Genomic DNA, 98444 nt, shown 5'->3' with positions numbered 1-98444 from the left:
TGGCGGATCAGGCGACTCCTGCGGAGATCGCGCGTGCGGGGCGGTATCTGCGTGCGGTGCTGGATCCGGACGGGGAAGCCGATGACGGCGAGGCGGATTATCGGGAGCGGTTTCTGTTGGTGCGGGAGAGCGCTTCGGGCGGGGTGGAGGGGGAGTTTCGGTTGCCTCGGGAGGCGGGGGCGCGGTTGCGGGCGTTGTTGGATGCGTATGCGAAGCCGCGGGTGGTGGGGGATGAGCGGCCGCTGCGGGTGCGGAACGCGGATGTGTTGATCGCGTTGTTGGAGCAGCAGATCGGTACCGAGTTGCTGGTGTTGATCAACGCCGGGTCCCTTCCCGATGACCCTCCCGCTTCTTCACCGGGCGAGACGTCCGGCTTCTCATCAGCGGGAACGCCCACGGCTTCGCGGCCGGAGGCGTCCGGCCCTGCGCACTCCGCGACATCCGGCCGCTCGTCAGCCGAGACTCCCGGCTCGACGCGGTCTGAGGCGTCCGACCCCGCGCGTTCCAAGACATCCGGCCCTTCGCGCAGCGAGGTGTCCGACTCCACTCCGGCCGGAACGTCCACCTTCTCGGGTGGGCAGGCGTCTGCCGCTTCGTCAGCTGACGTGTCTGGCTCGCCGGAAGGCAGCGCTCACGATGGTGTGCGGCGTGATCGCCCTACCCGGGACCATGAGCGGCTCGGCCAGAGCGATCAAGACGACACGAGCCGCGAGCAGGACACCCGCAGCGACAGGCGACCCGACCAGAACGCTGGGCACGACGCAGGGCATCGCCGGGAAACTCACGACGGCGGGCGGCGAGATGAAGGCGCTCAGCGCGACGCGGACGGACGCGGTCAGAGAGCGGAGCGCGGTCAGAGAGCGGGCGGCCAGGGAACCCGGGCCGGTAGGCCGAACGATCGGCCTGCCCGCGATGGCGAACAGCGTAAACAAGGACCGGGACACGCACGGGGACAAGGCCAGGCGCGGGGGCCGGAACAGGCACAGAGCCAGAGCCAGGGACGGGGGCGGGGTGCGGACTGGGCGACGCCCGGCGGGCTCATCTCAGGACGCACGCTGCCCGGGCTGCTGCTCGCCACCGGACAGCTCCTGCCCGTCACCGACATCCACCGCCTCGCCCAGACCTCCGGCCTCACCCGCCTGGTCATGGACGCCGACGGCTGCGTCCTCGACGTCGGACGCACCGCCCGCCGCGCCACCCGACAACAACGCCGCGCCATCCTCACCCGCTACACCCACTGCATGGTCGACCACTGCCCCATGCCCGCCCACCTCTGCCAGATCGACCACATCACCAACTGGTCCGACGGCGGCACCACCGACCTGGACAACCTCGGACCCACCTGCCAGTTCCACAACCGCGACCGCTACCGCAACCCCACCCACTACCAACTCCACCAGGTCGGCAAGAACCGCTGGGGCTTCACCTACACCAGCCCCCGAAACCAGCGAAACTGAACCCCCGCGCCACCACCGTCCACCGACGGAACCCAGGCACCTGAACGACGGCGTTCAACACGCCCCCGACACTCCCCGGCACTCCCTCGACGGTCAGACATGCCCGGCCCGGCGATACTCAGCCAACCCCGGCCGCGAGCAAAACGGCCCGGCAGAAGCTTGACCCTGCCGAAGAACCCGCCCCCGGTACCAAGGTCGCCCGGACACCATCCGGGCGATCTCCCAGTCACCCTGTCCACGCGCGCCCGGAGCGGCGACCATGCGCGCAACGCACCGCCGGGGCCGCTCTGCCGAGGTGTCAGCGGCAGAGCGCCGACCTCGCCGCGGCACTGCGCCGCGCGCCGACCGCCCAAGGCCGTCGGCAACCCAGCCGCGGGATCGGCGACTCGCTGTCGATGATGGGACGGCATTGACCGATGACTTCTGCTGGGGGAGAGGCCGGGCTGTTCGCACCGCAAACCCGCCGCCCTGGCTGGCGATGTCCGGTCGTGGTCAGTGATCGGCGTGCCCTCGACGCAGGTCTGTCGCGGTCGTGGCCACCCGAGGGACGTCACCTGGAGGGCCTCGGGTGGGGCCTCGCCGCGGGCCACGGCACGCCCCAGGAGCGTCAGCCACATGCCGCTGCCGCCGTCGTCGGCGTGCTCGTTGATCTGCGCTCGCAGCTCGGGTCGTCGCCGTGGGAGCCCAAGGCCGCAGCACCGCTCTCGCCGACCGCTACCGCGGCTGACCCCGGTGCTCAAGGGCGTCTCCCTCGGCTGCGGATCCAGGTTCACGACCGGATGCTGTGATCGGCGTGAGGGGGACGGACGGCGCTTCCCTGGTGCCCGTCGCACCTGCGGCGCAGGTGGTAGCAGATGGTGGCGGTGGCCAGCGCGGCGCCCCAGATCGGCCAGAAGCACTCCGGCAGCCAGGCCCCCCACTCGGCCAGGGCGAACCGGCCGGCGACGGTCCAGCGGATGTACGCCAGCCCGGCCACGGTGATGATGATCGAGGCGAATCCGGCGGGGACGACCGCGAGCAGCGGCGGCACCATTCTCCCGCGCAATCCGGGGATCCAACGCGGGAAGATCTCGCCCCACCGTTGGGTCAGGCCGAGGGTGAGCAGGCCGCCGAGCGCGCCGAAGGTGGCCAGGTAGGCGCCCGCCAGCCACAGACCGTCCTCGCCTTCGGCGAGAAACTCCGCGTTCACGCCGAGCGGGATGCCCAGGGCCCACGCCCATCGGGTGGCGCAGTACACCAGCGGCACCGCGATCGCCACATACACCGCCACCCGCCCCCGCTCCGGAGTGAACCAGCGTCCGCGTTCCTCGTCGCGTCCCCCGTCGCGTCGATAGGCCAGCGCCGCGGCGGCCAGCAGCAGGCCGCCCAGCACGCACACGAGTTGGTTGAGCACCGGCCACGGCCAGACGTCGGCGAAGGTGGTGCCGCCGAGGCCCCAGCCGAAGACGGGGGCGACGAGCAGCAGCGGCGTGTAGGCGACGCCCATCATCAACCGCGAGTCGGGGATCACCAGGACCAGGAGCGCGGCGATCGTCCAGGCCGCGATGACCGGCGTACGGCGGCCGCTCCCGCGGGTCAACGCCAGCGCCGTGATCGCGGTCACCAGGCAGCAGGCGGCGATCGCCCAGCCGAAGCCCGGAGTCGTCCCGGTCAGGATCGACAGGGCGCCGATCGGGTCGGGATCGCCGGCGCCCCAGGGGTACCCGGGCGCGCCCAGTGCCCACCCGACCCCGAGCGCGCCATAGGTCAGCGCCCACAGCGCCGCCACATACCCTTGCCGGCGAGAAGTGAAGATTGTCATATGACCAGCCTCCCGACGCGGAGGGCTGACGAGCCAGATGCCGTTCGGCACCCCTCACGGTGAGAACAGGTGCCGTTCGGCACTCCGCTGAACGGCACAAAAGGCGCGTATCGTCGCCCAGGTGTCTGTGATGCTGGTTGTTGCCGGGGTATCGGTGGCCGCTGCTGTCACGCTCGCCGTGATCGGGTTGTCCCGGCCCCGGTTCCGGCCGCACCTGTCCGCGTCGGCCTTGCTCGCGGCGGGCCTGTCGATGTCTGTCACGCTGGCTCATGTGACCGGCGTGGGGCGCCCCACGCCGGTCACGGGCGCGCTCAGCATGGTCGAGAGCGTGGCGTTGATGGTGCTGGTCGGCCTGGTCATCCGGTACGCGCCGTCCCGGCGGGCGGTGTTGTCCGCTCCGGCGGCGGGTCTGGCCGCGGCGGTCTGGTTGCTGCGCGTGTTCGCGCCCGCCTCGCCGCTGGAAGGGGTGGGGGTGTGCGCGTTCTGGGGGCTGGGCACGCTGGTGGCCGCCGCCGTCGGCGGCTACCTCCGTTTTCTCGACGTACGGCAGGAGCGCGCGGTGGCCGACACCCGCCTGACCCTGCGGCTGCGGCTCGCCAGGGACCTGCACGACTATCTGGCGCACGACATCAGCGAGATGGTCGCGCACGCCCAGGCGGGCCAAGTGGCAGGTGAACCCCTGCGGGCGCTCGAACGCGTCGAGGCGGCGGGCCAGCGCGCCCTGTCGATGCTGGACCGGACGCTGGACATGCTGCACCACGACCGGCCCCTCGCTCCCGGCGGCGACCTGGGCGGCATCCGCGAGGCGGCCGAACGGTTCTCCGCCGCCGGCCCGGCGCCGGTCCACCTGCGCATGGATCCGGCTCTGGTGGTCCCGCCGGAGACCGCGGCTCTGGCCTACCGGATCGTGATCGAAGGAATGACCAACATCCGGCGGCACGCACCGCGGGCCGGACGCGTGGACCTGAGCGTCAGCGCCTCGTCCGGAGTTCTGGAGGTCACGATGACCAACGACGGCGTGGTCCGCGCCCCGATCACCCGGCGTGGCGGCATCGGCCTGCCCGCCCTGGCCTCGCTCGTCCAGGCCCAGGGTGGCGAGCTGACCGCGGAAGCCGTATCCGACGGGTGGTCGTTGACCGCCCGTCTGCCACTGGCACAATCGCCGGAGTGGTCACCCGCATCCTCATCGCCGACGACCAGGAAGGCATCCGCGGCGCCTTCCGCCTGATCCTCGACGCCCAGCCCGACATGACCGTAGTGGCCGAAGCCGCCGACGGACGTACCGCGATCGACACCGCCAAGACGATCAAACCCGACGTGGTCCTCGCCGACATCCGCATGCCCGGGGCCGACGGCATCGAGGTGACCCGCGCCCTGGCCGGCACCGGCATCCACGTCGTGGTCGTCACCACCTTCGGGCTGGACGAGTACGTCCACGCCGCGCTGCGGCACGGCGCCGCCGGGTTCGTCCTCAAACGCTCCGGCCCCACGCTGCTCATCGAGGCCATCCGGGCCGCGATGAGCGGCGACGTGCTCATCAGCCCACAGCTCACCGTCCGGCTGCTGCGCGGGAGCGGCCGGCCACGCGAGACGTCCACCGTCGTCCTCACTGAGAGAGAGGACGAGATCGTGACCCTGGTCGCGCAGGGCAGGACCAACGCCGAGATCGCCGCCGAGCTCTTCCTGTCCGCGGGCACCGTGAAGAACCACGTCGCCTCCATCCAACGCAAGACCGGCGCCAGGAACCGCGTCGCGATCGCCGCGTGGGCCTGGGCGACCGGCCGGGCCGAGCCCTGATCCAGAGCCGGTCACTCTCGCCCGCAAAGGCCGGTGGCCCGTCGGCCGCTGAGACGGCCGAGAGCCGTCAAGGTGAGGACCGCGGCCTCACGCCCGGAACGTCCGGCGGTAGGCGTCCGGCGGTACGCCGATCGTGCGGTGGAAGTGGCGGCGCAGTGTCGTCGCCGTGCCCATGCCCGCGGCCGAGGCGATGGTGTCGACGCTGTCGTCCGTGGTCTCCAGCAGTTCCTGCGCGCGGCGGATCCGCTGCGTCAGCAGCCACTGCAGCGGGGTGGTGCCGGTTATCGACCGGAAGTGGCGGGCCAGGTGGCGCGAACTCATGCTCGCCTGGCGGGCCAGGTCCTCCACGGTGAGCGGCTGATCCAGCCGCCGCATCACCCAGGGGAGCAGCTCGGCCAGGGGATGGCCGTCCTGGGCGGGCACCGGTGTGATGACGAACTGGGCTTGGCCACCGGCCCGGTGGGGCGGCACGACCAGGCGGCGGGCGACCACGTTGGCGACTGCCGAGCCGTGGTCGCGGCGGACCAGATGCAGGCACAGGTCCATCGCCGCGGCCTTGCCCGCGGACGTGAGCACGCTGCCGTTGTCCACGTAGAGCACGTCCGGGTCGACCTTCACCCGGGGATAGCGTGCGGCCAGTTCCTCGGTGTGGGCCCAGTGCGTGGTCGCGCGCAGCCCGTCCAGCAGGCCGGCGGCGGCGAGCACGAACGCGCCCGTGCACAGGGAGACCACCCGCGCGCCGGACTCGTGGGCCACGCGCACCGCCTCGACCAGGTCGGCCGGCGGGTCCTCGTCGACGTCCGCCAAGGCGGGGACGATCACGGTGCCGGCGTGCGCCAGCCGGTCGAGCCCGCAGTCCGGCTCCAGCCGGAACCGGCCGACCCGGACGGCGTGCGTGCCGCACACCCTGACGTCGTACCAGGGGCCGGGCAGGGCGGCCGGGGCGGAGCCGAAGACCTCGTGGGCCAGGGCCAGCTCGAAGTGCAGCATCCCGTCGGTAGCGGCGATCGCGACGGAGCGCGGGACGGAGCTCATGTCGGAAATTGTACGGGTTACGTCGTTTCGGACACTGGCACCGATGAGTCAACGGGGACAGGATCTCCGCAGTGGATCACTTCGAGCACGTGGGAGCAGGCATGGGATCGGGTCGGAATGTGGCGGTGTTCGGCGCCTACGGGCACACCGGGCGGTTCGTGGTCGCGGAGTTGCGCGAGCGCGGATACATCCCGCTGCTCCTCGGCCGCGACCAGGACAAGCTGCTGGCGCTGGCGCAGGCCCAACCGGGGCGCGAGGCGCGGCAGGCGTCGGTCGACGATCCGGCCTCGCTCGACCGCGCGCTGAACGGCGCGGCCGCCGTGATCAACTGTGCCGGGCCCTTCGCCTCGACCGCCGCCCCGCTGGTCGAGGCGGCGCTGCGCGCCGGCATCCCGTATGTCGACGTGGCGGCCGAGATCGAGGCGAACGTTGACACGTTCGCGCACTTCGCGGGGCGCGCCCGCGCCGCGGGCACCGTGGTGGTCCCGGCGATGGCCTTCTATGGCGGCCTCGGCGACCTGTTGGTCACCACCGCGATGGGCGACTGGACGGCGGCGGACGAGGCCCGCATCGCCTACGGCCTGAGCAGCTGGCACCCCACTGCCGGAACGCTCGCTTCGGGCGCGGTCTCGGGGCAGCGACGGGGCGGCCGCCGGGTCCGCTACACCGGCGGACGGCTGGAGTACCACGACGACGCTCTGCCGACCCTGGAGTGGCCCTTCCCCGCTCCGCTCGGCCCCCAGAGCGTCATCGGAGAGTTCACCATGGCCGACGTCGTCACCGTTCCCAGCCATCTGGCCGTCCCGGAGGTGCGCACCTACATGACCGCCAAGGCGGCCGCGGACCTGTCCGCTCCCGACGCCGCGGCCCCGGCCGCCGTCGACGACCGCGGCCGCTCCGCGCAGACCTTCGTCGTCGACGTCCTGGTCCGCTCCGGTGGCACGGAACGCCGCGTGGCCGCCACCGGTCAGGACATCTACGCCATCAGCGCGCCGCTCGCGGTGGAGGCCGTCGACCGCATTCTCACCGGCCGGACCAGGACCACCGGCGTCGCCTCCGCGGGCGCGGTCTTCGACGCCCCGGACTTCCTCCGCGCCCTGTCCGCGCACCTCTCGCTGCACGTCCCGCACGACGCACGCGGCTGACCGGCGACCCGTGCCGGAAGCCAGGTCATGGTCAGTGCATCGATGAGCAGGCCGATCGCCCGTGCGGGACGGCCGTCCGGGCCGAGTACGGCGGTTGGCTGAGTGACGGCGGCAGGCGGTTCACGTGGACGCGTCAGGCGTCGGGGCCGCCGGCCAGGAACGGCAGCACGCCGGAGGGCACGTCGGCCGACCTGTTCCAGCCTCCCTGGTGGTCGGCGTTGGGCACGGAGAAGAAGCCCATGCCGGTACGCCGCGCGAAGGTCCGCATCGGATCGTGCCAAGGGTCGGCGGTGCCCGCGTACATCAGCATCGTGACGCCGCAGGCCGCCAGGTCGGCGTGCGGGCCGGGCTCATGGGAGAACGCCTCGTAGTTCGCGCGGAACGCCCCGAGATCCCCGGCGTCGATGACGGCGGCTTGGGCGGGATCGGCGGCGGCTCCCTGTTTGACCAGCTGGTAGGGGTCGACATCCGCGGGCAGCCCGAGGTGGCGCAGCGTCGGTCCGATCGCCGAGCGGAAGCCGCCGATGGGGTCGAAGGCACCGGCGACAAGGCGGGTGAGCCTTCCGGGCGCGTGTACGGCGACCGCGTACCCGGTGAGAGCTCCCAGCGAATAGCCCCAGAACGCGGCCTTGTCCGCACCGACGTCATCCAGCACGGCGGTGACGTAATCGGCGCGTCGCTCCAGCGTGTACGCCGCGGGGTCCTGCGGGGCGGCACTGGCCCCCAGCCCCAGCGGGTCGACGGTGATCACCGTGTGGGTGGCCGCCAGCGCCGCCGTGTAGCCGGACCGGTCCCAGTGCGCGCCGATCTGGAACATGCCCGGGTGCAGGACCAACGGAGGGCCGTCTCCGGTGATCTCGTAGGCGATCGTGAATCCGTTGTTGCGTGCGGTCGGCACCCGCTGCTCCTTGCTTTCGGTGGATCTCCGTACGCCAAGACAGGACCACACAAGCTCCTGTCCAGGAACGTTACGACTTGTAACGGGCCCCATCTTGGAGCAAGATCGAACGGCCGGGAAGGAGGCACTTTCTTGTCCCAACGGAACATCGCGGTAACAGACCAGGCCATCGTGTCCGCCGACGAGGCCGCGTCCGCCGAATGCCCGCTCCGCGAGGTGCTGGCGCTCATCGGTGACAAGTGGAGCGCCCAGGTGCTCGTCGAACTGGGCGACGGCCCACACCGATTCACGCAGCTGGAACGGGCGATCGAAGGCGTCAGCCGCCGCATGCTGACGCTGAGCCTGCGCAACCTGGAGCGCAACGGCCTGATCACCCGCACCGTGTACCCCGACGCGCCGCCCCGCGTGGAGTACGCCACCACCGCGTTGGTCGAAGAAATCCGCGAGCCTCTCGAAGCGCTGGGCGCCTGGGCCCGCCGCGCCGGCCCCGCCATCGTCGCGGCCCGCCAGGCCTACGACATCCGCTCACCCAACTGATCGGGGGATGCCATCCGAAGGACGCGCCGGCCCGGCGCCGCGTCCCCGTGGGTCTACGCGCTCGAGCTTGGTCCAGCCGGTCCAGCCGCGTCTCTTCAACAGCTCGATCAGCCGACGGGCCGGTGGCACAGTGTCGAACGCCAGTGTGTCCATCAGCTTGACCAGCGGAGGCTCGATGTCGGTGTCGTCAACGTAGTCCTCGCCCTGTTCGTCGGCCAACTGCGTGATGTAGGCGGCTAGTTCGTCGGCCAGCTCGACCAGCCGAGGGTCGTCGGCGGTCCGGTTGAGAACCTGGCTGAGGGTGAGATAGAAGTCGATGAGCTGCGGGTCGGCGATCTGCTCCCGCTTGCGTACCATCCACTCCGGGACTCGCTCAGGTGAGTGCGCGGCCAGCAGGATCCAGCCGTCACGCTCGGCCCGGACGATCCGTTCGTCGACCCTGAGCACCCGCAGTCGGTCGAGATACTCGACCACCTCCGGCGGCAGCGTCAGGCTGTCCCCGGCGGCGAGCCGGGCGATCTGCTCCCGGTGCCGCTGCCGCTGCCGGATCTCCGCCCGCAGCCGCTTGTCGATGTCCGCGACCGCTGCGGCGAACTCCTCCTCGTCGGCCCGCAGCAGCTCCCGAACCCGAGCCAGCGGGACCCCCGCCTGCGCGAGAGTCCGGATCTTGATCAGCTCGATCACGGCGCCGGCGTCGTACCTGCGGTAGCCGGAGTGGTCCCGCTCCGGCTCCGGCAGCAGCCCTTGGGCGTGATAGTGCCGCACCGCGCGCACCGTCACTCCGGCGTACGACGCCAGCTCACCGATGGTCAGCATCCCGCCAGTCTCCTCGGGTGTGGCCGCCAGGGCCGTGTGTACTCCGGATGATCTGGGCGATCTCCGGGGCGTGGGTGAAGACCAGCCCGTGGTCGGCGTCGAGCCAGGACGTGTCGATGCGCGGCTGCTCGCGGCCAAGCCGCTCGACGCCGGCACGCCAGTTCTGATTGAACCGCGACGCATGCCCTGCGCCCCTGCCGCCGGCCATCGAGGTCGACATGATCATGCTGATGGGCCGGTCGATCTTCTGGTACCGGTCCAAGATCTCGGACCGTACCGCATCGATCTCGACATTCAGGTCGAGAATCTCCTGGGCGGTGAGCAACACCTGACGCGCGGTGCCCCGCACGGCCTCCTGCTGCGTCACCATGTCCTCCCACATCGCGCGGAACTCCGGCAGGACGGCCTCGGTGATGAACGGCTCGGGCACCGGGTTCGCCCCATCGATGAGAACAAGCCCGGCGACGCTGCCAGGATGCTCGGAGGCATAGTGCACGGCCAGGTCCGCGCCCAGCGAGTAGCCCACCAGCACGGGCGCCGCATCCAGGTCGAGGCGTGCCAGCTCCGCCATCACGGCGGCCAGATCGCTCAGGAACGCCTCAAAGGAGTACCGGCCGGCGGCCGAGGCGAGGCCATGCCCCCGAAGGTCGAAGGTCACCACGTCGTGGTCGCGCCGCAGCAGGTCGGCCAGTTCGTGCAGGTCGGCCCGCGTCGAGTTCAGCCCGGGGCACAGGACCAGCGGTCGTCCCTGGCCGCCGCGAGACACCGGGATTGTGACGCCGTCGTGGTGGATCGTGAAGTGCCGCATCGTCCTGTCGCTACTCTCGGCCCGCTGCCCATCGTCGCCGTGGCCGCCGTACGACTCGCGTGGGCCGGCGACCTCCACCGCACTGCTCTTCGTGGTCATGCCACCATGCTGAGAGGTTGCCCCTGCGTCAGGGTCAACCGTCGCGGCGACATGACCTCCGTGAGTGCTCGGCTTCGGGGCTCATCTCACCCATCCGAGCGGGCGAGCGGGGGCTTCAGGCGGGTCCGGCCGTCGCGCCGTGCCGGTCGGTGAAATCGAGGATCCGCCGCCAGGCGTCCGCGCACGCCTCACCCCACTCGGCGTAGGCGCGGTCAAAGAAGGAGTGCGGGGCGCCGGGATAGGTGTGGGCCTCGTACGGCACGCCGGCCTCGGCGAGTTCGCCGGTGAACTCCTCGAACTCCCTGGCCGGGGTCACGCTGTCGTTGCCCGCGATGAGCAACAGCAGTGGGCGGCGCATCTCCGGGATCACCTCGCGGACCAGCGCCGGGCGGCCGTAGAAGCCGATCGCACCGGACAGGTCCACCGGGCCTGCGGACAACCGCCACGACATGCTGCCGCCGAAGCAGAATCCCGCGGTGAAGGCGGGGCCGGTCGCCCCGCGCCCGGCCAGGTGCTCCAGGGCCACCGAGACGTCGGCGGCGACGTTGCGCGGGTCCACGTGAGGCAGGTGCGACCGGAACGGAAAGTCATCGCCGCGCTCGTCGTTCTCGGTGGTGCGGCCGAACCAGTCGATCGCCGCGGCCGCGAACCCGGCCTCGGCGAACCGTACGACAAGCTCGCGATAGTAGGGGTGCAGCCCGCGCACGTCGGGCAGCACGACCATCCGTCCGCGCGGCGGCCGGGCGGGCAGCGCGACGTGCGCGGCCAGGCGGCTGCCGTCCGCCGAGGTCAGCGTGACGGGCTCGTGCTCCGCGACCGGGCCCGGGTCGGGCGGGGCGGGCGGGCGGCTGTCGGTGGAGTGGCACATAGTCCAACTCTGCGACAGTCGTCACCGAGCCGAACCACCGCCCTCCGGTTACGTCGGGGGACATGTCGTGATATGGGCCGACGACATATGGGCCGACGACGTCTGCGCGACGCACAGCGGAACTGTCGGTGGCGATCAGTATGGTCCCCGCCATGGTTGATGCGCTGCCGACGTATTCACACGTTCGCTCTTCCCTTCCCGACCCGGTGTCAGGCCGCCCAGGTCCGTCCAGCTCCTACGGCACGGTGCTCGCGTGAACCCGTGGCAGGAGGTCCTCGAGCGCATCGAAGGGCGTCGCAACGACGACCTGATGGACGTCCTCGCGTCCCTCGACGAGCCGGGACGGCAGGTGGTGGCCGAGCGGCTTCGCCGCTATCTGGCCGACCGCCTCGCCGAGGGAATGGCGACACGCTGGAAGGTCGAGAGCCAGGCCGCGGGGCTTCGCCTCGCGGGCGCGGCCTGCTTCACGCGCCCGGCTCAGGTGGCGGCCTGGCTCGGTCGGCGCGAGCTGAGCCGGGTGCCCGACCCGCGCCTGGACGCCGAGCGCATCCGGTCGCTGGTGCGGGCCCGGCCGCAGGAGTGGCGCGCGGACCTTGCGGCCCGGCTGGTACGGCGGCTGCCGCGCCCGGCGGGCCGGTGGCGTCGTCTCGACGGTCCGCCGGGGTGGGAGCTGGCTGTCGGGCTGCTGGTGGAGACGGGCAGCGAGCCGCCGGAAGCGGACACGTTCGTCGATGGCTGGGTCCGCCACGCGAGCGCGAAGCGCCGCGAGAACGGCGGGCGCGCCACCATCGAGGACGACCCGCTGCTCGACGCGATGGTCCCGCGGCTGTTCCGCGCGGAGGGGGTCGCCGCCACACTGGCCGCGGACCACGAGTGGGCCCCGGAGACGTCGCTCGTCTCGGCACTCGCCGACCTCGGCGACTCCGGCCGGCTGAAGCGCCAGGACCTGATCGACGGTTGCGCCGCGCGCTTCCTCGCCGGGGGCGACGCGGCGGAGCTCAGTCCGTTCGTGACGATGTGGACGAACCTGCGGCCCTCGTCGGCGGAGATCCCGCTGCTCGACTTCGTCCGGCTGCTGCCGTCGGCCGCGTCGCCGTTCCTGCAGATGGCGCTCGACGCGCTGGGCCCGGCCGACGACGAGGGCCTGCTCGGTGACGAGCTGTTCGCCGAGGCGGTCCACGCCCTCGCCTTCCGGCCGGAGAAGAAGTTCGTCACGGCCGCCCTGCGGTGGATCGCGCGTTCGGCGACCGGTGACGGGGCTCCCGGCCGGGCCGGCGGCGCGCTGGCCGCGCTGGCGATGGTCTTCGGCCACGAAGACGCCGCCCTCCAGGGCCGGGCGGTACGGCTCGCGGTGGCACTCGCGGCGCATGCGGACCCGTTGGCGGCGGAGGAGGTCCGGGCGGCGGCGGGCGGGCTTGTGCCCGAGCTCCGGGAGCGGATCGCGGCCGTCTTCGGTGAGGTGACGGCCGAGGAGCCGGAAGATCCACCCACAGCTGCGGCCCTGATCGTGGCGCCGCTGCCCGGTCTCCTGCCGCCCATCACCTCGGCGGAGGAACTGGCGGTCGAACTGGGCCGCCGCCCCCTCTGGCCTGAGGAGCCCGCCGTGTTCGAGCGCATCCTCGCGGCGCTGGTCGAACTCACCCACCGTGACCGCGCGGCCGTCGTCGCGGCGCTCACCCCGTGGCGGCGGCGCGCCTGGCGCGAGCCGTTGGACTCCCATGTCTACGTGTACGGCATCAGCGGCTTCGACCGGTACGCCCACTCCCTGCTGTCCCGGGCCGCGCTGGCGGTGGTGTCTCCTGAGGAGAGCAGGGAGCTCACCGGTCGGCTGGCCGACTACCAGCGCGAACACCCGCCTTACGACCGGAGCGTCCAAGTGCTCGTCCAGCGCCGGCTGCGCGAGGTGATCTTCATGTTGGAGGCCGGGCACTCGATGCCGCTGCTGCTCGCGACGCCGACCGCGGCGACCGGACACGTCGACCCCGGCATTCTGCTCGACCGGATGGAACGCCTCGAGGGCGCCGAACCGCTGCCCGCCGACTTCCACCAGGCGCTGCTCCGGCTGCCCAGGACCGTGGACCCGGCGACGGTCGTACGGGCGGAACGACTGACCTCGGAGGCGGGGCGGCGCCTGGCCGCACTGCTGCGCGACGGCGGGCTGCCCGATCCCACGGTGACGAGCGATGTCGGGAGCCGCCGCGGGTACGACAGCATTTACGGCATGGAGATGGCCATCCAGAGGATGCGTTCCCGGGTGACGCCGCCTCCGGGTGTTCCCGAGGAGATCCGGAAGCTGTGGACCGTGGAGACCGACACGGTGTCGGGGGCCCACTCTGGTGAGACGGTGTGGTGGCCGACGATCATGCCGTCCCACCGCGACGTCGTAGCCGCGCACCTCCTGGAATCCGCCCCATGGCTGGCCTACGGCGACGACGGCCAGATGGTGGCGCTCCGGAGACTCGTCCACGGGGACGGCCCGGTCGGTGCGGCGACAGCCGGGGCGATCGTCTGCGTCATGGCCCACGCGCGGCCGGCACGTCGTGCGGCGGCGACCGACGCCCTGGTCACACTGGCCGCGCGGGACGAGGTGCCCGCGGCGGAGATCGGACGCTTGCTCGTGGACATGGCCGTCGCGGGCCTGCTGAAGCTCAACCGAGCGGTGACCGTCCTGGACGACGCCGTGCGGGCGGGGGCGCACGCTTCGGTGTGGTCGATCCTCACGGAGGCGCTGCCCGCGCTGCTGCCCGCGGCGGGGGAGAGGGCCAGGGCGGGGCTCGGGGACCTCCTCGCGGTCGGTGCCAGAGCGGCCGCCCTGGCCGGAGCGCGCGGCGACATCCCGGAGCTCGCCGCGGTCGCGACGCGGCGCGGGGGTAGCCGGGTGGTCGAGGAGGCCCGTCGCCTCCACCAGCGGTTGTCGGCGTGACCGGAAGCGGCCCTGTGCGGGGCGCTTCCGGGGGTGGACGGCCCTCGGATAAACCGAACTACCTCCACCCTTCTCCGCGCCGGCCGACGCCGCCTCCGCGGAAGACGAGGAGAGGCGTCGGCTCATCGCGCCGACCTCCGGCTTTCCCGCTGCCGACCTACCGGTCGATGCCGACGTAAGCGGCGAGGTGCTCGCCCGTGAGGGTGGAGCGGGCCGCGACGAGGTCGGCGGGTGTGCCCTCGAAGACGATCCGGCCACCGTCGTGGCCGGCGCCGGGGCCGAGGTCGATGATCCAGTCGGCGTGCGCCATGACCGCCTGGTGGTGCTCGATGACGATGACCGACTTGCCGGACTCGACGAGCCGGTCGAGCAGGCCGAGCAGCTGTTCGACGTCGGCGAGGTGAAGGCCGGTGGTCGGCTCGTCGAGGACGTAGACGCCGCCCTTCTCGGACAGGTGGGTGGCCAGCTTGAGCCGCTGCCGCTCGCCGCCGGACAGCGTGGTGAGCGGCTGGCCGAGGCTGAGGTAGCCGAGCCCGACGTCGGCGAGCCGGTGGAGGATGGCGTGCGCGGCCGGCGTGCGCGCCTCGCCGACGCGGAAGAACTCCTCGGCCTCGGTCACCGACATCGCGAGCACCTCACTGATGTCGCGGCCGCCGAAGTGGTAGTCCAGCACCGACGCCTGGAACCGCTTCCCCTCGCACTCCTCGCAGGTGGTGGCGACGCCGGCCATCATCGCCAGGTCGGTGTAGATCACGCCGGCGCCGTTGCAGGTGGGGCAGGCGCCCTCGGAGTTGGCGCTGAACAGCGCCGGCTTCACGCCGTTCGCCTTCGCGAACGCCTTGCGGATCGGGTCGAGCAGTCCGGTGTAGGTCGCCGGGTTGCTCCGTCGCGAGCCGCGGATGGCCCCCTGGTCGATCGACACCACACCCGCGCCGGCCGGGACCGACCCGTGCATGAGCGAGCTCTTGCCGGAACCGGCGACGCCCGTGACGACGACGAGTACCCCGAGCGGGATGTCGACGTCGACGTCGCGCAGGTTGTTCGCCGTCGCGCCGCGGATCTCCAAGGTGCCGGTGGACGTCCGTACCGTGTCCTTGAGGGCGGCCCGGTCGTCGAGGTGGCGGCCGGTGATGGTGTCGCTGGCCCGCAGCCCCTCGACGGTGCCCTCGAAGCAGACGGTGCCGCCCGCCGTACCGGCGCCGGGGCCGAGGTCGACGACGTGGTCGGCGATCGCGATCGTCTCCGGCTTGTGCTCCACGACGAGCACCGTGTTGCCCTTGTCGCGCAGCCGCAGCAGCAGGTCGTTCATCCGCTGGATGTCATGGGGGTGCAGGCCCGTGGTGGGCTCGTCGAAGACGTAGGTGACGTCGGTGAGCGAGGAGCCGAGGTGGCGGATCATCTTGACGCGCTGCGCCTCACCGCCCGACAGCGTGCCCGACGGCCGGGCGAGCGAGAGGTAGCCCAGCCCTATCTCCACGAACGAGTCGAGGACCTGCTGCAGCGTGGCGAGCAGCGGCGCCACCGACGGCTCGTCCAGGCCGCGGACCCATTTGGCCAGGTCACTGATCTGCATCGCGCACGCGTCCGCGATGCTGATCCCGTTGATCTTCGAGGACCGGGCGCCCTCGTTGAGCCGGGTGCCATCGCATTCGGGGCAGATGGTGAAGGTGACCGCCCGCTCCACGAACGCCCGGATGTGCGACTGCAACGAGTCGACGTCCTTGGACAGCATCGACTTCTGGATCTTCGGGATCAGACCCTCGTAGGTCAGGTTGATGCCATCGACCTTGATCTTGGTCGGTTCCTTGTAGAGGAGGTCGTTCAGCTCTTTCTTGGTGAACTCGCGGATCGGCTTGTCCGGGTCGAAGAAGCCGCAACCGCTGAAGATGCGGCCGTACCAACCGTCCATGCTGTAGCCGGGGATCGTGAGAGCGCCATCGTTGAGCGACTTGCTGTCGTCGTAGAGCTGGGTCAGGTCGATGTCGTTGACCGAGCCCCGGCCCTCGCAGCGCGGACACATGCCGCCGGTGACGCTGAAGGCGCGACGCTCCTTCACCTTCTGTCCGGCGCGCTCCACGGTGACCGCGCCCGCTCCGCTGATCGAGGCGACGTTGAAGGAGAACGCCTGGGCCGATCCGATGTGCGGCGTCCCGAGTCGGCTGAAGAGGATGCGCAGCATCGCGTTGGCGTCGGTGGCGGTGCCGACCGTGGAGCGGGGGTCGGCCCCCATTCGCTGCTGGTCCACGATGATCGCGGTCGTCAGCCCGTCAAGCACGTCGACGTCGGGCCGCGCCAGCGTCGGCATGAAACCCTGGACGAACGCGCTGTAGGTCTCGTTGATCAGCCGCTGCGACTCCGCGGCGATCGTGCTGAACACCAGCGAGCTCTTGCCCGAGCCGGAGACGCCGGTGAACACCGTCAGCCGGCGCTTGGGGATCTCGACGCGGACGTCCTTGAGGTTGTTCTCACGCGCGCCGTGCACGCGGATCAGATCGTGGCTGTCGGCAACATGCAGCGCAGGCGACTGCGTGTCCGTCCTCGTGCTCATGCTTATCGTGACTCCATCTATTAGGCCTGTTAGGCAGGGCCGCCTTCGCGGTCTCCGTCGGCATCGCCGGTTCGATCCAACCAGCTTCGAGCAGTGCGTCTGGTTCTTCTTCGTAGACCGCGCACGGCTCAGCGCAGTTCCTGAATGCGGACCAGGTTGCCCGCCGGGTCGCGGAAGGCGCAGTCGCGAACCCCGTACGGCTGCTCGGTCGGCTCCTGGACGACCTCGGTGTCGCCGGCCTGCAGCTTCTCGAACGTGCCGTCAAGGTCGGGGGTAGCCAGCAAGATCCAGCCGTAGGTGCCTTTCGCCATCATCTCGGTAATGGTGCGGCGCTCGTCGTCGGTGATGCCGGGGTCGGCGGCCGGCGGCGCCAGGAGGATGGACGTGCCGGGCTGGCCGGCGGGGCCGACCGTGATCCAGCGCATCCTGCCGTGTCCGACATCGCTGCGGACCTCGAAGCCGAGGGCGTCGCGATAGAAGGACAGGGATGCGTCCGGGTCGTCATGCGGGAGAAAGGACGTGTGAATAGTGATATCCATGCGGGTCAGGCTATGTGCGGCTCGGGAGTCGGCGCTTCTCGATTCCTGACCGGCCTGGTCACCTGCTTCGCCACGCACGACGGCATCCCGGCCGTCGCGCGCGCCGCCTCGCGCCGGTACGCGCTGGGCGGCATGCCGACCAACTCCGTGAAACGCGTACTGAAGGTGCCCAGGGAAGAGCAGCCGACCGCGAAACAGACCTCGGCGACACTCAGGTCGCCGCGACGCAGCAACGCCATCGCGCGCTCGATGCGACGCGTCATCAGATAGGAGTACGGCGACTCCCCGTAGGCGAGCCGGAACTGGCGGCTGAGGTGCCCGGCCGACATGTGCACGCCACGGGCCAGCGCCTCCACGTCCAGCGGCTGCGCGTACTCCCGGTCGATCCGGTCCCGAACACGCCGCAGTCGCGCGAGGTCGCTCAGATGCTGCGAGGAGGCGGATCGGTTGCTTGTCACAGGAGAATCGTAGGTCGGGCCAGGCGGTGCGGAGCTCGCCGCCCGAGGAGGGCGTGGACAGGTGAGCCGGCGGCCGGCGCCCTTAAGGAACACCAAATCCCCGCCGTTCCCGGAGGAAGGCGGGGAAGGATGTCGCCGGGCAGCGGCGCGACCTACGCGGGCAGGAGGCTGACGTTGCCGGAACCGGTGTGGATCACGACCCTGTGCGGCGAGCCCAGATCGGTCTTCACCGAGATCGTCGTATCACCCGATCTCGTCTGGGTGTCCACGCTGTACGGCCCGTCGGGAAGTGTGATCTCCGCATCCCCCGAGCCGGCCGACACGTTGACGTTGTCGGGAACGGTGGCGTACTTCAGCGTGGCGTTGCCCGAGTCGGCCTCGACCTTGAGCTCCTTACCCGTCAGCGCGGTGCCTTCCAGGTCCCCGGAGCCCACCTTGGCCGTGATCGGACCGCTCAGCTCGGTGAGATACACGTCACCGGAACCGGTTTCCACTTTGGTGGGGCCGCTCAGCGCGTTCAGGCGGACGTCACCCGAACCGACCTTCGCCTCTACCCGCATGCCCTTGGGCACCTTGACCTTGTAGCTGACCGAGCAGTTGTCCATGGCGTGCGGGCACTCGTAGCTCATCACGAGAGCGTCGCCCTCCACCTTGTGCTCGGTGACGGGCTTGCCTGAGGACCAGCGGAGGGTCTCGCCCACCTTGACGACGCTGTCGTCCGCCTCGTCGACCTCGATCTCACCCGAGCCGCCCACCAGGACGACCCTGGCCACCTTGTCCTTCACGTCGTACGTGACGGTCTCGTTGTTGGCTGCTCGCGTGATGTTCTGCAAGCCACATCCACTCACCAACGCCGCGGAAGCCAGCAGACCGCCCGTTATCACCATCGCCTTCACAAGAAAGATCATGCAGCATCGGCTGGCCTCGCGCGGTAGGGCATACCCCCCGATCTCTCCTCCGGGATCCCCGACTCCAGGCCGTCAGTGAACGGCCAGCCGGGTTTGAGGAAGTCGATCAGCTCGGCGGCCTCGTCGGTGATGAGGAACGGGTTCACCGTGTTCGAGCCGGCCGGGACGTGCGGTTGTGCGCAGCCGGATCATCTGGGCCGAGCGACTCGAGGTGCCCCTTGGGGGCACTGCTGTGGGCGATCGCCCGGCCCGTCGTGCACTTCCTGGTCAGGCGCTCGCCGCGGAAGCCGGCTCGACCAGCCGGCCGAAGAACGCCCGCACGTCCGCCACCAGCAGGTCGGGCACCTCGAGGGCCAGGTAGGCGCCGCCGCGGTCGAGCTCGGTCCAGCGCTGGATGTCGGCGTCCCGCTCGGCGAAGCGGCGGATCGTGACGTCATCCTTGGCCAGCAGCACGGCCGTGGGGACGGTCACCCGCGGCTTGGGGGCGTAGGCGCCCGGGTCGTGGCCCATGTCGTAGTAGAGGTTGGCCACTGACCCCGCGGTGGCGGTGAACCACATGATGCTCACGTCGGTCAGGATCCGGTCGCGGGAGAAGGCGTCCTCGGGGAGCTCGGCTGCGGAGTCGGTCCACTCCTTGAATTTCTCCACGATCCACGCGAGCTGCGCGACCGGTGAGTCGGTCAGCCCGTAGGCGATGGTCTGCGGCCGGGTCGACATGATCTGGTTGAATCCGAGGCCCTCCTGCATGAAGTTCTGCATGATGCCCAGCCGCCGCTGCTCGTCGGCGGTGAACTCGCTCTCGTCCGGCGAGGGGAAGGCGACCCAGGCGTTGACGTGCACGCCCACTACCCGCTCGGGCACCTGGCGGGCCAGCTCCAGGCCGAGGTTGGCGCCTCCGCCGCCGCCCTGTGTCCCGAATCGCTCGTAGCCGAGCTTGGACATCAGCTCGGCGAAGGCCGCGGCCGTACGGGGAACCGTCCAGCCCGGCTCGGTGACATAGCCGGAGAACCCGACGCCCGGGCAGGAAGGGACGACCAGGTGGAAGTCACGCGACAGCTCGTCGAGCACGTCGAGGAAGCCGATCACGCCGCCCGGGTTGTCGGGCAGGAGCAGCAACGGCAGGGCGTCCTCGGAGCTCGACCTGATGTGGAAGAAGTGGATGTTCTGCCCGTCGATCTCGGTGACGAACTGCGGGTGCTTGTTGTACTCAGTCTCGGCCGCCCGCCAGTCGAAGTCGTTGAGCCAGTAGTCGGCCAGTCCCTTGAGGTAGTCCAGGGGTACGCCGCGGCTCCAGCCCTGCCCGGCGATCTCGCGGGTCCATCGGGTACGGCGGAGCCGTTCGTGCAGGTCATCGAGGTCGGCCTGGGCAATGTTCACGCTGTATGGCTTCATGTCGACAACAGTAGAAGGAGCCCAAGATCTCGGCATGAGTCATCGCATAGGTAATCTTCGACCCATGTTGTGGGGCCGGGATCATGAGTTGAAGATCATCGACGCGCTGCTGGACGGTGCGCGGGAGGGGGTCAGCGGCGCCCTGGTCGTCCTGGGGGAGCCCGGCATCGGCAAGACCGCCCTACTCGGCCACGCCGACCGGACCGATGTCCACGTCCTGCGGACCACGGGCATCGAGGCAGAGGCGGAGTTGCCGTTCAGTGCCCTGCACATGCTGTTCAGGTCGGTACTCGGCCGTCTGGAGCACATCCCGGACAGGCAGGCGGCCGCCCTGCGCGGCGCCTTCGGGCTCGGCGAGAGCGGTGCGGGGGACCGGTTCCTGATCGGGCTGGCGGTCCTGTCGCTGCTGTCCGAGCTGGCCGAGAGCGGGCCGGTGGTGTGCCTGATCGACGATGCCCAGTGGCTGGATCACGCCTCGGCCGAAGCGCTGCTGATCGCGGCGCGGCGGCTGGCGGCCGAGGGCGTGGTGATGGTGTTCGCCACGCGCCCGGGGTTCGAGGCCAAGGGACTGCCCGTGCTGGAGCTGTCCGGCCTGGACGAGGCGGCAGCCGCGGAGCTGCTCGACTCCGCCGGCCGCACCCTGCCCGCCGGGTCCCGGCAGCGGATTCTCACCGAGGCGGCGGGCAACCCACTGGCGCTCATCGAGCTGCCCAAGTCGCACGGCCCCGCCGACGAGCTCTCCCTCACCGCACGCCTGGAGGAGGCCTTCGCCGCCCAGGCCGACGGGCTGCCGACGAGCGCCCAGGTCATGCTCCAGGTCGCCGCCGCCGACAGCACGGGTGAGCCGGGCATCGTGCTGGCCGCCGCCGGGGCGCTGGGGAGTACGCCGGAGGACGTGGAGCAGGTGCTCGCGGCCGGGCTGGTCGTCCTGGGTGAGGGCAAGCGGCTGGAGTTCCGCCACCCGCTCGTGCGCGCGGCCGTCTGGCAGCGTACGCCGCTGGCCAGGCAGCTGACTGTGCACCACGCGCTCAGCGACGCCCTGGACCGTACCGCGGACGCCGACCGGAGTGCCTGGCACCTGGCCGCGGCCACGCTGGCCGCCGACGAGCGGGTGGCGGCCCGGCTGGAGTCGGCCGCCGACCGCGCCCATTCCCGCAGCGGGTACGCGGCCGCGGCGGCGGCCTACGAGCGCGCCGCCTCGCTGAGTCCGGAGATCGCGGACCGGGCACGCAGGCTCACGCTCGCCGCCGAGGCGACCGAGTACAGCGGTCGCTTCGATCGGGCCAGGAACCTGGCCGAGGGCGCCGGCAATCCCGACACCGAGCTGACCTCCCGGCTGATCCGGGTGCGCGCCTGCTCCGACTATGGCGAAGGACATCTCGCGGGAGCGCACGCGATGTTGTCGGCGGGCGTCGACCATCTGGCGGCCGCCGATCCGCGCTCGGCCGCCTGGCTCCTGCTCGACGCCGCGTCCATGATCTGGTTCGACGGGGACCGCGACATGGCCTGGCGCACCGCCGAGCAGCTCGACACGCTCCAGGTGCCGCCCGGCGACGAGGTCGTCCCGGTCCACCAGCTGTCGCGCTGGTTCATCGCCATGGCGCTCGGCCGGCCGGCGGACGGGCTGCCGCCCCTGGCCGAGGTGGTGGAGTCGGCCCGCGCGTTGGCGAAGGCCGACCGTCGCGGGCTGCTACTGATCGGCGGGCTGGGCCTGGCCGAGTACGACGCCCGTACCCACATGCTGGCCTCCGCGGCCACTGCCACGATCAGGGCCGAGGGCATGGTCGGTCTGTTGCCGCAGGCACTGACGTTCCTCTCGCGGGTCGAGTACGCTCGCGGCCGCCACGCCGAGGCACGCAGCCTGGCCAGTGAGGCCGTGGCCATCTCCGGCGACACCAGCCAGCCCGCGTGGGCGCGCCAGGCCACCGGGCTGCTGGACCAGTTCGCGGCGGTCCGGGGCGAGGCGCTCGATCCAGCCACGGCGCACCCGGGCGCGCTCGCCCTGCTCGACCTCGGCCAGGGACGCTCCGAGCAGGCCCTACTCAGCCTGGAGTCGCTCGTCTACGGTCGGTCCCGCAACCAGATCATGGCCATGCACCACGTCCCCGACCTGGTCGAGGCCGCGCTGCGCAGCGGCAGGATCGCCCGCGCCGCGGAGCCGTTCTCCCGGCTGGAGGCCTGGGCGGCGACGCTGGATCAGCGCTGGGCCGACGCCCTGGTCTCCCGATGCCGCGCCCTGCTGGACACCTCCGGCGACCCGGGCGCGCATTTCCGCGCCGCGCTGGCCGTCCACGATCGACCCTTCGACCGCGCGCGTACCGAACTTCTGTACGGGGAGTGGCTGCGCCGGGCTCGCCACACCGGCGAAGCACAGGAGCAGTTGCGGGCCGCGCTGGAGGTCTTCGAGCGGCTCGGCGCCGAACCCTGGGCCGAGCGGGCGCGTACGGAACTGGGCGCCACGGGCTGGAGCGCGCCGCGCCGTAACGGCGCGGACCGCTTCGTGCGGCTCACCCCGCAGGAACGGCAGATCGTGCAGCTGGCCGCCACAGGGCTGTCCAACCGGGACATCGCCGCACACCTGTTCCTGAGCCCGCGCACCGTGGGCCAGCACCTGTACAAGGCCTTCCCCAAGCTGGGCGTCACCGCCCGCGGCCAGCTGGCCGAGCTCACGCTCGACGAATGAGCTCGGCGAACGGGACCGGCGCGCGCAGGTAACAGCTGCAGTACGACACCCGCAGCGCATCGCCGCCGTCGTACGGGCCGGCTGGCGCGCCCGAATAATCACTTGCCCGTCGGACCGTTGCTCAGAATCATTCACACGGTGAGCGACATACCCGAGCGATGGACCCAGGCCAGTGTCTACCCGGACATGTGGGTGAACCCCGACGACGACCCCCGCAACACTGATGGAGTCAGTCCGGACGGTGAGTTGGCGACGCTGCGGGACTTCCTGACGAACTATCGACTGACCCTGCAGATGAAGTGCGAGGGGTTGAACCCGGAGCAGATGGCGCGCCGGTCGGTGCCGCCGTCGACCATGTCCTTGCTGGGGCTGGTTCGCCACCTTGCCGAGGTGGAGCGGGACTGGCGTAACTGGATTCAGCCAGAAGATCCGGCACCGAAGCTGTACGGTGCGCGTGACAGCGACTTCGAGGGAGCCGTTGCGGATCAGGCGCTGGTCGACGGCGCGTTCGCCGATCTCGCTCGCGAACAGGCGGCGACCGATGCGGCGCTGGCCGAGTATCCGGATCTGGGTGCGCGGGTCGGCCGCGACGGCGACGCTGTCCGGGCGCTGTGGGTTCACCGGGTCGAGGAGTACGCCCGCCACTGCGGGCACGCCGATCTGCTGCGCGAACGCATTGACGGCCGAGTGGGGCAATAGCGCCATCGACTACGGCCCGGAGCGCGACGTCCCAGGCCGAGAACCCCGGCGGTCCGGCCGGAGTCATCGGAAGTGACTCCGGCCGGACCGCTTTTGACTGTCTTCACCGTGTGGTCAGCAGCACGCGGGCAGATCGCGAGCCGACGCGGACGATGCGACGGCCACCCCACCGGCCGTGGCGGACACGGCGAGCAGCAAGGCAACCGCCAGGCGTACGAACGTGCGCTTCATGGGATCTCCTTCGTTGGCAACAGCCGGCCACCTCGGTCCGGGGGTGGATCCGACGACGACCGCGCACCGGTTCGTAGACGACGATGCGTGGCCAACCTTGGACAATCCTTGCGAACAACCTTGAATCGGCAGATTGGAGCCGCTACAGACTGGTGATCGAGAGTTGGAGGTGCGGCATGCCGATGGAGTTCCAACTTCTGGGTGACCTGGAGGTTCGCGTAGACGGCCGGCGCGTCGAACTCGGGCATCACCGCCAGCGGTGCGTACTCGCGGTACTGCTGGCCGAGGCCGGCAGGCGCGTGTCGATCGACCAGCTCCTGGACCGGGTGTGGGGCCACCACCCGCCTCGGCGTGGTCGCGACACGCTCTACAGCTACCTGTCCCGCCTGCGGCAGATGCTGGCGGCGGTCGACGGCGCGCGGATCGCACGGCAGAGCGGCGGCTATGTGATCAGCGTCGATCCCATGACGGTCGACCTGCACAGGTTCCAGCGCTGGGTGGGAGAAGCCCGAACCGCCGACGACGGCCACGCCCGACGTCTGCTGGAGCAGGCGCTCGCCCAATGGCGCGGGGATGCCTTCGCCAACCTGGACACCCCCTGGCTGAACACGCTGCGCGAAGGGCTGGCCCAACAGCGGCATGCCGCCGAACTCGACCTCACCGACGCCCACCTGGGTTCGGGGCGGCACGCCGAACTGGTTCCCGCGTTGACGATGCGGGCGGCACGCCATCCGCTGGACGAGCGGCTGGCCGGCCAGCTCATGCTCGCCCTGTACCGCAGCGGCCGGCCGGCCGAGGCCCTGCAGCACTACCAGCGGATCCGGCTGCACCTGGTCGAGGAACTCGGCGCCGACCCCGGCCCGTCACTGCAGGACTTGCACCGCCGCATCCTGACCGCCGACCCCACGACAACACCGCCCGCTTCCACGACAATCACACTGGCCGGGCCGCCCGGCATCGTGCCGCGTCAGTTGCCGGCCCCGCCGGCCCGGTTCACCGGCCGCAGAGCCGAACTCGGGCAGCTCAGCAGAGCATTGGACGAATGCGGCCGGCCGGGGGCCACGGTGGTGATCTCCGCCATCGGCGGGATCGGGGGCATCGGGAAGACGTGGCTGGCCCTACGCTGGGCGCACGAGAGCATCGACCGCTTCCCCGACGGACAGTTGTTCGCCAATCTGCGGGGCTTCGATCCGATCGAGCGGCCGCTGTCCCCGGCCACCGCCGTACACGGCTTCCTGGAGGCACTCGGCGTCGATCCCCAGGGGATGCCGACAGACCTGGACGCGCAGGTAAACCTGTACCGCAGCCTGGTGGCCGGACGGCGGATGCTGATCATGCTGGACAACGTCCGCGACGCGGATCAGGCCGCCCCCCTGTTACCCGGCAGCCCCACCTGTACGGTCGTGGTGACCAGCCGCCATCAGCTGGCCGGAATGGCCGTGGCCAACGGCACCCGGCCGGTCGCTCTGGACGCACTCGACGACGCCGAGGCCCACCAGTTGCTCCTCCAGCAACTCGGCGCCGACCGGTTGGCGGCGGAACCGGAAGCCGTGGCCTACCTGCTGGCCTGCTGCGCGGGTCTGCCGCTGGCGCTGGCCGTCCTCGCCGCCCGTGCCGTGCTCAGCCCGCAGCTGCCGCTGGCCGCGCTCGCCGCCGAACTACGGGACACCACCGGCCGGCTGGACGCGTGGGACACCGGGGATCTGCGGACCAACCTGCGCGCCGTGTTCACCACCTCCTACCTCGGCCTCTCCACCCGAGCCGCCGAGGTATTCGGACTGCTGGGCCTGGCACCGGGCCCGGACATCGGCCTCGGCGCCATCGCCGCTCTGATCGGCGTTCCTTCCGCCCGAGTACGCGGACCGCTGCGAGAGCTGGAAGGGATGTCCCTGATCCATCAGCACACTCCGGGCCGGTGGCGCATGCACGACCTGGTCCGCCTATACGCGGCCGAACAAGCCCGCGTGGACCAGCCCGAGACCGCTCGGCAGGCCGCGCTTCGGCGGTTGGTCGATTTCTACCTGCACACCGCCTACGCTGCCGAACGGCTTCTCGCGCCGCATCGCGCACCGATCAAGCTCGGCGCCCCCGCTCCTGGATGGTGGCAGGGGCCACCGGCCGACGACACCGCCGCCTGGACGTGGTTCGCCGACGAACACGCCTGTCTGCTGGCCACCCAGCACCTCGCCGCGAAGCAGAACTGGCACGACGCGGTATGGCAGCTCGCCTGGAGCCTGGGCACCTTCCACTTCCGGCGCGGAACCATTGAGGACCAGTTCGACGGCTGGCTGGCGGGACTGGAAGCCGCTCGCGATCTCGACGATCCGAAGGCTCAAGCGTTGGCTCACCGGATCCTCGGCCACACCTGCACGCGGATGGGCCGGCATGGCCTGGCCATGGATCACTTGCAGCAGGCGCTCACCCTCGCCCAGCGCACAGGGGACCTCGCCGCCCAGGCCCAGATCCATCAAGGTCTGGCGATGTCCTGGGCGCAGCGGGAGGAGTTTCGGCAGGCTTTGGAACACACCACCCAGGCCCTGCGCCTCTACCAAGCCCTCGACGACCCTGTGTGGACAGCCGACGCGCTCAACGACATGGGCTGGTACGCGAGCAAGCTCGGACTGCACACCGAAGGCCTCGCCCACTGCGAAGCGGCCCTGGCCCTGTTCCGCCGCCACCAGAACCGCGACGGAGAAGCCAACACACTCGACAGCCTGGGATACATCGCCCACCACACAGGTCAGTACGACCAAGCCCTGAGCTACTACAACGAAGCTCTCAGGCTGCTCCAAGAGATCGGCAACGCCTTCGACGAAGCCAACACCCTGGAACACCTCGGAGACGTCCACGCCACGATCGGTGACCGGCAACAGGCCCGCAGCGCGTGGCGTCAGGCGCTACGGCTCTACCAAGCCCAGAACCGTGCTGAGGACGCCGACCGCGTTCAGCGCCGGTCGCCTGCCGTCTGAGCGTTCCCGCTCGGGGCGGCAGATCCACAGACAGCCAGGCGACGCAGGGCCGGCCCCCAGCGCACTGATAGCGACCTGACAATCCGCCCGGAGCCGCGCTGGGGTTCACCGAGGTGGAGCGGTTTGAGGAGTACGGCGCCGAGCAGTGGTTCGGCGTGTGTTCCTCGGTCACGCCGTCTGGTTGAGCTCGCGCCCGGACGGGGTGGTGTGCCAGCCGTGAGTCCTCGTCCGGTGTTGGGGAACATCGGTACGCCGTCGGCGCTGAGAACGATCATGGTCGTTCAGGCCCTCCACTCGGGGACGTGGGCCCAGCTGATGGAGCCGCTGGTGGCCGAGCGCCGCCCCGACCGGCCGGTACCGCCGATGGCCGGTACCGCCGCGATCGGGGCGGTTGTGCATCTGCCGGCCACCGCCTTCGAGGAGGGCCGGGGCCTGTCCTCGATGAGCGGCATTCTGGCCGACACCGCCTACCGTCTGCTGCCGGCCTGACGGCCCGGCCTCACTTCAGGTGCCGGGCGAAGAACCCGGCCGCGTCCTCCCCTGCGAACTGCGGGACGCCGGTGTGCCCGCCCATGTTGGCGTGCAGCGTTTTCTCCTTGGAGCCGAAGGCGTCGAACAGGTCCAGGGCCGCCTGTCGGTCGTTCCCTTCGTCATCCCACTGCAGCAGGACATGCAGCGGAATGGTGACCTGTCGGGCCTCCTCGAACATGGTGCGAGGCACGAAACTCCCGGCGAAGAAGCCGGCGGCCACGATGCGCGGCTCGACCACCGCCAGCCGGATCCCGATGGAGATCACTCCCCCCGAGTACCCGACCGGGCCGCCGATCTCGGGCAGCGACAGGAGGGCGTCCAAGGCGGCCTGCGATTCCGGGACCGCCTTGTCGACGAGCGGGAGGACGAGGGCGTCGATGATCTCGTCGCTGACCGGCTCGCCGGCCTCCATAGCCCTGCGCAGGTCGGCGCGGGCCTGCTCGGCGGCGGCCCAACGGGGCCGGTCACCGCTCCCGGGGAGCTCGATGGTGGCCGCGGCGAAGCCGTCCGCCGCGGAGTGCCGGGCCCGCGCCACCAGCCGGGGGTACATCTTGTGCAGTCCGAGCGGGGGGTGGCCGAGCAGGATCAGCGGGACCGGCGCGGATGCGGATGCGGGCGTCCACAGGATGCCGGGGATCTCGCCGAGGGTGAATTTGCGTTCGAGGACGCCGTCATCGAGGCGCTGCTCGGAGGTGAATCGCATGGTCGTGCCTTTCGGGAGTGCTCTGAACGGCGCTCCCGGACGACCTATCGTCCGACCGTGACCCCGGAGGGGAGCACCCATGTCGATACTGCGTTCACGGGTACCACCTCCTCGTTCTCTCGCACGGCTTCCGGAAATGTAGCAGCGGTCGCCGTGGTCCGCCAACGGGTTTTCGCGGAGGCTCCGTGGGACGCGAGCGGTCATGGGTGGTGGCGAGGACTCAGGTCTTCTGAGCAGGTCAGCGTTGGTTCGCCTGCACGGTGTCCTTGGCCACCAGAATGTCGTCGAGCCAGCAGAGCCGGTAGAGGTCGACTTGGTCCAGCAGGTCACGGCCGGAGCGGTAGAACTCGCAGTGCGTGGCCGGCGGCCGGGGTGCGGAACGGGCGTGGTCGGGCGGATACGGAAAATCGCGGGCCGGAAGCAGCCGGGCGAGCTCGGCGCGGGACCGCCCTGTCTCCAGCTCGTCGAACCCGGACGGCGACAGCACTCCCGTCGTCAACTGCCAGGCCAGATAGACGGCGGCCGGCACGAAGAACGCTGCCGCGGTGACCGGCGCCGCAAAGGCGACGACGGAGCGGCGGCGCGCGGTGCGCCGTACCTCGGCGAGCCGTTTGGCGGACTCCGGGGTGGCGCCGGGCTCCGTGTCCCTGCCCGTGTCAGGGGCCGCTGCCCGCGTCGCAAGACGGGCCGGGGCCTGGTGGGGGAGGACGGCGGCAACACGAAACCCGCCCTGGTGCGGACCGGTCCGCAAGGAGCCGCCGAGAACCGTCACCCGCTCCCGAAGCCCCGTCAGTCCCCGGCGTCCGGCGCCCGAGGTCCGGTCTTCGTCCGCCTGCCCAGGCTCGTCAGCGGACCCGCCCGCCGATGGGGCCGCATTGACGACGGTCACGCGGGTGCGGTCGGCCTCGTGGGTGATCCCCACCCGGACCACGCCGCCCGGGGCGTGCTTCACGGCGTTGGTAAGGGCCTCCTGGACCACCCGATACATCCCGCGTTCGACCAGGGGCGACAACGCGGGCACCGATCCGTGCCGCTCCCAGCGCACCGGTACCCCGGAGGCGACCGCCCGGCCGAGAAGGTCTTCGACCGTGTCCTTGACGGGCAGGCCGCCCGAGCTCGTATCCGCCCCCGACTCACGTGGTTCGTGCAGGACGGCGACGGTCTCCCGCAGCTGCTCGACGGCGTTCGCGATGGTCCCGCGCAGCTCGGCGAGGTCGGCGCGGTCGCGGCCGGTGAGGTCGGGGGAGAGCTCCAGGGCGCCGGCGCGCAGGGCGACCAGGCTCAGGACATGGCCGAGGGAGTCGTGCATGTCGGCCGCGATGTCGGCGCGTTCGGTCAGCCGGGCCCGCTCCGCGACGAGGTGCTGCCGTTCCTCCAGACTTCGGGCCAGGCGCCATCCTTCCCGTACGAGTTCGCGGCGACCGCGCCAGTGCCGTCCGGCCAGCCATGGCAGCAGGAGGGCACCGGGCAGCATGGTGAGGGCGTAGAACCACCACACGGCCGGCACCCGCAGCACGGCGCAGGCCGCGACGTCGACGGCCAGGCAGGCGGCGAGCACCAGCAGCGGGCCCCGGGCCGCCGCGACCCGGTCGCCCAGCAGACAGCTGAGCGCGGCCAGCGACAGGACGTGGGCGTTGGCGGGGGTCGCGGAGTCGGCCATGCCCAGTGCGCACAGCCCGTTGACGAGGAACACCGCGGCTCCCGGCCGGCTGCGGGACAGCGGTACGGCCACCGCCAGGACGGCCAGCGGGAGCAGCAGGTCCACGACCGGCGAGGGCGCGCTCGCATCCTGGAACCCGTATCCGGTGGCGGCGGCGAGCACGGCCCACAGAGCCACGTCGGCGAGCACGTACCTGGCCGGGGGGATGCGCGGGCGCCGCATGGTGTGTCGTGTCCTTCCGATTGGTGTCGTCACGTGCTCGGGTCGATTCTGGAGGACGTGCCCGAGAGCCCGGCGACGTGGTGGGCGATCCGCGGGAGGCCGGGCCGGTGCGGCGTCAGGCGTCCGTACGGCGCAGCACGAACAGGCCGATCAGATGTGCCGCCGCGGCCCACGCGACCACGATCAGGATGGCCGTCGCCGACGTGTACGGGGCGTCCGCGCCGACGTGCATGAAGTGGTCGCCCGCTCCGTGCGGCAGATGGTCGTTGACGGCCGTGAACGTGTCGCCGCCGAGCCCCAGGAGCACGCTCGGCAGCGCCCACAGCAGCGTGATGAGGATCGACAGCGCGCCGGCCGGGTGCCGCGTGGCGAAGGCCACGCCGACGGTGAGCACGGCGACGAGCGCCTGGTAGGCCCCGACGGCAAGGATCTGCTGGACGGTCGTGCCGATGTCGAGCGAGGCCCGTCCGTCGAACGCCCCCCAGGCTACGGCCGTGCCCACCAGGGCGAACACGGCGCCGGAGAGGAACGCGACCACGGCTGTCACCAGTGCCTTCGCCGCGTGGACCCGATGCCGCCGCGGCACCCACAACAGCGTGGCCCGTACGCTGCCTGTCGAGTACTCGGAGGTCACCGCCACCGTGGCCAGGATGACGACGGCGAACTGGGAGATGACGGCGGAGGCGGCTGCGGCGTTCCCGACGGGCTGGACCGGATGGTCGTTGATGCGGGCGATCGAGGCGTAGTAGAAGGTGAACACCCCCGTGATCGCGAGGCCCGCCAGGAGACAGAGGTAGGCGGCGCGGACGGACCACAGTTTGGTCCACTCGGAGGCGACCGCCCCGGCGAAGCCGCCGGGCGTGCGCCGGCCCGGAGCGTCGGGCGCGGTCCGCGGCGAAGCCGCCTGCCCGCCGTGCGTTGTGGTCGTGGTCACTGTCGGCCCCTTTCTGCGGTGCCGCCCGTCGCGTACTCGACGCTTCGCGCGGTCAGGTCCATGTACGCCTGCTCCAGCGACACCCGGATGTCGCTCAGGCCGTGCAGCCGTACGCCGCAGTGGTGGGCGAGGTCGCCCACCTCAGCGGCGGTGCTGCCCTCGACGGTGAGTTCGCCGTCCGCCGACGTCTCGACGCTTACGCCGTCGATCGCCATCAGGCGGCGGACCAGTGTCGCCCGCTGCTCCGGGTCGGGCACCGAGGCGCGCGCCGACGCGGGTGATGCGGCGGCCAGGAAGTCCGTCATGGAGGTGTCGCTCAGCAGCCGCCCCCGCCCGATGATGACGAGGTGGTCGGCGGTCAGCTGCATCTCGCTCATCAGGTGGCTGGAGAGGAACACGGTGCGCCCCTCCGCCGCCTGGTCGCGCACGAGCCGGCGGATCCACCGCACGCCGTCCGGGTCGAGGCCGTTCACGGGCTCGTCCAAAATCAGCACGGGCGGATCGCCGAGCAGGGCGCCTGCCACTCCGAGCCGCCCGCTCATGCCCAGGGAGTACGTTCCGGCCGGCCGGCGGGCCGCCTTGGTCAGGCCCACCGTCTCCAGCACCTCGTCCACCCGGCGTACCGGGATGCCGTTGGCCCGGGCCTGGGCGACGAGGTGTGTGCGGCCGGAGCGGGCCGGGTGAACGGCCCGGGCGTCCAGCATCGCCCCGACCGCCCGCAGTGGCCGGCGCAGGTCCGCGTAGGGCCGGCCGGCGATCAAGGCCCGCCCGCGCGTGGGGTGGTCGAGCCCCAGGATCATGCGCATCGTGGTGGACTTCCCGGCCCCGTTGGGGCCGAGGAAGCCGGTTACGCGGCCGGTCTGGATGTCGAAGGTCAGGTCGTCCACGGCGAGGGTGCCGCCATAGCGTTTCGTCAGTCCTCGGAGGCTGATCACGGAGTTCCTTTGTCGTCGGTCGCGATGCTCGGCGCACGGGTCGCGGAGCACGGTGTACGGGAACGCGGAGCGCGGTGCACGGGAACGCGGAAGGCCACCGCGCTTCCCGTACAGCAGCGACGCTAGGGGTCGGCACAGCCGTCGCCCATCGGTCGAACGGCAGCGGTGCCCTGCCTTTCGTCGGGGGTGCGCCCCGACCCGGGAGGGATCTCCGGGGCTCACGCCGCGCACGGCGGTGCGCCGACCATAGGCTCGCCGGGTGGAAGAGACGACACCGAGCGGCCGGCCGGTCCGGGTCCTGGTGGCCGACGACGAGGCGATGGTCCGGGCCGGGGTACGCGCCATTCTGGCCCGGGACCCGCACGTCGAAGTGGTCGCCGAGGCGGGCGACGGGCACGAGGCCATCGCGCTCGCCCGCCGGCACCGGCCGGACGTGGTCCTGCTGGACATCCAGATGCCCGGCCTCGACGGGCTGACGGCCGTGGCACGGTTCCACCGGGAGCTGACCACGGTCGGTGTGATCATGCTGACGACCTTCGGCCAGGACGAGTACATCACCCGAGCGCTCGAAGAGGGCGCCGACGGCTTCCTGCTGAAGGCGGACGACCCGAGGGAACTTCTCAACGGCGTACGGGCGGTCGGCGCCGGCGGAGCCTACCTGTCTCCGCGGGTCGCCGGCCGGGTCATCGCCGGGATGCGCGCGCACCGGTCCGCCCACCCGCACCGTTCACTGGACCGGCTGACAGGGCGGGAGCGCGACGTGCTGGCCGGACTCGGCGCGGGGCTGTCCAACGCGGAGATCGCGAGCCGACTGCATCTGGCCGAGGGCACGGTGAAAGCGCACGTCAGCGCCGTACTCACGAAGCTGGGCGCGCGCAACCGAGTGGAGGCGGCCATCGCCGCGCATGAGGCGGGCCTGATCCCGTCGCTCCGCGGCTGACCATGACCCGGTGCCCCTCGCCGGATCCGGGAAAGAGCGGCACCAACTGTGGCAGGCCGGGTCGACGGCGTCGCGTGGCCGTCGTGGACCACGCCCGCCAAGCCGCCGCCGGTGCCCATGATGCCGACCACAGAGCGAAACATTTGTTCAATACACCCTGGCCTGAGCTTGTGATGCTCGATCTCGGCACGGCTCCACGTGCGGAGGCCGCGGAGCTCCAAGCGACGGGAGAGGTGATGACCGTGGACAGCGCGCCAGAGGTTCAGGTGGCAAGCGGTCGGCTGCGGGGTCGGATGGACCAGGGAGTCGCGGCGTTCCTCGGGATCCCGTACGCCGCCCCGCCCTTCGGGGCGCGCCGCATGCGGCCTCCCGAGCCGCCCGTGCGGTGGGAGGGCGAGCGCAGCGCCACCGATTATGGGCCGACCTGCCCGAAAGGCGACTACGGTCCGGAGAGCGCGGCGCTGTTCCCGGAGATCGTGATCCCTGGCGAGGAATGCCTCAACCTCAACGTGTGGACCCCCGATCCCCGGGGAGCCGGCTTGCCGGTACTGGTCTGGATTCACGGCGGCATGTTCACACAGGGGTCCGGCTCCGTCGCCGGCTACCGCGGCACCTCCTTCGCCCGCGACGGGGTCGTGTGCGTCACGATCAATTACCGGCTCGGCGCCGAGGGCTTTCTCTACCTCGATGACGGCACCGCCAATCTGGGGTTACTGGACCAGATCGCCGCGCTCGAGTGGGTCCAGGGAAACATCGCCGCCTTCGGCGGCGATCCGGGGAGAGTGACCGTCGCCGGCCAGTCCGCCGGGGCCATGAGCATCGTCAACCTCATGGCCATGCCTCGCGCCCGAGGCCTGTTCCGCCAGGCGGTCACCCAAAGCGGGGCTGCCGCCCAGACACACACGGCCGAGGCCGCCGTGGGCTTCGCCGCAAGGCTGGCTGAGTCGCTCGGGATCGCCCCGACACGTGAGGCTTTCAGCGAGGTGCCGGCCGAACGGCTCGCGCGGGCGGCGTCCGCCCTCGTCAAGGAGGTCCAGACCGCCTCGGACCCGGCCGAGTGGGCAAGCCTCCCCTTCGCCCCAGTCGTCGACGGCGACACCCTCCCCGACCACCCGCTCGACGCGTTGCGAAGGGGCGCCGGCAGCGGCGTGCGGCTCCTGGCCGGGTGGAACCGGGACGACATCCGGATCGGCCTCGTCCCCACCGGCATGATTGACATCGTCGACGAGCCCGCCCTCTCTGCGATCGCGGGCGCCCTCGGCGCGCCCGGCGGGACGGTCGAGCGCTATCGGGCAGCCCGGCCGGGAGCGAGCAGCGGGGATCTGCTCGCTGCCGTGACCACCGACCGCTTCGTTCGGGTTCCGGCGATCCGGGTCGCCGAGGCGCATCTCGAAGCCGGTGGGGCCGACACCTGGATGTACCGCTTCGACCACGAGTCGCCGAGCTTCGCCGGCCGCCTCGGCGCCGCCCACGCGGTGGAGGTCCCGTACGTGTTCGACCTCCTCGACGAGGAGTCCAGCTACGCCCTCATCGGCGACGAACCACCACAGGTCGTCGCCGACACGGCCCACGGTGCCTGGGTCCGCTTCGTCGCCGACGGCGACCCGGGCTGGCCCCGATACAACCTGGCCGACCGGTCCACGGCGTTGATCGACGAGCGGATCACCGTCGTCGACGACCCCGACGGTGCCGAGCGCGAGGTGTGGGCCGGCCGACGCTGATCGGGAGTTGCCATTCGGTGCCGACCGTGTGACTCAACGGTGGCGATCCATTTGACGAAGGCGCAAGGTGGTGTCATGGGGCGAGATCAGAACCGGCACCGAAGCGCCGATGTGCCTCGATGGGAGATCACGGTCCCGTCGCGTCCCGGCCGGCTGCCCGGGGTCATGATGGCAGGGTTCAGCGATCAGACGAACGAGTTCCTCGACGTCGCGTTCCTCCCGCACCCCGCGGTCACGGTGATACTCGACCTCGGCGACCCACCATTCCTCGTCGAAGACGGCTGTGGTTCGCAGCAGCGAGAACGCGTCGTCGCCGGGCTGGTGCCCAACAGGGCTCGAGGGCGGGGGTTGGCCAGACGTTCCGAGTGCCTCCAGTTGCGGCTTTCGCCGATGATCGCACGCGCGATCTTGGGTGCCTCGTGGGAGCTGGACGGGATGGTGGTCGCGCTCGATGACCTTTGGGGACGAGAGGCCGTGCGAACCCAGGAGCGATTGCGCGCCGCCGGGTCGTGGGAGGCCCGATTCGCGATCGCGGAGGCGGTGCTGGCTCGGCGGGGGGACACAGGCCGAGCTGTCGACCCGGAGGTCGCCTTCTCCTGGGGACAGATGGTGGCCAGCCGAGGGCGGGTACGTGTCGAACGACTGGTCGCCGAGACCGGATGGAGCCGCAAGCGCCTTTGGTCGCGGTTCCGCGCTCAGGTCGGCCTCACCCCCAAGCGTGTCGCCCAGCTCGTCCGCTTCGACCACGCGGCCCACCGTCTCGCCGCCGGCCACCGCGCCGCATGGGTGGCAGCAGAGAGCGGCTACGCCGACCAGTCCCACCTCCATAGAGACGTCATGGCCTTCGCCGGGATGACGCCGGCCGCGGTCGCGGCCTCGCCGTTTCTGGCGATCGACGATGTCGCGTGGCCCCCGAAGCGCGCATCTGGCAGGTGACGTGAGCGAGCCCCTGCCCGGCGGGCTGCGACCCCTGCGTGACCCGGGCACTCCTGACGAGGAATGACCGTGTGGACATCGCTACGTCCTGCTAACGTCTGCGACATGAAGCGCGCTGCTATGACGACGACGCCGGAGAGTGTCCCGGCGCGCTGACAGATGTCTTGATCCGAAGCCCCGGGGCGAGTGCCCCGGGGCTTCGCCTTGCGGTCACTCGCCCGATGTCCGCGAGGAGACCGCCATGCATGACCACCGCAAGCTCGGCCGTGAACTGGGCCTGTTCGACACCGACCCACTGATCGGCGCCGGTCTGCCGTACTGGCTGCCCGACGGCGCCACCGTACGGCACACCCTGGAGGAGTACATCCGCGCCGCCGAGCGGCGAGCGGGGTACCGCCACGTGTACTCACCGGTACTCGGCAAGCGGGAGCTGTACGAGATCTCGGGGCACTGGGCGCACTACAGCGACGACATGTTCCCTCCGATGGAACTCGGCGGGGAGCGGGTCGTCCTGCGGCCGAGCCTGTGCCCCCATCACGCGGTGATCTACCGCTCCCGCTCCCACAGCTACCGCGAACTGCCGCTGCGCATGGCCGAACTGGGGGGCATGTACCGCTCCGAACTCTCGGGCGTGCTCGGCGGACTGACCCGTGTGCGGGCCATCCAGCTCAACGACGCGCACATCTTCTGCACCCTGGACCAGGTCGCTGAGGAGGCCCAGGCGGCGCTGAAGATGATCCGCCGGGCGTACGAGGCGCTCGGCATCACCCCGACCCGCTACCGGCTCTCCCTCCCGGGCCCTGGTGGCAAGTACGTCGCCGCACCCGAGAAGTGGCGACGGTCCACCGCCCTGCTGACCGACGTCCTCGACCGCTCCGGCCTGCCCTACGAGGCAGCCGAGGGAGAGGCCGCGTTCTACGGCCCCAAGATCGACGTCCAGGTCACCGACGGCGCCGGCCGGGAGTCCACCCTGTCCACCGTCCAGGTGGATTTCCACCAGCCCGAGCAGTTCGACCTGCATTACATCGGCGCGGACGGTGCCAAGCACCGCCCGGTCATGGTCCACCGCAGCATCATCGGCAGCGTGGAACGTGCGGTCGCTCATCTCATCGAACAGCACGGCGGTGCCTTCCCCGCCTGGCTCGCCCCCACTCAGCTGGTCATTCTCCCGATCTCCGACACCGAACTGCCGAACGCCGCAGCCCTCGCCCAACGCTGCACCCGTCTCGGACTGCGTGCCGAGATCGCGGGACCGGAACGCGGCAGCCTGGGAGCCCGTATCCGAGAGGCTCGCCTGGTTCCCTACCAAGCCGTCATCGGCGCCAAGGAGGCCGCTGACGATCACGTCGCACTGCGCTTGCGTGACGGACGCCGACTCGACCCGCAACCGGTCAGTGACGTGCTCACCCACATCAGCGCTCTCATCGGGGCCAACAGCACCGACCTGTGGGCCGACGCCACCTCATAGCAGGCGTCGCGATCAGCGCGTGCCGTCGCCCGGGGCGAGGAGACTGGTGATCTCCGCGATCGCGTCGGGCGAGGGCTTGAAGTAGCGGCGGGCGTTCTCCGGCTTCTTGTGCCCAGCTGCGCGCCCCAGTCCTGCTGGACGACCGTCACGGGCATGGCCAGCTGCAACCCGGCGTCCAGGTCCGCTTGGTCGTGTATCCCGGATACAGGGTGTCCGAGTATCGGCTGCGCTGTTCTTACGGCCTGTACGCGGTGGTGAGGAAGTCCAGGACGAGGGGGCTGGCGTGGGTGCGGAACTCCTCGAAGTAGGCGTGTCGGGCTTCGGGGATCAGGTGGAGTCGGGCGTTGGGGATGCGGTCGGTGAGCAGGGGTGCGTTGGCGGTGGGGTTGAGCAGGTCGTCGCTTCCGTGAACGACCAGGGTGGGTGCGCTGATGTCCGACAGGATGTCCCAGGCGTCGTGCCGTTTGCTGGCCGCGAGGTGGTGGCGCCGGGCGTGGGCAGGCATACCGGGGTCGCCGAGGGTGTGGTGCGGGCCGGGATGGGAGGCGAGCCATTGGGGGGTGTACATCAGCTCCAGCAGGGCCTGTCGCGCGGCTCCAGGCTGAGGGTGCGCCAGGGCTTGGCGAACGTCGTTGCCCCGTTCGACGCTGTGCGGGCCGCCGGGTGAGGTGCAGCCGAGGACCAGGGCGCCCACCCGGTGGGGGTGGCGGGCCGCGAGCTGCTGGGCCACCCGTCCGCCCATGGACGTGCCATAGACGTCGGCCCGGTCGATGCCGAGTTCGTCGAGGACGGCGATGACGTCCTGGGCGAACAGTTCGGTGCTGTAGGGGGTGTCGGGCTTGTCGCTGTCGCCGGTGCCGCGGTAGTCGAGCGTGATGGTGCTGCGAGCAGGATGGAAGTCGGCGCGAGTCGCGTCCCACCAGTGGTGGTTGTTGGCCTGGCCCGCCAGCAGGACCAGCGGCGTCCCCGGGCCCTGGAGCTGGTAGGCGATGCGGGTTCCGTCCGGTGTCATTGCGTGCGTCATCGGCTTCCTCGCTCCCGCGTGGGATCTATCCGGGCCTGAGTGGGCGGTGAAGTTGAGGCGACCGTCTTGGTGTGCTTCGTCGCCGCCGGTCGCGCAGGGCAACCTCATGCTTGCCGGTACACAAGACGGCAGATGGCCTGCGCGGTCGGGCGCGCTGGAATAAGTACTGGCCCGGCCCTCAGACACCCGCTGCCACCGCGGCGCCCAGCCCAAGCAGGACGACGCCGGTCGTCACACTGAGCCCCCGCAGGACCGTTGGCCGCGATATCAAGGCGCGCCCTCGGCCGACGGCCCAGGTGAGCAACAGGTACCAAGAGGCACTGACGAGCGCCCACAGAGCTCCCAGGGCGACGGTCGACAGGAACACCGGGCCCTGCGGCGTCACGAATTGGGGCAGCACCGAGACGGCGAACACGCCGGCCTTCGGGTTGCCGAGGTTGGTGCTCAGGCCGGTGAGGTATCCGCCCGCGAAGCCGGTGCGGCGCCCGCCCTCGCGAGGCGGACTGGTGGAAGCGGTGGTGAGCGCGGTCCGCAGCGTGTTCACCCCGAGGATCATCAGCACGATGCCGCCTGCGATCCGGAGCACTGCGTACGCGCGCGGGCTGGCCAGCAGGGCAGTGGACAGCCCGGCCGCGGCGGCCGTGGACCACAGCAGGAAGCCGGTGGCGTTGCCCGCGAGCGTTCCTCGGACTGTGCGTTGCCCGCCTCCCAGAACCTGCCGGATCATCATGGCTTGACTCGCGCCTGGCAGCATCGCCAGCAGCAATGTGGTGGCGATGAAAACGGGCACATGCGTAGGCATGGGGAAAGAGCCCCTTCCGGGATCGCGGCCGATGGGTGCACCACCAGGCTTCCTCTCCCGTACCCGTAAGAGAAGTTAAAAGAGAAGGATGCAGCGTTAAGATTAGTGAATGGTGGTGGATCCGGGACAGCTTCGGCTTCTCGCGTTGATCGAGCGGCACGGCTCCTTGACGGCGGCGGCTCACGCCCTCCAGCTCACGCCCGCGGCGGTCACACAGCAGGTGGTCAAGGCCGAGCGCGACTGGCAGGTGCCCCTGGTCATCCGTGGCCCTCGCGGAGCAACGCTCACCGCAGCCGGTGCGCTGCTCGCCTCCCAGGGTCGAATCGTGGAGGAGGCATCGGACAAGGCCGAGGCGCAACTGGCCGCACTGCTCGGCCACCTCTCCCTACGGCTGCGGATCGGAACGTTCCAGGCGGCTGCCCTGCACCTGCTGCCACCCGCCCTGACGGCCCTGCGGTACCGCCATCCGGACGCCGACGTCTCCGTCGTAGACGTGGTGTCCGGACGCGGAGCGGACGAGATCAGCGCAGGGCGCCTGGACCTCGCCATCGTCGCGTCCTGGGGCACACCGCTCGCGCCGCCCCCGCACCTACGCGCCCACCCGCTCCTGCTGGACCCGATGGTCGTGGTTCTCCCCGACGACCACCCACTGGCCACCGGGCAGCCCGCGGACACCGAACTGCGCCTAAAACAACTGCGCGACGAATCGTGGGTTTCCATCCTGGCCGGCCACGCCGCCCGCGAACAGTTCCACGACGCTGCCCGCGAGGCCGGCTTCACTCCCACCGTGCGGTTCGAGACCGAGTCCTACGACGTTGCCCAGGCCCTCGTCGGCACAGGCAGCGCTGTGGCTCTGGTATCGCGCCTGGCCCTGACCCATGCGCCCGGCACCACCCATCGCGAACTGGCCCACCCCAGGCCCTACCGCCAGCTCTACGCCCTGACCAAAACCGACGCCAGCCTCACACCACTCGCAGACATGCTCATCGACCTCCTACGCGATGTCGCCCGCGACATCACCGCCACTTGGGAGGCTCCCCTGCAAGAGGAACAACGCTCATCGAACTCACCGCACGGAGCCTGAAAAGCCCCCGGTCCTGAATCGACCGCCTGGTCGATGTGCGCCTGCTGCACGACCGGCCCGCGTCCACTGACCCGCACCTCGACTGGGGCCCGTACTGGCCTTGGGCGCGACCCCTCGTGCTGCTCGGGGCTGGCCGGAACGCCGCCACGCCCTCCGGCCGGCCCTAACGGCCCCACGGACCTCGGCGCACGCCGGATTTGTGACGAACGCGGTCCTTACCATCCCCGCCTGACGGCCCCCGCGCTCAGGCGCCGGGACAGCCGACCCCCGCCTGTCGGCAAACGATCATTTGACGACAGGCGAGCAGGCTTCGATCCTCGGTCGCAGGGTTGAACCCTGGTGAGGGTGTCCAGCCTGCCCGTTTCCCGCCACCCCGTTCGGCCTTACGCCCTCGCGGCCGCCAGAGGCCGGCGACGGCGCCCGCTCTTCGCCCCGAGGCAGTACTGCTGTCCGTGAGCGTGAACAACGGCGGCCATGGACAGGCCTCGGCTCTGCCAGTCGTTGCGGACCATGTACGGGATCTTGAGACCACGGGCAGCCCATGGCAGGCTCATGCCGCATGATCGATGAATTCGCGAAAGACAACCTGCACGAGAGACTGCGGCGGGACCGCAAGGCGCTGCTCTGGAAACTCGACGGCTTGTCCGAATATGACGCCCGCCGACCTTTGACAGCGACCGGGACCAACCTCCTCGGCCTGGTCAAACACGTGGCCACCGTCGAGGCCAGGTACTTCGGCGAGGTCTTCGACCGCCCTTCCCCGGAACCGCTGCCCCGGTGGCAGGACTCCAACGGCAGCGATCTGTGGGCGACCGAAGACGAGACCCGCGAGCAGATCATCGGGTTCTACCGGCGCACGTGGGAACACTCGGACGCGACGATCAACGAGCTTCCCCTCGACGCCCCCGGCCACGTGCCGTGGTGGCCGGAGTCAACGCCGGCCTGGCACACGAACCTGTTCGCCATCATGGTCCATGTCCTCGGCGAGTCCACCCGGCATGCCGGGCACGCCGATATCCTGCGCGAGGGCCTCGACGGCCGGACCGGGTTGCGCGCCGAACACGAGAAGCAGATCGACGAGGAAGCCCGTGCAGCCTACTGCGCGAAGATCGAGCAGGCCGCCAGGACGGCCGCACCAATCAAGGCTTAGTTAGCCATACCAGGCAGCCTGACATCAGCTCCCCTACCGGCGCTTGCGATTTCCGAGCACCCCGGCCACCTGATATGCCCGCGTCACCCGATGTGGGCGTTCAGTCCACGCCTTCGTCGTCCTCGTCCAGCTCGGGCGCGTCCGCGTCGCGCAGCGGGCGCAGGGCGCCGGCGTCCGGGGTCGAGGCGGTGAAGCTGTAGCGGCCGAGCAGGTTCAGGTTGCGGTGCTTGAGCGGGGAGAGCCGGGTGATGTCCTCCTCGCGGATCTCGTGGCCCTCGGCCTGGAGCTGGGCGACGGCGGCGTCGATGTAACGGGTCGTCCAGAGCACGATGGCGTTGAGGACCAGGCCGCGCGAGCCGAGCTGGTCCTCCATGCCGTCCCGGTACGCCTGGTGGATGGTGCCGCGCTTGCCGTGGCACACGTCCCGGGCCAGCTTGTGGCGGGTCCAGGCGGTCGAGCAGCCCGGCGTCGGTGAAGGCGGCGATGAGTTCGTCACGGCCCTCGGTGAAGTGCGCCCAGCTGTCGTAGTGGACGGGAACCACCCGGTGGGCACCAAGGATCCGGGCGGCGTCGGCGGCCTGCGCACTATCGAGGACGATCAGTGCGCCGTCGAAGAGGACGGGGAAGCGGGGAGCTCCGGCGAACAGGATGGCGGTGTCCACCGGGCCGAACCGTTCGGCGATCTCCTTGACCAGGTCGAGCGAGGCGTTGTCGCTGCTGACGTAGACCGTGGGTAGGCCCTCTCCGGTCAGGACGAATCCGACGACATGGCCGGTGATCGGTTCGACTTCCTCGCGCGGCGCCGTGCCCCACCAACGAGATCCTCGACCGCGCCCTCGCCACCCTCGCGGCCAACACGGCCGACTTCCTCACCGGCCCCGACGCCGACCGCCTCACCAGCTGCGGTTCCACCCCCTGTAACCGCTACCTGCTGCGTCACGGGCGCCGCCACTGGTGCTCCACCCGCTGCGGCGACCGCGCCCGCGCCGCCCGCGCCTACGCCCGACGCACCCAGCCGAAAGCAGACTGACCAACCCTGTGCCGCCCGGGAGAGTGGCGCCGACACCAGGGGGCGGGGGCAACGGACATGACGATGCCAAGGCACTCGCCCCCGCTGGGCCCCGACGAGGACACGATCCTCTACATCGGCGACGTGGACGCTGTGCGGCAGCGCCCACTCACCTCTGCTGCCCATCGTCGTCATCGTCAAGGTCGACGGCATCCCGGGCAGCGGCCGCAGCCCGTTGCCCGGGATGGAAGCTGCCCCCGGCGAGAAAGGTTAACCAAGTGCTTGACTATTTGCGGCCGGCACTAAATAGTTAGGCACATGCTTAACCAAGCTGGTTCGTTGGACCGGGTGTTCCAAGCGCTGGCGGACACAACTCGCCGGGAGATCGTTGCGCGGTTGATCCGCGGGCCTGCCTCGGTCAGTGAGCTGGCCCGGCCGCTCGCCATGTCGCTGCCGGCGGTGATGCAGCACCTACAAGTACTGGAGGCGTGCGGACTGGTCCGGTCCGAGAAAGCCGGAAGGGTACGCACCTGCCACATCGAGCCGGGTGTGCTGCGAATGGCCGAGGACTGGATCACTGCGCAACGCACTGCCTGGGAACACCGCCTCGACCGCCTCGGCGACTACCTGACCGAACACCACGACAGCCCAGATCAAGGGAGCACACAATGACCGATCACGTGGTCACGCATGCCACGTTCACCCTCGAACGCCTCTACGCGGCCTCACCGGCCACGGTGTTCGCCGCGTGGGCCGACCCCGAAGCAAAGGCCCGCTGGTTCGCCGGCCCCGACGCCGAGCACGAGCTTGATTTCCGCGTCGGTGGGCGGGAGGTCAACCGCGGCCGCTCCGGCGGTGGCGCGGTGCTGACGTTCGAGTCCTGGTACCGCGACATCGTCCAGGACGAGCGGATCGTCTACACCTCCACTCTGTCCGAGGGGCAAGACCTTGCGACAGTGTCGCTGACGACGGTGCAGTTCTACCCCGAGGGTGGTGGCACCCGGCTGCTACTCACCGAGCAGGGCACCTTCCTCGATGGCCGCGAAGAACCACGCTGGCGGGAGCAGGGCACCGGCAAGTGGCTTGACGCGCTCGCCGCAGAACTGCTGCGAAGCATCGATCAACAGTGCTGACCACGAGCGACCCTTCGCCGAATCGACGTTGGCGGGTGCTGGCGCTGCTGGGCACGGCGTTCTTCATGACCATTCTGGACGGCACCAGCCTGCTCACCGCTCTGCCCGCGATCGAACACCACCTTCGCCTGCACGGCCCTGGCATCCAATGGACCGTGACGGCCTACGCGCTGGCCTTCAGCGGACTGCTGTTGTTATGCGGCCGCGCTGCGGATCTGCTGGGCCGTCGGCGGGTGTTCATCGCCGGGATGGTGCTGCGGGTCCTGGCCTCGCTGGCGTGCGGGCTCGCCCCATCCATCCAGACGCTGGTGGCCGCCCGTGCACTCCAGGGCGTCTCGGCCGCGATCATCGCTCCGGCCGCGTTGTCGATGGTCATGAACGCCTTCCCCGAAGGGACCGAGCGGAACAAGGCGCTCGGTATCTGGGGCGGACTCGGCGGGTTCGGCGCCACAGCCGGTCTACTACTGGGCGGCATCATCACCGACATCCTCGGATGGCAGTGGGTGTTCTGGATCAACGTCCCGGTCGGGACTCTCGTGCTGGTGCTCGCCCCCGCCCTGCTGCGCGAAAGCCGGGACCGAGCACGCTTCCGTTCCTTCGATATCCCTGGTGCGCTGACCATCGCCCCAGCACTCGTCCTGCTCGTATACGTGATCACCCGGGTGCCGACATCCGGGTGGGCGAACGGACAGACCATCGGGCTACTGGCCGCCGTGGCCGTACTGGTCTGGATGTTCGTCCTGATCGAGAAACGATCGGTGGCCCCGCTCGTTCCCTTCCGGGCGCTGCGCTCGCGCATGCTGATCGGCGGCAACCTCCTCCTGCTCATCGCCGGCATGACCGTCGACGGCATGCTCGTCACCCTCACCTCTTTCGTGCAGCAGGTGCTCGGCTGGTCGGCGGCGCAGTTCGGGTTGGCGACCGCGATGATGACCGTCACCGCGGTCGCAGGCGCCCTGCTGAGCCAACGAGTCGTGACCAGGATCGGCCTGGGGCGGGTAGCTGCCGCCGGGACCGTCCTGCTCGGTTGCGGCTGCCTGCTGCTCACCCGCATACCGGCCAGCGGCGCGATGAGTCTTCTGCCGGCCGCCCTGTTCTTGTTCGGGGCGGGAATGGGTGCCGCCACGGTCTGTGCACAGATCGCCGCGCTGACCGGCGTCACCGAAAATGACTCAGGCATGGCCGCCGGTCTCGCCGACACCTCCTTTGCCGTCGGCACCGCCCTCGGCACTGCCATCTGCACCAGCGTCGCTGCCGCCTACACATCCGCGATCGGTGGTCCGGCACCGCTACCGCTCGCACTCACCGCCGGGCAGCATGCCGCATTTGGGGCAGCCGGCGTCTTCGCCGCACTGGCCTTGATCACCGCGTTGACGCTCCTCAGCAGGCGATCCGGCCTATCTCGCAATGTGCCGGCAGACGCAAGCGAGAACGTATCTACCAGTGCGCCGTCGACCTCACCTTGATCTACGGGGCACACCCTGCCGCGCTCCTCGCTGATTCCTGTTCTCCTAGGTCGTCGCCAGGCCAGCCTGCTTGGCTGCGGCGGCCACAGCTTCGAAGCCGTATCGGAGCATCTCCGACTCATAGGCGTGTACGGCCTCAACCAGCGGCAGCCCGCGGTCGCGCGCCTCGGTGAGCCGGCGGGTGAGCAATGCGGCGTCGCGCAGGGCCACCGCAGCACCGATCCCGGCTGGCACCATGCAGTGGATGGCGTCGCCGACCAGCGTCACCGGGCCGCTCGGCCACGGCTCCACCGGCTCCGACGTTCGCATGGACGCAGTGCGGACCGTCGCCGGGTCCACTCGCCGAATGATCTCCCCGAGTCGGGGATGCCAATCGGCGACGCGCTCCTGGACGGCGTCTCGCAATCCGGCGCCGTCCAGCGCTGACACGTCGTCGGGCGTGCCGAGCACCCACATCACGTAGTCGCGGGTGTCGGTGAACTCCAGGCCCAGCCCGAGTTCAGCGGCGGCGGCGCGCGGATCGCGCCGGAACCGGTGCCCGGCCAGCGGCATGAACCGTCCGCCGGAGCCGACGATCGTGGAGAAGCCGTCCAGGGATTCGGCCGGGGTGATCGCCGCCACCTCGTCGGTCAGCGGGGTCTTGCCGAAGATCAGCCGCACGCCGAGATCCACGACCCGGGCGTCCGGGAGGAACTGGCGCCGGACCCGCGACATCGACCCGTCGGCGGCGACCAGCAGGTCAGCCTCCTGTACGGCGCCGTCGGCGAAGCGCGCCTCGACCCGGCCGCCGGGAAGGTAGGCGAAGTGGGTGAACGCGGCCCCGAACCGGGTCACCTCCTCGAGCCCGGCCAGCAGGATCGTGCGCAAAGTGAGCCGGTCCACGCTGATGTGGCTGTCGGGGGTCGGCTCGGCCGCCGGGTCGCCGACAGGGAACCGGTTGATGACGGTGAGATCCTCGGCGAGGATCGTCACGCCCGAGCCGGGCACCCCCGTGGTGGCCAGCACCAGGCGGTGAAGGTGTTCGGGCAGGCAGTCGTGGAGTGCGCGGTTACCCTCCGGTGCGATGTGGATGCGGTAGCCCTGCCCCTTGGCCGGCGCCGAATCACGCTCGTGCAACGTCACCTGGAATCCGGCCCGTCGCAGCCCGTGGGCCAGGCACGGTCCCGCCAGACCGCCTCCGATGATCGCGACATGCATGGTCGTCTCCTTGAGACTCCTACCTCTCCATGTTCGCGACATTACTCATCTTTGGAGTTAAGTCCAGATATATCGCGTACCCTCGCGGCTGCCGCCCCTCAATCGAGGCTTCACCAAGATGGGACGGCACGCCGGACGCCTCGGGTCAGGTGGGATTGCCTCATCTTCAACGAGGCACATAGACGCGCCCGCGGCCGCACCCGATCGTCGTCGGGGACGATCACCGGCTTGGCTGCCGCGTTCTCCAGCCGCACCGCCTTCGACCGACCGCACTGCCACGCCCGCACCTCACCAACGCCATGATCAATGGACGGTCACCAGTGGGCGATTCCGGCTGTGATGGCCGGGCCCTCCTGCTGTATCCACGCCTCGGCACGAGGCAGCCGATCTTTCACCCCCTCGTCCCAGAAACGCCGGAACACCGGGTCTCTTTCGGCTGCGGCGCGCATGTTGACGTGGAAACGGCCGATCATCGTGGTGGCCGTGGGGACCAGGACACGGCGCTGCTCCGACGTCATGCCGTAGGCGTCAGCGAACACCGCGACGCGGTGCGGGATGTCAAGGTCGCGGAAGGCGGGCGCCCGGTCCTCGGGATGCAGCAGCGGTGCCCAGTAGTAGAGGGCATTGGCAAGGTCGTCGACCCGTGTGGTGGGCTTGGCCAGGTCAAAGTCGATGAGCGCCGCGGGCAGGCCGTCGCGGAAGACGACGTTGCCGGGGCAGTAGTCGCGGTGACTCACCAGCATCGGCTCACCGTCCGGGGTCGAGTTCCGGATCCGCATCCCGGGGATCCCGCCCCAGACGGCGTCCTCGGGTGCGACCCAGCCCTCGGCGACGTCGTGCAGCCGCCGGATGAGCTGCGCCAGTGCGACCAGTACCTCCTCCCTCGCCGTCTCCGGCGGGAGTGGTTCACGGGGAACGTCACCGGGGACGAAGGACAACACCTCGCGGCCCCGCTCGTCGAGCCCGAGAGGAACGGGCGCCTCGGAGAATCCTGCGGCGTGCAGGTGCGCCAGGTAAGCCTGGATCGTCAGAGTGAAGGGCCGGACCGGGCGGCGCACGGTGTCCCCGACCCGCACGATGCCTTGGGTGACGCCGTCACCGATTAGCGGTTCCTCATCGGACTGGTCGATGCCACGGCTCGGGTCGGTCACGGGCGCTCCACTGGTGTTGGTTCCACGGTGTCCAGGTCTAGCGGATGGGCCGCGCTCTGGCGATCTCTCCTGGCACGCTTCGGCGGCCCGAACGGCCTGCGGGACGCCGGACGCGAGCAGCTCCTGACAGTCGCCCAGCCACTGGCTCCGCGCATGGCGGGCCGTTTGGTCGACGAAGTTCCGGTCGCGCTAGAAGCCCGGACGGTCGTCGTTCCCGGAACCAGCGCGGCCGAGACCGTCCTGCCGCGCCTGTCGCGATCGCTACGAAGCGTGCTCGACCAGCGTAAACCGCGTCACGGGCGTCGGTCTTGGCGTTGCCGGGGTGCAGGTCAGTCAGGCGGCGCATGGTCAGGCCGGGTAGGTAGGCGACTTGGCAGCCTTCGGCGCGAGCCACAGCGACGGGCAGCGCGCCGATGGAGGCGGGTTGGTCGACCACGATGAGCACTGGCCCGTGGGTCTTGAGCTTGCCGCGCAGCACTCCAAGAGCGCGTTGCATCTGAGTGAGTGCCTCCCGGCCGGTCTGCTTGGTCGTCTGCTGGCGACCGGGGTGCGGTTTCCCGAACTCCCGATTCGGGGGCGGGCACGATCGATCGCCGTCCTCCGCCCGCCGAGGATGAGGGCATGGCTGAGACGGCGACGGATATCGGGACAGGAACCACCGCACGGGCGGAGGACCTCCACCGTGAGTACGGACGCGGCGCTGCCACCGTGCGGGCGTTGCGCGGGGTATCGGTGGCCTTTGCGCCCGGGACGTTCACAGCGGTGATGGGGCCGTCGGGCTCCGGTAAGACCACCTTGCTGCAGTGCCTGGCGGGGATGGACCGGCCCACTCGGGGCTCCGTCTGGTGGGGCGGTACCGAGGTGTCCCGGCTGCCCGAGCGGCGGCTGGCGGCACTGCGCCGCACCCGGGTCGGGTTCGTGTTCCAGGCGTTCAATCTGATGCCGGCGATGACAGTCGCGCAGAACATCGAGCTTCCCGGCCGACTGGCCGGCGAGCGGCCCGACCGGGGCCGGGTGCAGGACGCGCTCGCCCGGGTGGGACTGGCCGGGCGCGAGCGGTACCGGCCCGGGCAGCTGTCCGGTGGGCAGCAGCAGCGGGTGGCGATCGCCCGGGCACTGGTCTCCCGTCCTCCGATGCTGTTCGCCGACGAGCCGACCGGCGCGCTGGACCGGGCCACCGGCCACGAGATCCTCGCCCTGCTGCGCGCCGGTGTGGACATGGACGGCGGGACCTGCGTGATGGTGACCCACGATCCGGTGGCCGCCGGGTACGCGGACCGGGTGTTGTTGCTCGCCGACGGCGTGGTGGTGGACGAGCTTGACCGGCCCACTGCCGCCCAGGTCGGCGAATTGTTGAGTCGGCTGGGTGAGGGAGGGCTGTGATCTCGCTCGCGCTCGGGCAGATGCGCCGACGTCCGGCTGCCTTCGTCGGTCTAGCAGTCGCGCTCTTCCTCGCCGTCGCCACCCTAACGCTGTTCGGCTCGCTGTTCGCCGCGGATGCCACCGCCCCGGCGGCAGCCCGGAAGTCGACCGCCGGGCCCAGCCTGATGGCGATTGCCGGCGCCTTCGGTGAGATCGCTGTGCTGGTCGCGTTCTTCGTCGTGGTCAATGCGTTGGGTTTCGCTCTCCGCCAGCAGCACCGGGAACTGGCCCTGCTGCGCACCATCGCGGCGACGCCCCGTCAGGCGCGGCGTCTGGTCCATGGCCAGGTCGTCGTGACCACGCTGTTGGTGGCCGCGCCGGGCTGGATCGTCGGCGCCGCGGCGGCCCAGGGCTCCCTCGCCGAGCTGCAGCGGCGGGGGATGGCGGCGCCGGGCGTGCGGGTGCCGGCGACCCCGATACCGATGCTGGTCGCGCTGGCCGTCGCACTCGCCGTCGGCCTGGCCGCCTCGACCGTCGCGGCCCGGCGGATCTCTCGGATCACGCCCGCGGCCGCCCTCACGGCGAGCTCGACCGAGCAGGGGCGAACGGGCGCACTGCGCCTGCTCGCCGCAGTCGGCGCGCTGGTGGGCGGCGGCCTGCTGCTGCGGCTGGCCGCGACGCGGCCGGCGGAGCAGGTGGACAAGGCGGGTCAGGCGGCGTTGCTCGGTTCGCTGGTGCTGCTGGTCGCGGTCGCTCTGGCGGGGCCGCTCGCGGCGCGCGTCCTGGCGGCCGCGCTGGGCACGCCAGTACGGGCGCTGGCACCCGGTGCGGGATGGCTGGCCGACGCCAACCTACGCGGGTACGCGCGGCGACTGTCGTCCGCCGTGGTGCCAGTCGCACTGCTCGTGGGCCTGTCGGGCACCATGCTGATCATGACAAGCACCGCCGAGCACGCTGCGGGCACGGCGGCGACCAGCGTCACTTCCGCCACGGATGTCTGGCTGCGTCAGGCCGAGTTGGCGCTGCTCGTCTGCTTCGCCGCCGTCTCCACCGTTAACACCCTGGTCGCCGTGACCGCCGACCGGCGCCGCGAGTTCGCGCTGCTGCGGCTGGTCGGCGCGACCCGGTCGCAGCTGCTGCGCATGCTGACCGCGGAGGCGGTGCTGACCACGGCGGTGGGGGTCCTGCTCGGTGCGGCGGTCGCGGGCGCCGCGTCGGCGGCGTTCAGCACGGCGGTGACCGGGGCGCCGTTGCCGTCCCTCCCGGTGGCCGGCTGCTGGTGGATCGCCGCGGGCGCGACGGTGCTGACCGTCCCGGGCATCCTGGCCACGGGCCTGCGGGCGGTTCGCGGTCCGGCGGCGGAGCTGGTGGGAGGTAGCCGTGACTGAGCGCGGCAATGGGTCGCCCGCCTCGGGTGGGCCTGCTCAGGTCCCCGGGGCCGACCGTGGCTGAGCAGCGGCGATACCTCTCCGTCCGGGGCGGCGAATGGGCCTTCGCCGTCGTCGGACTGCCGCTCGCCCTGCTCAGCGGGGCCTACGCACTTGCTGTCCTTTACGCGGGGACGCTGCTCTCGCTCACCGTGTTCGGCCTGCCGTTCGTGGCCGCCGCGCTGATGGGCGCGCGTGGTCTCGGCGCGCTGCACCGGCAGCTGGTCGGCCGGTTACTCGGCGAGCACGTCGAGGCGCCGGCCAGGCTGCCCCGCCCGGTGGGCGTGGTCGCCCATGGTCGTGTCGTGCTGACCGACCCGATCGCCTGGCGGTCGCTGCTCTATCTGGTGCTGCGGTTGCCGATCGGCGTGCTCGGGTTCGCCGCCGCCGTGGCGCTTCCCCTCGGCTGCGGCTGGCTGATCGGCTTCCCGCTCTGGGGACGCCTGCTTGAACCGGGCCCGCGGCCCGCCACCTGGCTGGATGCCGCCTCCATGCTGCTGGGCCTGGTGATCCTGTCCGCAGTGCCCGGCGCGGTTCGGGTGCTGAGCGGAGCGAACCGGCGGCTCGCCCGGCTGCTGCTCGGCCCGGCTCGTGCCCAGCGGCGCGTCCGCGAGCTGGAGATCGCCCGCGCCACCCTGCTCGCGCAGAACACCGACCAGCTCCGCCGCCTGGAGCGTGACCTGCACGACGGCACCCAGGCCCGGCTGGTCGCTCTGGCCATCACCCTCTCGCTGGCCGAAGACGCGCTCGCTCCCGCCTCCGGCCCGGACCTCGTACGGCTGCGCACCCTGGTGGACCGCGCCCGCGGCCAGACCGACGACACCGTCACTGAGCTGCGGCGGCTCACTCGAGGCATTCACCCGGTGGCGCTGGACGGCGGCCTCAGCGAGGCATTGCCAGGGCTCATCGCCACCTCGCCAGTGCCAGTCACCGTCCGCCTAAACCTGCCGGAACGACCGGACCAAGTGGTCGAACGGGCCCTCTACTTCTGCGCCGCCGAGCTGCTCACCAACGTCGCCAAGCACAGCGGTGCCCGCTCGGCCGAACTCGAGGCGAGCGCGACCGACGGCCGGGCCCACCTGTCCGTGCGCGACGACGGCCGCGGCGGTGCAGCGCTCGGCGTCGGCACCGGCCTGACGGGCCTGGCCGAGCGGCTCGCGGCGGTGGACGGCGCTCTGCGGATCGACAGCCCGCCCGGCGGACCGACTGTGGTCACCGCCGAGCTGCCGACGCGTCTGTGATGGCCGATCGACTCCCGTTCTCCGCCAGGTAGGTGAGGACGGCCTTCACCCGGCGGTTGTCGGTGTCCGTCGCCCGTAGGCCGAATTTGGTGAAGACGGCGGCGACGTGTTTCTCCACCGCCCGCTCCGACACCACCAGCAGCGCGGCGATGGAGCGGTTGGAGTGGCCTTGTGCCATCAGCTCCAGCACCTCGCGCTCGCGAGGCGTCAGGGTGTCCACCCGGCTGCGCTGTCCGCCACGCATCAACTGTGTGACGATCTCCGGGTCGAGTGCCGTGCCCCCGTCAGCGACCCGGTACAGCGCGTCCACGAACTCGGAAGTGCGGGCGACGCGTTCTTTCAGCAGGTACCCGATGCCCGCCGCGCCATCCGCCAGCAGCCGGGAGGCCCAGGTGGTCTCGACGTGCTGGGAGAAGACCACGATGCCGACTTCGGGCGTCCTCGCGCGGATCTCCACGGCGGCGCGGATGCCCTCATCAGTCTGTGTGGGTGGCATCCGGATGTCCACCACGGCTACGTCGGGCCTGTGCTCGACCACCGCAGCGAGCAGCCCGGGCGCCGTCCCGGCGGTGGCCACCACCTCACACCCGCGGGCGCCGAGCAGCTCGACCATGCCGTCACGGAGAACAACGGAGTCCTCGGCCAGTACCACGCGCAGACGCCTGTTGATCACGACGCCATTATCGGGCCCAGCTGGCGTTCGGCGCGCACGTACAGACGGGATGCCCCCACGTACTCGATGCAGGCGTCTCGAAGTACCTGCCGTCGCCACTGCTCGTGCGCGGCGTCGGTTTGCCAGCCGACCTGCTGAATCATCGCCTGTGCCTGCATCTTCATCCCGCTGCGCCCGAGCCACGCGGCGGTGACCGCCTACCTTGCCGAATGCGGACTCGACAAGTACGGGGTGGATCTCTCTCCTCGCATGATCCAGAACGCGCGCCGTCTTCATCCTCAATGCCGCTTCAGCGTCGCCTTGCCACCGACCTCGACCTTGGTGAAGCGTCCCTTGGCGGCGTGCTCGGGTGGTAATCACTGGTCAACCTCCCCCGTGACGTCCTTCCTCAGGTTCTCGCCCTGTTCGCGCGCCCTGAAGCCGGACACTTCATCACCGCGACACACGTCGGCGACGAAGACGTGGTGCGCACCGAGGCCTACGGAGGTGTACCCGTTCGTTGGACGACACACAAATGGCGGCCGGAACCACTCGTGGACCTGATCGAGCAGGCTGGACTGCGCCCGGTCGCCGAACTTCGGCTCCCTGCGGATGAGCAAAGCGGGCCGGGTCTGGTGGTCATGGCCAAGCATCCCGGCTGAGGACCAGGCACCGGAGGCGGCACAGGGTCCCGTGCCGGGGCACATCGCCTGACGTCTACCGCTATTTTTCGTTCGGATACTCCCCAGGGGCCGGGAAAGCCCAGAGTTCCTGCGAACCCAAGGGTCGACGCCGAGCCGTTGGGGTGCTGAGGAAGGATTTGCGCCCTTGGGTTCCCGAGAACCGAGGATCTCCGTACGATCAGCAAGCCGACCGCGGCGCCGGACAGCATCCAGGAGGTGGCGACGGCGGACGGAGCGGCCTGATCAGAGCTGGCGTACGGCGCCGAACCCCCCATGAGCAGGCATTCTCCGACGCAGGCAACGCTCACACAGGCCGATTCGCTGCAGTAGCGGCCTGCTCATCATGTTCGCGCAGCATCCGCATGACGGTGGCGGGCGAGGGGTGCTGTCCCTTCTTCGTGCCGGTGGTGATGACGAGACGCTTGGCGATGTCACGCAAGCTCAACTCCTCATCGCGCAGGCGCAGGGCGGTGAAGAGCATGTCGTCGTCGGTGACGCCGGCGCCGCCGATGGTCTTGCCGCGCTTGCGGGCGGACTCGTGTCCTTCGAGGGTGCGGTCGCGGATGTACTCGCGTTCCATGCCGGACATCGCGGCGAGCACGGTGAACACGATGCCAGAGGGGTCGTGCGAGCCCTTCAGCTCCCCGGTGAGGAACTCCAGGCAGACGTCGCTCGCCTTCAACTCTTCGGCGAGCATGGCGAGTTCGATGCCGCGGCCGAGCCGCTTGTGCTCGTGTACGACCAGGGTGACGGCGACGCCGGAGGAGCGGATCTCCCCGGCGAACTTCACGGCAGCCTCCAACTCCGGGCGCCTGGCGGCACGCGTGGAGATCTTCTCCGAGAAGACGCGCGTCACCCCGGATTCGGCGAGGGAGTCGAGCTGCGCGTCGAGGGACTGCCGAGCGGTCGAGGCGCGGGCGTACCCGAGGCGCACGTGCCCGACCGGTTCGACGTCGGCGCTCACGGGCCGGGGCAGCTCGGCCCACACCGACCCCGGTTTCCGTACGGCCGGGGTTGGCACGCTGAGCGTCTTGGCGAGTTGGGGCACGAGGCGGAAGCGGGCGGTGTGGTACTGGATGGCCACCTTGCCTTTGCCGGTCCGGCACGGGGAGCCCGCGGGGGCGGCGCAGGTGGACATCGGGCAGTCATGTGCTTCCACGTGCTTGAAGTCGCCGCTCATGAGTCCGGAGCGTTTCATGAGGGTGTTTCAGACGTCCAGTCGTTTGCAACAACTCATGAAACATGATCGTCGCAGGTGGGCCGCTGCGCGGCGAGGTGTTTCACGGGCGACCACCTATGAAACGCCAGGTCCGGACCGAGTCGCGCGGCCACTGACCAGTCTTCGCACTCGGGCGGTGGGTGAAGGCGCCCCGGTAGGCGGCTGGGGTCATGCCGATCTGGCGGCCCCGGCCAGGGCCTGCGCCCCTTCCGGGACCCGGACGCCTCCGAGGACGACGAGGATTGACGGCCGGCACACCCAACCGCCCCGGCCACTCGTTGCGCCCCGCCGGGGGCCGGGCACCCGACTTGTTGTGACGCCTTCGCGGCAGGCGTCACAACAAGTCGGGTGCATTCTCCTGGGCGGGATCCTTGTACGCCGGATGACCTGGACCGCCGGCCGGGAAGGCGGCACGCAGCGCGGCTTCGACCCGGCGGTTGCTGGTCATGGATGCCGTGACGGCCGTCATCACCAGGAGGAGGACGCCGGCGGCGTAGAGCGGGGTGCGGATGTCGTAGGTCGTGGCCAGCCAGCCGCCGAGGAAAGCCCCGATAGGGGCGACGCACATGGCCAGCATGCGGGAGGTGGAGGCGACCCGGCCCATGAGGTGGGCCGGGACGATCGCCTGCCGGAGGGAGGGCCCGAGCACCATCGTGGCGCCCATGCCAGCCCCGCAGACGGCGAGCGCCAGGCCGGCCACGTAGGGGTTCGGGGCAGCGGCCAGGCCCAGGATGGCAAGCCCTTCGACGACGGCCGTACAGGTCAGTGCGGTGCCGGTGCCGAGTCGTCGGCCAAGGTGGGAGGCTAGGCCTGCGCCGAGCAGGCCGCCGGTGGCCTCCGCCGTGAGGAGCAGGCCGAAGCCGTAGGTGTCGATGCCGAGGCGGTCGTGCGCGAAGAGGGCGAGGACGGTCTCCACAGCGAGGAAGGCGACGTTCCCGACCGCCGGGCGGAGCGCAAGCCCGAGCAGCACCCGGTCCCGGAAGACGTACGAGGCCCCGGCCCGTGCCTGCCGAAGCAGCGACTCGCGGACCTCCGGCACGGGCCGGGGCATGGCGGGCAGCGTACGTACGAGCAGTGCGGAGAGCATGAACGACACCGCGTCGGCGAGCAGCGGAAACGCCCGCCCGAACGCGAGCAGCACACTGCCCACAGGCGGCCCCGCGAAGCCGGACATGGCGGTCTGGGCTCCGCGCAAGCGGGAGTTGGCGCGCTCCAAGAGTGCGGGGTCGCGGCGGAGCAGATCCGGCAGATAGGCCGTGGCGGCCGTATCGAAGAAGAGTCCGCCGAGGCCGAGCAGGAAGGCGGCGGCCGCGAGCAGCGGAATGTTCAGGACGTCGAGCACGGCCGCGGCCGCGGGTATCCCGAGCAGCACCGCACGTGTCGTGTCCGTGACCCACATCGTGCGCTGGCGGTCCCAGCGGTCCACCAGCGCACCGCCGAGCACTCCGAAGAGTAGCCACGGCAGCGTCCCCGCGGCCGTGACGATGGCGAGCGCCATCGGATTCCGCGTCAACGTCAGCGCGAGCAGCGGCAGCGCGGCATGCGTTACTCCGTCACCGAGTGAGGAGATCGTCTGTGCGGTCCACAGCCGTCCGAACCCGGTCGGCAGCTTCCGAACGTCTGAGGTCACTTGGCGTCCCCGTCGGCCTGCTGGCGCGGCGCCGGCCGGAACAGCGCGAAGGCGAGCGACACGTCCGGCAGCGACGGATCGGACAGCTCCTGGTACTCGTCCGCCAGAGCCTGCAACCGCGCCCCCAGCTGTGCGAACTGCTCCTCGGTGAGTCGCAGATGCGCCATCCGTACGTGCCGCTCGCCATCCACCGGCGACGCCTCCAGGTCCGCCACCGCATGCCGCATCAGCACATCCGGCCCTCCCTCGCCCGGATCCGGCAGCACGATCGCCCGCGCGGCCATCGCGTAATACCGCTCGGTGACCCCCCGCACCTTCCGCGTCCGCACCACCTTCACCAGGCCGGCCCGCTCCAGCAGCCGCACGTGATAACTGGAACTCCCCTTCGCAAGGCCAACCCGCTCGGCGATCTGCGTAATCGTCGCCGGCTCGAAGCGGAGCACGGCCATGATCCGGTGACGCGTGAGATTGGAGACGGCGCGCAGCTGCTCGTCAGTGGTGACGTGAAACGTCTCGGGAAGATCATCGGTAGGCATGCGAGCAATGGTCAACGATTCTTGACCATTGTGCAAGGGGGTTTCACGCGGACTCCCAGAATCTGCCGTCCGGCGCGCGAGAGCTGTCAAAAACCTTCGTTTTCTGAAGATCCCTCCCGAGGAGCTGCCCGACCCGGGCCGCTCGATCACATCGATCGCCAAACTGCTCGGCGTCTCGCCGGGCACGCTCTACAACCACATCCCGGACCTGCGCGAGCTGCGCGCCGGCGCAGTGCCCCGCCAGCTCGAAGCCCCCACGCACTAGGCAGATCAGACCAAGATCAATCTCAGCGGCACTTTCTGTACCTCAACTACTCACACCCGTCTACGATCACCCGCCCGCCGATGGGCGGGTGATCTGCGTGGACGAGTTCGGGCCGTTGAACCTGATGCCCCGCAAGGGCAAACGGTGGCGGCCGGAGGGTTCGCCGGCCCGGCTGCGTGACGGGCCACTAGACAGCGGCGGCTCGCTCGGCCGCGTCGGAGGCGATGATGTAGCCGAACACCAGGCCCTGGCCGATGGTGGCACCGGCGCCGGGGTAGACGGCTCCGAACACGTTGGCGGCGGTGTTGCCCTGGGCGTAGAGGCCCTCGATCGGCTCGCCGGCCTCGGTGAGCACCCGGCCGCGGCCGTCGGCGATCAGGCCGCCGCAGGTGCCGAGGTCGGAGAGCACGACCTTGACGGCATAGTAGTGGCGGCCGTCGAGGGGGCGCAGGTTGGGGTTCGGCACGACGGTGGGGTCACCGTAGTAGCGGTCGTACGCCGAGTTGCCCCGGCCGAAGTCCTCGTCGGTGCCGGCGCCGGCGTTGGCGTTGAAGCGGGCGACGGTCGCCTCGAAGGCGGACTCCGGGACGCCCATGGCGCGCGCGAGCTCGGCAGGGGTGGCGGCCTTGTGGGCGATGCCCGCCTCGTACCACTCCTTCGGGAGCGGCATCCGCGGGAAGGAGCCGCCCGCGAAGACGTAGCTGTTGCGGTAGGTCTGGTCGAAGACCAGCCACATCTCGCCGACCAGGTCGCCGTCGCGCTCGCGCTGGAGCACGGTCTGGCCGAAGGTCATGTAGTCGGTGGACTCGTTGATGAAGCGCTTGCCCTGGGAGTCGATCATGAAGGAGCCGGGCAGCGACCGCTCGGCCAGCAGGATCGAGGGCATCGCGCCGTCGGCGACCGGGTGCACGGCCGGGAACCACCACGACTGCTCCATGTTGCCGATCGCCGCGCCGCTCTCCTGGGCGATCCGGATCACCTCGCCGGTGTTGCCGACGGCGCCGAGGCTCACGTCCTCGACCAGCGAGGGCGACTGGTACTGCTGGCGCATCGCCATGTTGTGGTCGAAGCCGCCGGCGGCCAGCACTACGCCGAGACGGGCGGTCACGGTGACCTCGCGGCCTCGTTGGGTGAGTACGGCGCCGGTGACACGGCCGTCCTCGACGACGAGACGGGTCAGTGCGGTCTCGGTCCAGATCGGTACGCCGGCCTCGATGAGTCCGGCGTACATGCCGCCGGCGATCGCCTGGCCGCCAGCGACGTACTCACGACCGATGACCTTGCCGCCCGCGCCCTGCAGGACCCGCTTGATCGCCTTGGGGAAGCCCTTGCCCGGCTTCTTCGCCATCAGGTTGAGCCATTTGTAGTCGGCGCCGGTGATCGGCATCGGCAGCGGCGCCTCCATCGTGGCCGGCTGGAAGCGGCTGCGCTCCTTGCCCAGCTTGCGCAGGTCGAACGCGCGCGACTCGACCGAGCGACCGGCGGCGCTGCCGCCTGGCTTCTCGGGGTGGTAGTCGGAGTAGCCCTTGGCCCAGAACAGCTTCAGCGGCGTGGTGCGCTCGAGCATCCGCACGGTCTCGGCGCCGTTGTCGATGAAGGGCTGCCAACGCTCGCGCGGGCTGGAGCCGGCGACGACGGCCTCGACGTACTCGGCCCCGCGCTCCTCGGAGTCGATCGCGCCGTCGCGCTCGAGGACCGGGTTGGCGGGGATCCAGAAGGCGCCGCCGGAGCGGGCCGTCGAGCCGCCGACGTGGATGGTCTTCTCGGCGATGGCGACCTTCAGGCCGCGCTCGTGGGCGGCCAGGGCGGTCGCCATGCCGGTACCGGAGCCGATCACCAGCAGGTCGACGGTGGTGTCCTCGACTCGGAGGGGCTCGGAGGGGTGTGGCGCACTCATGACACGGGTTCCTTTCTCAGTGGGTCGTAGCCGTGATGCGGCGCTCTTCCCGTGGTGTCTGCCGGAACGGTGGTTCCAGAGCGTCGTGGCGGATATCGCCATCCTAGCCGTTCGGCTAGTAGGTACTAGCCGCTAGGCTGGGAGAATGGTCACATGGAAGCCGGCCGCGCCGGGCCGCGCCGGAGTCCTCGCGGCGGCGCTCGAGCTCTTCGCCGATCGCGGGATCGGCGCCACCTCGCTGCAGATGATCGCGGACCGGCTCGGGGTCACGAAGGCTGCCGTCTATCACCACTTCCGGACCAAGGCCGACATCGTCATCACGGCGTTGCGACCCGGCCTGGACCAGCTCGCCGCGGCGGTGCAGCTGGCCGAGAGCCACACCGACCAGCGGGCTCGGGCCGGCACGGTCATCGCCGGCATGGCCGAGTGCCTGGTCACCAATCGCCTCGGCTACCAGGTGATGATGTCGGACCCGACCGCCACGCGACTGCTGGAGTCCGACCCCGAGCTCGCGGAGCTCTTCGAGCGGGTACGCCGCGCCCTGGGCGGCCCGGACCCCGACATGACCACCCGGATGGCGGTCGCCTGCTTCCTCAGCGCCTGCCTGGGGCCGGCCACCGACCCCGGCTGTGCCGACAGCACCGACGCCGAGCTGCGCGCGGCCGTGCTCAACGCGGGGGAGCGGCTGGTCCTCAGTTGCCTCTGAGGCGCGTCGGCCCGGGGCGAACCGGCCCGATTACCCGGAAACAAGGACGGTTGTGCGGCCGCGTCCCTAGCTAGGGCGACGAGGAACACCGCTGTCAGATCATGCGCTGCTTCTTCAACCGGTTGAACAGCGTCGTACCGTCCCCATCGCGCTCCTCCGGCAGCCGCAGCAGCTCAGCGCGCTGAAGCGGGCTCATGCTGTCATGGATGCCCAAGCAGATCGAGGGGGCCTCCGCCTGGTCGTAGGCTACGCCGACCCGCTTGCGGACCAGGCCCCGGTGGTGCTTCGCGGTCCTGCCCGCCCGGTACACGGCCTCGGGGAGCAATGGAACAGTGGTTGGCGTCAAGCATTGACCGACGTCATGGACGCCGTTGACGGCGGGCGTTCCCGCCGGTTACCCGTGCTTGTCCGGTTCGGCGTCGGGGAAGGGGCGGTACAGCGAGGCGACAGAGGGATGTCGCCCGGCGTTCTTGCCGGTCTTGATCGTGATCTTCTTGGCGATCTCGGGCACGGGGACGCCCTTGTCCTTAAGCGCCTGCGCGAACGTCAGCATGTCTTCGTCGATGACCTTGGGTCGTCCGCCGTGGTTGCCCTTGGCGGCCGCGGCCTGCTGACCTTCCAGGGTCTTCTCGCGGATGTAGTTGCGATCGAGCTGGGCGGCGACGGCGAGGACGGCGAAGAACATGGCACCCATGCCGTTGGGGTCGTAGATGCCGGTGAGCGGGCCGGTGAGGAGTTCGAGCTGCACGCCGGCGGCCTGGAGCTGGCCGGAGAGGGTCATCAGCTCGGCGGCGCTGCGGGCGAGGCGCTTGAGCTCGTGGACGGTGAGGATGACCTCTTGGTCGGGGGCGGCCTCCTTGATGTCGTACGCCAGCTTCAGTGCCTTCTCCAGCTCGGGACGGTTCTTGATGCGGGTGGAGATCTTCTCGGAGAAGATCCGCTTGCAGACCGGTTCGAGCGCGGTGAGCTGGGAGGCGAGTTCCTGCTGGGCGGTTGAGCAGCGGGCGTACCCGATCCGGATCGGCTTGGCCGCCGGGGCAGTCGGCAGGGACGGGGCGGGCGGGCCCGGCTTCCATGGCCGCCCCGGACCTCGGTCCTCGGGTACGGGGACGTCGAGTTCCTCGCGGAGTGCGGGCACGAGGATGAAGCGGGCGGTGTGGTACTTCGTGGCGGTCTTCCCGCCGCGGGTGCGGCACGGGCTGCCGGCCGGGGCTTCACACTTCGGACAGTCGTTTCGTTCTACCGCGTTTGCGGCTTGATCGGGCGTCAGACCCACCCGGGCAGTGTGTCAGAACTGTCTCGCACAACACGCCGGTTTTGAGAGGGGTTCTGCGAACGGCGACCTGCGGATTCGCGAGCGGCTCCGGGGTGTTCGCAGAACTCTCGCAACTGGTCATTTATGCGAATCGCCGAGCGTCACGCTTGTCACCAAGCCGTTACAGACGGCCCGCCGGCCCCCACGATGCGGTTGACAGCAGGGACCATCACCAGGGCTGTCGCCTAGATTGCCACAGCGCCCTGCGTGAACGCCTACGGGCAGTGGATCACCACGCTTGGCGTCGAGACCGTCGCCGACTGCCTGGCGTCGGCGACGGATGCCCCTGAACGTCATGGCGACCTGATTCCGCCGGGGCCGTGGGGTGAGCGCGGACGGGCTCGGCGTTCGCGGATTGCGGTCGCTTACCCTGCTCCGGCGCATGCCTCCGCCTCTGCCAGGTACCGCGCCACCGGGCCCAGGGTCAGCATTCCGCTAGCGGCGCCGGCGTGTTCTGCACAGGCATCACGCAGGGCAGCTTCAGCGTGCGCGGCGATTCCGCGCTCGTCGAGGCGTACGGCGGCGCGGGCGGTCAGGCACCACATAGCCTCCTGCATGTGGTCACGCGGTGGTTCGGGCACCGCAGCGAGGGCGGTACGGGCCTGCTCGACCCGGTCCTGGGCGAGCAGCACGAGTGGGCGAGTCCAGGGCCTGTACGGGCCCCAGTCGAGGTGCGGGTCGGTGGGCACGGGCCGGTCGTGCAGCAGGCGCAGTCCCAGTAGGGCGAGCGGGAACAGGCCGCGGTGCAGTCCCGGCATTCCGGCCGTCCGGAGGGCGTCCTCGGCAGCGCGGTAGTGCGCTGCTGCCGTGGCGGCGGTCGGTCCGCCGGGTTCGGTGCTGCGGGCGGCCGTGGCCCGGGCCCTGAACCACCCGGTGAGGACGGGGACGAGGGGCGCCTCGGTGATGGCGGCGAGCTGGTCGGCCGCGTTGGCGTGCGAGGTCGCGGCGTCGAGGTCGCCGAGGGCCGAGGCGGATTGCAGGCGGACGAGTCGGCCGAGTACGGCGAAGTTCGGCAGGTCGTGCAGGGTGGCCAGGTCGAGGATCTCGGCGCCGATCCGGTTCCGTGCCGCCGCGAGCCCGGGGCGGGTGAAGGACTGAAGGAACACCCCGTTGAGGGCGAAGGCCAGCAGGGCGGGATCGGCCAGGTCCCGTGCCAGCTCCTCGGCCTGACGCGCCGCCTGCTGCGCGTGCTTCAGCTCGGTCCCGGACAGATCGGCGCTGCGGCTCTCGACGGCGACCGTGGACAGGAGGCGGGCGCGCAGGTCGGCAGGGCCGTCTGGGCCGAGCCCGGTGAGCGTGCGCTCGGCAGCCGCGACGACGGCGCGGGACTGCTCGGGGTCGTCGGCCCGGCTCCAGAGGGCGGGCACGTCGTAGGCGCCGATGATCCGGGCGGTCAGGGAGAGGTTTCCCGTGCGTTCCGCCGCCTGGATGGCGGCGAGGCGGTCGCGCCGCGAGCGGACGAGGGCGTCGCCACCCGCCAGTGCGAGGGTGCGGGCCAGATCCACGGTGGTGCGCGGGCCGAGCCGGACACCAGGGCCGGTCCACGCCGTACGTGCTCCTTCGGGGGGCGCGGACCCGTTGAGGATGTCCGTCTCCAAGCGCTGAAGGTCGCCACCGGGGTCGAGTCCGAGTTGGTCGACGAGCATCGCGCGGGCACGGCGGAGGGTGGCAAGCGCGTCGGCCTGGCGGCCCGTGCGGTACAGCGCGCGGGCAAGCAACTCCCAGGCCGGCTCGCGCCACGGGTGTTCGGCGACATGGGCACCCAGTTCGGCAACGAGATCGGCCCCTTCTCCGGAGTCGAGAAGGATCCGGGCGCGCAGTTCCACCCCCTCCAACCTCAATTCCTCCAGCCGGTTCCGCTCGCGCTGCGCCCATGCGGAGCCGGTCACATCGGCGTAGGCGGGTCCTCGCCAGGCCGCGAGTGCCGCGCCGAGGTCGGTCACCGCGGCGGGGTTGCGGCGGGCTCGGGCCAGGGTGTCCTGGAACCGATGGACGTCCACGTCCTCGCGCGGCAGGCGCAGCGCGTAGCCGGGACCTTCGGTGACGATGACGCGCGGCGGATTGCGGGGCGGCCGGTCGGGTTCGAGGGCACGGCGCAGCGCGGCGACGAAGGTACGCAAAGCACCCACGGCGCGGGCAGGCGGAACGGTCCACAGGTCATCGACGAGGGTGTCGGTGGTGACCATCCGTCCCTCGGCGGCGACGAGCCGGGCGAGTACCTCACGATGGCGGGGTCCGCCCAGGTCAACCGGGCTGCCGTCGTCGCGGAGGGCACGCACCACACCGAGCAAGTCGATTCGCATGCCCCCATCCTCCGTGCCAGGGGCCGACTGCGCCCAACCGTACTGATCGGCTGCTGATCGCCGTCGCCCAAGCTGATCCGGTCAAGTCCTCGACCCGAAAGGTGGTCCCTCATGACGCTCACCATTCCCGGCTTCGATCACGTCCGCCTGCCCGGTGCGGACGGTGTGGAGCTGACTGCAGCTGTCGGCGGCAGCGGAAGCCCGGTCGTGCTGTTGCACGGTTTTCCCCAGACCCACCTGATGTGGCGACACGTCGCCGAGCGGCTCGCCGACGAGCACACGGTGATCTGTCCTGACCTGCGGGGCTACGGCGCCAGCGACAAGCCGGCGGCCTCCGACCCCGATGTGTACGCCAAGCGCACCATGGCCGCCGACGTCGTGACCCTGGCGGCGGCGCTCGGCCACGAGCGCTTTGCCCTCGTCGGCCACGACCGAGGCGCCCTGGTCGCCTTCCGGGCGGGGCTGGACCACCCTGAGACCATCACGCACCTGGGCATCCTCGACATCGTGCCGACGCTCGACATGTGGAACGTCCTGCACGGCACCTCGGCGGCGGTCGGCTACCACCTCTTCCTCATGGCGCAGCCGCCCGGCCTGCCGGAGACGATGATCGCAGGCAGCGCGGACGCGTTCTTCGGCTCCTTCCTCGACGCCTGGGCCAACGACCCGACCACCATGCCCGAGGATGTACGTGCCGAATACCTGCGCGCGAGCGCCGCGGCAGTGGCGTCGATCGTCGCGGACTACCGGGCCTCGGCGGACATCGACGTCATGCACGACCAAGCGGACCTGGACGCCGGGTCGCAGCTGGCCATGCCCGTGACGGTCGTCCAGCAGGACTGGGGCGCGCAGCTCGGCTACGACGCTGCCGGGGTGTGGAAGGCGTGGGCGCCGGACCTGGACCACCGGCTGACCCGCGCCGGGCACTTCATGGCCGAAGAGGCACCCGACGAGATCGCAGCCGTGATCCGGGGCCTGCTGGCCCGCTGAGCCTCCTGCTCTCGACTCGTCGGCTGGGCCGCGGTCGGTCGGCGAGCGCCAGGTTTTCGGCGATCAGCATACTTTTGCGCTGGGTACCCAGGCGGTGCCGCCCGGCCTGCACGGGGTACCACGAACGGCCTAACGTCTTGGGTCCGCCGGCGGTCAGTTCTCTTCCTCGTCGTCCTCGGCCGCGGGGTCGCGGAAGGGGCGCAGGCCCTGGCCGGGGCCGCTGGCCGTGATGTTGAACAGGTAGCGGCCCAGGAAGTTGATGTGCCGGTCCCTGAGCGGGGAGAGGCGAGCTGCGTCCTCGTCCTTGATGTCGTGGCCCTCGGCGCGGAGCCGGGCCACGGCGGCATCCAGGTAGCGGGTGTTCCACAGCACCACGGCATTGAGGACCAGGCCCAGGGCGGCCAGCTGGTCCTCCTGGCCCTCGCGGTACGCCTGGCGGATCTGGCCGCGGCCGCCGTGACAGATCGCGCGGGCGAGCCGGTGGCGTGACTCCTGGACGGTGAGCTGGCGGTTCATCAGCCGCCGGTAGGTGTCGTCCACCGGGTCGACCAGGGCGAGCAGGTGCATGGTCTTGTCGATCCGCCCGTACTCGGCGAACGCGGCCCCCAGCGGGGTCGGGTGGCCCTCGCGGCCAAACATCCGCAGCAGGTCGTAGGCGCGGACCTGGTTGGTGATGAGCGACCCGGCCACGCGGAGCATGTCCGGCCAGTGCGTGGCGATCTTCTTCAGGTTGACCTTGTGGCAGGCCACGTCGTACCCGGCGGCCGGCTCACCGCCGTCGTCGGGCAGGTCGGCCCGCCAGAACCGCTGGTCTTCTGACCCGCCGTCGCGACAGCGCGGGCAGCCGGCGCACCGCGGTGAGCACCCGCCGCCCGGCCGGGGCCGCGCCGAGCGCGTCCGACTCACCCAGCAGAGACAGGAACAGCCGGACGGTGTTGTAGCGCAGGGCCAGCTTCTCCCGCATGGCCGCCTCGGCCGACCCGTCGTCCTCCGGCACCAGGGACTCCACGGTCGCGACCGCCCCCGCGACCGCCGTACGCGGCATGGCCTCCTCAACCGCCGCCCACAACGCGCCGACGTCCAGGTCCGTCCCGGCCTCGGCGACCAGGTCCAGTTCCTCGGTCAGGATCTTCGACGCCTTCGCCAGGATGCGGGCCGCCTTCTCCAGCTGCGGCAGCATCGCGAGACGATCCGGTCCGACGCCCGACGGGCCGGGCTGATCAGCCGGTTCGCCATCAGCACCGCGAACAGGTCCAGCGCGTCATCGACCGCCTGCGCCTCCAACTGACGCACCACCGCCGTCAACAGCGCGGTCCGCCGCGGCTCCGGCGCCCGCTCGATCGTCTGCGCCTTGCTCAACTGCCCGTACCGGGCCAGCGTGGACAGCCGGTTCACCGGCACCCGGGACAGGTTCACCCGCCCCAGCGCGAACGCCGAGATCTCCTCCACCCGCTCCATGGCCCGCACCATCGCCGTACCCGTCGACTTGGTCGGCGGAGTACGCAGCCGCTCCAGCTCAGAGACCCGCTTGCCCTCCGGCACCACCAGCAGCTCAGCCAGCGCCCGCGCGAGCGACGGATCAGCCTGGGACGCGGCGCGGGTCACCGCCTCGTACAAGCGCCGCTCGGCAACCGTCCGGGCCTCCGACACCTGCCGTGCCAACACCGAAACGCCGGGCAGCAGCACCCGTGTCAACGGCCACGTCACCGCGTGGTTGAACAGCGCCACCGGCCCCTCGGCATGCGTCCACGCCCGCCCGTACAGGAAGCCGCGGAACTCCCGCCCCCACTTCCGATCCGCGAAGTCCCGGTACTTAAACCGCTTCTGGATCTCCGCCGCGTGCTCGTACACCGTCGACCGGCGCTCCGGATACCGCTTCACGCACGAGGCATCGGCGATGCCGAGCTGTCCGGCCAGGTACTCCACGGCCTCCCACGGCACCGCGAGTGGGTCCTCACCCAGGAACCGGCCGATGTAGCGGACCGTGCAGATCTGCAAGGCCATGCCCAGGCGATGTGCGTCCATACGCCGCAGGGCGATCAGGTCACGGTCGTCATCGTCGAGGAAGAAGAACCGCTCCAGTTCCGGGCGGGTGGGCACCTCGGTGAACGTCCCGTACGCCTCGGCCTGCTCATCAGTTAAATATTCCACCGGCATGCGGCGGACGGTAGCCATGCCCCGGCAGCGATCGAGGATCTTCCTCCGAACCCCCGCACCAGGCCGATCGCGTGTGCTAGACGACCATGATCATTCTCACCGGGATTTCCTGTACGTCAACTACTCACACCCGGGCCAGGCGCTTGAGCTCGTGGACGGTGAGGATGACCTCCTGGTCGGGGGCGGCCTCCTTGATGGGCCCGCCGGTCAGTCGATGCCTTCGATGATGCGGAAGTCGCGGTCGACGCCGTCGGGGAGGGCCACCAGCGCCTTCTGGTATGCCTCGCTCTCGTATGCCGCGACGGCCTGTTCAAAGCTGTCGAACTCGATCAGAACGACGCGTTGCGTGATTCCGGCCTCGTGGGCGACGACTCGACCGCCACGGGACAGGAGGCGCCCGCCCCCAGCCTGGACAGCCGGACGGGCCAGCTTGTCGTAGGCAGTCAGCCTCTCAGGGTCGGAAATGGCGGGGTAGACACTGACCCAGTAGCCCTTAGCCATGGAAACCTCCTGTGTTGGGCCGGACACGTCCGACTTCGAATTGACACTCAGATCGATCGATCCCGGCGACGGGTACTGCGGTCAGTGGAATCGTCATATGCGCAGGTTAGGGCTTGATGTGCGGTCGAGGGAAAGATCGGTACGGGATAGACTCAGAACGGATCGTTATCAATCGGCAGGGAGGGCACGTGGCGCCGGATACGGTGAGCCTGCGGTACTTCCTGGTGCTGGCGCAGGAGTTGAACTTCACCCGCGCGGCCGCACGGATCGGTATCGCACAGCCCGCACTCAGCGCCCGGATGCGCCGATTGGAGGCGGAACTCGGTACGGCCCTGCTGGTCCGCAACACGCGTAGCGTCGTATTGACCACGGCCGGTGCGGCTTTGGCGGAGTCCGCGCCGCCCGCGCTGGCGGCGCTGGACCGGGCATGGGACACCGCCCGGAGCGCGGCGGCCGGTGAACTGGGCACGCTGCGCATCGGATACAGCCTCAGCGCCGGGGCCGAGACGGCACCGGCCCTGGTGGACAGGCTGATTCGCGGCAACAGCGGACTCGAGGTCGGCGCGGTCCCGATGGCGACACCGGAGATCTCCCCCGCGGTCGCCGACGGCCGCATCGATGCCGGGATCACCCGCGGTGAACAGCCGGGCCGTGGCGTGCGCCGGTTCCTGCTGCGGCGTGAGCGCGTCGGGGTCCAGCTGGCGCAGCACCATCCGCTGGCCGAACACCCGGAGATCGAGATCGCCGACGCGGCCGCGTATCCGCTGCGACTCCCGGACCGTGCGGCCAACCCCGTGATCCACGATCAGCTGTCCGCACTGTTCCGAGACACCCGACCACACCCCCGATTCCACACGCCCGCAGTCTCTTTCGACATGTCTCAGCGCGACCTGCGCGACGGGGTCACCCTCGCCCCGGCCGGAGAAACCGCGGTCACGGCACAACCGGCCGGTCTCACCTGGCGACCGCTGCGGGGCGCGCCCAGCCTGACGATCCACCTGGTCCTCCCAGGCGAGCAGTCGCCACTACACCGCCGCATCCGTGCCGTCGCCAAAACCCTGGCGCACGAGCTGCACTGGCTGCCGGACTGACGCGCAAGAGGTCAAGCGAGACGGACGCCTGCGGTGGCGAGGCCGAAGACCTTGCGCCCGGCGGACTTCGCGGTGATGACGACGACGGCGGTCTTGCTGAATGTCCGACACGACCTCGCTACGCCGGCGGATCAGCATCCGATGATGGCCCCGGGTCCGGTCCGAGTCGTACACCGCGGCGACGTCCTCGCCCAGCCCGAGATCTCGGCGGATACCGCGCCTTCGCCGACGCCGAACCGGACAAGCACGGGTAACCGGCGGGAACGCCCGCCGTCAACGGCGTCCATGACGTCGGTCAATGCTTGACGCCAACCACTGTTCCATTGCTCCCCGAGGCCGGTACACCTGCCTGAGCCAGGGCGGCCGCACCCGTTCGGGATTACTTGCGGGAATTGACATTCTCCCAAGTGATCGACGGATCGTTCTGCGCAAGATTTCACCTTTTCTGTTTTTGAGTTTCCAGAAATCCAGAAATTGCTAGAGTTGGCGACCATGACGACCCCTCCGGCGGCGACGCCGTGCAAGCACTGCGGCATGCCCATCGAGCAACGGCCAGGGCGGGGGAGACCCCGCGAGTACTGTCCGGAGGGCGACTGCCAGGCCGCCGCCAAGCGCGACCGCGAGCTGCGCCGGGCGACGCCGGGGCTCGAAGGCTCGCTCGCCCGCGCCGAGGATCTCTACGAGCGCATGGAGAAGGGGCTGGCCGCGGCGATCGCTCCGCTCGCGCACGTCCTGGCGGAGGAGCTGAGCCCCGCCGGGGTGGAGGCCCGGTTGAGCGCGATACAGGCCGAGGCGCACACCCGCGTCGCCATCGCCCGCACCGAGCGGGAGCAGGCGTTCGAGCAGGTACGGCTGGCCCGCGAGGCGACCGAAGAGGCGAAGCGCGAAACCGAGGAAGCTCGCCGCCGGACCGAGGAGGCGCACACGGAGCGCGACGGGGCGTTCGCCGACGCCGAGACCGCCAGGGAGCAGGCGCTCGCCGCGCTGCGCGAGGCCTCGACGACGGAACGGATGGCCAAGCAGGCGGTCGAGGACGCCCGCAAGCGCGCCGACCTCGCCGAGACCGCCCGGGAGCAGGCGCTGCACGAGCTCGCCGAGCACACCGAGCGCGCCACCGCCGAGGTACAGCAGGCCCAGGCGGACGCCGTACAGGCACGGCAGGAGAGCGAGCAGGCCGGCACCGACGCCGCGACCGCGAAAGCGGAGGCGGAGATGGCGCGCCGGGCGCATCGAGAGGCCGAGCAGGCGACCGCCGCCGCCATCGCGCGGGCCCAGGCGGCCGAGGCGGAGCGCGACCGGGCCATCACCCGTGCGGACGGGGAGCGGGACCGGGCCGAGGCCGCCGAGTCGGCCCGCGCCCTCGCCGTAGCGGAGACCTCGCGGGCTCAGGCCGAGGCCACGAAGGCCGTCGCCGACGCCCGCGCCGCCCGCGAGGAGCTGGCCACGGCCGCGGAGCGGGCGCGCTCGGACGCGGCGGAGCGCGAGCGGCTCCAGGCCGAGCTGGCCCTGGAGCGGGCGCGTCTGCAGGACCTTCGGGCGCAGCTCGACGCGGCGAGGGCGGAGGCGGCCCAGCTCCGCGAGCGCGCGGTCGCGGCCGAGTTCCGGGCGAACCGCCACGACGAGGCGTCCACGGGCGACACCGGACAGGCCCCCCGGCCTACGGCCTGACGCCCCGCCCGGCCTTCTCCGGGGTGGAGGGGGCCGGCACAGGCGCTGCGGGCGAACGGCGGTGTGCGGTGGCCAGGTGGTAGAGCAGGGCCAGGATCGTGACACCGGCGGCGGGCAGCCCCAACGCGGCGGGCACGATGGCGAACCACTCCTGCGCCAGTCCACCCAGGCCGCCACCAAGAGCTATCCCGACGTAGATGGCCGAGGAGTTGAGTCCGAGCAGAACCGGTGCCGCGGCCGGGTTGAGGGCGATGAGCCGGTGCTGTTGGGGCACGACGACGACACCCAGGGCCGCGCCCCAGATCGCGGCCCATGCCAGGGTGGACACGAGCGTGGCGGTCGCCACCGAAGTGAGGGCAAGGGCGACGGCGGCGATGGTGAGGGGACCGGTCAACACGTGCGCGGGGTCGTGCCGGTCGACCAGCCGTCCGGCGATGATGTTTCCGGCCAGGACGCCGATACCCCAGGCCAGCAGGATGACGGCGAGCAGCGATTCGGAGCCGCCGGTCGCATCCTGCAGGGCCGGGCCGATGTAGGTGTAGAGGGTGTAGGCGCCGAGGAAGACCAGCGTGGTGACGGCCAGCAGCGCGAGGACCCGGCCCTGCTTGAGCGGGCGCAGCCGGTCGCCCAGTGAGGCGGCGGGGAGCGTCACCTTGGGCAGGCCGGCGGCGATCCCGAGGGCCGCGACGAGGCCGATCCCGGCGACGGCCCACAGGGTGATGTGCCAGTCGGTACGGCCGATCAGCGTGCCGAGAGGAAGACCCAACGCCGTCGCCGACGTGAGACCGCCCATCACGAAGGCCAGGGCCCTGCCTCGGCGTTTCGGGGGTGCGATGGCCCCCGCAGTGCTGGAGGCGGTGGAGTTGATCATTCCGGCCCCGACCGCGGTGACGATGCGGGCGATCATCACCAACTCGTAACTGGCGCCCAGGGCGGTGACAGCGTTGCCGACCACGAAGATACACAACGCGATCAGCAGCGCGGTCCGCCTGTCCAGTCCACTGGTGAGCGCGCCCATGGCGGGCGCCGACAGGGCCATCACCAGGGCGAACACCGTCACCAACTGCCCGGCGGCGGGAGTGGAGACCCGCAGGTCGGTGGCGATGGCCGGGAGCAGGCCCGCGATGACGTAGCTGTCGGTGCCGACGGCGAAGGTCGCCAGGGCCAGCGGAAGAAGTCGTTTCAACACCGGGTGGTGCCACCTTTCCAGAGGGGCCTCAGAAGTACCGAGGGGAACCCTAGGCAATATATGGATGCTTGTCCATGTATCCATATATTGATAGCGTGGCGGGTGTGCGGAACACAGGGGGCGGCGATGCGTGAGGTGTCACAACCGGCGGCCGAGGCCATCCGGCTGGTGGAGGTGCTGCGCGCTCTGGCTGATCCGGTGCGGCTGGACCTCGTCCGGCGGCTCGACCAGATGGGTGAGGACTTCTGCAACGCGATCGGCGCCGAAATCGACGTGCATCAGACGACGTTGTCGCACCACTACCGGGTGCTGCGCGAGGCCGGCGTGACGTGGACGACTGTGCAGGGTCGATCCCGGCTGGTACGGCTGCGCCGGAACGATCTCGACACCCTGTTCCCCGGCCTGCTCGACTCCGTACTCAACGCCCAACGTCGAACACCCGACACCGCGACCGCCAGCACCGTCGAGACGCCGCCTCAAGACGCTGACCAGCGTGATCGAGTTCGGCTCCAACAGCGCGGGCGCGCGGGCACCGGCGGCGATGAAGCAGTTGCCCCAGCTGCTGGACGGCCGTAAGAAGAAGGTCGACCTTCACCTGCCGGAGGATCCCGGACAGTTGCTCGCCGAGCGCACGATGGTGCCGCACGCGTGCTGCGCTGACCGAGAAGTACGCCACGGTGCGACCGTTCCTGCAGCTGCCGGGCGCGTCGAAGGCGCAGCGCGGTCGTCCGGCGTCAAAGCTTGCCGTTGAACCAGTCGAGCCGGTAGGTGCGCAGTCTGGCGGGGTCGCTCGGCGCCGGGATGTGACCTGGGAATCCTGAGCGTCAGGCCGGCGGCTGGGCGAGTTTGGCGGCGACGGCGTCGAGGATCCAGTCCAGGCCGGTCGTGAAGGACGTCTCGGCGTCCACCTCCTTGCCGTCGTGCACGGCCTTGGCCAGCGCGGGGAAGCGGCCCGTGGCCAGCATCCTGCTCACATGCGGGCCGTGGGCGCGCTGCCAGTCGCGCTTGGACAGGCCCGTGGCGCGCTCGGCCCGCAGATTCGCGATCTCGCGCCTGATCGCGCCAGTGATGTAGGCGCTGACGGTCTCCACGGCGCGCATGACGGTGTCGAGGTCGGCGAGGCCGTCGAGGGCGGCCAGCGTGCCCTCTCCCACGGCGAGGGCGTTCGGGCCCAGGCTCGGACGGCCGCCGAGCAGGTCGGCGAGCCATTCGTGACGGAGGGCGGCCTGCCTGGTGCGGTGGGCGTGGCCGCGCAGCGCCTCCCGCCAGCCGCCGGGCTGCTCCTCGGGAAGGAGCTCGGCGTGGACCTCGTCCACCATGAGGTCGAACAGCTCTTCCTTGGTGGAGATGTATCCGTACAGCCGCATCGGGCCGGCGTCCAGCCGGGCGGCGACCTTGCGCAATGACACCGCCTCCAGCCCGCCCTCGTCGGCCAGCGCGATGGCGGCGGCGACGATTCGCTCGCGGTCGAGCGGGGCGGGGCGAGTCGGCGGCTCCGGCCGGTCCCACACAGTCATGGGTTACATCGTACTGTTGCGATACGCCGTATTGTCTAAATACAGTGTATCGACATGAGACATCGTATCGCCGTGATCGGGGGCGGCCCCGCCGGCCTTACCTTCGCCCGCGTCCTGCGCCGCCACGATCACCCCGTCACCGTCCTCGAACGCGATCCCGCCCCCGACGCCCGGCCCCCGGGCGGCACGCTGGACCTGCACGAAAAGATGGGCCAGCTCGCGCTGGTCAAGGCGGGGCTGCTGGCGGAGTTCCAGGCGCTGTCCCGTCCCGAGGGGCAGGCCATGCGCATCCTGGACACGGACGGGACCGTCTTGCGCGACTGGCAACCCCGTCCGGATGACCGGGCCAATCCCGAGATCGACCGCGGGCAACTCCGTGACCTGCTGCTCGGCCCCCTGGACGTTCAGTGGGGGCGGGGCGTGACGGAGGTGGTGCCGGGGACCCGGGATGGCGTGCTGGTCCGTTTCGCGGACGGGCGACAGGAGACGTTCGACCTCGTGGTCGGCGCGGACGGCGCCTGGTCCCGGGTCCGCCCGGCAGTCTCGTCCGCGACGCCGCACTACACCGGCATCACCTTGGTCGAGACCTCCCTGGACGACGTCGACACCCGCCACCCCGACCTCGCCCGGCTGATCGGTGACGGTTCCATGGCTGTGTACGGCGTGAACCGCGCCCTCGTCGCTCAGCGCAACAGCGGCGGCCACGTCAAGGTGTACGCCCAGTTCCGCGCGCCGCTGGACTGGCACACGAACCCGGACCGGCATACGGGCCTGAACCGGGGCGCGGGCCTGGACGCGGGCCTGGACCTGGCCGACGTCGAGGCCGTGCGATCAAGCGTGCTGGCGCTGTTCGCCGGCTGGGCCGCTCCCGTCCTCGACCTTCTCCGCCACAGCACCGCTTTCGTCCACCGCCCCCTCTACGTCCTGCCCGTGTCCCACACCTGGGCCCACGTCCCCGGGGTGACGCTGCTGGGCGACGCCGCCCACCTGATGCCCCCATTGGGGGTGGGCGCGAACCTCGCGATGCTGGAAGGCGCCGAACTCGCCGAGTCCGTCGCCGCCGCCCCCGGCCCCGACGATCTCGACGAGGCCGTCCGCGCCTTCGAGGAACGGATGTGGGCACGGGCCGGCAGGTGGACGAAGATCACGATGGCGGGCCTGGAACGCCTCGTGAGCCCGGACCCCACCGAAGCCCTCGCCCTTTTCGATGAAGTTCAGCCATCCTGACCGCCGAACGCGAGAGCACCAGCAGCTCGCCACGGCTTCGCGAGGCGGCACGGCACAACCGCGGTGGCCGCCCTGGGTGCGGACGCGGGCGGGCTCTCGTGCGGACGGGTCGCCCGCTGCGCGGTTCGGCCCATGCATCGCGTCGGTGGGTGGTGGATTCGGTTTGTGCGGCGCGTCAGTGGGTGGTGGCGGCTTCGACGCGCTCCTGAGCGAGGCTCTCCGTCGATGACTGCGCCCTGGTACGGCCAAGCTCGGGCAGGAGGGACACCATCCCGAGTACGGCCAGCCCGACGCCCAGCCAGAGGGGAGATCGCAGCCCGAAGCCGTCGATGACCAGCGCGCCGACCGAGGAACCGATGATCACCCCGAGGGTGATGAAGGAGGCGTGGACGGTGTTGACCAGCGGCCCCGGGTTGCCGACGCGCTGGACGCGTACGGCCATCGCCGGGTTCATGGTCACTCCAACCAGCCCGACGCCCAGCATGGCGATCACCGCGGGGACGCTGAGGTGGGCGAATACTGCGAACCCGGCCAGGAAGATCGTGTTGAGGATCAGCCCGGACAACAGGACGCTGGTGGTGTGCTTGTCGGCCAGGCGTCCAACAATGTAGTTCCCGATCACGGTGGCCGCGCCGTACGCGACGAGCAGGAGGGGAACGGCCCCCGAGGTGAACCCGGTGACCTGGGTGAGGATTGGACTGAGATAGCTGAAGGCGGCGAAGGTCGCGCCGATGATGAGGGTGCTGGTCGACAGCGCCAGCCACAGCCGGCCGTTCCTGAAAACCGCCATCTCCTGCCTGAAGTTGCTGTTGCCGCCGTCAGCAGGCCCGAGCCTGGGAACGCCCGTCATCGTGGCGAGTGCGGCGATGACGGTCAGGGCGCCGACGGCCCAGAAGGCGGCGCGCCAGCCGAGCTGCCCGCCGATCAGTGTGGACAGTGGCAGCCCGAGCAAGGTGCCGAGCATCAATCCGTTCAAGACGATGGCGAGGGCGCGGCCGCGTACCTCTGGGCGGCTCAGCTGGACCGCCACCGAGATGGCGACCCCGAAGAACGCCTGGGAGGCGACGCCGGTGATGACGCGAGCGGCCATCATGATCGAGTAGGAGGGCGCGACAGCCGCGAGCACGTTGCCTACCAGAAAGATTGCAAACAGCAGCATGAGCGCGGGTTTCGGGCGTATCCGTACCAGCGCGACGGTCATCAGCGGCCCGCCCGCCGACATGGCCACCGCGAAGGCGGTGATCAGATAGCCGATTTGGGAGATGGTCACGCCGAGTCCGCCTGCCATCTCGGGCATCAGGCCTCCGACGGCGAACTCGCTGGTCACCATGGCGAAGATGCCTATGGCCAGGACGTAGACGGCTCTGGGCAAGGGATTCCTTTTTGCATCAATCGGTGTAGAACTTGGGCATGAAAAAAGCAGAGGTCAGGCCAGGGCGTCCATGGCCGTAGCCGCGATGGCCTCGATGGTGGCGTCGTCGGCGCCGCCCTGAGCGGCCACCCGGATCCCGGCGATCACGGCGTTGACGAACCTGGCGAGCTCGGCGGGATCGCGGGTGGAGCCGATGTCACCGCCGACCTGCCCGCTCTCGATGACGGCGCTCAGGTTGACGACTCGCTGCTCGGTGTTGCGATCAAGCATCAGGGCGATCTCCGGGTCGCGGCCGGCGAGCTCCATCGTGGTGTTGACAGTCAGGCAGCCGAGGCCGTAGCCGTCGCGCCGGTTCTCCGCCTCCGTCTGGAGGATCTTGGCGAACAGCGCACGGATCCGCTCGATCGCCGGCAGCTCGTGATTGTCAAGGATCCGCAGCTGGTCGGCAGTGGTGGCGTCCATGTAGCGGGTCAACGCGCGTTTGAACAGCTCGCGCTTGTTGGTGAAGGCGTTGTACACGCTGCTGCGGTCCAGGCCGAGCGCCTCGCACAGGTCCCTGGTCGAGGTCGACTCATAACCGTTCGCCCAGAACGTGCGCATCGCAGTGTCCAGGACCCGGTCCTCATCGAATGATCTCGGCCTCGCCATACGAGCACGTTACCGGTTTTGCATCAGTCGGTGCAATACGAGATGGCTACACGTTACGGGAGCGGTCGCGTACCGGGACTTTCGTTCCGATGGTGGGTGGTTTGAGATCTACATGCGCTCGACGCAGGCCCCCGCCGCCTCGTGCCCGGCCGACCGAACACGAGGCGGTCCACATGGAGGAGGCCCCGCGCCCGCGCTGCCCAGCCGATGGGGGACGGTTGGCGAGCGGCCTGACCCGCCGCCGGCTGACCTGCGGGACCGATCTCGATGATCGGTGCCGCAGGCTGCACAGTCGATGGCACCGGATACGGTGTCTCCAACGACCCCCCGGACCCTGGAGACGAGCATGGCCGCGGCCTTGCGCAGAGTAGCGGCCACAGTGATCGACTACGGCCTGATCATGGCCTACGCGGGCGTGGTGGCGGCGGTCTATGTCCCGCTCTACTTCGCGGGGATCAAGCTGATCCCTGCCATCGACGGCCTCGGGAGCAGGATTCTCGCCCAGGTGGTCGCGGCGGCGATCCTCTCCGTCCCCGGTACGGTCTGGCTGGCCTCGCGGGAATGGTCCGCGCGGCAGGCGACGCCCGGCAAGCGCCTGCTCGGTCTCAAGGTGGAGACCCTCTCGGGCGCGCGTCCGAGCAGGTCGGTGGCGCTCGCCCGGACGGCGCTCAGGGTGCTCCTGCCGTGGGAGGTGGCCCACACCATGGTCTGGAATCAGCTCGCGTGGCCGAAGGGCGAGTTCGGCCCGCGCGACCTGACGCTGGCCATCGTCACCTACGGGCTGCTCGGCCTGTATGGGCTCACCCTGTTCCTGGGCTCGGGCCGGCCCCCCTACGACCGGCTCTGCGCCACCAGGGTTGTCAGAGCTTAGGGCCGCTCGGTCGCTCCAGCTCCGCCTGCGACGGCCTCGGCGTTGGCCTGCGGACGAGATTTCGGCCTTAAGGCGCTACCAGTGAGGCGGTCAGGTGGTCGCGGAAGCGGCGCGCCGCCTCGGACACGTAGGCCCCTTCCCGCCAGTACAGCCGCAGTACCCGCTCGGCACCGGGAGCGGCCAGCCGTACGGGAGAGAACGGCACCCGCGACGCCATCGGCGAGCGGAGATACCACGCGGGCCCGAACCCCACGCCGAGCCCGGCGCCGACCATCTCGATGGCCGTGGTGGCCTCGTCGATCTCACAGGCGACCACCAGCTCCAGTCCGGCCTCGGAGAACAGCCGCTCGGCCAGCGTGCGCTGCCAGATCCCCGGCCGGGTGGTGACGACGGGCTCTCCCGCCAGATCGGCCATGGTCACCTCCCGCCGGCCCGCGAGCCGATGCCCGAGCGGCACGCCGAGCCAGACTTCCTCGCGGACCAGCTCCTCATGGCCCAGCCCCGGCCCGTCGAGCACCTCGGAGGCCAGGCAGAAGTCGACCTGTCCCTCGCTCAGCCGCTCGGCCATGACCTCCGGTGTCGCCTGGAAAAGGCGCACGGCGACGCCTGGATTCTCGGCGATGAAACTCTTGACCGGTGCGGTGACCGTGAGCAGCGTCTCCGAGGCGAGCGAGACGCTGCCGCGGGCGTGGCCGGCGGCGTCGGTGAGTTCGCGCCTGGCGTCCTCCAGCTCGGCCAGGGCTCTGTCGACCCGGCGCCGGAACGCGGCGCCGAACCGGTTGAGGCGGATCCGCCTGCCGTGCCGGTCGAACAGCGGCACGCCCAGGTCGGCTTCCAGTCGCGCGATGGTCCGGCTGAGCGAGGGCTGGGCGACGCGGAGCTCTTCGGCCGCCTTGCTGATGTGCTCATGGCGCGCCACGACTTGGAAGTAGCGCAGCGACAGCAGATCCATTATACCTCTAAAGCTATTTAGATATGGAAAACCTGGTCGCGTGCAGCATATAGCGGTCCTCCCCGTGATCATCCTCTACCACCTCGCCGGCCAGGGATGGGTGTGCATCAGCGCCAACTACCGGCTACGGCCGCAGGCCCATGGGAAAGAAGAGCCGTATCCGGCTAGCCGGGACGTCCGCTCATGGGACTTCCATGTGGCGTTTCGAGCGCGTGGCCGATGCGTGCGTGCAACCTCTTGAAGTGCTCGACGAGTTCGGCCGGTTCGCGGACGGTGAAGTCGAAGCCGAGCAGGGTGACATGCAGGGCGAGCCCGTCCAGGGAGTTCGAGCCGGCGCGCAGGGTGCAGGTGCGCTCGTCGACGGCTTCGACCACCCCCGCGTCGGCCGGTACCCGCTCGGCGACCTGCGCCGCCGGGGCGTACATGGTGAAGCGGGCCTGGTAGCGATAGCGGTCGACACCCACCGCCCAGGACGCGTACCCGCCGATGTCGCCGGACGGCGGCTCGCGCGGTGTGAACCGCGGACCGGCCGGGAGCCGCGGCCGCAGCCGGTCGACCCGGAACGTCCGCCAATCGGCCCGGTCGAGATCGTAGGCGACCAGGTACCAGCGGCGCCCGGCGTGGACCAGCTTGTGCGGCTCCACCGTACGGATGGTGTCCGTGCTGCCGTGATCACGGTAGTCCATGCGCAGCCGCTGGTGGTCGCGGCAAGCCGTGGCGATCGTGGTCAGCACCTCCGCCGAGACCACCGCACCCGGACGGTGCTGCGCCACGGTGGCCGCGTCCAGCGCCGAGACCCGGTACCGCAGCCGCGCAGGCAGGATCTGTTCCAGTTTGGCCAGGGCCCGCACCGACGTCTCCTCGATCCCCGCCACCGTGCCGTTCGCCGCGGTGCGTAATCCCACGGCGACCGCGACGGCCTCGTCGTCGTCGAGCAGCAGCGGCGGCATGGCGGCCCCGGCGCCCAGCCGGTACCCGCCGACGTTCCCGATCGTGGCGTGCACCGGGTAACCGAGCTCGCGCAGCCGATCGACGTCACGGCGCACGGTGCGCACCGTCACCCCCAACCGGTCGGCCAGCTGCGGACCGGGCCAGTCCCGGCGCTGCTGCAGCAACGACAACAACCGAAGTAGCCGGGCAGACGTTTCGAGCATGTCTGCATTGTGCACGGCAACGAGGACTGAAGCTGACCTCCTTGGCTGACATGCTCGTCCGGCGATCGCCGCCCGGCGGTGAATCCAGCCAGGGCGCCAACCCCGTACGCGAGGCCGAGTACTTCGCGTCGATCACGAGGAGTCGTTTCTTGAACAGCGAGATCAAGCCGTTCCGCGTCCACATCCCGCAGGCCGAGCTGGACGATCTGCGGCGGCGTCTGTCAGCTGTTCGCTGGCCCAGCCAGGTTCCCGACGTCGGCTGGAGCCGTGGCATGCCGGTGGCCTACCTGAAGGATCTGACCGAGTGCTGGACAACGACCTACGACTGGCGCGCCGCGGAGAAGCGGCTCAACCGGTACCCGCAGTTCACCACCCAGATCGACGGGCTGAACATCCATTTCCTGCACGTCCGCTCGCGCCATCGGCAGGGGTTCCCGCTGCTCCTCGCACATGGCTGGCCTGGGTCGATCGCGGAGTTCCTGAAGGTGATCGACCCGCTGATCGACCCCGCCGACCCCGCCGATGCCTTCCACCTCGTGATCCCGTCGCATCCGAACTTCGGGTTCACCGGGCCGGCCCCGGTGGGCTGGGATTCGCGCCGCATCGCCACCGCCTACGCCGAGCTGATGGCCAGGCTCGGATATGACCGGTACGGGGCACAAGGCGGCGACTTCGGCGCGTTCATCGCACCCGATCTCGGCCGGGTGGATCCAGAACATGTCGCCGGCGTGCACGTCAACGCCGCTACCGCCGGGTTCATCCCGTTCGGCGGTGTGCCAGAGGGTACGGAGCTCACCGACGCCGAGCAGGCCCGGCTCGATCGGATGAACCGGTTCCTCTCCGATGGCAACGCCTACTTCCAGATCCAGGCCACGCGTCCGCACACGCTCGGTTTCGGCCTGGCAGACTCCCCGATCGGCCAGCTCGCCTGGATCGGCGAGAAGTTCCACGACTGGGCCCACCCTGCCGGCTCGATCGGACCCGACGATGTCATCACCCACGCGATGATCTACTGGCTGACCAACACGGGCGCTTCCTCGGCGCAGATGTACTACGAATCCATGCACACCAACAGCTGGCCTACGCCTTCGCAGGTGCCCACCGGAGTGGCCAACTTCGCCGAGGACATCGCGATCCGCCGATTCGCCGAACCGCTCAACAACATCACCCATTGGGCCGAGTACGAGCGCGGCGGGCACTTCGCCGCGCTCGAGGTCCCCGACCTGTTCGTGGACGAACTGCGCACCTTCTTCCGCACCGTTCGCTGAACACCTGGCCACCGCAGCCCTCGAATCGTCATCGGCCGCCCGGCATGGACCGTCCTCGCCATCTCGTGATCATTCTCAGCATGGCCACTACGGAAGGCAGCACAGCCTGACGCGCGCGCCTGTCAACCCAGCTTCTTCAGCCTGACAGCCTGCTTGAGGAAGACGACGCCGTCGATCATGTCGAGCTGGGCCGGGTCCAGCGGGAAGTAGGCGAAATCGTGGGAGTTGCGCGGGGCGGGCTTCGTGACGGCCTCGGCCAGGCGGCGGGCGTCGATGAGAGAGTGGTCCCACGGGAGCGTGGACAGGAGGCCCTCGACGGTGTCCGGGGACGGAACGTCGTCGCCGACCGTGCCGAAGGCCGAGGCCAGGAAGGCGTACCGGTCGCCCAGGTGCGTCGCGGTGATCGCTCCCGCGCTCCACCACTCCAGCGCCTGGTCGCCGAACGACATCGAGCTCTTGTTCCGCTGCAGGTGCAGGTTGCTGGCGAAGACCAGGGCCGGGCCGTGCTCGGCGACGGCACGCAGGTTGGCGGCCATCATCGCGTCCCGCAGAGCCGACAGCCGGGTCCACCGTGCCGGGGACGTGTCGGCCATCCAGTAGTGGTAGCGGAGCAGGCCGATGGCGGTGCGCCCGTACAGTGCCGCCCGCTCCCTGTCCTCCGCGCTCAGCTGCGGCGCCTGCGTGTCGAGCAGCGCCACCAGGTCGTCGGCGATCAGTCGCAGCCGCTGGGCGTCGGCTGACTGGCCGATCGACTGGGACGGATCCATGGCCGTGGCCTCGTTCGACCACCGGTCGTCCGGGCCCAGCAGTGTGTCGAGGGTTTCCTTGGTTACCACAGCGCGGGGGAGCGGGCCGTCGAGGAGGGCGTAGAGGGCGGTGAGCGCCTGGCGCGGGCTCGCCGCCCAATACTCCAGAGGGCCGTCAAATCCGAAGAACCGGAGCTTTTCGTCATGCCCCTCGTTGTACGCCCGCATCCAGCGTACGAGCTCGCGGTTGGCCGGTGACGCGCCGAAGCCGTGGCTGAAGCCGCGTTCCACGACGTCATCGAGCGTGCCTGCGCCCGTCGTGATGTAGTCGTCCACCACGAGGCCCATGAGACAGTCGCTCTCGATGGCGAACGACCGGTAGCCCTCGTGTTCGACCAGATGCCGGAAGATCTCGTTGCGCACCTCGCCCAGTTCCCCCACGAAGTGCCTGGCCTCGCCCAGGCCGAGCAGCTGGGGCTTGGCGGGCAGCGACCGGAGGAACGTCGATACGCCCGCGCCGTCGAGCGGACGCGCTGTGTCCTTGATGTCCATGGCCTCAACGGTATCTTTGAACCTTCACTGTAAACTTTCTCGTGGAAATCTCCGCTTTCATCGCGATAAACCCTCAATCGGTGGTGCATCCATGAGGCGGGGGACCCGGCGCGCGAGAGCCCGCCTTCGAGGTGGCACCGCGATCAACGTGACGACCGGCTACGTTTCCGCGTACGCGCAGCTGATCGACGAGGGCACGTACCCGGCCATCGACGCCACGGGGCATGACGAGCATCCGAAAGAAAAGTCCCGTTTCGGTGGGTCAGCTGGTTTCGCCGGTTTCGAGCAGGATTTTCAGCAGGTCCTGCGGGGCGTCGCGCATGAGGTTGTGCCCGCTGTCGAGTGCGTGGGTGGTCCATGCGGGGTCCCGGCGTAGCCGCTGGTAGGTGGTGGTGAACGGTGATGGGGTCGGCCATCCTGCCGCATACACGTAGACGTCGCGACGGCTGTGGGTGGGGCTGCCGGTGGCGCGCAGTGGCTGCAGGAGGGAGGCGAGGGGGTGGGGTGTGGCGCGCGGGTCGAAGAAGGGCATCGGACGGACCGCGTCGCCCGACGCCGTCACCTCCAGATACCACTGCCGTTCGTTGTCGGAGACCAGGTTCCACATGGATTCGCCGTCGCCTGGCACGACGGCGTCCAAGTAGACCAGTGATCTGACGCGCTCGGGCATGCGGTCGGCGACTCCGGTGATCACCATTCCGCCGTAGCTGTGGCCGACCAGGACCGCGTCCTGGAGTTGCTCGGCCGCCAGCACACCGGTCACGTCCTGGATGTGGGTGTCCAGGTTCACGCCGCGGTTCAGGAGATGGCTGCGCTCGGACAACCCGGTCAAGGTCAGGGGATATGGGCGGTGCCCGTGGGAGCGCAACTGTTCGGCGAGCTCGTGGAAGCACCAGCCGCCGTGGCACATGCCAGGGATCAGCACGAAGGTGGTCACTGTCGTTCTCCTTGTCTGGTGGTCGGCGAAGGCCGGCGTGCGGGTGATCTCAGGCTTCGGGTTCGGTGCGTTGCGGTGGCGGGCGGCACGGCGGTCCCACCGTCCCCGCACCGGTCCGGCCGCCAGGACCCGACGATCGGCGGCCCTGCGCGGGGCGGCCCCACTGCGACGATCGCGCCGACGAACAACGATCACGTTGACACCACCCCATGAGATCGAACCGCTCGGTACGGCCTGTGACCCTAGCAGTTGATCGAACCGAGCGGTACCATCTGTGTGTGCCAGTAGCCAAGGGAACGACGATCGATCCGGCGCGCACCCGCGCCGCCATCCTCCAGGCGGCCACCCCGCTGCTGTACCAGCGCGGACTCGACGGCATCGGCGTCGCAGAGCTGTGCGCGCGCATCGGGGTGTCCAAGGAAACGCTCTATCGACACTTCGGCACCAAGGACGGCCTCGTCGCGGCCATGCTGGAGGTACGCAGCCAGCGGGTGTCCGACTGGCTCGCCGCGGCCGTCGCGTCGGCCGGAGACGACCCCGCGGACCAACTGGCCGCGATCTTCGACGCCCTGCGACAGTGGCATGACGAACCGACATTCCGCGGCTGCGCCGTGGTGAACGCAGCCACCCAACACCACGACCACGCCGTACGCGCCATCACCGCACGGCACCTGGACCGCTACCTCGACCTTCTCGCCGACATCGCCGCCCGCGCCGGAGCCGCCGCCCCCGCCGCCCTCGCCCGCCAGTTGCTCATCCTGGTCGAGGGCGCCACCGTCGTCGCCGCACACCACCGCATGACCGGAACCGCCGACCAGGCCCGCGACGCCGCCCTCACCCTGCTGGCGGCCGCCACCGCCACCCCGCACGACTCCTGACGCCGCAAAGCCGCTCCACCGCTCTGCCAGGCGCGACCCAAGAGCGCACGCGAAGGATTCGTCAGCGCACGTCCGCTGGGCTGCCCGGTGCCCAGAGCTGGTCGGCGTCGCCGGCGGCGAGCCGGCCCCGGTATACGTCGATCTTGTGGTCGATGAGCCTGAGGTTCTCCTGTATCTCAGCGAGCTTGGCGGTCACCTCGGCGCGGTGGGCCTCCAGGAGGGCAAGCCGCTCCTGCTCGTTGCCGCGCCCGGTGGAGACGAGCTGGGCATAGCGGCGGATGGCCTTGATGGGCATGCCGGTGGCCCGCAGCTTCGTGCAGATGACGATCCAGTCAAGGTCGAGCTGCTGATAGCGCCGCCGTCCGCCGGCGGTGCGGCCGACGGGAGTGACGACCAGGCCGGCGCGTTCGTAGTAGCGCAGGGTGTGCACGCTGACGCCGGTGCGGCGGGCAGCTTCGGCGATGCTCAGGCCCGCCTCGGAGTCGGAGCGAGCGACCCTGGGCAATGGCAGCGGATTGACTTCGAGCACGCTCGAAATCCTAGCGTCGGGCCGATCACCGAGAAGTCCGCATTGCCCGCCGCCGGCAGTGTCCTCCGATTGGATCCGCATGCCCGAATTAAGTCAGCATCGCCGATTTCTGGCGCTCGCGATCTGCTGCGCCAGCGTCGTCGTGGTGGTCATGGACATCTCCATCGTCAACGTCGCGTTACCGGCGATCCGCCGCGACCTGCACGCCTCGGAGTCCGGCCTGCAGTGGACGGTCGACGCCTACACCCTTGTGCTGGCCGGCTTCCTCGTACTCGCGGGCTCCACCGCCGATCGGATCGGCCGCCGACGCGTCTTCCAGGTTGGCCTGGCCGCCTTCGGGGTCGGCTCGCTCCTGTGCGGCCTGGCACCGAGCATCGGCTGGCTGATCGCGGCCCGCGCGCTGCAGGGCATCGGCGGCACGATGCTCAACCCGGTGGCGATGGCGATCACCGTCAGCACCTTCCCGGACCCGGCTGAGCGGGCCAGGGCCATCGGCGTGTTCGGCTCGATGTCCGGCCTGGCGTTGGCTCTGGGTCCAATCCTCGGTGGTGCCCTGGTCGACGGTTTGGGCTGGCGCTTCGTCTTCTGGGTCAACGTGCCGATCGTGGCCGTCGCGATCGTGGGCACCGTGCTGTTCGTGCCCGAGTCCCGCGCCGTCCGGGCGCGCCGGTTCGACCCGGTGGGCCAGACTCTGGTGATCCTGGTGCTGGCCGGCGTCATCTACGCGATCATCGAGTCCAAAGTGCTGGGCTGGAGTTCACCGATCATCCTCGGCCTTCTCGCCGTCGCCATGCTCGGTGTGCTGGGCGTCCTCGGCTACGAACCGCGCCGTGCCGACCCGCTGCTGGAGCTGCGACTGTTTCGCAGCGTGCCGTTCAGCTCGGCGATCCTGATGGCGCTCTTCGCCTTGTGCGGGTTCAGCGCGTTCCTGTTCGTCTCCACCCAGTACTTGCAGGACGTGCGCGACATGTCGGCGCTGGCAGCCGGACTGTGCATGCTCCCCGTCGGCCTGCTGGTCGTGGCGCTCTCCCCACGCACCGGCCGGCTGGTCGGCGCGCGCGGGCCCAAGCTCCCGCTGACGGTCTCCGGGATCGCGCTGGTATTGGGCGGCGCCGCGTCGCTCTGGCTCGATGCGGCCACCCCGCTGCCGGCCGTGCTCGCGACCTACCTGCTGTTCGGTGTCTTCCTCGGCACTGTCAACCCGCCCATCACCAACACGGCGGTCGCCGGCATGCCCCGCTCGATGGCCGGGGTGGCCGCCTCGCTGGCCTCCACCGGCCGGCAGACCGGCACCACCCTGGGAGTCGCGATCGCCGGAACGATCGTGGGACCGGCCCTGGCCCGCGGCGGGACGGCCTACACCAGAGCGGAGCGCGGCGTGTGGTGGCTGGTGGTCGGACTCGGCGTCGGCATCCTGATCCTCGCGCTCCTCAGCACTGGTCGCCGGGCCATGGACACCGCCGCGCGGGCGGCGGCGCTGTTCGAGGAGGTGGACCAGGACGCGGAGCCTCGAACCGCCTCGTACACCGCTGATGGCCGGAGGCGAGGGCACTGACCTCGGCGTTGTCCGGACACATTCCGCCGGCCCGGCTGCCGCCTCTGATCGGCCACGACCTCGCCGCCCGGCGCCGCCGCGGGGTGAGGAGCGTTCGCGGCGCGCCGGCGGGTTTCTACGGCTCCACTTGATAGGCAAGTGTGTGCTTGCCTATAGTGGGGCGTGGCCGAAGACATCTTCAAAGCCTTGGCCGACCCCACCCGCAGAAAGATCCTCGACGAACTCGCCGAGCGGTCGGGGCAGACCCTGTTCGAGATCTGCTCGCGGCTGAGCATGAAACACCAGCTCGGCTTGTCGCGCCAGGCCATCTCCCAGCACCTTGCCGTGCTGGAAGCCGCCGGCCTGGTCGAGAGCCGGCGGGAGGGACGCTACAAGTTCCATGACCTGAACACGGCACCGCTGGAGCACATCGCCGAGCGGTGGATCAGGCGCGACGCACCGGAGGACTCATGAGGATCCATCTGTCCAGTGTCCTTGTGGACGACCAGGACAAGGCCCTGCGCTTCTACACCGAGGTGCTGGGCTTCGTGAAGAAGACCGAGGTCCCGCTCGGCGATGCCCGCTGGCTGACCGTGGTCTCTGCCGAGGATCGGGACGGCACCGAACTGGTCCTCGAGCCCGACAGCCACCCCGCCGTCAAGCCCTTCAAGGAGGCGCTGGTCAAGGACGGCATCCCCTTCACCTCCTTCGCCGTCGACGACGTCCACGAGGAGTACAGGCGTCTTCGCGCGCTCGGGGTGCGGTTCACCCAGGAGCCGATGGAGATGGGGCCCGTCACCACGGCGGTGTTCGACGACACCTGCGGCAACCTGATCCAGATCGCCCACCAGCGGTAAGGGCACGGATCACCGATCGCCACGCCGATCAGATCGGCTGGGTCGTCCGCTGCACGGGCCGCGGACCTGATCACGTCCGCGGCCCGTGCAGCGGCGCCCGCCGTCGACGAGCCCGCCCTCGTGTCGCTTGTCGGCGCGCCCAGAGCGAGGCTGCTCCGCCTCCTCGAGGATCCGCTGCCCGCGGTCGAGCTCGCCCGCCGCCTCAGGGTCACGCCCAGCGCCGTCTCCCAACGCGAAGTTCCCTGGGGGACCGGCTGACCGGCGTCGCCTCCCAGGCCTGACGGGAGGGGACGGACCGCCGGACGTCCCGGTTTCGGCAACAAATGTTCCGCTTCGCGCGCCGCGGATGTCACAGTCCCGGGCGGAGGTGAGGACGATGCAGAGACATCGTGATGGAGAGATCGTCAACGCGGGCACGGCGGAGCCCATCGGCGGCGCCGCCGACCGGGCGGTGGGGAACGTCGTGGATCCGCGACCCCGGGCCGGCGTCGAAACCACCGCGCAGCGGGCGCCGGTCTCCCGTGGGAGGCTGCCGCTCGGCGTCTACCTGCTCGCGTTCAGCCTGTTCGCGATGGGCAGCGCGGAGTTCCTGCTCGCCGGGGTCCTGCCGACGATCGCGGAGGACCTCCGGATCACGTTGCCCTCCGCCGGCGCGCTGATCTCGGCGTTCGCCGTCGGCGTCGTCATCGGCGGGCCGCCCCTGGCCATCCTGACGTTGCGCTGGCCGCGACGGACCACCCTCGTGGCCACCCAGGCCATCTTCGCCGCCTCCGTGGCGATCGGCCTGCTCACCGACAGCTACGGGATGCTGCTGGCCACCCGCTTCATCTGCGGTCTCGCGTACGCGGGGTACTGGGCGGTCGCCGCGGTCACCGCGATCAGCCTCGTCACCCCCGACCGCACCGCGCGGGCCTCGGGCGTCGTGGTCAGCGGGCTCAGCCTCGCCATGATCGCCGGCGGTCCGGCGGGAGCGATGCTCAGCTACTTCACCGGATGGCGGGGCGGGTTCTGGGGCGTGGTCGCCCTCACCGTCGCCGGAGCGATCCTGGTCCTGCTCGCGCTGCCCGCGACGAGCGCGAAGACCGAGCCGAGCGTGCGGAGCGAACTGCGCACCATGCGACGGCCGCAACTCTGGGTCGTCTACGCGGCCACCCTCCTCAGCACCGCCGCGTACATGATCTCGTTCAACTACCTGGCGGCGTTCCTGACCGACGTAACCGGCGTCCCCGGCGTCTGGGTGCCCGCGATCCTCGTGCTGTTCGGCGTCGGCGCCTTCATCGGCCTCTCCATCGGAGGCCGGATCGCCGACCGGCGGCCCACCCACGCACTGCTCATCGGAGCGATCGGGATAGCGGCCACTTCGGTGCTGCTCGCGATTTTCGCCCCGTACGCGCCGGCCGTCGTCCCCCTCGTCCTGGTGCTCGGGATCGCCGGATTCGTGCTGAACCCGGCCATCTACGGGCGGGTGTTCACCATCGCGTCGGAGGCGCCGACGCTCGCCGGGGCCACCACCGTCTCCGCGTTCCAGCTCGGCATCAGCCTCGTCCCCGCGCTCGCCGGGGTCGCCCTGAACGCCGGCGCCGGCATCACGTCCGTCGCGTGGATCGGCGCGGGCCTGGCGGCGGTCACGGTGCCGACCGTCCTGATCGACCGGGCGATCTCCCGCCGCCGGCCGTAGCCGGCGCACGCGGGAGAAGGAGACGCATCGGCGGGCACGGCAACCGCGGGCCGCGCGGGTTCAGGCGATCAGCAGGCGAAGGCCAAGCTCTGCCGCGTCGAGATCGACGAGGTCGGGGTTGCGTTCGGCCCACCGACCGGATGCGAGATCGTCCCGGAGGCTGTGCACTGCGCGCTGCTCGGCGTCCGGCCCGACTCTGGCCCAGACCGATACCCCGCGACGGACATCCTCGTCCAGGTATGCCTCGGGTCGGCGCCAGTAGGCCTCGAAGAAGCCGTCAGCGCAGTCCCACAGGATGAGCACCGGTTCCATCCGGGCTCCGATCGCGCGGGCCTGCTCGGTCACCGAAGGCCGGCCGGCAAGAAGGTCCGCGACTCAGGCAGGTAGTGCTCGCCGCGTGGTGCTGAGGAGCTGTCATCGAGTGGCGCTCACAGCGCTTCCTGACCGATCCGCTGGAGCGGAAGCCCTTGTTCTCGGAGGCTCCGGGCCGTGGAGTTCCGAAAACAAGGGCAAGGCCGTGCCGTACGGCCGGCTCAGGGTTGGGCGTCGAGCCACTCCTGGAAGGTGGGTCCGGCGAGCTTGGCGTGCGGGCCGGGCAGGAACCCGCCGTTGGCGGCGATCTCGGCATCGGGCATGCCGGACCCGTCGACGCCGACGACCTTGATGCCTCGGCGGGCGCCGACGAGTCGGGCCGCCTCCGCCATGGTCTCCCTGCGGGGGCCGGCGATCTCGGGGACCGGTGTTCCCGGAGCGGGCGCGTCGGGGGCGAGGGCAAGGTCGACCAGTTCCTCGGCCACGGTGCGGCAGGCCACGAGCTGGGTGGGCAGGGCCGGGACGTAGGCGACGTCGCCGCCCTGCTGCCAGTCCAGGAGTTGACCGACGAACTCGTGGAACTGTGCGGCCCGCAGAATACGGACGGGGAGCGGGCCGGACAGGAGGAGTTCCTCGTGCACCTTCTTGGCGGCGACGAAACCGGCGGTGGCCTTGTCGACGCCGATGATGGACGCCACGGCGATCTGGGCGACCCCCGCCTTCTGACCCACCTCCTGCAGATTGCGGGCCGACGTGCGGAAGAACTCCGTCGCCGCCTCCTGGTCGGAGGCGTGCCACGAGGCGACGTCGATGATGGCCTCGACCCCGGTGAGGGCCTCGGCGAGGCCCTCACCGGTGATGATGTCAACGCCGGTGGCTCGGGACATCGGCACGACACGGTGTCCCCTCTCAGCCAGGACGTCGACGACGTGGCGGCCCAGCCGCCCGGTTGCTCCCGCCACCGCGAACGTCGTGATGCTCATGCTGCGTGCCTTTCTTACTCGCTGTAGTTCTGGCCGGGGGGCATGCCGGGGATCGGCTTGGCGATGAGAGCGGCGGGGGTGAAGAAGCCGATGTGGGCGATCGCCATGATGAGCGACCACATCGCCTTGTCGTCGTAGTGCGCGGACGCCTTGGCGTACAGCTCATCGGGGACGCGCTCCCCGGACGGATTCGGGGTGAGGACCGCCTCCACGAGCTCCAGCGCGACCCGTTCGGCGTCGGTGAAGTAGGCGGCGTCCCACCAGGTGGCCACGGCGGTGATGCGCTCCTCTGACTCCCCGATCCTGCGGAGGTAGCCGGTTTCCCGGATGGTGAAGTACGTGCTGCCGAGCATCTGCCCGGCGCGCAGCAGCAGGAGGTGGATGGTGACCTGCGGAATCGAGCCGTTCTTGATGACCTTGTGCAGGCCTTCGCCGACTACCGCCATCTCAGGGACGAAGGGGAGGGGGTTGGGCATACGCGACCGCAGGGCCTCCTGCTTGGTCGTCGTGTCGGTCGTCGTGGGTGTGGACATGGTGAGGTCTTCCCTGCTCATTCTCAACTCGTGATGGTGCGTGCCGTAGTGCCGTACGGATCGTTCGCGCGGCGTCCTGACGAACACGAGACGCCGGCGCCCCGAGCTCTGTAACAGTGCGGCCATGTGACATAGGCCACCTACCGTGGGTGTTACAAAGCGATGGGGACCGGCGTCTTGTGCGTGTGGCAGTGCTGAGAGCGAACAGACAGGAGCCGGGCATGAGCGAGTGCGGCGAACGAAGTGCGGACCCAGCCGAGCCGCTCGATCGTGCCGACCGAGTCGACTCCGTGGACTCCGTGGGCTCCGCCACCGAGGCGTTCGTCGCCCACCGCAACCTGCTGTTCACCGTTGCCTACGAGATGCTCGGTTCCGCCTCCGACGCCGAAGACGTCCTGCAGGAGACCTGGCTGCGATGGGTGAACGTCGATCTCGGCACCGTGCGGGGGGAGCGGGCCTACCTGGTGCGGATCGTCACCCGGCAGGCGCTGGACCGGCTGCGTGCGCTCAGCCGGCGTAAGGAGTCCTACGTCGGGCCGTGGTTGCCTGAGCCGTTGCTGACCGCGCCTGATGTGGCCGAGGACGTCGAGCTCGCCGAGAGCGTCTCGATGGCGATGCTGCTGGTGCTGGAGACGCTTCAGCCGATCGAGCGGGCGGTGTTCGTCCTGCGCGAGGTGTTCGATCTGGACTATGACGAGATCGCCGAAGCCGTCGACAAGAGCCCGGCCGCGGTCCGCCAGATCGCCTACCGGGCGCGGGCACACGTCGCCGCGCGCCGACCACGCGGCATCGCCTCCCCGGCGGAGACCCGAGCCGCGCTCCAGGCCTTCCAACGAGCGGTCGAAACCGGCGACCTGCAAAGCCTGCTCGACATCCTCGCGCCGGACGTCGTCGCCCTGAGCGATGGCGGCGGAGTCAAACACGCCCTGCTGCGGCCCGTCGTGGGGGCAGGCCAGGTGGCTCGCTTGCTGGCCGCCGGCTGGTGGAAGCGCGACGCCGAAAGGTCGGTCGAGCCGGTACAGATCAATGGTGGCCCGGGGCTGCTCGTACGAGTCGACGGGGAGATCGACGGCGTCGTGGCGGTGCGCGTGGAGAACGGCTACGTCACCGGCGCCTACCACGTGCGCAATCCCGAGAAGCTGTCGCGTGTGGAGCGGGAGACCGCCGTGACCCGCTGATCTTGGCGAGGCCGGAAGCGCCGGCAAGTAGCGTCGGCGACCAGGCCGAAAGGCGACAACGGCCACGTCTGGCGGCATGCCAGGAGGACGACTGACCCAGCAGGACCGCCAGCGCATCGCGGCCGGACTCGCCGACGGACTCTCCTACCGCGAGATCGCCAGGCGGCTCGACCGGCCGACCTCGACGATCACACAAGAGATCGCACGCAACGGCGGCCCCGGCGGCTACCGGCCCCGGCAGGCGCACCAGGCGACGGTCCGACGGGCCCGGCGGCCCGGCTCTCCGCGCTCCGGTACGAGCACGTCCACTTCCTCCGGCCGCTACTGCTATTCGCGCTGGCGATCCGGCGCGTCAGGGGATCTGGGCCGCGATGTGGGCGAGTTGGGCGGCGAGGATCTCTTCGAATGCGGCGCGCCGGTCCGCTCCGAGGGGGCGGACGTCGCGGGCGAAGTGGGCCAGGGCGGGGAAGCGCTCGGGGTCGGCGCCGAGCACGGCGACGCGGAACTGCTCCATGCCCTGTTCGTACTCCTCGGGGGTGACGGTGCTGATGCCGGCCTCGGAGGAGATCAGGGCGGCGAGGAGGATCACGATGCGGTGGTAGCGCGCCGGGATCTCCTGGTCGGGCAGGCCGGACGTGCGCAGGGCCTGCAGCATCTCCTCCATGACCAACCGGGATCCGGCGCCACCGGACCCATAGCGTCCCCAGATCGCGGCGAGTTGGGGTTGCTCACCGAAGGCCTCGCGCAGGCGCAGGGCCAGGGCGGTGATGCGCTGCTTCCAGTCGCCCTCGGAGCGGTGGCTGTCCATGGCGGCCAGCAGGACCCGGTCGGCGACCGCGCGCAGCAGTTCGGTCTTGTTGCGGAAGTGCCGGTAGAGGCTGGAAGAGTCGGTCCCGAGCGCGGCGGCGAGTTTGCGCACGCTGAACGACTCGGCGTCGCTCGTGCGCAGCAGCGTTACCGCCGTGTCCAGGATCTCCTCGGTCGACCATCGCCTGCGGCCAGTCATCTCATCCCTCTCGTCAGGGCCCAGCCTACTCTATGCACTTGCCGATGCGCGCAGTGCGTGCATAATGCGGACACCCGCTGTCCGACCGCAACGACACATCCGGCATCCGGCCGGGAGGAAAGAAGGACACATGAGCGAGACCGCTACCACCACGCGGCCGCCAGAGCCGGACTTCTCGGCGACAACGGCTGAGGAACTGATCGCCTACCGCGACGCGGAGAACCGCTTCCGCGCCTCCAGCACGGCGCGGGCGATCCTCGGAGCCCATACGTCGACCGCAGCACCACCCGTCTGTTGGCCTGCCGGACGTGCGCCCAGACCGGAAGCGCCGACTCCACTGTGCACGCCAAGCGCGAGGCGTACCCCGAAGCCGCCTCGCTCTCCCTGGCCAAGCGCCACTCTGATTGCAAAGAGCTACTTGTCACTTCGCGGCAGCTTCGGGAGAACAGGGCCGAAGCTGAGCGCCGCCGGTCCAGGTCTGAGGTGACGCGCGCGGGGGAGCGCGGTGAACGCCGACCGGCCCCCGTCAGGCCGTCCTGCGGTCGTCCGCCGCGACGACGATGACGCCGCCGAGGAGCGCGAGGCCCAGGTTCGCGTAGACCTCGTACCCGGTGAACAGGTCCACCCGCGGGACGATGACGCGGTTGAAGTAGTTGAGGATCGCACCGAGGAACGGCTGCGCGGCAAGGCGGTCGATCGTTCCGCTGATGCCCGCGACGACCAGATAGAGCCCGAAGAGCTGGATGGCATGACGCATGAGGCAACGTTAGAAAGCCGCGGCGCGTTGGCGGATCGGCCCACGGACGCTCGTCACCCCGTCGGAAGTCGCCGTTTCGACGGCCACATCCGCGACCGAAGACGGACGAGCCGCGACTTTCGTATCGCCCACCGGTCACCAAATACCGCCTGACCAGCTGCGATATTGATTACCCGATCGATTCGGGACCGATAGCAATATTGGACACCGCGTGATCGGTTCTGGTCTGCTGGGCGGCATCCGATCCACCAGAGATCGGGTAGCGACCCGGGCGAGCGAAAGCAGGTACCACCGAATGTCCGACGAGCGGTCCGGCCTCTCGCGCCGCGCTTTGCTGGCGGCCGTGGCTCTCCTGCCGGTGGCGGGGTGCGACGCAGGTGACCGCTCGGCGTCCGCGTCGTCCCCGGCTCCCGGTCGCCCCACCGCCGGTGCTACGGCCTCCGAGCCGTCCCCGACCCCGACTCCCCGCCCTGCGCCGGGCGTTTCGCGGTTGAGAGCGCTCGAGCGCAAGCACGGGGCTCGCCTGGGCGTGTACGCCCTGGACACCGGCACCGGCGGCACCGTCGCCTACCGCGCGGACGAGCGGTTCGCGTTCTGCTCCACCTTCAAGGCCCTCGCCGCGGCGGCGGTCCTGCACCGAAACCCGCTCAGCCACCTGGACACGCGCGTCACGTACACCGAGGCCGACGTCAACTCCATCTCGCCGATCACCCGGGATCACGTCGCGACCGGAATGACCATCAGGCAACTGTGTGACGCTGCCATCCGCTACAGCGACGGCACGGCCGGAAACCTGCTGATGCGCGACATCGGCGGCCCCCGGAAGTTGACCGCATACCTGCGGGAGCTGGGAGACAGTGTCAGCCGCATGGACAATTACGAGCCCGAGCTGAACAGCGATCGCCCGAAGGACCCGCGTGACACCACGACTCCCCGGGCGATCGCGTCCGACTACCGGGAGCTCGTGCTCGGCGACGCGCTGACCGCCGACAAGCGCGCCCTGCTCAAAGGCTGGCTCGTACGTAACACCACCGGTGATGAACGCATCCGCGCCGGGCTGCCCAAGGGCTGGAAGGTTGCCGACAAGACCGGCACCGGCAACTACGGCAGGGTCAACGACATCGCCGTCGTGTGGCCGCCGCACGCCGCCCCGCTCGTGCTGGCCGTCATGTCCGACCGCCGCGGATACAACGCCCCGCGGGAGAACGTACTGATCGCCGAAGCCGCGCGGCAGGTCGTCTCCGTCCTCACCTGAGCCGCCGCCCCGGCCCGCCCGCAGGGCGGCTCGGCAGGGGCCCCACCGGCAGGCCCCACTCTGGAGGATCGGACCCCGTCGACTGTCCCGAAGTGATGCGGCCGTCGGGTGGCACAGCGGGTCAGTCGGTGACGCTGCCCGCGCTGAGATTGGCGACCGCGCCGGTCATCGCGCTGGCCCGGTCGGAGGCCATGAAGGCCGCCACGTCGGCGACTTCGGCCAGGGTCGGCAGCCGCTTGAGCATGGTGGCCTGTTCGCCACCGGCCTGGAACTGTTCCGGCGTGAGACCGACGGTCGGGGCGATCAGGGAGAAGACCTCGGCGATGAGAGGGGTCTCGGGGATGGAGTTGGAGCGCAGGCACACCACCCGGACGCCGACCGGGCCCAGCTCGGCCGCCAGCACGCGGGAGAACGCCTCGATGGCGGCCCAGGCCGGGGCCATGCCGCCGACGAGCGGGGCGGCCAGCCGCGCGGGTGTGGCGGACAGCGTCATGATCACCCCGGAGCCCTGCTCGGTCATGTGCCGGGCCGCCGCCGTCGCGGTGATGAACTGGGCTTTGGTGTAAAAGTCGATCGGACGGCTGAAATCCTGCTCTGGCAGGTCGGCCAGGGGGATGCCCTGAAGACCCCGGTGCGATATGCCCGTGGCGTTGAAGGAGATGTCGATCTGACCGGCCGCGCGCCTCACCTCGGCCAGGTGGTCGGTCACCATCGTGCGGTCCAGGACGTCCACGCGGGCGAACTCGGCCTGTCCGCCCGCGCTCACAATCTTGTCGGCCAGCACCTCAAGCCGATCGAGATCACGTCCGGTGAGGAAGACGCGGGCTCCCTCCCGAGCGAAGGTCTCGGCCACAGCACCGCCAACCGCTCCGGTGGCCCCGTAAATGACGGCGTTCTTGTTCACCAGCATGGTGTCCTCCAGTGGAGATACGAAGATGCCGATCTACTAGCATCATGAAAGCAATCTAGATCGCGCAGTTGCGTGATGCAAGTTGCCTGCGTGGCGGTGAGGAGTGCCTGATGCTCGGCAGGTTGTACGACAACGAGGTGTGTTCGGCGGCACGCGCCCTGGAGATCGTGGGTGAGCGCTGGAGCCTGCTGATCATCCGCAACGCGATGTTCACGGGCGCCACCCGGTTCTCCGAGTTCCAGCGCGCGCTCCGCATCGCCCCGAACATCCTGACCAGTCGCCTGCAGCGGTTCGTCGAGGCCGGCCTGATGGAGACCAGGCCTCAGCCGGACGCCCCCGAGGTGCACGAGTACGTCCTCACCGACAAGGGGCTGGACCTCCAGCCTGTGATCATCGCGCTCACCCACTGGGGTGACCGCTGGGCCGCCCCCGACGGACCGCCGATCATCTACGGGCACGACGGTTGCGGTGGCCCCCTCCGCCAGCACCTCACCTGCGACAACTGCGGCGCCACCCCAACGTCCGCCGAGGTCGGCGTCCTCCGGGGACCCGGCATGCCACCCGGCCGCTGAAAGCCGACTGACGAGAACATTTGTCCAATCCGCCGGCGGCACGGACGGAGACAGTCGCCCATGCTGGAGGACACGCCGCGGACCGCCACCCCCCTCCTGGCCTTCGCCGCGATCCACGCCACCGTTTCGGCAAAACCCTCGACGGACGGCAAATGATCTCGGAAGCGGCGATCGGGGAGGCCGACGCCCTGACCCGCGGCGCCGGAAGGAGAGCGGAGACCGCGAGTCGACCACGGCCGGAGGCCGGGTTCAGCCCGTGGAGTGCGGCGCATCTCCGCCTCCTGATCCGGACAGCAGAACGCCCCCGGCGGTCTGCCGGGGGCGTTCATGGAGTCACGTCTGTCAGACGGACATCACGCGGTGTAGACGGGGTAGCCGAAGCCGGTCACCTGGCTCATCGGCCGGGTGCGGATCTCGACCTTGCCGTTGCCGGTGTTGCCTTCGACGGTCTTGATGGTGCCGTCGCCGTTGTCCTTGACGACGAGGCCGACGTGGTCGATGCCGTAGATGTTCTTGCCGCCGTGCCAGTCGAAGAACACGACCGCGCCGGGCGTGGCCTTGTTGCCCCAGCGGTGGTTGTCCTGGAACCACTTGGCGTGCTGGACGGTGTAGGCGTCCCAGCCGAGGACCGGGCGCAGACCCGCCTTCTCGCCGACCCAGGAGACGAACATGTCGCACCAGGGGGCGTTGGCGTAGGCGTTGACGTGGCCGCCGTCACGGGCGACGGTCTCCTTCGCCCGCTGCGAGTTCATGTACCACTCGTGGAACTTGGTGCCGCCGCCGTTGGCGTTCTCACTGATGCCGACCTGGTCCTGCGCGATCTTCAGGAGCTGCTCGGGGCTCACCTTGGGCAGCGAGGAGGCCTTCTTCATGAGGGGGCTGACGCTGGCCGCCTGCGCGCCGGTCGGAAGGGTCTCCGCGTGGGCCGCGGCCATCGTCACGGGGACGGCGGTGCCGGCGGCGAGGATTCCGGTGATCAGGGCAGTACGAAGAAGAGTCTTAGGGGCTCGCATTACGGGGGTCTACTCCCTTGCTTCCAAGCCGCCTACCGGGTTAGCTGACGGGTTCGGGCGTGGAAGTCGCCCTACGGTACGGCTGTACCGATTCACCCCAGAGTGATGGTGGGTCCCCGGCTCCGCGACGACGCGGACTCAGCGGTCGAGCGGTCAGGTCCAGGAAAGGACAACCGCATGATCGGTTATGGGGCAGGCATACCGCGCAGAGGTCAGGTATGCGCCGTGTTCCCAAAACAGTAATAGACGAACTCAAATCGGTCAAGCATGGACAAACTGGGACATAGTTCCGTAATGATCGGTTAACGGGGTTCCGGCCTCACGGTCAGGGAGATCGACGATCGGCCGCAGGGCGCGCAACCCCCTGTGGGTACGCCGATCCCGATGCCGCGGGCAGAGATCGACGGCCGGGCGCCGGCGCCCGGCGGCGGCCCCGTAAAGATCTACGAAGAGGCTTGGGCCGGGCATGGGATTCCCTGGTCATCGGGATGCCGTCGACGAGCGGCGAGATGTGCCGGACCGGGCGCCGGCCCCGGGCGGATCGAGGTCCGCGGCTCCGGCGAGGCCGAGATCGCTGAGCGGAGACCGTGTCCGGGCGGGCGAGCGGCGGGACAGCAGGCATCCGATCAGCGCGGCGGCGAGGCCGGCCAGCCCGGCCGCTGCGAAGCCGCCCGCCGGCACGGACAGGTCGATCGCTCCCCCCACGATCGGGGATCCGAGCGCGAAACCCGCGCTCAGCGCCGAGGATTGCAGGCCTGTCGCTTCGCCACGCACGCCGGCGGGCGCGAGCCGGCTCACCGCGTCGGCCACCGTGGAAAGAGTCGGCGCGGCGAGCAGCCCCGCACCGACACCGGCCACGCACAACCAGGGCCAATCGTGGGCCAGCCCGGCAGGAATGGTGGCCAGCCCGAGCAGACCGAGCAGCAGCCACGTGGGCAGCGGCCGAGGGAGCGCGCCGTACACCAGCCCACCGCCGACGGAGGCCACGCCGTACACTGCCACGACCACGGCGGCCCAGGACACCTGGCCGGCTTCTTCGAGGGTGGCGACGATGGCCAGGTCGGTACCACTGAGCAGCATCGTGACACCGAACGCCATCACCAGCACGGCGATCATGTCCGGGCCCAGCCACTCCCGGCGACGGGGGCGGCCGACCGTGTCGGCCGCCGCCTCGGCACGCAGCGGTGGGTTGAGCAAGGCGATCCCCGCTCCACCCGCCACGATCGCGGCGCCGACGCCCCATGCCACCACGCCGGGGGACACCTTCGCCGCGCAGAGGATCACAATCGGTGGGCCCACCATGTACGACAGCTCGCCCTGCACCGATTCCAGCGCGAACGCGGCCCGGCGCTGTCCCGCCGTCGTCATCGCGGCGATCGCCTGCCTGGTCACCAGCGAGGCCGGCACCAGCAGCAGACCCGCCGCGAAGGCGGCGACCAGCAGGATCCCGTACGGCATTATCGGCACGCTCAGCCAGAACGCGACCTGCAGTACGACAGTGACCCGCAATACGATGCGCGGACCCCGCCAGTCGATCATGCGGCCAAGCAGCGGCCCGCCCAGCGCCATCCCCGCGGTCATAGCCGCCGCGACGCCACCCGCTGCCGCGTAGCTCATGTCCAGGCCCAGCACGACATACATCGTCAGCGCCATCACAGATGCTGTGATGGCGGTACGGGCGAGCAGCGACATGCTCAGCAGTGGTGCCATCCCTGGCACGGCGAGTACCTGTCGGTAGCTGGTCACCTGCGTGACGCTAGATCCTCTGCCATGCCATAGGAAGTGGTTATTTCGTTGGAGACGGCATAATGAATACTTATGGCTAGGGATCTTGAGACCGCGTTGCTGCGGTCATTCGTCACCGCCGTGCGGGCGGGCAGCATCAGCCGCGCCGCGACCGCGCTCGGACATACCCAGCCCGCGCTCAGCCAGCAGTTGCGCAAGCTCGAGAGCGTCGTCGGCCGTCCGCTGCTGCACCGGTCACCGTCTGGCGTCTCGCCGACGCGGGCGGGTGAGGAGCTCCTGCCGTACGCCGAACGCATTCTCACGCTCTCCGCGCAGGCACTCACCGAAACCGGGCGCGCGCTTACCGGCCACTGTGGCATCGGGCTGCTTGAAGACCTTGCCGCGTCCCGGCTTCCGCAGGCCCTCGCCGACCTCGCCCGGCTGCACCCCGGCGCGACGTTGGAGGTGCTGAGCCTTTCCAACGCCGCGATGCGGGAGGCCTACGACGCGGGACGCGTCCAACTCGTGCTCGACGCGGTGCCGGACGTTCCCGGGCCGCCGCGCTGGACGGTACGCCGCCCGCTGGTCTGGGCGATCGGCCAGGGGGTGGACGTGACTGCCGACCCGCTGCCGGTGGTGCTGTTCTCGAATCCGTGCTCCTGGCGCACGTCAGTGCTGGAAACGATGGAACGTGCCGATCGGCGCTGGCGGGTGGCGTTCGAAAGCAACAGCCTGGTCGGTGTGCTCGCCGCGGTACGGGCCGGGCTCGGCGTCGCCGCGCTCATGCCCGCGAACCTCGAACCGGCCATGGCCTGCCACAACGCGGACGCCCTGCCCACCCTGCCGGACGTCGAGCTCGGTCTCGTACGGCACCCACCGACCGAAGGTGACCCCCTGATCGATGCCGTGGAGACCGCGCTGCGACGCATGATCTGAGAATCGCGGCTGGGTCAGCGGGCAGATCCCGGCGACCCACCCGTACACCCCGGCGCAGGACACCCGGCGCCGCACCGGTACGCCTACTGCTGGGGGGACACGGTCGGAGTGCCAGCCGCTTCGATGGCGATGACCTGTTCCAGAGCGCGCCGCAGCATGGCGATCTGGTCCCTGCCGAGAAGCCGGGACCATCGCTGCTCGACGTCCGCGAGGATCCGGGCGGCCGCGGCCTGGGCCATCCTGCCCTGGTCAGTGAGCCGGATGATCTTCGCGCGGCGGTCGGCCTCGTCGGCGACCCGCTCGAGGTAACCGTGATCCTCCAGGTCGCCGACAAGTTCGCCGATCGCCTGCTTGGTGAGTCCGGAGCGTTCGGCGAGCGTGGTCAGCCGCGAACCTTCGGCGTCGATGTTCCGGAAGACCGAGCCGTGGACGAACCGGATCCCCTCGAACCCTTCGTCGGCCAGTTGCTGGTGAAGTCCCTCAAGCGCGATGTCTCTGACCTGCGTGAGCAGGGTGGGGAGTGGCAGCTTCGGGTTGCCGCTCCCGCGTTCTGAACGCGTCGTCATCGTCGTGCGGTCCTTCTTTCGGGCGAGTTCGTCAGGCCGCTTGACAGTATCACCCGGCATGGTAAGGTCGCCTGACTGTAAGGCACCCTGACTAATTCTGGAGGACGAAATGTTCAACATTGCCGAACGGCGCGAGCAGTTCGCGGCGATGTTCACCCGGGCCTTGCCTGCGGACGTCGACTCGTCGGCGACGACACTCGGCGGGCGGCCGGCACTGGAGCTGCGGACCACGGCGCCGGGCACGGTGGGCGAGGACGTGCTGCTGTATCTCCACGGCGGTGGGTTCGTGGTCGGGTCGGCGCGGGTCACCGCCCACCTCACCGCCGCGCTGCTGCGGCACCTGGACGGCCGGGCGGTCTCGCTCGACTACCGGCTGGCGCCCGAGCATGCGTTCCCGGCCGCACCCGATGACTGCCTGGCGGCCTACCGCGAGCTGCTGGACTCCGGTGTCGACCCGCAGCGGCTGGTG

Annotated in this window: 92 protein-coding genes, 4 pseudogenes and 1 riboswitch (1 of these 97 cut by a window edge); of the genes and pseudogenes, 43 read left to right on the top strand and 53 right to left on the bottom strand. The window is 70.3% G+C overall.

Annotated elements, in window-relative coordinates:
- Positions 1–1457 (top strand): HNH endonuclease signature motif containing protein (locus tag AWQ71_RS39890; protein WP_157570188.1); only part of this gene is annotated, 1457 nt, incomplete at its 5' end.
- Positions 1458–2226: 769 nt separating this feature from the next.
- Here AWQ71_RS39890 and AWQ71_RS05435 read toward each other — a convergent pair.
- Complete coding sequence (locus tag AWQ71_RS05435) at positions 2227–3258, bottom strand: hypothetical protein (protein ID WP_174550676.1); 1032 nt, start codon at positions 3256–3258, stop codon at positions 2227–2229.
- A 130-nt stretch (positions 3259–3388) separates the two neighbouring features.
- Between AWQ71_RS05435 and AWQ71_RS05430 the strand changes: the two genes are divergently transcribed.
- Both AWQ71_RS05430 and AWQ71_RS05425 read left to right on the top strand, forming a co-directional pair.
- Positions 3389–4486, top strand: a complete 1098-nt coding sequence (locus AWQ71_RS05430; protein ID WP_245658126.1) for a sensor histidine kinase — start codon at positions 3389–3391, stop codon at positions 4484–4486.
- Entirely contained in the window at positions 4426–5055 is a 630-nt protein-coding gene (locus AWQ71_RS05425; RefSeq protein ID WP_067127461.1) for a response regulator, read from the top strand. The genes AWQ71_RS05430 and AWQ71_RS05425 overlap by 61 nt, the downstream gene beginning before the upstream one ends.
- Before the next feature lie 87 nt (positions 5056–5142).
- Here the strand turns inward: AWQ71_RS05425 and AWQ71_RS05420 are convergent, their stop codons facing one another.
- A complete protein-coding gene (locus AWQ71_RS05420) occupies positions 5143–6090 on the bottom strand; it encodes a helix-turn-helix domain-containing protein (protein WP_067127458.1) in 948 nt (315 codons plus the stop codon).
- 101 nt (positions 6091–6191) lie between these two features.
- On the opposite strand from AWQ71_RS05420, the gene AWQ71_RS05415 reads away from it, so the two are divergent.
- Entirely contained in the window at positions 6192–7235 is a 1044-nt protein-coding gene (locus AWQ71_RS05415) for a saccharopine dehydrogenase family protein (protein ID WP_067127725.1), read from the top strand.
- 133 nt (positions 7236–7368) lie between these two features.
- On the opposite strand, the gene AWQ71_RS05410 is transcribed toward AWQ71_RS05415, so the two are convergent.
- On the bottom strand, positions 7369–8133 hold the full coding sequence (locus AWQ71_RS05410; RefSeq protein WP_067127455.1) for an alpha/beta hydrolase: 765 nt from the start codon (positions 8131–8133) through the stop codon (positions 7369–7371).
- 132 nt (positions 8134–8265) lie between these two features.
- Between AWQ71_RS05410 and AWQ71_RS05405 the strand changes: the two genes are divergently transcribed.
- Positions 8266–8670: a winged helix-turn-helix transcriptional regulator gene (locus tag AWQ71_RS05405; protein ID WP_084258542.1), complete on the top strand. Its 405-nt coding sequence runs from the start codon at positions 8266–8268 to the stop codon at positions 8668–8670.
- Here the strand turns inward: AWQ71_RS05405 and AWQ71_RS05400 are convergent.
- The 3 genes from AWQ71_RS05400 to AWQ71_RS05390 form a co-directional block, all read right to left on the bottom strand.
- Complete coding sequence (locus tag AWQ71_RS05400) at positions 8659–9486, bottom strand: MerR family transcriptional regulator (RefSeq protein ID WP_067127451.1); 828 nt, start codon at positions 9484–9486, stop codon at positions 8659–8661. The genes AWQ71_RS05405 and AWQ71_RS05400 overlap by 12 nt on opposite strands.
- Positions 9470–10393 carry an alpha/beta fold hydrolase gene (locus tag AWQ71_RS05395; protein ID WP_067127719.1) on the bottom strand — a complete coding sequence of 308 codons (924 nt, stop codon included), beginning with the start codon at positions 10391–10393 and terminating at the stop codon, positions 9470–9472. The genes AWQ71_RS05400 and AWQ71_RS05395 overlap by 17 nt, the downstream gene beginning before the upstream one ends.
- A 115-nt stretch (positions 10394–10508) precedes the next feature.
- The gene (locus tag AWQ71_RS05390; protein ID WP_067127448.1) at positions 10509–11261 is read right to left on the bottom strand and encodes a dienelactone hydrolase family protein; all 753 of its coding nucleotides are present in this window, start codon (positions 11259–11261) and stop codon (positions 10509–10511) included.
- Between the two features lie 253 nt (positions 11262–11514).
- On the opposite strand from AWQ71_RS05390, the gene AWQ71_RS05385 reads away from it, so the two are divergent.
- On the top strand, positions 11515–14184 hold the full coding sequence (locus tag AWQ71_RS05385; RefSeq protein WP_067127444.1) for a DUF7824 domain-containing protein: 2670 nt from the start codon (positions 11515–11517) through the stop codon (positions 14182–14184).
- A 157-nt stretch (positions 14185–14341) separates the two neighbouring features.
- Here the strand turns inward: AWQ71_RS05385 and AWQ71_RS05380 are convergent, their stop codons facing one another.
- The 5 genes from AWQ71_RS05380 to AWQ71_RS05360 all read right to left on the bottom strand — a co-directional run bounded on the left by AWQ71_RS05380 (position 14342) and on the right by AWQ71_RS05360 (position 20029).
- Positions 14342–16732, bottom strand: coding sequence for an ATP-binding cassette domain-containing protein (locus AWQ71_RS05380; protein WP_067127440.1), 2391 nt, complete (start codon positions 16730–16732; stop codon positions 14342–14344).
- 128 nt (positions 16733–16860) lie between these two features.
- Positions 16861–17271: a VOC family protein gene (locus AWQ71_RS05375; protein WP_067127437.1), complete on the bottom strand. Its 411-nt coding sequence runs from the start codon at positions 17269–17271 to the stop codon at positions 16861–16863.
- Positions 17272–17276: 5 nt separating this feature from the next.
- Positions 17277–17729 (bottom strand): helix-turn-helix transcriptional regulator, encoded by a 453-nt coding sequence (locus AWQ71_RS05370; RefSeq protein WP_067127434.1) that lies wholly within the window; start codon positions 17727–17729, stop codon positions 17277–17279.
- Positions 17730–17881: 152 nt separating this feature from the next.
- Complete coding sequence (locus tag AWQ71_RS05365; protein ID WP_245658117.1) at positions 17882–18562, bottom strand: DUF4097 family beta strand repeat-containing protein; 681 nt, start codon at positions 18560–18562, stop codon at positions 17882–17884.
- Between the two features lie 342 nt (positions 18563–18904).
- Positions 18905–20029, bottom strand: coding sequence for an epoxide hydrolase family protein (locus AWQ71_RS05360; RefSeq protein ID WP_067127430.1), 1125 nt, complete (start codon positions 20027–20029; stop codon positions 18905–18907).
- Between the two features lie 34 nt (positions 20030–20063).
- On the opposite strand from AWQ71_RS05360, the gene AWQ71_RS05355 reads away from it, so the two are divergent.
- The 4 genes from AWQ71_RS05355 (at position 20064) to AWQ71_RS05340 (ending at position 27100) form a co-directional block, all read left to right on the top strand.
- Complete coding sequence (locus AWQ71_RS05355) at positions 20064–22712, top strand: ATP-binding protein (RefSeq protein ID WP_369407187.1); 2649 nt, start codon at positions 20064–20066, stop codon at positions 22710–22712.
- 138 nt (positions 22713–22850) lie between these two features.
- On the top strand, positions 22851–23411 hold the full coding sequence (locus AWQ71_RS05350; protein ID WP_067127716.1) for a DinB family protein: 561 nt from the start codon (positions 22851–22853) through the stop codon (positions 23409–23411).
- A gap of 413 nt (positions 23412–23824) precedes the next feature.
- Positions 23825–26611, top strand: coding sequence for an AfsR/SARP family transcriptional regulator (locus tag AWQ71_RS05345; RefSeq protein WP_245658115.1), 2787 nt, complete (start codon positions 23825–23827; stop codon positions 26609–26611).
- 273 nt (positions 26612–26884) lie between these two features.
- A complete protein-coding gene (locus AWQ71_RS05340) occupies positions 26885–27100 on the top strand; it encodes a hypothetical protein (protein WP_067127426.1) in 216 nt (71 codons plus the stop codon).
- A 10-nt stretch (positions 27101–27110) separates the two neighbouring features.
- Here the strand turns inward: AWQ71_RS05340 and AWQ71_RS05335 are convergent, their stop codons facing one another.
- The 4 genes from AWQ71_RS05335 to AWQ71_RS05320 form a co-directional block, all read right to left on the bottom strand.
- Entirely contained in the window at positions 27111–27845 is a 735-nt protein-coding gene (locus tag AWQ71_RS05335) for a hypothetical protein (protein WP_067127424.1), read from the bottom strand.
- A gap of 238 nt (positions 27846–28083) precedes the next feature.
- Positions 28084–29727: a sensor histidine kinase gene (locus tag AWQ71_RS05330; protein ID WP_174550675.1), complete on the bottom strand. Its 1644-nt coding sequence runs from the start codon at positions 29725–29727 to the stop codon at positions 28084–28086.
- A 115-nt stretch (positions 29728–29842) separates the two neighbouring features.
- Positions 29843–30661: an ABC transporter permease gene (locus AWQ71_RS05325; RefSeq protein ID WP_084258538.1), complete on the bottom strand. Its 819-nt coding sequence runs from the start codon at positions 30659–30661 to the stop codon at positions 29843–29845.
- Entirely contained in the window at positions 30658–31596 is a 939-nt protein-coding gene (locus tag AWQ71_RS05320; RefSeq protein ID WP_067127422.1) for an ATP-binding cassette domain-containing protein, read from the bottom strand. The genes AWQ71_RS05325 and AWQ71_RS05320 overlap by 4 nt, the downstream gene beginning before the upstream one ends.
- 259 nt (positions 31597–31855) lie before the next feature.
- Between AWQ71_RS05320 and AWQ71_RS05315 the strand changes: the two genes are divergently transcribed.
- The 4 genes from AWQ71_RS05315 to thrS all read left to right on the top strand — a co-directional run bounded on the left by AWQ71_RS05315 (position 31856) and on the right by thrS (position 36661).
- Complete coding sequence (locus tag AWQ71_RS05315; protein WP_067127419.1) at positions 31856–32536, top strand: response regulator; 681 nt, start codon at positions 31856–31858, stop codon at positions 32534–32536.
- Positions 32537–32772: 236 nt separating this feature from the next.
- Complete coding sequence (locus AWQ71_RS05310; RefSeq protein ID WP_067127707.1) at positions 32773–34257, top strand: carboxylesterase/lipase family protein; 1485 nt, start codon at positions 32773–32775, stop codon at positions 34255–34257.
- 75 nt (positions 34258–34332) lie between these two features.
- Positions 34333–35193, top strand: coding sequence for an AraC family transcriptional regulator (locus AWQ71_RS05305; RefSeq protein WP_067127416.1), 861 nt, complete (start codon positions 34333–34335; stop codon positions 35191–35193).
- 139 nt (positions 35194–35332) lie between these two features.
- Positions 35333–36661, top strand: a complete 1329-nt coding sequence (thrS, locus tag AWQ71_RS05300; RefSeq protein WP_281195415.1) for a threonine--tRNA ligase — start codon at positions 35333–35335, stop codon at positions 36659–36661.
- Positions 36662–36896: 235 nt separating this feature from the next.
- On the opposite strand, the gene AWQ71_RS05295 is transcribed toward thrS, so the two are convergent.
- Together AWQ71_RS05295 and AWQ71_RS05290 are read right to left on the bottom strand one after the other, a co-directional pair.
- Positions 36897–37685, bottom strand: a complete 789-nt coding sequence (locus AWQ71_RS05295) for an alpha/beta fold hydrolase (RefSeq protein ID WP_067127410.1) — start codon at positions 37683–37685, stop codon at positions 36897–36899.
- Positions 37686–37863: 178 nt separating this feature from the next.
- Entirely contained in the window at positions 37864–38487 is a 624-nt protein-coding gene (locus AWQ71_RS05290) for a LysE family translocator (RefSeq protein WP_067127407.1), read from the bottom strand.
- A gap of 109 nt (positions 38488–38596) precedes the next feature.
- On the opposite strand from AWQ71_RS05290, the gene AWQ71_RS05285 reads away from it, so the two are divergent.
- Together AWQ71_RS05285 and AWQ71_RS05280 are read left to right on the top strand one after the other, a co-directional pair.
- Positions 38597–39571, top strand: coding sequence for a LysR family transcriptional regulator (locus tag AWQ71_RS05285; RefSeq protein WP_067127405.1), 975 nt, complete (start codon positions 38597–38599; stop codon positions 39569–39571).
- A gap of 559 nt (positions 39572–40130) precedes the next feature.
- Entirely contained in the window at positions 40131–40721 is a 591-nt protein-coding gene (locus AWQ71_RS05280) for a DinB family protein (protein ID WP_067127402.1), read from the top strand.
- Positions 40722–40821: 100 nt separating this feature from the next.
- Here the strand turns inward: AWQ71_RS05280 and AWQ71_RS05275 are convergent, their stop codons facing one another.
- Complete coding sequence (locus AWQ71_RS05275; RefSeq protein WP_067127399.1) at positions 40822–41217, bottom strand: Tn3 family transposase; 396 nt, start codon at positions 41215–41217, stop codon at positions 40822–40824.
- 88 nt (positions 41218–41305) lie between these two features.
- A pseudogene (locus AWQ71_RS44870) lies at positions 41306–41473 on the bottom strand (MBL fold metallo-hydrolase); the annotation flags it as partial.
- Between the two features lie 68 nt (positions 41474–41541).
- Between AWQ71_RS44870 and AWQ71_RS44280 the strand changes: the two are divergent.
- From AWQ71_RS44280 to AWQ71_RS05255, 4 genes are all read left to right on the top strand, one after another.
- A complete protein-coding gene (locus AWQ71_RS44280) occupies positions 41542–41751 on the top strand; it encodes a CGNR zinc finger domain-containing protein (protein ID WP_218001672.1) in 210 nt (69 codons plus the stop codon).
- A 297-nt stretch (positions 41752–42048) separates the two neighbouring features.
- A complete protein-coding gene (locus AWQ71_RS05265) occupies positions 42049–42402 on the top strand; it encodes an ArsR/SmtB family transcription factor (protein WP_067127393.1) in 354 nt (117 codons plus the stop codon).
- A complete protein-coding gene (locus AWQ71_RS05260; protein WP_067127390.1) occupies positions 42399–42863 on the top strand; it encodes an SRPBCC family protein in 465 nt (154 codons plus the stop codon). The genes AWQ71_RS05265 and AWQ71_RS05260 overlap by 4 nt, the downstream gene beginning before the upstream one ends.
- A gap of 35 nt (positions 42864–42898) precedes the next feature.
- Positions 42899–44329, top strand: a complete 1431-nt coding sequence (locus AWQ71_RS05255) for an MFS transporter (protein WP_084258534.1) — start codon at positions 42899–42901, stop codon at positions 44327–44329.
- Positions 44330–44374: 45 nt separating this feature from the next.
- Here the strand turns inward: AWQ71_RS05255 and AWQ71_RS05250 are convergent, their stop codons facing one another.
- The 3 genes and pseudogenes from AWQ71_RS05250 to AWQ71_RS39870 form a co-directional block, all read right to left on the bottom strand.
- Positions 44375–45526: an FAD-dependent oxidoreductase gene (locus AWQ71_RS05250; RefSeq protein ID WP_067127385.1), complete on the bottom strand. Its 1152-nt coding sequence runs from the start codon at positions 45524–45526 to the stop codon at positions 44375–44377.
- A 314-nt stretch (positions 45527–45840) separates the two neighbouring features.
- Positions 45841–46677, bottom strand: coding sequence for a phosphotransferase enzyme family protein (locus tag AWQ71_RS05245; RefSeq protein WP_084258532.1), 837 nt, complete (start codon positions 46675–46677; stop codon positions 45841–45843).
- 268 nt (positions 46678–46945) lie between these two features.
- Positions 46946–47140 (bottom strand): annotated as a pseudogene (locus AWQ71_RS39870) (IS110 family transposase); the annotation flags it as partial.
- A 158-nt stretch (positions 47141–47298) separates the two neighbouring features.
- Here AWQ71_RS39870 and AWQ71_RS05240 point away from each other — a divergent pair.
- From AWQ71_RS05240 to AWQ71_RS05230, 3 genes are read left to right on the top strand one after another with little or no spacing between them, the layout of a single operon-like run.
- The gene (locus AWQ71_RS05240) at positions 47299–48060 is read left to right on the top strand and encodes an ABC transporter ATP-binding protein (protein ID WP_067127382.1); all 762 of its coding nucleotides are present in this window, start codon (positions 47299–47301) and stop codon (positions 48058–48060) included.
- A complete protein-coding gene (locus AWQ71_RS05235; RefSeq protein ID WP_067127379.1) occupies positions 48057–49427 on the top strand; it encodes an FtsX-like permease family protein in 1371 nt (456 codons plus the stop codon). The genes AWQ71_RS05240 and AWQ71_RS05235 overlap by 4 nt, the downstream gene beginning before the upstream one ends.
- An 8-nt stretch (positions 49428–49435) precedes the next feature.
- Positions 49436–50707, top strand: coding sequence for a sensor histidine kinase (locus tag AWQ71_RS05230; protein WP_174550674.1), 1272 nt, complete (start codon positions 49436–49438; stop codon positions 50705–50707).
- Here AWQ71_RS05230 and AWQ71_RS05225 read toward each other — a convergent pair.
- The 5 genes from AWQ71_RS05225 to AWQ71_RS05205 form a co-directional block, all read right to left on the bottom strand.
- On the bottom strand, positions 50679–51380 hold the full coding sequence (locus AWQ71_RS05225) for a response regulator transcription factor (RefSeq protein ID WP_067127376.1): 702 nt from the start codon (positions 51378–51380) through the stop codon (positions 50679–50681). The two genes, AWQ71_RS05230 and AWQ71_RS05225, sit on opposite strands and share 29 nt — an antisense overlap.
- Positions 51377–51544 carry a hypothetical protein gene (locus AWQ71_RS41370; protein ID WP_157570185.1) on the bottom strand — a complete coding sequence of 56 codons (168 nt, stop codon included), beginning with the start codon at positions 51542–51544 and terminating at the stop codon, positions 51377–51379. Before AWQ71_RS41370 ends, AWQ71_RS05225 begins: the two co-directional genes overlap by 4 nt.
- A gap of 802 nt (positions 51545–52346) precedes the next feature.
- Complete coding sequence (locus tag AWQ71_RS05215) at positions 52347–53222, bottom strand: recombinase family protein (protein WP_067127699.1); 876 nt, start codon at positions 53220–53222, stop codon at positions 52347–52349.
- Positions 53223–53595: 373 nt separating this feature from the next.
- The gene (locus AWQ71_RS05210) at positions 53596–54891 is read right to left on the bottom strand and encodes an MFS transporter (protein WP_174550673.1); all 1296 of its coding nucleotides are present in this window, start codon (positions 54889–54891) and stop codon (positions 53596–53598) included.
- A complete protein-coding gene (locus AWQ71_RS05205) occupies positions 54888–55427 on the bottom strand; it encodes an ArsR/SmtB family transcription factor (protein WP_067127370.1) in 540 nt (179 codons plus the stop codon). The genes AWQ71_RS05210 and AWQ71_RS05205 overlap by 4 nt, the downstream gene beginning before the upstream one ends.
- A gap of 28 nt (positions 55428–55455) precedes the next feature.
- Here AWQ71_RS05205 and AWQ71_RS43615 point away from each other — a divergent pair, with 28 nt between their 5' ends.
- Positions 55456–55692, top strand: coding sequence for a hypothetical protein (locus tag AWQ71_RS43615; RefSeq protein WP_084258530.1), 237 nt, complete (start codon positions 55456–55458; stop codon positions 55690–55692).
- A gap of 187 nt (positions 55693–55879) precedes the next feature.
- On the opposite strand, the gene AWQ71_RS05195 is transcribed toward AWQ71_RS43615, so the two are convergent.
- Positions 55880–57589 carry a 3-ketosteroid-delta-1-dehydrogenase gene (locus AWQ71_RS05195; RefSeq protein WP_067127364.1) on the bottom strand — a complete coding sequence of 570 codons (1710 nt, stop codon included), beginning with the start codon at positions 57587–57589 and terminating at the stop codon, positions 55880–55882.
- A gap of 145 nt (positions 57590–57734) precedes the next feature.
- On the opposite strand from AWQ71_RS05195, the gene AWQ71_RS05190 reads away from it, so the two are divergent.
- The gene (locus AWQ71_RS05190) at positions 57735–58295 is read left to right on the top strand and encodes a TetR/AcrR family transcriptional regulator (RefSeq protein ID WP_067127360.1); all 561 of its coding nucleotides are present in this window, start codon (positions 57735–57737) and stop codon (positions 58293–58295) included.
- A 94-nt stretch (positions 58296–58389) separates the two neighbouring features.
- Here the strand turns inward: AWQ71_RS05190 and AWQ71_RS05185 are convergent, their stop codons facing one another.
- The 3 genes from AWQ71_RS05185 to AWQ71_RS05175 all read right to left on the bottom strand — a co-directional run bounded on the left by AWQ71_RS05185 (position 58390) and on the right by AWQ71_RS05175 (position 61913).
- Positions 58390–58641: a hypothetical protein gene (locus AWQ71_RS05185; RefSeq protein ID WP_157570184.1), complete on the bottom strand. Its 252-nt coding sequence runs from the start codon at positions 58639–58641 to the stop codon at positions 58390–58392.
- Positions 58642–58689: 48 nt separating this feature from the next.
- Entirely contained in the window at positions 58690–59571 is an 882-nt protein-coding gene (locus AWQ71_RS05180; protein ID WP_067127354.1) for a recombinase family protein, read from the bottom strand.
- A 404-nt stretch (positions 59572–59975) separates the two neighbouring features.
- Positions 59976–61913: an AfsR/SARP family transcriptional regulator gene (locus tag AWQ71_RS05175; protein ID WP_067127351.1), complete on the bottom strand. Its 1938-nt coding sequence runs from the start codon at positions 61911–61913 to the stop codon at positions 59976–59978.
- 111 nt (positions 61914–62024) lie between these two features.
- On the opposite strand from AWQ71_RS05175, the gene AWQ71_RS05170 reads away from it, so the two are divergent.
- Positions 62025–62903: an alpha/beta fold hydrolase gene (locus AWQ71_RS05170; RefSeq protein ID WP_067127348.1), complete on the top strand. Its 879-nt coding sequence runs from the start codon at positions 62025–62027 to the stop codon at positions 62901–62903.
- Positions 62904–63056: 153 nt separating this feature from the next.
- On the opposite strand, the pseudogene AWQ71_RS44865 reads toward AWQ71_RS05170, so the two are convergent.
- The 4 genes and pseudogenes from AWQ71_RS44865 to AWQ71_RS05160 all read right to left on the bottom strand — a co-directional run.
- Positions 63057–63743: pseudogene (locus AWQ71_RS44865) on the bottom strand (Tn3 family transposase); the annotation flags it as partial.
- Positions 63673–64083 carry a hypothetical protein gene (locus AWQ71_RS44860; RefSeq protein ID WP_439650355.1) on the bottom strand — a complete coding sequence of 137 codons (411 nt, stop codon included), beginning with the start codon at positions 64081–64083 and terminating at the stop codon, positions 63673–63675. The gene AWQ71_RS44860 and the pseudogene AWQ71_RS44865, both read right to left, overlap by 71 nt.
- Positions 64026–65060 carry a DUF4158 domain-containing protein gene (locus tag AWQ71_RS44855; protein WP_439650353.1) on the bottom strand — a complete coding sequence of 345 codons (1035 nt, stop codon included), beginning with the start codon at positions 65058–65060 and terminating at the stop codon, positions 64026–64028. The genes AWQ71_RS44860 and AWQ71_RS44855 overlap by 58 nt, the downstream gene beginning before the upstream one ends.
- 207 nt (positions 65061–65267) lie before the next feature.
- Positions 65268–65561 (bottom strand): DUF1330 domain-containing protein, encoded by a 294-nt coding sequence (locus AWQ71_RS05160; RefSeq protein ID WP_067127345.1) that lies wholly within the window; start codon positions 65559–65561, stop codon positions 65268–65270.
- A gap of 188 nt (positions 65562–65749) precedes the next feature.
- On the opposite strand from AWQ71_RS05160, the gene AWQ71_RS05155 reads away from it, so the two are divergent.
- Positions 65750–66652, top strand: coding sequence for a LysR family transcriptional regulator (locus AWQ71_RS05155; RefSeq protein ID WP_067127342.1), 903 nt, complete (start codon positions 65750–65752; stop codon positions 66650–66652).
- A gap of 492 nt (positions 66653–67144) precedes the next feature.
- Positions 67145–68320: a coiled-coil domain-containing protein gene (locus tag AWQ71_RS05150; protein WP_067127693.1), complete on the top strand. Its 1176-nt coding sequence runs from the start codon at positions 67145–67147 to the stop codon at positions 68318–68320.
- On the opposite strand, the gene AWQ71_RS05145 is transcribed toward AWQ71_RS05150, so the two are convergent.
- A complete protein-coding gene (locus tag AWQ71_RS05145; protein ID WP_067127339.1) occupies positions 68310–69509 on the bottom strand; it encodes an MFS transporter in 1200 nt (399 codons plus the stop codon). The two genes, AWQ71_RS05150 and AWQ71_RS05145, sit on opposite strands and share 11 nt — an antisense overlap.
- A gap of 126 nt (positions 69510–69635) precedes the next feature.
- Here AWQ71_RS05145 and AWQ71_RS05140 point away from each other — a divergent pair, with 126 nt between their 5' ends.
- A complete protein-coding gene (locus AWQ71_RS05140) occupies positions 69636–70085 on the top strand; it encodes an ArsR/SmtB family transcription factor (RefSeq protein ID WP_084258528.1) in 450 nt (149 codons plus the stop codon).
- Positions 70086–70333: 248 nt separating this feature from the next.
- Here AWQ71_RS05140 and AWQ71_RS05135 read toward each other — a convergent pair whose 3' ends face one another.
- Positions 70334–71026 (bottom strand): TetR/AcrR family transcriptional regulator, encoded by a 693-nt coding sequence (locus AWQ71_RS05135; RefSeq protein ID WP_067127336.1) that lies wholly within the window; start codon positions 71024–71026, stop codon positions 70334–70336.
- Between the two features lie 54 nt (positions 71027–71080).
- Here AWQ71_RS05135 and AWQ71_RS05130 point away from each other — a divergent pair, with 54 nt between their 5' ends.
- Positions 71081–72253 (top strand): FAD-dependent oxidoreductase, encoded by a 1173-nt coding sequence (locus AWQ71_RS05130; RefSeq protein WP_067127333.1) that lies wholly within the window; start codon positions 71081–71083, stop codon positions 72251–72253.
- A 175-nt stretch (positions 72254–72428) separates the two neighbouring features.
- On the opposite strand, the gene AWQ71_RS05125 is transcribed toward AWQ71_RS05130, so the two are convergent.
- Positions 72429–73625: an MFS transporter gene (locus AWQ71_RS05125; RefSeq protein ID WP_067127329.1), complete on the bottom strand. Its 1197-nt coding sequence runs from the start codon at positions 73623–73625 to the stop codon at positions 72429–72431.
- Between the two features lie 54 nt (positions 73626–73679).
- Entirely contained in the window at positions 73680–74273 is a 594-nt protein-coding gene (locus AWQ71_RS05120) for a TetR/AcrR family transcriptional regulator (protein ID WP_067127325.1), read from the bottom strand.
- Between the two features lie 346 nt (positions 74274–74619).
- Between AWQ71_RS05120 and AWQ71_RS05115 the strand changes: the two genes are divergently transcribed.
- Positions 74620–75144: an RDD family protein gene (locus tag AWQ71_RS05115; protein ID WP_169806512.1), complete on the top strand. Its 525-nt coding sequence runs from the start codon at positions 74620–74622 to the stop codon at positions 75142–75144.
- 67 nt (positions 75145–75211) lie between these two features.
- On the opposite strand, the gene AWQ71_RS05110 is transcribed toward AWQ71_RS05115, so the two are convergent.
- Positions 75212–76096: a LysR family transcriptional regulator gene (locus tag AWQ71_RS05110; protein WP_067127319.1), complete on the bottom strand. Its 885-nt coding sequence runs from the start codon at positions 76094–76096 to the stop codon at positions 75212–75214.
- A 164-nt stretch (positions 76097–76260) separates the two neighbouring features.
- Complete coding sequence (locus AWQ71_RS05105) at positions 76261–77250, bottom strand: helix-turn-helix transcriptional regulator (RefSeq protein WP_067127690.1); 990 nt, start codon at positions 77248–77250, stop codon at positions 76261–76263.
- Positions 77251–77399: 149 nt separating this feature from the next.
- Here AWQ71_RS05105 and AWQ71_RS05100 point away from each other — a divergent pair, with 149 nt between their 5' ends.
- Entirely contained in the window at positions 77400–78518 is a 1119-nt protein-coding gene (locus AWQ71_RS05100; RefSeq protein ID WP_067127687.1) for an epoxide hydrolase family protein, read from the top strand.
- 122 nt (positions 78519–78640) lie between these two features.
- Here AWQ71_RS05100 and AWQ71_RS05095 read toward each other — a convergent pair whose 3' ends face one another.
- Positions 78641–79816 carry an erythromycin esterase family protein gene (locus AWQ71_RS05095; RefSeq protein ID WP_067127316.1) on the bottom strand — a complete coding sequence of 392 codons (1176 nt, stop codon included), beginning with the start codon at positions 79814–79816 and terminating at the stop codon, positions 78641–78643.
- A gap of 262 nt (positions 79817–80078) precedes the next feature.
- Entirely contained in the window at positions 80079–80753 is a 675-nt protein-coding gene (locus tag AWQ71_RS42980; protein ID WP_067127313.1) for an alpha/beta fold hydrolase, read from the bottom strand.
- A 278-nt stretch (positions 80754–81031) separates the two neighbouring features.
- On the opposite strand from AWQ71_RS42980, the gene AWQ71_RS05085 reads away from it, so the two are divergent.
- On the top strand, positions 81032–81631 hold the full coding sequence (locus tag AWQ71_RS05085; RefSeq protein WP_067127310.1) for a TetR/AcrR family transcriptional regulator: 600 nt from the start codon (positions 81032–81034) through the stop codon (positions 81629–81631).
- Between the two features lie 61 nt (positions 81632–81692).
- Here the strand turns inward: AWQ71_RS05085 and AWQ71_RS05080 are convergent, their stop codons facing one another.
- A complete protein-coding gene (locus tag AWQ71_RS05080; protein WP_067127307.1) occupies positions 81693–82160 on the bottom strand; it encodes a MerR family transcriptional regulator in 468 nt (155 codons plus the stop codon).
- A gap of 79 nt (positions 82161–82239) precedes the next feature.
- On the opposite strand from AWQ71_RS05080, the gene AWQ71_RS05075 reads away from it, so the two are divergent.
- The 4 genes from AWQ71_RS05075 (at position 82240) to AWQ71_RS05060 (ending at position 86229) form a co-directional block, all read left to right on the top strand.
- The gene (locus tag AWQ71_RS05075) at positions 82240–83715 is read left to right on the top strand and encodes an MFS transporter (protein ID WP_067127303.1); all 1476 of its coding nucleotides are present in this window, start codon (positions 82240–82242) and stop codon (positions 83713–83715) included.
- Between the two features lie 162 nt (positions 83716–83877).
- Positions 83878–84168 (top strand): ArsR/SmtB family transcription factor, encoded by a 291-nt coding sequence (locus AWQ71_RS05070; RefSeq protein ID WP_067127300.1) that lies wholly within the window; start codon positions 83878–83880, stop codon positions 84166–84168.
- Positions 84165–84551, top strand: a complete 387-nt coding sequence (locus tag AWQ71_RS05065; protein ID WP_067127296.1) for a VOC family protein — start codon at positions 84165–84167, stop codon at positions 84549–84551. Before AWQ71_RS05070 ends, AWQ71_RS05065 begins: the two co-directional genes overlap by 4 nt.
- Before the next feature lie 376 nt (positions 84552–84927).
- Positions 84928–86229, top strand: coding sequence for a Cmx/CmrA family chloramphenicol efflux MFS transporter (locus tag AWQ71_RS05060; RefSeq protein WP_084258523.1), 1302 nt, complete (start codon positions 84928–84930; stop codon positions 86227–86229).
- Between the two features lie 60 nt (positions 86230–86289).
- Here AWQ71_RS05060 and AWQ71_RS05055 read toward each other — a convergent pair whose 3' ends face one another.
- From AWQ71_RS05055 to AWQ71_RS05045, 3 genes are all read right to left on the bottom strand, one after another.
- On the bottom strand, positions 86290–86541 hold the full coding sequence (locus tag AWQ71_RS05055; protein WP_218001642.1) for a hypothetical protein: 252 nt from the start codon (positions 86539–86541) through the stop codon (positions 86290–86292).
- A gap of 221 nt (positions 86542–86762) precedes the next feature.
- The gene (locus tag AWQ71_RS05050) at positions 86763–87524 is read right to left on the bottom strand and encodes an SDR family oxidoreductase (protein ID WP_067127290.1); all 762 of its coding nucleotides are present in this window, start codon (positions 87522–87524) and stop codon (positions 86763–86765) included.
- 14 nt (positions 87525–87538) lie between these two features.
- Positions 87539–88078 carry a carboxymuconolactone decarboxylase family protein gene (locus AWQ71_RS05045; protein WP_245658113.1) on the bottom strand — a complete coding sequence of 180 codons (540 nt, stop codon included), beginning with the start codon at positions 88076–88078 and terminating at the stop codon, positions 87539–87541.
- 269 nt (positions 88079–88347) lie between these two features.
- Here AWQ71_RS05045 and AWQ71_RS05040 point away from each other — a divergent pair, with 269 nt between their 5' ends.
- On the top strand, positions 88348–89235 hold the full coding sequence (locus tag AWQ71_RS05040; protein WP_067127678.1) for an RNA polymerase sigma-70 factor: 888 nt from the start codon (positions 88348–88350) through the stop codon (positions 89233–89235).
- Positions 89236–89311: 76 nt separating this feature from the next.
- Positions 89312–89533 (top strand): annotated as a pseudogene (locus AWQ71_RS39850) (helix-turn-helix domain-containing protein); the annotation flags it as partial.
- Positions 89534–89587: 54 nt separating this feature from the next.
- Here the strand turns inward: AWQ71_RS39850 and AWQ71_RS05035 are convergent.
- Positions 89588–90241, bottom strand: a complete 654-nt coding sequence (locus AWQ71_RS05035; RefSeq protein ID WP_067127288.1) for a TetR/AcrR family transcriptional regulator — start codon at positions 90239–90241, stop codon at positions 89588–89590.
- 526 nt (positions 90242–90767) lie between these two features.
- Complete coding sequence (locus tag AWQ71_RS05030) at positions 90768–90998, bottom strand: hypothetical protein (RefSeq protein WP_067127285.1); 231 nt, start codon at positions 90996–90998, stop codon at positions 90768–90770.
- 295 nt (positions 90999–91293) lie between these two features.
- Here AWQ71_RS05030 and bla point away from each other — a divergent pair, with 295 nt between their 5' ends.
- Positions 91294–92253 carry a class A beta-lactamase gene (gene bla / locus AWQ71_RS05025; protein WP_067127282.1) on the top strand — a complete coding sequence of 320 codons (960 nt, stop codon included), beginning with the start codon at positions 91294–91296 and terminating at the stop codon, positions 92251–92253.
- Between the two features lie 121 nt (positions 92254–92374).
- Here bla and AWQ71_RS05020 read toward each other — a convergent pair whose 3' ends face one another.
- Complete coding sequence (locus AWQ71_RS05020; protein ID WP_067127279.1) at positions 92375–93163, bottom strand: SDR family NAD(P)-dependent oxidoreductase; 789 nt, start codon at positions 93161–93163, stop codon at positions 92375–92377.
- A 110-nt stretch (positions 93164–93273) separates the two neighbouring features.
- Here AWQ71_RS05020 and AWQ71_RS05015 point away from each other — a divergent pair, with 110 nt between their 5' ends.
- Positions 93274–93735 (top strand): winged helix-turn-helix transcriptional regulator, encoded by a 462-nt coding sequence (locus AWQ71_RS05015; protein ID WP_067127276.1) that lies wholly within the window; start codon positions 93274–93276, stop codon positions 93733–93735.
- 353 nt (positions 93736–94088) lie between these two features.
- Here AWQ71_RS05015 and AWQ71_RS05010 read toward each other — a convergent pair whose 3' ends face one another.
- Together AWQ71_RS05010 and AWQ71_RS05005 are read right to left on the bottom strand one after the other, a co-directional pair.
- Positions 94089–94748 carry a CHAP domain-containing protein gene (locus tag AWQ71_RS05010; RefSeq protein WP_067127273.1) on the bottom strand — a complete coding sequence of 220 codons (660 nt, stop codon included), beginning with the start codon at positions 94746–94748 and terminating at the stop codon, positions 94089–94091.
- Between the two features lie 14 nt (positions 94749–94762).
- Positions 94763–94902: riboswitch (cyclic di-AMP (ydaO/yuaA leader) on the bottom strand.
- Between the two features lie 326 nt (positions 94903–95228).
- A complete protein-coding gene (locus AWQ71_RS05005) occupies positions 95229–96494 on the bottom strand; it encodes an MFS transporter (RefSeq protein ID WP_157570179.1) in 1266 nt (421 codons plus the stop codon).
- 72 nt (positions 96495–96566) lie between these two features.
- Here AWQ71_RS05005 and AWQ71_RS05000 point away from each other — a divergent pair, with 72 nt between their 5' ends.
- Entirely contained in the window at positions 96567–97409 is an 843-nt protein-coding gene (locus AWQ71_RS05000; protein ID WP_067127270.1) for a LysR family transcriptional regulator, read from the top strand.
- A gap of 83 nt (positions 97410–97492) precedes the next feature.
- Here AWQ71_RS05000 and AWQ71_RS04995 read toward each other — a convergent pair whose 3' ends face one another.
- Complete coding sequence (locus AWQ71_RS04995; RefSeq protein ID WP_169806511.1) at positions 97493–97975, bottom strand: MarR family winged helix-turn-helix transcriptional regulator; 483 nt, start codon at positions 97973–97975, stop codon at positions 97493–97495.
- A 109-nt stretch (positions 97976–98084) separates the two neighbouring features.
- Here AWQ71_RS04995 and AWQ71_RS04990 point away from each other — a divergent pair, with 109 nt between their 5' ends.
- Positions 98085–98444 carry the beginning of an alpha/beta hydrolase gene (locus AWQ71_RS04990; RefSeq protein WP_067127267.1) on the top strand. 489 nt of this gene lie beyond the right edge of the window, so 360 of the gene's 849 nt are visible here — the first part of the coding sequence; its start codon is at positions 98085–98087; its stop codon lies beyond the right edge, outside the window.

Source organism: Microtetraspora malaysiensis (assembly GCF_001528665.1).
GTDB classification, from domain to species: domain Bacteria; phylum Actinomycetota; class Actinomycetes; order Streptosporangiales; family Streptosporangiaceae; genus Microtetraspora_A; species Microtetraspora_A malaysiensis.
This window is presented reverse-complemented; position numbering and strand designations above follow the sequence as displayed.

Excerpts from the sequence above, each read along its gene's own strand:
- AWQ71_RS05435 (WP_174550676.1), bottom strand. The coding sequence starts at position 3,258 with ATGACAATCTTCACTTCTCGCCGGCAAGGGTATGTGGCGGCGCTGTGG.
- AWQ71_RS05430 (WP_245658126.1), top strand. The coding sequence starts at position 3,389 with ATGCTGGTTGTTGCCGGGGTATCGGTGGCCGCTGCTGTCACGCTCGCC.
- AWQ71_RS05420 (WP_067127458.1), bottom strand. The coding sequence starts at position 6,090 with ATGAGCTCCGTCCCGCGCTCCGTCGCGATCGCCGCTACCGACGGGATG.
- AWQ71_RS05415 (WP_067127725.1), top strand. The coding sequence starts at position 6,192 with ATGGGATCGGGTCGGAATGTGGCGGTGTTCGGCGCCTACGGGCACACC.
- AWQ71_RS05400 (WP_067127451.1), bottom strand. The coding sequence starts at position 9,486 with ATGCTGACCATCGGTGAGCTGGCGTCGTACGCCGGAGTGACGGTGCGC.
- AWQ71_RS05395 (WP_067127719.1), bottom strand. The coding sequence starts at position 10,393 with ATGACCACGAAGAGCAGTGCGGTGGAGGTCGCCGGCCCACGCGAGTCG.
- AWQ71_RS05390 (WP_067127448.1), bottom strand. The coding sequence starts at position 11,261 with ATGTGCCACTCCACCGACAGCCGCCCGCCCGCCCCGCCCGACCCGGGC.
- AWQ71_RS05380 (WP_067127440.1), bottom strand. The coding sequence starts at position 16,732 with ATGAGCACGAGGACGGACACGCAGTCGCCTGCGCTGCATGTTGCCGAC.
- AWQ71_RS05375 (WP_067127437.1), bottom strand. The coding sequence starts at position 17,271 with ATGGATATCACTATTCACACGTCCTTTCTCCCGCATGACGACCCGGAC.
- AWQ71_RS05360 (WP_067127430.1), bottom strand. The coding sequence starts at position 20,029 with ATGAAGCCATACAGCGTGAACATTGCCCAGGCCGACCTCGATGACCTG.
- AWQ71_RS05355 (WP_369407187.1), top strand. The coding sequence starts at position 20,064 with ATGAGTCATCGCATAGGTAATCTTCGACCCATGTTGTGGGGCCGGGAT.
- AWQ71_RS05345 (WP_245658115.1), top strand. The coding sequence starts at position 23,825 with ATGGAGTTCCAACTTCTGGGTGACCTGGAGGTTCGCGTAGACGGCCGG.
- AWQ71_RS05340 (WP_067127426.1), top strand. The coding sequence starts at position 26,885 with ATGGTCGTTCAGGCCCTCCACTCGGGGACGTGGGCCCAGCTGATGGAG.
- AWQ71_RS05335 (WP_067127424.1), bottom strand. The coding sequence starts at position 27,845 with ATGCGATTCACCTCCGAGCAGCGCCTCGATGACGGCGTCCTCGAACGC.
- AWQ71_RS05330 (WP_174550675.1), bottom strand. The coding sequence starts at position 29,727 with ATGCGGCGCCCGCGCATCCCCCCGGCCAGGTACGTGCTCGCCGACGTG.
- AWQ71_RS05310 (WP_067127707.1), top strand. The coding sequence starts at position 32,773 with ATGACCGTGGACAGCGCGCCAGAGGTTCAGGTGGCAAGCGGTCGGCTG.
- AWQ71_RS05305 (WP_067127416.1), top strand. The coding sequence starts at position 34,333 with ATGGGGCGAGATCAGAACCGGCACCGAAGCGCCGATGTGCCTCGATGG.
- AWQ71_RS05295 (WP_067127410.1), bottom strand. The coding sequence starts at position 37,685 with ATGACGCACGCAATGACACCGGACGGAACCCGCATCGCCTACCAGCTC.
- AWQ71_RS05290 (WP_067127407.1), bottom strand. The coding sequence starts at position 38,487 with ATGCCTACGCATGTGCCCGTTTTCATCGCCACCACATTGCTGCTGGCG.
- AWQ71_RS05285 (WP_067127405.1), top strand. The coding sequence starts at position 38,597 with ATGGTGGTGGATCCGGGACAGCTTCGGCTTCTCGCGTTGATCGAGCGG.
- AWQ71_RS05280 (WP_067127402.1), top strand. The coding sequence starts at position 40,131 with ATGATCGATGAATTCGCGAAAGACAACCTGCACGAGAGACTGCGGCGG.
- AWQ71_RS05265 (WP_067127393.1), top strand. The coding sequence starts at position 42,049 with ATGCTTAACCAAGCTGGTTCGTTGGACCGGGTGTTCCAAGCGCTGGCG.
- AWQ71_RS05260 (WP_067127390.1), top strand. The coding sequence starts at position 42,399 with ATGACCGATCACGTGGTCACGCATGCCACGTTCACCCTCGAACGCCTC.
- AWQ71_RS05250 (WP_067127385.1), bottom strand. The coding sequence starts at position 45,526 with ATGCATGTCGCGATCATCGGAGGCGGTCTGGCGGGACCGTGCCTGGCC.
- AWQ71_RS05240 (WP_067127382.1), top strand. The coding sequence starts at position 47,299 with ATGGCTGAGACGGCGACGGATATCGGGACAGGAACCACCGCACGGGCG.
- AWQ71_RS05230 (WP_174550674.1), top strand. The coding sequence starts at position 49,436 with ATGGGTCGCCCGCCTCGGGTGGGCCTGCTCAGGTCCCCGGGGCCGACC.
- AWQ71_RS41370 (WP_157570185.1), bottom strand. The coding sequence starts at position 51,544 with ATGAAGATGCAGGCACAGGCGATGATTCAGCAGGTCGGCTGGCAAACC.
- AWQ71_RS05215 (WP_067127699.1), bottom strand. The coding sequence starts at position 53,222 with ATGAGCGGCGACTTCAAGCACGTGGAAGCACATGACTGCCCGATGTCC.
- AWQ71_RS05205 (WP_067127370.1), bottom strand. The coding sequence starts at position 55,427 with ATGCCTACCGATGATCTTCCCGAGACGTTTCACGTCACCACTGACGAG.
- AWQ71_RS05195 (WP_067127364.1), bottom strand. The coding sequence starts at position 57,589 with ATGAGTGCGCCACACCCCTCCGAGCCCCTCCGAGTCGAGGACACCACC.
- AWQ71_RS05190 (WP_067127360.1), top strand. The coding sequence starts at position 57,735 with ATGGTCACATGGAAGCCGGCCGCGCCGGGCCGCGCCGGAGTCCTCGCG.
- AWQ71_RS05175 (WP_067127351.1), bottom strand. The coding sequence starts at position 61,913 with ATGCGAATCGACTTGCTCGGTGTGGTGCGTGCCCTCCGCGACGACGGC.
- AWQ71_RS05170 (WP_067127348.1), top strand. The coding sequence starts at position 62,025 with ATGACGCTCACCATTCCCGGCTTCGATCACGTCCGCCTGCCCGGTGCG.
- AWQ71_RS44860 (WP_439650355.1), bottom strand. The coding sequence starts at position 64,083 with ATGCTGCCGCAGCTGGAGAAGGCGGCCCGCATCCTGGCGAAGGCGTCG.
- AWQ71_RS44855 (WP_439650353.1), bottom strand. The coding sequence starts at position 65,060 with ATGCCGGTGGAATATTTAACTGATGAGCAGGCCGAGGCGTACGGGACG.
- AWQ71_RS05160 (WP_067127345.1), bottom strand. The coding sequence starts at position 65,561 with ATGGCTAAGGGCTACTGGGTCAGTGTCTACCCCGCCATTTCCGACCCT.
- AWQ71_RS05150 (WP_067127693.1), top strand. The coding sequence starts at position 67,145 with ATGACGACCCCTCCGGCGGCGACGCCGTGCAAGCACTGCGGCATGCCC.
- AWQ71_RS05140 (WP_084258528.1), top strand. The coding sequence starts at position 69,636 with ATGCGTGAGGTGTCACAACCGGCGGCCGAGGCCATCCGGCTGGTGGAG.
- AWQ71_RS05135 (WP_067127336.1), bottom strand. The coding sequence starts at position 71,026 with ATGACTGTGTGGGACCGGCCGGAGCCGCCGACTCGCCCCGCCCCGCTC.
- AWQ71_RS05130 (WP_067127333.1), top strand. The coding sequence starts at position 71,081 with ATGAGACATCGTATCGCCGTGATCGGGGGCGGCCCCGCCGGCCTTACC.
- AWQ71_RS05120 (WP_067127325.1), bottom strand. The coding sequence starts at position 74,273 with ATGGCGAGGCCGAGATCATTCGATGAGGACCGGGTCCTGGACACTGCG.
- AWQ71_RS05115 (WP_169806512.1), top strand. The coding sequence starts at position 74,620 with ATGGCCGCGGCCTTGCGCAGAGTAGCGGCCACAGTGATCGACTACGGC.
- AWQ71_RS05110 (WP_067127319.1), bottom strand. The coding sequence starts at position 76,096 with ATGGATCTGCTGTCGCTGCGCTACTTCCAAGTCGTGGCGCGCCATGAG.
- AWQ71_RS05105 (WP_067127690.1), bottom strand. The coding sequence starts at position 77,250 with ATGCTCGAAACGTCTGCCCGGCTACTTCGGTTGTTGTCGTTGCTGCAG.
- AWQ71_RS05095 (WP_067127316.1), bottom strand. The coding sequence starts at position 79,816 with ATGGACATCAAGGACACAGCGCGTCCGCTCGACGGCGCGGGCGTATCG.
- AWQ71_RS05075 (WP_067127303.1), top strand. The coding sequence starts at position 82,240 with ATGCCCGAATTAAGTCAGCATCGCCGATTTCTGGCGCTCGCGATCTGC.
- AWQ71_RS05065 (WP_067127296.1), top strand. The coding sequence starts at position 84,165 with ATGAGGATCCATCTGTCCAGTGTCCTTGTGGACGACCAGGACAAGGCC.
- AWQ71_RS05060 (WP_084258523.1), top strand. The coding sequence starts at position 84,928 with ATGCAGAGACATCGTGATGGAGAGATCGTCAACGCGGGCACGGCGGAG.
- AWQ71_RS05055 (WP_218001642.1), bottom strand. The coding sequence starts at position 86,541 with ATGGAACCGGTGCTCATCCTGTGGGACTGCGCTGACGGCTTCTTCGAG.
- AWQ71_RS05050 (WP_067127290.1), bottom strand. The coding sequence starts at position 87,524 with ATGAGCATCACGACGTTCGCGGTGGCGGGAGCAACCGGGCGGCTGGGC.
- AWQ71_RS05045 (WP_245658113.1), bottom strand. The coding sequence starts at position 88,078 with ATGAGCAGGGAAGACCTCACCATGTCCACACCCACGACGACCGACACG.
- AWQ71_RS05035 (WP_067127288.1), bottom strand. The coding sequence starts at position 90,241 with ATGACTGGCCGCAGGCGATGGTCGACCGAGGAGATCCTGGACACGGCG.
- AWQ71_RS05030 (WP_067127285.1), bottom strand. The coding sequence starts at position 90,998 with ATGCGTCATGCCATCCAGCTCTTCGGGCTCTATCTGGTCGTCGCGGGC.
- bla (WP_067127282.1), top strand. The coding sequence starts at position 91,294 with ATGTCCGACGAGCGGTCCGGCCTCTCGCGCCGCGCTTTGCTGGCGGCC.
- AWQ71_RS05020 (WP_067127279.1), bottom strand. The coding sequence starts at position 93,163 with ATGCTGGTGAACAAGAACGCCGTCATTTACGGGGCCACCGGAGCGGTT.
- AWQ71_RS05015 (WP_067127276.1), top strand. The coding sequence starts at position 93,274 with ATGCTCGGCAGGTTGTACGACAACGAGGTGTGTTCGGCGGCACGCGCC.
- AWQ71_RS05010 (WP_067127273.1), bottom strand. The coding sequence starts at position 94,748 with ATGCGAGCCCCTAAGACTCTTCTTCGTACTGCCCTGATCACCGGAATC.
- AWQ71_RS05000 (WP_067127270.1), top strand. The coding sequence starts at position 96,567 with ATGGCTAGGGATCTTGAGACCGCGTTGCTGCGGTCATTCGTCACCGCC.
- AWQ71_RS04995 (WP_169806511.1), bottom strand. The coding sequence starts at position 97,975 with ATGACGACGCGTTCAGAACGCGGGAGCGGCAACCCGAAGCTGCCACTC.